Consider the following 115343-nt stretch of genomic DNA (forward strand, 5'->3'; position numbering starts at 1 on the left):
TATTTTATGCTATCTGAAAAGGCAGCTTATATGAATGGAGAAGTAGTTACCCTTGATGGAGGACAGTGGTTAAATAAATTCCCTTTTTAAAATGAAATGGCCATACAGCAAGCCTGAAAAAAGCATCTGTATGGCTGAACACAGAATTTTGTTCGCCCCTTCCCTTTCAAGATTTGCAGTTATCACACGTATCGTGAATGTCGGTGTCTCTTCCTTCTATCTGTACAGTGCAATGAGATATATGGAAGGTATGAAGTATTTTATCGGTAGCTACTTGTAGAAGTGCATCTCTGTCCACTTCATTTTGAACAACTAAGTGGCAGGTCATTGCCGGAAATTCATTGGTTATTGACCAAACATGCAAATCATGGATACTGTATACACCCTCCAACTCTGCCAGCATTGCTTTCATTTGTTCCATATCTACATGCTCAGGTTTTCCTTCCATCAATACATGAAAGGCATCTTTAGTGACCCTGTACCCTGAGACAAGAATGAGGATGGAGACAATTACACTTGCAATGGGATCCGCTATGTTAAATTGAAAAAAGAATATGAGCAGGCCGGCCAGGATTGCGCCTGCTGAACCAAGCAAATCGCCCATCACATGAACCAGAGCGCTTCGGATATTCAGATTATCCTTGGAGTCTCCTTTGGTCAACATGAGGAATACAATAATATTGACCACCAACCCAACACTGGCAATAATCATCATACTGCTACTGACTTCCGGCGGCTTGACAAATCGATGATATGCCTCATAAAAAATGATCATAGAGATCACAATTAATGTAATGCCATTGATTAGCGCTGCAATTATCTCAAATCGTTTATAGCCAAAGGTTTTCTCCGCATTTGCTTTTTTCTCACCCATTTTGAAAGCCAGCAAGCTTAACCCCAGTGCAGCGGCATCACTTAACATGTGGCCGGCATCTGACAGGAGAGCCAGACTATTTGTCCAATATCCTCCAAGTGCTTCAACAATCATAAAAATGAATATGGTAATAAAGCTCCATAGTAAAACTTTCTTATTTGCGGTATGGTGGTGGTGATGACCGTGATCGTGGTGGTTTCCCATGATCCACCTCCTCTTTCCTGACTGCAACAGTCAAGTTATCTTTGCGCCATAAAATCCAACTTCGATTAGACTTTCCAATGCCTTGAAAATACGGCGGCTGGGGTTTGCGTCATATCTTCAAACCGATATAGCACTCACTGTTTGGTTATTACATGTTGACACCAGCCGGACAGCGCTACATCGTATAATATGAGCATATGCTCACATTATACGATGTGCCAAAAGCCTTTGCAAACGTCTAGTCTAAGCGGGCGGATGGCAACGAGAGGAACAAAGAGTAGCATCCTGTGAATCATTTTCGAATTGATTTCCAAAACGATGGAGTATGTATGCGTAAACATGATAAACTGGTTATGCAGGCGTAAACGAAATTACACGTAGCAGTTTAGCTGGATTGAAATGAACGCAATAGATAAATTAGAAATAATGTGGGGGCGATTACATGAGTTTGACCCAAGATAAACATATAATGGATATTACTGTGGCAGATTTAATGATTTCTTCTGAGAAGGTTGCGCATGTCCAAGTCAACAATCCGTTGGAACACGCATTGCTTGTACTTGTGAAATCGGGCTACTCTGCGGTGCCGGTAGTGGATACAGCATATAAATTGAGAGGAATTATCGGTAAAACAGTCATATTGAACGAAATCCTTGGATTGGAAAGGTTCGAGTTCGAAAAATTGGATAAGACTGTCGTTGAACAAGTGATGCGTACGGAAATTCCAACACTTTCAAAAGAAGATTCATTTATGAATGGTTTAAAAGCTGTTATTGATGCACCTTTTGTCTGTGTGATAGACGAACAACGGCATTTTGACGGGATATTAACAAGAAGAGCGATTCTGAAGCAAATCCGCACTGATTTTTATACTTCAAAGCATTAGGACTAGTGGATATAAATTACGTGAGGGCTGGCGAACATGGAAGAATTGTGTAATGACCAAGACAACTGCAAACAAACCAGGCGTCCTATCGTATTGGCTTCTATTATGCTTAGTATGTTCTTGTCTGCGATTGAAGCAACGATCGTCTCGACTGCAATGCCCGGAATTGTAGCAGATTTGGGAGGATTTTCGCTATATAGCTGGGTTTTTTCCGCATATTTACTGACAAATGCTGCGACAATGCTGATTTTTGGCAAGCTCTCTGACATTTTTGGCAGAAAACCAATTTTTATGATTGGAGTCAGTTTATTCATCGTTGGCTCTGTTCTTTCAGGGGTAAGCTCTTCTATGAAAATGCTTGTTGGAGCACGATTTGTGCAGGGATTTGGTGCAGGAGCACTAATGCCTATCGCCACTACCATGGTGGGGGATATGTATACGAGGGAACAAAGAGCTAAGATCCAAGGGTATCTTTCCAGCGTTTGGGGGATTTCTGCTGTTACTGGTCCTCTTTTGGGTGGTTTCTTCGTAGATAAGCTCAGCTGGCGGTACGTATTTTGGATGAATATTCCTCTGGGATTGTTGGCGATGGTTGGCATCCTATTATTTTTTCATGAAAATCTTAGTAAAGAACAGCGTAAAATCGATTACTTTGGCACCATATGGATTTTTCTTGCTATCAGTACATTGCTTGTCATTCTTGTTGAAATAGACGGGACCAATACATTCACTTCGCCATTATTTTGGGTGATGGGAACATCTTCAGCGGTTTGTTTCATGTTGTTCCTGTTTCAGGAGAGGCGTGCTGCAGTCCCTGCTATGCCATTGGAAATTTGGCGTAACCGCTTGATTGCACTTGCCAACATAGCTTCATTGACCACGGGCATCATTATAATAGCAATTACAAGTTATTTGCCTGCTTTTATACAGGGAGTCATGGGAAAGTCGGCCACCATAGCTGGATTCACTCTGACAACCATGTCCATCGGATGGCCGATTGCATCCACTATTGCAGGTAGATTGTTACTGAAAATAGGCTATCGTAAGACCTCCATACTTGGCAGCTTATTCCTCGTTTCGGGTGGTGTAATGTTTTTATTCTTAACACCTGAAAGAGGGCCAGGATGGGCTGGTGCTGGATCATTTTTAATAGGTGCAGGCATGGGGATGACAAGTACCTCGTTCATCGTAGGTATCCAAAGCAATGTTAATTGGAACATGCGTGGTACGGCCACTGCATCCAATATGTTCATGCGCTCACTTGGAAGTGCACTGGGGGTTGCTTTTTTTGGGGGCATTTTAAACAGCTATGTAAAAGCGGCGATGTTGAAATCTGGCATGGAAGGTGACCTTTCCATTCATTCAGTAAATCAATTGCTTGATCCGAATGAAGTGGGGAAAATGTCCGATACGTTGCAAACAACACTGAAGGAGGCGCTTTCGTCTGGATTACATATGACATTTTCTAGTATGTTAATTCTTGCGCTGGTAAGTGCGGCCTTAATATGGTTTCTGCCATCTAATGAGATAAAACGCCATGAATAACATGGATCTTTTTGGTGATATTAAAAATATATTCATATTGGGAGTGATCAATCATGGCACGTATTGGAGTAGAGCCTGGGCTGAATGACATTAAGGAAGAACTTGCTTCAAAAGGACATGAAATTGTGGAACTAAGATCAGAAGCTGATACGGCTAATTGTGATTGCTGCATCATCTCTGGCATGGACAAAGATTTGATGGGCATCAGTGATGTCGTGATTAATGGTCCGGTAATAAATGCGCAAGGACAGAATGCTGAAGAAGTGGTCAGCATGGTAGATGACAAATTATTTTCGGAGTGAGTGCTTAAACTGATCTGCACCCCCAAATTTTTAGGGAATTTGGAGGTGCTTTTCATTGGGTAAATTTACGAGGAAAGAAAAAAACAGGGCGGTAAAATGAGATGAACATTCTGCGCTATTAAACGCAATCTTAACTAGCCCCCCTCATGAAATATCCGTCTTTAAATTTATGGGGTTTCTTTATGAGAATCCTCTTTTTTTTGGTGGATAGTATTGCAAAGCTGTACACCGTTTGATTTTTTGGTTGATGGTTAATTAACAATAAATGTCACCAATCTATACAAAGGGCAAGATTTGACTTGATTGGTGACATTGGAAAGCACTTTCTAATGGGGGATAAATGAAAATGATCACGTGGTTTTCACCGTGACAGTTTTTTCAACTAAGGCTTTGCTATGCTTCCTTTCTACGCATTTTTGGCTATAAAGCATATATTGGATAAAAACGAATATGTTTTAATTCAAGAAGGAGATGCTATCATGAAATTACGTGATCAAATGCCGGAATTGAACGGAGCGACAAAGTGGCTGAACAGCGCCCCGATAACTAGAGCAGAGTTATTGGATGACAGACCGACATTATTTCATTTTTGGTCTGTAAGCTGCAGCCTTTGCAAAGATGCGATGCCGAATGTAAGTAAATTTCGCGATAAATATAAAGATGAGCTTCACGTTATCGCAGTTCATATGCCCCGTTTGAAGAAAGACCTGGACATTAAACAAATCATGAAAGTGGCCCAGGAACAAGGCATCACACAGCCAATATTCATAGATAACCGGCATAAGCTGACGGACGCTTTTGACAATCGGTACGTACCTGCTTATTATCTATTTGATAAAGATGGAAAGCTGCGACATTTTCAATCAGGCGGTGGAGGTATGAGTATGCTGCGTAAACGTTTAAACCGCGTCTTGGGATTATCGAACAAATAAAATGATAATTAGATGCACTTTCAAAAATAACTAAAAAAGGCTATACAGTACAATTTCACATCTAGTTGACTGAAGCGAAAGGCCGCTGGCTATCAACTGTGGTTGCTAAATAAGTACTAATTGTGCCAATTACAAGTAAAATAAAAGAGTTTGGCAGTTCCATCTCTAGACGGACTTCCAAACTTTTTTACATTTATTACGGTTTTGGCCCACCCCCTTTTGTGAAGTACTTCTAAAATATAAATAATCGTAAAAAGAAGATAGCATTTTATTTCGAAAACCGTTATATTAAATATTGTGGAAATAATAAATTTTTTGTGGAGGGGAAAAGTTGAATATTTTAAAAAAATTAAAAGCATATTATTGGCCGTTCAAAAAGTATTTTGCGCTTTCGCTTTTATGTATGGTGTTTGTGACAGCAATTACAGTCATTTACCCGATTGTTCTTCAGATAACAATCGATGTAGTGGTCATGAAGGAACAATATTATTACATACCTTACATTGCGGCAATCTTTTTCTCGCTTATGATCATCAAGGGCATTGCCACGTTTTTAAATCAATATCTTGGCGACTTGTTTGGCATATCGAGTGTGTATGAAGTGAGAAATGGCCTGTATAAAAAATTGCAGGTATTGTCATTCAAATACTATGACAATGCTAAAACCGGAGATTTGATGTCAAGGTTGACAGCTGATGTAGAAGGATTTCGCTTTTTCCTTTCCTTTGGCTTTTCTGAAATGATACATACCATCCTTTTAGTTACGCTCAGTCTAGGCGTCATGTTTTTTTACTCCGCCCCCCTCGCTTTGGTCACCATGATTTCCATGCCTTTTTTAGCTATTGTCGTCTATCGATTTGACAAACGGGTGCATCCAGCATTTCGGGCAATCAGAAAATCTTTTGGCAAATTGAATACCAGGGTCCAGGAGAATATTAGTGGCATGCATACGGTCAAGTCACTCTCAAGAGAGTCGTTTGAAGTCGGCCGCTTTGAAACGAATAATGGTGATTACCGAGACCGCTATTTGGATACAGCAAGCATCTGGGCGAAATACTTCCCTTTGATGGAGTTTATCGGGAATTTCTGTGCCGTTGCTCTGCTTGCCTATGGTGGGTACCTTGTAACTAGTGGAGGCCTACAACTTGGGGAGCTGGTCGCCTTCTTCAGTTTGGTATGGTATATCATGGGGCCGTTGATGAATTTGGGATTCGTGGTCAACATGTTCTCTCAAGCGAAGGCATCTGCAGAACGATTGAATGAGATCCTTGAGGCAAAGGAGGATATTATTGAAAGAAAAAACGCTTTGGATAAGCCAATCAACGGTCACGTTATTTTTCGCCATGTCAACCTGACGTACACGAAGGATGATGATACTGCTTTAAAAAATATCAATTTTGATGCACCAAAGGGAAAAATCATAGGATTGCTTGGCCCTACAGGCTCAGGAAAAACTAGCATCACACAGCTGCTGACACGTTTTTACGAGCCGGAGAGTGGAGAAGTGCTTATCGATGGTCATCACGTATCAGAATATAAACTGGAAACATTGCGAAAACATATTGGTTTTGTGCTGCAGGAATCGTTTCTCTTCTCAACGACTATCAGAGAAAATATCGCCTATGGAAACCCGGATGTACCTGAATCGCAGATCATCGACGCAGCCAAACGAGCGCAAGCGCATGACTTCATCACGGAAATGCCAAAAGGCTATGACACAATGCTAGGGGAAAGAGGCATGGGGCTGTCAGGGGGACAAAAACAGCGTCTGGCCATAGCCCGTGCCATTTGTATCAACCCAAGCATCTTAGTACTCGATGATGCAACATCGGCTGTCGATATGGAGACCGAATTTAAGATTCAGCAAGCTTTAAAAGAGGTGATGCGGGACAGAACAACGTTTATTATTGCTCATCGTATTTCATCTTTAAAGCATGCGGATGAAATTCTTGTCATGGAAGAAGGAAGTATCGTCCAACGCGGTACGCATGATACGTTACTGAATGAACCAGGTCAATATCAGGAAGTATTCAACATGCAATATCGAGATCGAGAAGCCATTTTGAAGCAATCGACACAGGGGGTGTAATAGATGAAAAAAGATAGAGAAAATCAAACGGAAAACAGATCCAATCGATTTCATTATACGATCGATCGCGCGGCTGAAAAGCCCTTCAATTGGAAACAGCTATGGCGTTTGCTTATTTATCTGAAGCCTTATTCGAAAACGTATTTGCCAGGGGCCATCCTGATGATGATCATTTCAACTTTTGTGAGACTGGCAGTTCCTATTTTAATCGGTAAGGTGGCGATAGACGGAGCGATTGCAAATCATGATATGTCCATGCTCGGATATTTGGTCGGAATCATCGTTGTGCTGTATGGCATTAACTATATCAGTAATATTTTTCGGATCAAGTGGGTCAATTATTTAGGTCAAAATGTCATTTATGATTTGCGTAAACATTTATTTACCCATGTGCAAAGCTTGTCCCATCGATTCTTTGATTCCAGATCAGCAGGTTCGATACTAGTCCGAATCATGAATGATACGAACTCATTACAGGAGCTGTTCACCAACGGGATCATCAATCTATTGATGGATGTCATCACATTGACTGGTATCATCATCATATTGCTGACGCTTAGTCCTAAACTGGCACTTGCAATCATGGTCGTACTTCCACTCATGTTTTTTATTTCAACCAAGCTGCGCCGTAATATCCGCAGGGCTTGGCAGGACACACGGATCCAGCAGTCAAGAATGAATTCCCATTTAAATGAGAGTATCCAAGGAATCCGTATCACCCAGTCTTTTTCACAGGAAAAAGAAAATACTGCCTATTTCTTTGGAGTGAATAAGGATAATTTTTACAGTTGGAAAACAGCTACAAAAAAAAGTGCTATGTTTCGTCCATTAGTAGAACTCTGTAATGCAGCTGGCACAGTGATTTTAGTGGCCTATGGATCCTATTTAATCCTGTTAGGTGCAGGGCATGGCGGTATTGAGCTGGGTACGTTTGTTTCCTTTGCTTTCTTCTTGGGAATGTTCTGGGAGCCCATTTCCCGACTCGGACAAATGTATAATCAATTGCTGATGGCGATGGCTGCTTCAGAGCGTATTTTCGAGTACTTGGATGAACAGCCAAATGTGAAAATTATGGATAAGGCCCATGTCTTTCAGGACATCCAGGGCGAGATAGTGTTTGAAAATGTACAGTTTTCCTATGATAATGATCGTGTTGCCCTGCATGAGATATCTTTGAAAATGCGTGCCGGTGAAACAGTTGCACTCGTTGGCCATACAGGCAGTGGGAAATCGACGATAGCCAATCTAATCAGCAGATTCTATGATCCGTCCAAAGGAAGCGTGAAGATTGACGGTTATGATTTAAAAGAAACTGATTTAAGAAGCTTGCGGTGCCACATCAGTATTGTGCTGCAGGATACCTTTGTTTTCTCGGGTACAATTATGGAAAATATACGTTTTGGACGCCCAGATGCGACTGATGAAGAAGTCATCAAAGCTGCTAAAGTTGTCGGTGCAGATGAATTTATCAATAGAATGGCACAAGGTTACCAGACAGAGGTGGAGGAACGGGGCAATATTTTATCAGCTGGCGAAAGACAGCTATTGTCGTTTGCAAGAGCTTTGTTGGCTGATCCACGCATCCTTATTCTGGATGAAGCCACAGCTAGCATTGATACACAGACTGAAGTGAAGATTCAACAGGCTTTGCAGAAGTTATTGCATGGCAGGACCGCTATCATTATTGCTCACAGGCTTTCCACGATACGAGAGGCAGATGAAATCTTTGTGCTGGCCCAAGGTAAGATACTGGAACATGGGAGCCATTCAGAACTGATGGAACAGCAAGGGGAGTATTTTGAACTGGTCAAATCACAATTTCAAATGCTGGACGCGATTTGATAAAAGCTATCTTGCATGCATGCTTTTTCGGGAAATCCTTGCAAGCTGATTGAAAGAATTAAATATCGCCCACTTTTTTACAGAGGGAGGAATGCTTGAAAAAACGCTTTGGTTTTCGCTATCCCTGTGTTATATTAATCAAAGAAAATGGTACTTGTAGTGGAGGAAAATAATATGAATAGGGAATTCGCAGTTATTGGACTTGGCAGGTTCGGTGGAAGTATTTGCCGTGAATTGAGCAGGGAAGGCATGGATGTCCTGGCGATGGACATCAATGAGGACCGTGTGAATGAATTTAAAAATATCGCTTCCCATGCTGTTATTGCTGATTCTACCGATGAGGCGACACTAAAGGAACTGGGCATAAAAAATATCGAGCATGTTATCGTAGCCATTGGTGATAACATCCAAGCAAGCATATTAACGACTGTCATTCTGACAGATCTTAATATAAAAAAAATCACTGTCAAAGCGAATAATGATTACCACGAAAAAATATTGAATCGAATCGGGGCAAACCATGTAGTGCATCCGGAGCGAGATATGGGAAAACGTATCGCACACAGCATCATTTCAAATAATATATTGGATTATTTGGAGCTCTCCGATGATCATAGTATTGTAGAAGTGAAAGCAGGAAAAAGAATGGAAGGGAAGTCACTGATGGATTTGGATATCCGTGCAAATTACGGTTGTAACGTCGTAGCCATCAAGCAGGGGAGCAGTATCAATGTTTCTCCAAGTGCAGAAGATTTGCTGGATGAGCAGGATATCCTGATCGTAATCGGAGCTGATAAGGACCTCTCCAGGTTTGAGAAACATTTGGTCATAGAGGAAAGTTAATTCGGAACGTCTCTGTTGGTTGAAAAGCTTGGGAAATTTACTTTCTGGGAAACATGTATCCGTGGATACATGTTTTTTGTTATGCTATTTTGGGAATACATCCGTATAGATGTTGAAAGGATGTTGTTAAATGAGCTCGAAACGAACAGGAGAAATACTGACTGATTTATTAATAGATTGGAATGTTAATCATATTTACGGGATGCCTGGCGATTCCATAAATGAATTCGTAGATGATTTGCGAAAAAAAGAAGATGAAATCAAATTTTATCAAATAAGGCATGAAGAATCTGGTGCCTTAGCTGCCAGTGCTTATGCGAAATTGACTGGTAAGATCGGTGTCTGTTTGTCTATTGCAGGCCCTGGAGGAATACATTTGCTCAACGGCCTTTATGATGCGAAAAAGGACGGGGCTCCAGTACTGGCGCTTGTAGGACAGGTTACCAGCGAAAATGTCGGAACAAAATCCTTTCAGGAGATTGATTTACAGAATTTGTTCGCTGATGTTGCTGTGTATTGTGAACAGGCGCAGTCTGCGGAACAATTGCCGGATATGTTGAATATGGCGATCAGGAATGCTTATGTACATCAAGGAGTAGCGGTACTCATTGTCCCGGACGACTTATTTGCTGTGAAACAAAATGGGCGCCAGCCATCGACTGCGCCTTCTTATGTCAGGGCATTGCCTTTTCCGCATGAAGTGTCGCTGATCAATAGCGCCAATATGATAAATGAAGCAAAAAAGCCAGTCATTTTAGCTGGGAAAGGGTGCAGAGGGGCTGATAAGGAACTCTTGCAATTCGCAGAAAAAATTAATGCCCCGATCGTTGTCAGTTTGCTTGGCAAAGGAATCATACCAGATTATCATCCTTTGAACATGGGCCAGCATGGACAAATCGGGACAAAACCGGCTTATGAAGCCATTATGGAGGCAGACTTGCTATTACTGGCTGGAACATCATTCCCTTACCGAAACTTTTTGCCGGATGATACGAAAGCTATTCAGATTGATATCATGGCGGATAGAATCGGCGATATATACCCGATCACAGAAGGATTGTGCGGGGATACCAAGCAAATTTTATGCAAGCTGGACGAGATGGTGGAGAACAGAACGGATAACAGCCGCTTCTTGCAAAAATATCAGGATAAAATGAAAAAATGGCATAAACAAATGGAAAAAGATAAACAGGCTCGCGAAAACCCGCTGATTGCCCCTCAGGTAATGCATGCGCTGGAGAAAGTGGTTGATGAAGACGCAGTGATTTCTTGTGATGTAGGCAATGTTACTGTCTGGGCTGCCAGATACTTTCCGATTTTACACCAGAAGTTTGTCATTTCAGGAAGATTGGCGACCATGGGTTGTGGGCTGCCTGGCGCAATAGCTGGCCAGATTGCCTATCCTGACAAACAAGTCGTGGGTATATGTGGCGATGGCGGGTTCACGATGGTCATGCATGATTTTGTCACGGCAGTTAAATATGGCTTGCCTGTAAAAATGGTTGTGTTGAACAATAGCAAGATCGCTATGATCAAATACGAGCAGGAACTTCTCGGGCATTTGGAATATGAGACCTCCTTGGGGGAAATGGATTTTGCCAGTTTCGCAGAAAGCTGTGGGGGAGCTGGTTATCGTGTGGATAAGGCCGAGGATTTGGACAACGCTATGGAGCAGGCCTTCACGTCCAATAAACCGGCAATCATTGATGTTGCTATCAAAGACATGCCTCCGTTGCCAGGCAAGATTTCCTATGATCAGGCAATCCATTTTGGAGAATTTTTAATCAAGGACTTCTTTACCAATAAAAAAGTAGAAGTACCAGATTTGAAAACTTCTATAGAAAGGCTATTGTAATGAAAGCTTTTTTCACTATATCGGTTGATAAAGATTGATACAATACAACAGACGTCCATAAGCTGACATGGCTTATGGACGTCTGTTGTGTATCCTTGTTTGAGAAAAGAAAAACCTGCAAAGCGTTGTGCTTTGCAGGTTTTAGTTAAACTTTAACTTCAGACTTCCATGATAATCGGAAGGATCATCGGGCGCCTTTTCGTTTTTTCATATAAGAAAGGTGCGATGGTATCAGTAATTTCGTTTTTAATTTCCGACCACTGTGTTGTTTTCTTTTTCATGATTTTATTCAAATGCATTTGCACTTGTTTTTGCGCTTCCTTAATCAAGTCTTCTGATTCACGCATGTAAACGAAGCCGCGTGAAATGATGTCGGGCCCGGAAGCAATCTTGAACTCCTTCATATTGATGCTGACGACAACAATAACAAGCCCTTCCTGCGATAAGATACGTCGATCGCGCAAAACGATATTGCCGATATCGCCGATACCTTTGCCGTCTACGTAAACCGCTCCTGAAGGTATTTTCCCAGAAATAAGTGCTTCGTCTTTTCCCAAAGCCAACACATCGCCATTATCCATGATGAATGTATCTTCAGGGGCAATCCCACAAGCTTCCGCGAGTTTCGTGTGTTCCTTCAGCATCCTGAATTCACCGTGAATTGGCATGAAGAATTTCGGTTTGATCAGTCTGAGCATGAGTTTCTGCTCTTCCTGGCCACCGTGTCCCGAAGTATGGATATCACTTACCTTATGATGAATGACTTCAGCCCCTGCACGGTAAAGGCTATTGATTGTACGATTAACACTGATTGCATTTCCAGGGATTGGAGATGAAGAAAATACAACCGTGTCACCAGGTATGATTTGGATTTGCCTGTGTGTACCATTCGCTATACGTGATAAGGCTGCCATTGGTTCACCTTGTGTTCCAGTACAAAGAATAGTGATTTTGTTTGCAGGCAATCGATTGATTTGGTTTGCTTCAATAAACGTATCCTTCGGCGCCTGGATATAGCCTAACTCTTGACCAAGCGTGATAGCGGATTCCATACTGCGGCCGAAGACAGCCACTTTGCGTCCGTGCTGTACAGCAGCTTCAATCACTTGTTGAACACGGTAAATGTTCGATGCGAATGTAGCAAATATTAATCTGCCTTCAACTCTGCTGAAGATATCATTGATGGTCGCACCGACGACTTTCTCAGACATTGTGAATCCTGGTACTTCACTGTTTGTGCTGTCTGACAAGAGACAAAGCACGCCTTCTTTACCAATTTCAGCCATTTTTGTCAGGTTTGCAGGTTCTCCGACTGGTGTGAAGTCGAATTTGAAATCTCCTGTGTGGACAATATTTCCTGGCGGTGTCTTGACTACTACCCCAAAGGAATCGGGTATGCTGTGTGTAGTCCGGAAAAAGCTGACAGATGTTTTCCGGAATTTGATAATATCGTCTTCTTGTATAGTAATCATTTTTGTAGAGCGTAACAATCCATGTTCTTCCAGCTTATTTTGAATTAGTCCGGTCGCAAGTTTTCCGGCATAAATGGGTACATTGATTTCACGAAGCAAGAAAGGAATGCCCCCAATATGGTCTTCGTGTCCATGTGTGATAAAAAGTCCTTTAATTTTATCTTGATTTTGTACCAAATAAGTGTAATCAGGAATGACATAATCGATGCCAAGCAACTCGTCCTCAGGGAACTTGATGCCTGCATCAATCAGAATGATTTCATCCTGGAATTGAACTGCATACGTATTTTTGCCGATTTCACCCAATCCACCAAGAGCGAAAACGGCAGTTTGATCGTTTTTCACAAACTTCATTTTTTATAGTTCCTCCACTTTAAAATCTTCTGATCGTTTTTCATATGCCAATTGTGCTTCGTCTAGTGGATGGATGTATTCGATATTCAACTTGCGGGCTGCTAATTTTTTGCGGGCATCGCGGTCAGAATCTGCCTCGACATAGAGGCTTTTGGTACGTTCACGTACAGGAACCTCAGTTGGAGATTCCTGGTATAAAACTTTAAATATCATGTTATTATCTCTCCTAAAAAGTTGGTATTCATTCAGGGTGAAATGAAAGGAATCTATATAGCTTTCTTTCATGAACAGTCCTGAGTTTCTTTTCAATTTACAATCCATCAGCAAATGCATCACACCTGTTGCATTTGCTGAGGTTGAAGTTGTCAGCTAAAACCACAGCATCATCGTGATTGGTAGTTTTTGGGTAGTTTTGCCAAAAAGGTCATAACAATTTAAATGCATGGTTTTCAGCAATTTTTTCTGAAAACAGTCATGCACTTGTTAAGAAAAATCATCTTCCTTATAAGTTGTTGGTACACGTCCTTGGCCCAAAATATCTTTCAATCGTTTTTTTAGCTTTTCTTTCAATCGTTTGAGCATGAGAAATACATCTCCTTATCAATAACTTGAAAAGCAAAAAACGTTCTACCGTCCAATCCCTCTTATTTATAGTATAATACGATTTCAACAATAATAAAATAGATATACTTTAATTTATGTGAATTTTATTTTGCTTTCACGTGTAAATTGGCGGTCTGATCTAACGTTTATCCTATTTTTTGCATTCTTATGTTTTCTATGCAGACTGAAAAAGAAGCTGCTCCATTTTACAGGAAACAGCTTCTTTTTTAATGAATTGCTTTGGCGTTGTCGGGGATGGCATATGGGTTATCGTTGTTGATATGATCATAAAACATGATGCCGTTGAGATGGTCGATTTCGTGCTGAAAAACAATTGCCGCATAATCGCGCAGCCGCAGTTTGACTGGGTTTCCGTCCAAGTCCACAGCTCTTACTGTTATCCTTGCTGATCGTGGGACAAAACCTTCCACAGGCCGGTCGACGCTCAAACACCCTTCTCCTTCTCGCAAATATGCTCTTTCAACTGAATGGCTGATAATTTTTGGGTTGAAAAGACCATAGCTGTATAATTTGCCATGGTCATCTTCAAAATGAACGGCGAGCATTCTTTTTTCCAGTCCAAGCTGAGGAGCCGCCAGACCGACACCTGGGCGCAGAGCATATTTCGCGCAAGTTTTTTCATCCTGGCTGTTTTGCAGAAACGCAAGCATTTCTTGCAGTTTCTGTTTATTTTCTTCAGACGCAGGCAGTTCGACTTCAGTTGCGACTTCTCTTAGTGCAGGATGGCCTTCACGTACTATATCTTTCATTGTAAGCATGTCATTGTTCACACTCCATATCGTATTAATTCACAACTAACTATTGTATTCTCATCAAAATAATATTTTAACATAATTTGTGGTAAAAAAGCATATAAAGCAGTATAGGAAGGGGTCATTCGTTTTTGTCATTTATTCCCTGCGATTTATGATATACTGTTCCACATATATAAGGTATAAAAATAATAGATATCAAAGAGGGGAGAAATATGCGAATAAAAAAATATGTGATGGTAATTGTATTTGGAATATTTGCTGTATTGGCCGGATGCGGCCAGTCTGCAGAGGAAAAAATCTATAATCACTTGGAAGAAACAGTGAGTTTGGAGGCGGATTTTGCCAAGACTCAAAATGAAATGACAGATTTGGAAAGCCAGGAAAATAAAATTTATGATGAAATCATGGAGCTGGGAATGGATGAGTTCAAACAAATTCAGAAGCTTTCGGCTGATGCAGAAAAAAATATCGATAAAAGAACCGAAAAACTTGGGATAGAGCAGGAAAGTGTAGAGAATGCAAAAGAGGAATTCAAAAAAACGCAAGCCCTGATCAATGATCTGAAAGAAAAAGCAGCAAAAACCAAAGCTGAAAAAATGTATGATGTTATGATAAAACGATATAAGACCTATGACCAGCTTCATAAAGCGTACAAGCAATCCCTGGCTCAGGAAAAAAAATTATATAATGTGCTGCAGGAAAAAGAATCGAGCCAAGACGAACTAACAAAACAAATCAATGCGCTCAATAAGACTTATGAAAAAGTTATCGCAGCTAACAAGGATTTTAACAAGTATACTAATAACTATAATCAAGCTAAAAAAGCCTTTTACAAGCATACGGATTTAAAAGTATCCTACGAAGCCAAAAATGAATAAACATCTTCTCCAAACAGAACCCGTCAAACGGGTTCTGTTTTTTATAGGGTATAAGACATAAAAAACATTCACTTTGCTGTGAAACATCTATACTGATACAGTTTAAATGGACACTATAACAGAATGAGACAGTTCGTACTTTGTGCAGCCTAAAATAGCTGTAACCGTTTACTGTATCGGTTTTAATAATGAATCAAAGCACTTGACCGTCGCTTGCCGAATGGAGTAAACTAAAAGGGAATTAAATTGTATTACTTTTTTCGGATGTTTTTATGTAACAGATTCCGTGCATATGATTTGCCTTCCGGGAAAATGGGAACATAAAAATTAGGGAAAAAGATACAGGTTTTCTCCCATGATGGGTGGGAAATATATAATAGATCACATAATGGACAAGAAAGGAAGAGGTGAACGATTTTGAAACATGTACTTGAAAATATCGAGAGTCAGTTCGAAATGTTCCAGGTTCTTAATGAAAAAGGTGAAATTGTTAACAAGGATGCAATGCCAGACTTGTCAGATGAACAATTGAAGGAACTAATGACGCGGATGGTGTATACGCGTGTGCTGGATCAGCGTTCTATTGCACTGAATCGCCAGGGTCGCCTAGGGTTCTATGCTCCGACCGCAGGACAGGAAGCTTCACAGTTGGGAAGTCATTTCGCGCTTGAAAAAGAGGATTACATTCTTCCTGGTTACCGCGATGTACCACAGTTGATTTGGCATGGACTGCCACTATATCAAGCATTTTTGTTTTCAAGAGGGCACTTCCATGGCAACCAAATGCCTGAAGGTGTACATGCCTTAAGTCCGCAAATTATCATCGGTGCACAGTTCGTTCAGACTGCTGGTGTAGCACTGGGAATGAAAAAGCGTGGCAAAAAAGCTGTTGCGGTCACATATACAGGTGATGGCGGTACATCTCAAGGTGATTTCTACGAAGGAATAAACTTCGCAGGCGCATATAAAGCGAACGCTATTTTCATTGTCCAAAATAACGGATTCGCAATTTCTGTTCCAAGGGAAAAACAAACTGCTGCTAAGACATTGGCTCAAAAAGCTGTAGCTGCAGGTATTGAAGGCATTCAAGTTGACGGAATGGACGTGTTGGCTGTATATGCTGCGACAAAACATGCTCGGGAGCGCGCAATCAACGGGGAAGGCCCGACATTGATTGAGACGCTGACATACCGTTATGGTCCGCATACAATGGCCGGGGATGATCCGACCCGTTACCGTACCGAAGATTTGGATTCCGAATGGGAGAAAAAGGACCCGCTTGTCCGTTTTCGTTCATATCTGGAAAGCAAAGATCTTTGGAGCGAAGAAGAAGAAAATAAAGTAATTGAAAAAGCTAAAGCTGAAATCAAGGATGCTATCAAGAAAGCTGATAAATATCCTAAACAACAGGTAACTGACCTGATTTCCAATATGTTCGAAACACTTCCGTCTAATTTAGAGGAGCAAATGGAAGAATATAAAGAGAAGGAGTCGAAGTAAATCATGGCACAAAAAACAATGATTCAAGCAATTACCGATGCGATGCGTGTTGAGTTGAAAAATGACGAAAACGTATTGGTTTTCGGGGAAGATGTCGGTAAAAACGGTGGTGTGTTCCGTGCTACAGAAGGACTGCAAGATGAATTCGGTGAAGACCGTGTATTTGATACGCCACTTGCTGAATCCGGAATCGGCGGACTTTCTATCGGTTTGGCTTTGGAAGGATTTCGTCCAGTGCCAGAAATTCAATTCTTCGGCTTTGTATATGAAGTCATGGATTCTATCAATGGTCAAATGGCAAGAATGCGTTATCGTTCCGGTAATACAAAGACAGCACCAATCACGATTCGCTCCCCATTTGGAGGCGGAGTGCACACACCGGAGCTCCACGCTGATTCTCTTGAAGGGCTGATCGCGCAGCAGCCTGGTGTGAAAGTGGTCATTCCTTCCACGCCATATGATGCGAAAGGTTTGCTGATTGCTTCCATTCGTGACAATGATCCAGTCGTATTTTTAGAACATATGAAATTATACCGTTCTTTCCGCGGAGAAGTGCCTGATGAAGAATACACTGTCGAGCTTGGCAAAGCAGATATCAAACGTGAAGGCAAGGACGTTACAATTATTTCATACGGCGCAATGGTGCACGCTGCATTGAAAGCTGCAGATGAATTGGCAAAAGACAACATCGAAGCAGAAGTCATTGACCTGATGACTGTCTCTCCAATCGATTACGAAACAATTATTAAATCAGTAGAAAAAACCAATCGTGTGGTTGTAGTACAGGAAGCACAGCGTCAGGCAGGTATTGCTGCGAATGTTGCAGCTGAAATACAGGAGAGAGCGATTTTACATCTGGAAGCTCCGGTATTGAGGGTGACAGCACCTGATACTGTATATCCATTTTCCGAGGCGGAAGAAGTATGGCTGCCAGATCATAAGGATATTATCAAAAAAGTTAACAATGTAATGAATTTCTAAAAATGTAATAAGACAGGAGGTTGGTTTCATGTCATATCAATTCAAATTGCCTGATATTGGCGAAGGAATCCATGAAGGTGAAATTGTGAAATGGTTCGTCAAGGAAGGCGACGAAGTAAAAGAAGACGATGTGCTCTGTGAAGTGCAAAATGATAAAGCAGTAGTTGAAATTCCATCCCCAGTAGATGGAAAGGTTGAAAAGATACATGTGGAGGAAGGAACAACAGCAACAGTAGGCGATACGATTGTCACTTTTGATGCAGAAGGCCATGAAGAGGAAGAGGAACCAAGTTCATCAGAAGCGCAAAAAGATGAGCAGCAAGCATCAAAATCAAGTGGCTCCTACCAATTCAAACTGCCTGATATCGGTGAAGGAATCCACGAAGGCGAAATCGTCAAATGGTTTATCAAAGAAGGCGACGAGGTAAAAGAAGACGATGTGCTCTGCGAAGTACAAAATGATAAAGCGGTGGTTGAAATTCCGTCCCCAGTAGATGGTACGGTGAAAAAAGTTCATGTTTCAGAGGGAACGACTGCAACGGTAGGCGATACGATCATCACTTTCGATGCAGAAGGCTATGATGATGGCAATACAGCCGAAGAAAGCAATGAAGGAAAAACTGAAACAAAAGAAGCAGCGAAGCCTGCTGCGAAAAAATCTGCTAAAAACGACGATGAGCGTGTCATAGCAATGCCTTCTGTCCGTAAATATGCCCGTGAGCATGAAGTGGATATACATGACGTTACTGGCTCGGGCAAAAACGGACGCATTCTTGTTGAAGATATCGACCAATACTTGAATGGTGATCAACCGGCTGCAGAAACCAGTGAGAAGGAAACAAGCAAAAAAGCTGAGAAACAAGAAAGCAAGAAAGCCGCTGCTAAACCAGCTGCTGCAAGCGAACAGCTTGAAACCCGTGAAAAAATGTCTGGAATCCGCAAAGCGATTGCTAGGCAAATGGTTCAATCGAAATCAAAAGCCCCTCATGTTACATTGATGGATGATGTGGATGTTTCCGAATTGGTAGCACATCGCAAAAAATTCAAGGCGGTCGCAGCTGATCAAAATATTAAGCTGACTTACTTGCCTTATGTTGTGAAAGCACTCGTTTCCGCATTGAGGAAATATCCTATTTTGAATGCGAACGTTGATGATGAAGCAGAAGAAATTGTTTATAAACATTATTACAATGTTGGTATCGCGGCAGACACCGATAAAGGTTTACTTGTACCAGTAGTCAAAGATGCCGATCGTAAATCAATTTTTGCTATTTCACAGGAAATAAATGAATTGGCAGATAAAGCGCGAAATGGTAAACTTACATCGGAGGAAATGAAAGGCGCTTCGAGTACTATCACAAATATCGGTTCTGCTGGCGGTCAGTGGTTCACCCCGGTGCTGAATTATCCGGAGGCTTCAATCTTGGGAATCGGCCGTATTCAGGAAAAACCGGTCGTGCGTGATGGAGAGATCGTTATTGCTCCAGTACTTGCACTCTCATTAAGCTTTGACCACCGCATTGTTGATGGTGCAACTGCACAAATGGCAATGAACCAGGTCAAGCGTTTGTTGAACGATCCACAATTAATCATGATGGAGGCGTAATAATTATGGTAGTCGGAGATTTTCCAATTGATGTTGATACCCTTGTAATCGGTGCGGGTCCTGGCGGCTATGTAGCTGCCATCCGTGCTGCGCAACTGGGTCAGAAAGTGACGATTGTAGAGAAAGATAATTTGGGCGGGGTCTGCTTGAATGTAGGTTGTATCCCATCAAAGGCTATGATCCAGGCGGGCCATCTGACTGAACAAGCTCACGGCAATGAGGAACTGGGAATCAAAACAGAGAATGTTTCTGTTGATTTCTCTAAAGTCCAGGAATGGAAAGGAAAAGTTGTCAAGAAACTAACTTCCGGTGTTGAAGGCTTGCTAAAAGGCAATAAAGTAGAGATTGTCAAAGGAGAAGTATACTTCGTCAATGATCATTCCGTGAAAGTAATGGATGAAAAACAGTCTCAAACTTATCATTTTAACAACTGCATCATTGCTACCGGTTCAAGACCTATTGAAATTCCGGGATTCAAATTCTCCGAACGTGTGCTCGATTCGACGGGTGCATTGAATTTAAAAGAAATTCCTAAGAAATTGGTCGTAATCGGCGGCGGATATATCGGTACTGAGCTTGGAAGCGCGTATGCCAATTTCGGTACTGAAGTGACTATTCTTGAAGGCGCCAAAGATATTCTTGGCACTTTTGAAAAACAAATGACACAGCTTGTTAAAAAGCGTTTGAAAAAGAATAACGCCACAATTGTCACTGAAGCAATGGCTAAAGGCGCCGAGGAAACAAAAAATGGCGTTAAAGTAACATATGAAGCCAAAGGAAACACGGAAACAATTGAAGCCGACTATGTCCTTGTAACCGTTGGCCGTCGACCAAACACTGACGAAATCGGTCTGGAGCAAGCAGGCGTTGAAGTTGGTGAAAGAGGCCTGATTAACGTTGATAAGCAATCTCGCACAAATGTTAAAAACATTTATGCAATTGGCGACATCGTGCCTGGTTTACCGCTTGCCCATAAAGCATCGTATGAAGGTAAAATAGCTGCAGAAGCGATTAGCGGAGAAAAATCTGAAATTGATTATCTTGGCATGCCTGCGGTTGTATTCTCGGATCCGGAGCTTGCTTCGGTTGGATATACGGAGAAGGAAGCGAAGGATGCTGGATACGATGTGAAAGCTTCTAAATTCCCATTCGGCGCAAATGGTCGTGCATTATCTTTGAACAATGCTGATGGATTCATGAAGTTGATCACACGCAAAGAAGATGGGCTTGTTATCGGTGCTCAAATTGCAGGGCCGAATGCAAGTGACATGATTGCTGAACTAGGATTGGCAATTGAATCAGGAATGACTGCAGAAGATATTGCTTTGACAATCCATGCGCATCCTTCCTTGGGAGAAATAACCATGGAAGCCGCAGAAGTAGCGCTTGGAACACCAATCCATATGCTATAAAAATGATTTCGTACACCTTGAAGAGTGTATCTGTTGCCAGCAGGTACGCTCTTCATTTATTTGCCGTTAGCAGGCTTAGATGATGGATAGAAGCATGGTTTTCAGCTAACCCCTTTATGGCAAAAAAAACCGTCCATTTGGCTTGCAGCAGCCAAATGGACGGTTTTTTTGTATCACTAAGGATCTAAATATAGAAGCTTTTTTAATGAACTTCAGCTCTCCTTATTTCTTTTGCATTTCAATTCGTCGTGCCTCTTCTTTCAGCGATTTGATCGTCGATATCATAACAAGGATCATGATGATAGCAAAAGGGAATGCTGCAATGATGGAGGCTGTCTGCAATGCTGTCAATCCGCCTTGCCATAACAGAACTGCAGCAGCGCCAGATTGAATCATCCCCCAAATGAATTTTACTTTATTAGAAGGATCCAAACTGCCTCCAGTCGTCTGCATACCCAGTACAAAAGTCGCTGAGTCAGCTGAGGTGATGAAGAAGGTGCTAATCAGCAAAATGGAAAGGACAGACATGAATGTTGCCCATGGGAAATGCTGGAGTACTTCAAACAGCGCTGTTTCTTCGCCCATGTCATTAATAGATTGAATAACATTAGCATGCTGGAAAAATTCCAAATCAATGGCAGAGCCGCCAAATACAGCAAACCAAAGCGCTCCGAAAATGGTAGGGACAAGCAATACCCCAAGTACAAATTCCCTGATAGTCCTCCCGCGGGAGACCCTTGCAATAAAAGTACCAACGAATGGAGCCCATGCGATCCACCATGCCCAGTAAAATATTGTCCAATCTTTTATCCACCCTGCGTTTTCCCCATCAAATGGTGCCATACGCAAACTCATTTTTGGGAAATTCGAAACATAGTCGCCTAATGAATTCGTAAACATTTCCAAAATGAATCTGGTCGGACCGAGAATTAACAGAAAGACCATTAAGGCGAATGCCAGCAGGATATTAAGATTACTTAAGTATTTAATCCCTTTATTGAGCCCGGTCATTGCAGATGTCATGAACAAAACAGTCACAATGAGTATGATAATAAGCTCCGTCAAGAAGGTTTGTGAGATTCCGAATACATAAGACAAACCTCCGCTAATTTGTATGGCTCCGAAGCCCAGTGACGTTGCAACACCAAACACGGTAGCGAAAACGACGATAAAGTCAACAAGGGTACCAAGCGGCCCTTTGACATAATTACCGAACAATGGCTCTAATATCGCGCTTACGAGCCCGCTTGATTGCTTTCGGAATTTAAAAAATGCTAAGGCGAGTGCCAGAGTTGCATATGTCGCCCAAGGATGCAGTCCCCAATGGAAGAAACTATATGTCAGCGCATTTTTTGCAGCTTCTTTTGTTTCCGCATCACCATAGGGCGGAGAGTGAAAGTGGGAAATAGGTTCCGCGGCTCCCCAGAATACAAGTCCGATTCCCATGCCTGCACTGAAAAGCATGGCAAACCATGTGATATAGGAATACTCTGGTTTATCTCCAGGCTTTCCAAGCTTAATTCGTCCATATTTGGAGAATATCAGGTACAATGCAAAAACGACAAATCCGGTTACACTGAGCAAATAAAACCAGCCAAATTTATCGACCAGGAACGCTTGAATCACGTTTGTCACATCGTCCAAATTTGCGTGCGGTAAAACAGTTTTCGGTATTATACCCCAAATGATGAATAGGGCTGTTACAATGACAGATATATAAAATACCGGTGTGATTTTCTTCATCCTTCCAATCCTTTCTTTTAAAATAATGGACATAGAAAAAAACTGGAACATATCTTTACTATTTCCAGATGGTTTAATATGATGCGAACGTCCATAACCAGTATATGCCCCGATGGGACAAATTTCAAACGTTAAAAGGCTTTAAAACCATATGTTTCTTAGATATAATATGCATGGATTTAACAAATTTTGGGAATATACAGGTGAAAATGAAAGGAGTGTATCCATTGAAAAAAGTATCTTGGATATTAATTGCTGTATTTTTTGTATTTCTTGCCGCTTGCCAGAGCCAGCAAAGTGTGTCAGGAACAGCTGATAAGAGCGAGAATAATGATAAACAGGAAGATACAACTGACCATAAGGACAAAGATCAACCATCTGAGAAAACAAGTGGGCTACCCAAGCAAGATAAAAAAGAGAAGGAGGAAGCAAAAAAAGCCAAACCTTCATATGAAATGAAGGACAATTGGTATTTGAAGCCAATTAATGGAGAAAAAAATAAAAAGGTCATATTGCTGACCATCGATGATGCACCGGACAAGCATGCGCTCGAGATGGCCAAAACATTAAAAAAACTTAATGCAAAGGCAATTTTTTTTGTAAATGGACATTTTCTAGGAAGTGATGATAAAAAAGCTGAACTGAAAAAAATCCATGATATGGGCTTCACCATTGGTAACCACACATATTCTCATGCATATTTACCTGATTTATCCCCAGCGGAACAAAAAAAGGAAATACTACAAGTGAATGATATGGTTGAAAAGATAACTGGAGAGCGTCCCCAGTTTTTCCGTGCCCCGAATGGAGCCAACACAGAAGTATCTAAAAGGCTTGCCAAAAAAGAGCATATGACTTTGATGAACTGGTCTTATGGTTATGACTTTATGCCGGAATATGAGGATAGGACAAAACTGACTAACATCATGCTGAAAACGAATTTGCTCGGCAATGGAGCTAACTTGCTCATGCATGATCGTGATTGGACGAATGCGGCTTTGAAAGATATTGTAACCGGGTTAAAGGAAAAAGGGTACGCGATGTTAGAGCCCGATAAGATAAAAAGAATTAATGAATAAAAAGTATCTTCTTGGCAGGTTTCGTATAGGTAAAGGAATGACTGTCCCCCCGAATATAGTTGAATAACATGTTTGTTTAATGTGACATACTTTTTAGGGTTGTAAGCGTTTGTATGTTATACTATAATATAAATTAATCAACACATTCAACTTCAAAGGAGATGACCTGAATGGGGACGATTATTTGTCAGGATTGTCAACAAGTAATTGAACATTACGAAGATGAGAAAGTGACAATTCTTTATGGTACGTGTTCAGAATGCAGTCATTCCTAATTTGAGAATAAAAATAGTACACCGGGACCAAAAAAACGCCCGGTGTACTATTTTTTTGAAGCCACAAGCTTTCCTTTTTGTCTAGGATGTAAGAAAATCTTCATGTTAGTATATGATTATCCTTAGCTATATCTTGATTGCATGGCAAGCTGGTAGAAAGGCAACAAAGAATGTATAACCTTTTTGGCTTCCTTGATAAACTGATCACCATCCAGCAGAATTGCATTTTCCTTTGCAATGTTTTTACCCAGAAGGAATTCACATTTTTTTACATCTCTAAACCGCTCTAGATTTTTTTCGGTTATATCAGGAAGATCAATTACTGGTTTTGTCATATGATCGAGCGAAAAGACATAATCACTCGGAAGTGTCTTAAGCTCTGAAAAATGCTTTAAATATGAACTGGCGATTCTTTGTTTACCATCCAATTCATAAATCAATGCAAGCCATATGAAAACACGATCATCCCATAGTCCGATTTGAAAATGCGGGTGTTTTTTGTACCCTCTTTTACTATCTGCGATGGCCAGCCATGTATTATCGGGTGGATTGACGGTTCTTCTGGCATGCTTGGCAATATGCAAAAACATTTCATTTCCAAGTTTGGCCGATAAATCTGCAGCAAGTTCCTCACCTAATTCCGCAAATTTTGGCTGCAGGCGCTCCTGCAGTGCTTTCATTCTATGATCCAGACCCTCAATTGAAAATATGGCGAAGTCTTCATTGTCAAACCCACTAAAAGACATGTTTGCAACAACCTTTCTTTTTAAACGTATTAACACGCTAAGCAACACGCTTAATTCTTATAGATTATAATAATTATTATTAAAGATAATTCACAGTTAGTCAAGCTATATGAATATGCGGTAACGTTTAAAAAAAAGATTCGTGGGTAGTTTACTATTAAGCATCACATAAGCAATGTGCCAGAACGAAAGAGATCAGTATGACATAAAATGAACTAATGATAATGTATGTTTCGCAGATGATAATCACTTGCATTTGCATGAAGAAAAACGAAAAGGATGTGAAAAAATGAAATATGTGATGGAGACAATCAGAAGGAAAGAGCAGCAGGAAAAACTGCCCGTTATTCGAATGGAGATTGATTATGAACTCATGTGTTTGTATGATGCAATGCAAGAGAAAGATAAAGTGAAAATCATCAAAGCGAAAGAAAAATTGAAACATTTATCCAAACAACTGTATCAAATTGAAGAAATGAAGGAATAAACCATGCCACTGGTTGCAGAAAACGTAGCCTCCGCCCAGCATATTATTGCGCCTATTCACAAAGAAAGGAATTGAATTTTATACTTTCCTTATTGCCAAAAAAATGACGATGGTTCTTGCATTTGTTAAAATGTAGATGGAAGATTCTTAGTATGGAGGATATATAATGGATTCAGATTATCGCAATCAATTGTTTGAACAAGCAAAGGAATGGATTTTTAGCGCTGGAAAAAGAATCAGGGAATCTATGCAAGAACCACTTCAGATTGAAACCAAGTCTGACGAGAATGATTTAGTGACTATTGTGGATAAACAAACGGAAAATTTTTTCGCTTCTGCTATCAGGAGCCAGTATCCAGATCATGGATTATTAGGTGAAGAAGGCTATGGGGATGCATTAGACAATCTGGACGGTACTGTGTGGATTATTGACCCGATTGACGGTACAATGAATTTTGTGCATCAAAAAAGGAATTTTAGTATTTCTGTTGGTATCTATCACGATGGTGTTGGGGAAATAGGTTTCATTTATGACGTCATGGAAGAAGTCTTGTACAGTGCGAAGAGGGGAGAAGGAGCATATAAAAATGGAGAACGTCTCCCGAAACTGCAGGAAGAAGTGCCCTTGAAGCGGGCAATTTTGGGAATGAACCATTATTGGCTTTGCAAAAATCGCGTTAGAAATGAACATGTCATGCAGGATTTAGCGAAAACTGTGCGGGGTTTGCGTACCTATGGTTCTGCTGCACTCGAATTTGCATATGTCGCTGAGGGGCTTCTGGATGGGTACATGGCAATGAGTCTTGCACCGTGGGATATTGCTGCTGGAATTATAATTGTTCATGAAACCGGCGGTAAAACCACGGATATTAATGGCAGAAAGTTGGATTTACTGCAAAAATCGCCGATTTTAACTTGCAATCCAAGTTTGCAAAAAAATTTATTGTCATGGCTGGACAAAGGAAGAGAATGAAATAAACCTCATTCTCTCCTTTGTCTTTTTTTCTTAATGGATAGGCCTACTCCCATCAGTGCAAAGCCCAGTATTAAGAACAACATGGTCAGTGATAAACTTCTCAATGCCATTCCGAGCCCCACGCCAATGAACATCAAAATTACCAATGTGGCCAATAGAAATAAAGGCAGGTCGAATTTTTCCATCTATAACACCTCTGCTGCATGAGAATTGAAACGAATAAAGCCACTTGCAAGTATATACCATCCCTAGCGATCTTTCAAAAATTCGTTCGTCATAAGTTTTGCTGGCAACATGAAACAAATTTTAGTATGATAAATGAAGAGGTTAGTATCGATGGGGGATTGTCATGTACATTTACAGTGCGATTTATGACTTGTTTTTAAATCATTTTGGTGATTTTGGTGAAAAACACATGTTTTGGTTATTATATATCGCAAACTTTATTTTTGGTGCAATAGCCTATAAACTTGGCTTTGCAAGAAAATTGCCTTTATTAAAGAACATCGTTGTCTATATATTGCTGGCAGTCGGTATGTTCATCATTACCATTTTCAGTATTATGCGTCTGCCGATGACAGAAAGTCTGATCATCATATCAGCAGTTCTTGCCATTTACCGTTACAGGCTGCATAACCAACGGAAAAGCAAACAATATGGACAGTAAAAAACACACGTGAATCGTGTGTTTTTCTGTGTAATCAGATAGAGGCTTACGCTTTCGTGACCACCTCCATCATCGTTTCGTGCCTATAGCAATTCGTTTTTTCTTTTTCGCTTTCTATACAAACGGAAATCGCCGGAATCCAAATGTTTTTGTGTGTTTTTTTCAATGCGATCATAGCAAGTCTGGCATAGATACATTTTAATTCGCCGGTTTTTTAGCCGCTTGGCTTGTAAAGAGTCATCATCAATCGTTTCTATTATATCGCAAATAACGCATTTGACATCCATATTTTCACCTCTTGTAAAGGGTAGCAAATATACTATAACATATAAATTTTGTTTGTTAAAACGAGAGAAAGATGTGTTTGATTTATAATTAGCAGGGTATAATACAAACAAAGCTGATTTGCGAAAGGAAGTTTCGAATGAAAAAAAGATACTTAGCAGCTATAGGTGCATTAGGTGTCGGTGCCGCAACAAGCTATTTTGCCAAAAGACGAAACAAAGATGACGCGATGAGCGATCCGGTAACGAACGCCGGTGTACCAGATCAAGTAGACCAAAAGGATATCGCCCAGCTGGAAAATGCCAAGATGGTTTCTGAAGGATCGCAATTCGGAGTACAGTACTATAATGAGTTGAAAACAGATGAAGAGGATCACTAAATAAAAAAACAGATCAGGCAAACTGATCTGTTTTTTTATTTATGATGGTTGGATTGCTCATCTTGGATATCGTCCAAATTTTTCTGTTCATCCTTAGGGATCGTTTTTTTGTTTTGATCTGTTTCTTGTGGACGGTTGTGCGGAACAGGAGTTTCTGGCATATATCTGCCGACAATTGCTGCTAATTCGTCGACGACTCCCTGGATAGGATAACCCTGTGAGATTTTATCGGACATGTTACGCAATCGTTGTGTTACATCGCCATCAGCTACAATAACGGCTGTTTTCCCGTATGGGTCATGCTGCATCGCTTCGGCCACGGAATATTTAATTGTTCCAACGCGAGAGCGGTCTAAATCCTTATTCACATCAATGCCGACGACCGCATAGGGACCAGCTACCACTGCAGCGGCGTTGTCGACATCGGGTATATTGGAAGCGACGCCAGACAAGTGATCGGCAATTTGCCTATTTGAAAGTTTTTCCTGTTTATATTGACTGGAATTCTTGACATGTTCGACTTTTTGATCCGTCACACGATCAGGCAAAGCACTTTGGTTGTTTTTTTGGCAGCCGGTGAATATCAGGCAGACAACTGAAAACAACAGCAATATTCTATACATGAGATGCTTCCTCCTTGATATAGGGATTTGTTATATCTCTATTTTTAGTTGGAAGCTTTAATTTATGCAAAAGAGATTGTTGAAATCAGACTATCTCGATTTTCTTGACATACTTGATAGGGTTCCCCTGATTACTGCCATCTTTAAAAAGAACATGTACAGGTCCATCAACAGTCAGGGGTTTGCCATCCAAAGCGAAAAGGAAGTAACTGTTGCGCAGTTCGTCCAAACTCAAAGTTGTTATATCCGCTCCGGTTCCCAGATGTGCTCCTGTCGCGTCATTAGCAATGCCGGCATTTTTTAAAAAAGCATCCACCGGCATAACATAAGAGTTATTTAATACATCCTTTCCCCGCACTTTCGCAACATGGTCCGGAAAAAAATTAGGCTCTTCTAGTTGTGCGAATTCTCTATTGAAGCGTTGTGCCGCTTTTTGTGAATAATCATCGGCTTCCTTTTCCACTGGCAAGGACTGTGTAAATGCTTCTTCAAGTTTGATTTTACGATTATCAAATATCCATACTGTCGGGTCTAGCGTTATTTGGTAAGCAACTTTTCCAGTTATTGGTATAATCATCGTGATCCGCCCTTCTTTCAATCTTTATTCCATTAGAATAGCAGAACGCGACATAAATTTCATCTCCCAGAATTTTTGTGCTTCATGTCGAAATGATCTGGTGCAAAACAAATCCTTTGTTAAGCAGGAGTTAAAGCAATTTACAACAAAAAGATTTTGTTTGCATTTTCCTACTGCAAACGATAATATAATATAGAAGATGACTCGTTTGTCTGTTACATCACTTGGAATAAAATCCACGTTGATAAGTTCGGGGCGATGCGCATATATTAACAGGCAGATAATAGAAATGATGACATAATAATCATATGAAACATCATATTGGATATACGCGTATGAATTCAATTGGAGGGGATAATGTTGATGCCTGAGATAACTGTTGATCATCGCGAAAAAGCCTATGCCCTTCTTAAGGCTGATGCGGATAAGATATTAAGGCTTATTGAAGTACAAATCGAAAATCTTACAATGCCACAATGCCCTTTATATGAGGAAGTTCTGGATACGCAAATGTACGGACTTTCCAGAGAGATAGATTTCGCCATCCGCTTGAATCTTGTAGGAGAGCTAGAAGGGAAAGCCTTGCTGGAAAACCTGGAAAGGCAGCTGAATGTATTGCATGAGGCTGCTCAGAACTGATAAGACCCAATTGCTGCAGCAAAAGAGGGCAAGCTTTTAAACGCAAAACTTTGTCATCATTTATATTGGGACAAAGTTTTTTTTATTAAAAAATCCACTTGAACAATTAAAGACAAATATGACACACTAATTTTAAAATGTGTTATACTAATAATGATCTTTTTTGTATGCATCTGCTGTGGATTGGAATTTTGGGGAGATTGCTGATGATAAAAAAGATTAAGAAATACGATTTCACGCTTATCATAACGCCAATACTTCTGGCGGCATTTGGCGCAGTCATGATATACAGTGCCAGCATGGTGACAGCTGTCATGGAAAATCATCGTGCCACGTTCTACTTTTTCAAGCAGTTGCAGTGGTTTGCGATTAGCTTGATTGGATTTATCGTTTGTAGTATGATTCCATACAAGTATTATCAAAAACTGATGAAAGTGATTATTTTGATTATTGTCATCCTGCTGGTGGCTGTTTTGTTCTTTGGAACGATAAGAGGCGGGGCCAGATCATGGTTCATAATTGGACCGATAAGCATTCAACCTGCTGAATTTGCAAAACTGGGTCTGATCATGTATCTGGCATCCATCTATTCCAAAAAGCAATCCTATATCAACCATTTCAGTTCTGCTGTTTTGCCGCCACTTGTCATGACGGCTTTTATCCTTGGACTTATAGCACTTGAGCCTGACATCGGGACTTCTGCAATCATATTTTTGATTGCCTGCAGTGTCATTTTCAGTTCGGGGATCCGATTTAAGCATCTTGTGTTCCTTATGTTAATCGGACTTGTAGTGTTGGCAATCGCGATACCTAATATGGTGACGGATGTAAGAATTTCTCGTTTCGTCGGCGCTTACCAGCCATTCCAAGTCCCTGATAAAGATGGCTACCATTTGATACAATCCTATCTGGCAATCAGCGGCGGTGGTCTTACTGGTGAAGGACTTGGTGGCAGTATCCAGAAGCTCGGATATCTGTTCGCGGCTCATACTGATTTCATCATGGCTATTGTAGCTGAAGAACTTGGCTTTTTTGGGGTGCTAATCGTCATAGGAATGCTTGCACTCATTGTGTTGAGAGGTATCTATATTGCGAGAAAGTGCCGCGACGGTTTTGGCGCCTTGTTGGCAATCGGTATTTCATCTATGGTTGGCATTCAGGCGTTCATCAATCTTGGTTCAATCAGTGGTATATTGCCGATAACTGGTGTGACATTGCCGTTCGTTAGCTATGGTGGTTCATCCTTGCTTATTCTTATGATTTCTATGGGGGTATTAAACAATATCGCGATGACTGTTAAACAAAATGACGAGCACCCTGTAAAAGAAAAGCATCCACAGCAGGAAAAGCAATTTTATCAGGTTAGAGGGGGAAGGAAATGGAGCAGTTAAATCACATCAAAAAAGTGCTTGTAGCAAACCGTGGGGAAATTGCGATTCGTATATTCCGAGCTTGTACCGAGCTCGGATTACGAACGGTAGCAATCTATTCACAAGAAGATTCAGGATCCTATCACCGATATAAAGCTGATGAGTCTTATTTGGTCGGATCGGGGAAAAAGCCGATAGATGCGTATCTTGATATTGAGGGAATTATAAAAATCGCTAAACAAGTCGGTGTAGATGCTATACACCCGGGTTACGGTTTTTTATCAGAAAATATCCACTTTGCAAAAAGATGTGAAGAAGAAAACATCATATTCATCGGCCCCTCCAGCGAGCATTTACATATGTTCGGAGATAAGGTGAAAGCGAGAGAACAAGCTCAAAAAGCTGATCTGCCTGTCATCCCGGGAAGTGACGGTCCTGTGCGTTCAATGGAAGAAGTAGAAGCGTTTGGCGAAAAGCACGGCTACCCAATCATCATTAAGGCATCGCTTGGAGGCGGCGGCAGGGGTATGCGTATTGTTCGAAGCGCTACTAATCTTTCTGAAGCTTATGATCGTGCAAAGTCGGAGGCCAAAGCTGCTTTTGGCAATGATGAAATTTATGTTGAAAAATTGATTGAGCATCCAAAACATATTGAAGTGCAGATCATCGGCGACAAGCACGGAGAGTTAGTCCATTTGTATGAGCGGGACTGTTCTGTACAGCGCCGGCATCAAAAATTGGTTGAAATCGCTCCGAGCGTCTCCCTGTCAAAAACAATGCGTCAGAGTATTTGTGAAGCTGCTGTCCGTCTTATGAAAAATGTAGATTATACCAATGCCGGTACAGTAGAGTTTTTAGTGACCGGTGAGGCATTTTATTTCATTGAGGTAAATCCTCGTGTTCAAGTAGAACATACAATCACTGAAATGATTACCGGGATTGATATTGTTCAAACGCAAATCAAAATAGCGGATGGACAGCGTTTATCAGACCCAGACCTTGCAATCGAACAAGATAAAATACAATGCAATGGCTATGCTATTCAATCACGTGTGACGACTGAAGATCCGCTGAATAACTTCATGCCTGATACTGGGAAGATCAATGTTTACCGTAGTGGTGGGGGATTTGGTGTAAGGCTCGATGCAGGAAATGGTTTTCAGGGAGCTGAAATCCTTCCATTTTACGATTCATTGCTTGTGAAAGTATCGACGTGGGCGCTGACTTTTGAGCAATCTGCACAGAAAATGGTCAGAAATCTCAAGGAATTCAGGATTCGAGGTATTAAAACAAATATTCCTTTCCTCGAAAATGTCATGGTTCATCCAAAATTTATGAATGGCCAGTATGACACAACTTTTGTCGATGAAACACCAGAACTATTTGTTTTTCCAAAAAGGAAAGACCGCGGGACAAAAATGTTGACTTTCATTGCGGATACGACCGTTAACGGCTTTGAGGGGATGACACCGCAAAAAAAACCAGATTTTGAAACACCTAAAATACCAAAAATCGATTATTTACAGCCTGTGCCGGATGGAACAAAACGAATACTGGAAGAACAGGGTCCTGAAGGCGTCGTCGACTGGCTGAAAGAACGAAAAGAAGTGCTTTTGACCGACACGACTTTCCGTGATGCACATCAATCTTTGTTAGCGACAAGGGTACGGACGAAGGATATTGTGAAAATTTCTGAATCCACCGCAAGACTGTTGCCTGAACTCTTTTCCGTAGAAATGTGGGGCGGGGCGACTTTTGATGTGTCCTACCGTTTCTTGAAAGAAGATCCATGGGACAGATTGCTCAAACTGCGCAAACTGATGCCTAATGTATTATTTCAAATGCTGCTAAGAGCGAGTAATGCTGTCGGATATAAAAATTATCCCGATAATGTCATTAAACAATTTGTAGAAAAAAGTGCCTCAGCGGGCATCGATGTATTCCGTATATTTGACAGCCTGAACTGGTTGGATGGCATGAAGCCTGCGATACAAGCAGTCCGTGAAAACAATAAAATCGCGGAGGTGGCAATTTGTTATACAGGCGATATCTTAGACGCAAGCCGCACGAAATATAATTTACAGTACTACAAACAACTGGCTAAGGACCTTGAAGAGTCAGGGGCTCATATTCTAGCTATCAAAGACATGGCTGGTTTATTGAAGCCGGAAGCAGCGTATCAGCTTGTCTCAGAATTGAAGGAAACTGTTGGTTTGCCGTTGCATTTGCATACGCATGATACTAGCGGGAACGGAATTTACACCCTTGCCCGTGCAATCGATGCGGGAGTAGATATCGTTGATGTTGCCTGTTCTTCAATGGCTGGGTTAACATCACAGCCAGGTGCGCAGTCCCTATACCATGCTTTGGAGGGAAAAGACCGGCAGCCGAAAGTAAATGTGGAGGCCTTTGAAAAACTTTCCAGCTATTGGGAAGACGTGCGTTCTTATTATAAAGAATTTGAAAGCGGCATGAAATCTCCGCATACAGAAATATATTTCCACGAAATGCCTGGCGGCCAATACAGCAACCTGCAACAACAAGCTAAAGCAGTTGGGCTTGGAGAACGTTGGAATGAAGTGAAGGCAATGTTTCGCAAGGTGAATGATATGTTCGGCGACATTGTGAAGGTGACGCCTTCATCTAAAATAGTCGGAGACTTGGCTCTATTCATGGTGCAAAATAACTTGACAGAAGATGATATATACGAAAAAGGGGAAGCGATCGATTTTCCGGATTCTGTGATTGAATTCGCACAAGGTTACATTGGCCAGCCTTACCAAGGATTCCCACAGGAATTACAGCGAATTATTTTGAAGGGTAAAAAGCCAATCTCAGAGAGACCGGGTGCATTGTTGGAACCAGTGGATTTTAAAGAACTAAATCAAAAGTTATTCAAGCAGCTTGACAGGCAGGTGACAAGCTTTGATATGATTGCCTATGCCCTGTATCCGAAGGTATTCATGGATTATCACCGTTTCACAGCAAAATATGGCGATGTATCCGTGCTGGATACCCCAACGTTTTTTTATGGCATGCGTTTAGGTGAAGAAATTGAAGTAGAGATAGAAAAAGGGAAGACATTGTTTGTCAAACTGGTTTCGATTTCCGAACCTCGCTCCGATGGTACGAGAGTTGTCTATTTTGAGCTGAATGGCCAAAGAAGGGAAGTAGTTGTGCGCGACCATAATATCAGTTCAGATGTACTGGCACGACCTAAAAAAGATCCGGATAACGATAAGCATATCGGGGCGACAATGCCAGGCACAGTGGTCAAGGTGTTATGCCAAAAAGGTGAGAAAGTACAAAAAGGTGATTATTTAGTGATCACCGAAGCTATGAAAATGGAAACGACAATTCAGGCGCCTTCTGCTGGTGTAATCAAAGATATACACGTTCAAAATGGAGAAGCGATCACTGTAAATGATCTTTTACTGGAACTTGAGTAAAAAGAAACCTGTGTCACAGATTTGTGATGCAGGTTTCTTTTTTGGCTATTTTGTTGTTTGCTATGATAGAGAGGCGTACAGAACTTTAGCTTCTTTACTGCGTGTTCACGACTGCGTGTTCACGATTGCTTCGGTTGTTTCTTTCATCTTCCAGAGAAAAAACAATGTCGAAGATTTGATTCAAGGTCTTAAGAAGTGAACTTTATGCTCATGATTTTGCATAATGTTCCAGGTCAGTTGTGTTCCGCTTTGTTTTCACCGTGGAATTGGATGCACACCGTCCAGACAACAACACATAGTAGCACAAGAGACTGAAGAAACAAGAGATTACTAACGCATGCATTAGAGCTATCCCGAGATTCAATGTGGTAAAGATAACCATCGCACCGAAGAACACCTGGAAGAAAATCAGTATAATGAGTGTCATACTTCCCCAAAACATAACTTTATTGCCTTTATAATAGCGTAATGTCCTGAGAAATAAACTCAATGTCCATATAAAAAGAACAGCTGCAGCAAGTCTATGTCCCATCTGAATCCATTGATCAAGCCGGAAGTCTGCAAATGCAAATGGCGCGTTATTTGTACAAAATGGCCAGTCTTTGCAAACCAGGCTGGCGTGGGCGTGACGAACGAGGGCCCCGGTATACACGACAAACAGCGTATAGCATGTCAGTAAGTATATTTCAATACGATGTTTTTTCTGGATGAACAACCGGCTGGTATCCATTTTTTTATCCACTTCAAAAATGAGCAGCATTAATAAAAACACCGCTGCAAAAGAGATAAGTGAAATACCGAAGTGTAATGCCATAACAAAATCGGATTGTCCCCATTTAACAGCCGCAGCACCAATCAATGCTTGCAGCACGAGGAAAAAAATCGACATGAAGGATAAAAATTTGACTTCCCGTATATGTCCAAGTCTCTTCCACGCTAAGAAAGACAGAACAGCCACGATCATAGCTCCTATTCCAGAAACGAGACGATGACTCAGTTCAATGATAAGTTCCGGAGTGATATCGCTGGGAAGTAATTTCCCTTCACAAAGAGGCCAACTTTTCCCGCATCCGGCACCAGAACCGGTTTTAGTAACAAGGGCCCCGCCAATCAATACGAAAATCATGCAAATGGTAGAAACGACTGCTAGCCATTTTAGTGTTTTAGTCATATAATTCCCCACTTCAACATTTCAATAGGTAAATGCACATATCGATTATTATAACCGCAATAAGCGACATTTACCAAAACAACCACTTCTTAATAAGGATAATATCATTCCGTCATGAAAGGCAATATGTTTATGAGTAAAATTTCTATATGTCACAAATTTGTCTAATATGATGAGGTAAACACTTTTTTCATGATGGAAATAGTAAATATCGCTTGCAAATTCGCCTTTATTTTGCTAGAAATATTGTAGGACCTATTTGCCATGCCTTGTTGAATGCATGCTTTTTTTGAAGGAGCCACGATATAATTGAAATAAAACTTTTAGTATTTATATCGGCTTATCACCTGCAGATGGCAATTGATTCGCCTATGATTTTTCAGTGTTACAAAAGCGCTGTCATGAAGGATCTCTCGAAAAATTCAAACAAAATGGCAAGTGGCCGAATGGCTGCGTGTAATGAGGGGAAATCAGTTTTGCGCTGAAAAAAGCCGCAAAAGCTGTCTTTTCCTATGTTTAAAATTGTTAGGGATTCGACAGACTATGGCATCCATTGCTTGCTGTGGACAGGGTGGCCGGTTATGTTTCGGCGTTTCAAGTACATTCAACAATTTCTATGCTGGCAGCAAAGTCCTCGTAATAAAGTTTGGAGAAATGATGCGATGATGTGAATTAGATTGCGAACCTTTTCCATGGTACAATGTATAGGGACAGGAATGTACAAACGAAATCAGGGCATGTTAAGAATTACATCATTACGTCCAAAACGTGTACAGTAAAGGAGGGGATAAATCATAATGAACAAAGTTGAATCATCGTCTGCTCCATTAGTTTCAGAGACGACTGTTGTCCCGCCTGAAAAAACAAACACTTCCTTCATATCGGATATGAAGTCCTTGCTGAAAGTTGGAATCATTAATTCAAATTTGATCACTGCATTTGTCGGATTTTGGCTGGCATTGCATTTTTCACAGGAAACTTTCCGAGACCATTGGGGGACATTTTTGCTAGTGATGCTCGGCAGCGGACTGGTGATTGCCGGAGGATGTATCCTGAACAACTGGTACGATGCAGATATCGACCCAGTTATGAAGCGAACGAAAGGCCGTCCCACTGTTACAGGGACAATATCTATGAGAACAGTATTCTTCATGGGTCTGACGGCTACGCTTTTGGGTCACGTCTTACTGTTATTTACGACAATTCAGGCTACACTATGGGCATTTTTTGGGTGGTTTACTTACGTCGTGCTTTATACGATGTGGTCCAAGAGAAGGTACACACTCAACACGATCATCGGCAGTTTTTCTGGTGCCGTGCCTCCACTCATCGGCTGGATGGCAATCAAGCCCGAACTTGATGTGATACCAGTCATTTTGTTTTTAACAATGTTCATTTGGCAAACGCCACATTTTTTGGCACTTGCCATGAAAAAATGCGAAGAGTATCGCGCTGCAGGCGTACCGATGCTTCCCGTTGTGTATGGTTTTGAATTTACAAAGCGGCAGATTATCGTGTACATTGCATGCTTGCTGCCATTGCCGTTTCTAATGTCATCGCTGGGAAACGTCTTTGTAATCGCAGCAACGGCATTGAATCTGGGGTGGCTCGTTCTGGGCATTACAGGGCTTTTTAAAAAAGACGATTTGAAATGGGCCAACAAGATTTTCATTTACTCGTTAAATTATCTTATGATCTTGTTTTTGCTGATGGTAGTCGTCACCGTTGATTTTTCGTTTTAAGAAGCTTTAAAAATTCTGGCTAATGAAGAGAAAGAGAGGTAAGAATTCATGAAAGGTTGGATGGGAAAACTTAAAGTTTTTTCTCTGTTGGGCTTTCTGACGTTTGCCTTGGCGGGCTGCGGAAAAGAAAACTTGTCTGCATTGATGCCGAAGGGATACAGTGCCCATACTTCTATGAAGCTAATCATTCTGACAGCCGTTATCATGACTTTTGTATTTCTGGTGGTAATGGTTGTGTATGTAATTGTCCTGCTTCGTTTTCGAAAAAAGAAAGGTCAAGAAGATTACATACCTAAACAAGTGGAAGGACATGTTGGACTGGAAACAGTCTGGACAATCATTCCGATCATTTTGCTTTTGGTGATCGCTATCCCGACGACTATCGCGACTTTTGATCTCGCCGACGATGCTGATGCCAGCAAGCAAATTAATGTCGATGTCACAGGGAACCAATTCTGGTGGCATTTCAATTATACGGGGGATAAGGTGCAAACGAGTCAGGACTTGTATATCCCTACTGGTAAAACCGTATATTTGCATTTGAAATCTTCTGATGTCATCCATTCATTCTGGGTGCCAGCGCTTGCGGGTAAAATAGACGCTAACACGGAAAACACGAATACAATGAAATTACAAGCGGATGAAGAAGGCGTTTATTGGGGCAAATGCGCAGAGTTTTGTGGAGATAGTCACTCCTTGATGGATTTCAAGGTTATTGCTGTAAGTCCTGATAAATATGACAAATGGATAAAAGATATGAAAAACTTTAAACCTGATCAAAAGCCGGAAACTGCTGCTGCTCAGGAAGGTAAGGATCTTTTCAAAGACAAGAACTGCATGGGCTGTCATGCGATAGGTTCATCACCGATTCAAACAGCTCCGAACTTGACGGATTTCGGTAACCGTACAAAACTTGCGGGTGTAAAAGAACCGACAAAAGAAAACATCATGAAATGGATTCAAGATCCTGAATCCATGAAGCCGGGGAATAAAATGACTGGAAAATATCCGTCGGTTTCAAAAGACGAAGCTGAAAAACTTGCTGAATATCTGATGCAGCTTAAACCATCTGATGTTACACCGAAAAGCGTCAGTAAGTAAGTTGTTTGAATGAATGGGATGAAAGAAATAAAAGGGAGGTTAAACCTGTGAGTGAAGCAGCTATGCAAAAAAAGGGTGTTGGATCGGTTATCTGGGAATATCTGACTACCATCGACCACAAGAAAATTGCTCATCTGTACCTGTTGGGTGGCGGTTTGTTTTTCATTCTTGGCGGTCTTGAAGCAATGGTTATCCGTATCCAGCTGATGAAACCCGAAAATGATTTTGTTAGTGCAGGTTTATATAATGAAGTAATTACCATGCATGGTACTACCATGATATTTTTAGCAGCAATGCCGTTGCTGTTGGGTTTGATGAATGCCGCGATGCCATTGCAAATCGGAGCCCGCGATGTCGCGTTCCCATTCTTGAACTCGCTCGGTTTTTGGCTGTTCATGTTTGGCGGAATTCTACTTAACTGTAGTTGGTTCATGGGTGGTGCGCCAGATGCAGGATGGACTGCATATGCACCACTGTCCACAACTTCGCCGGGACATGGCGTCGACTTTTATATCGCCGGTTTACAGATTGCAGGGGCAGGGACTTTAATCGGCGGTATCAACTTTTTGGTGACAATCATCAATATGCGTGCACCAGGTATGACATACATGCGGATGCCTTTGTTCACATGGACAACGTTCATCACAAGCATCTTAATCTTGTTTGCTTTCCCAGCATTGACTGTCGGCTTATTTCTGCTGATGTTTGAACGCATGTTTGGGGCAGCATTCTTTGATGTTTCTCTAGGTGGTAATGCGATTATTTGGCAACACCTTTTCTGGATATTCGGGCACCCAGAAGTTTATATCCTGATTTTACCTTGTTTTGGTATCTTCAGTGATGTATTCTCTACATTTTCGAAAAAACGCCTGTTTGGATATACTGCCATGGTTTTTGCAACCATTGTCATTGCTTTTCTTGGTTTCATGGTTTGGGCTCACCATATGTTCACAGTTGGGCTGGGTCCTGTTGCAAACACCATCTTCTCTATTGCAACAATGGCGATTGCAGTGCCTACAGGTATTAAAATATTCAACTGGCTTGCAACATTATGGGGCGGAACGATCACAATCAATTCCGCAATGCTTTGGAGTCTCGCGTTCATTCCATCATTTACAATCGGTGGGATGACAGGTGTCATGGTTGCGACAGTCGCTGCCGACTACCAGTATCATGACACATATTTCGTTATCGCTCACTTCCACTATGTTATTGTAGGTGGTACTGTGTTCGGTATATTTGCGGGTCTGCACTACTGGTGGCCGAAAATGTTTGGCCGGATATTAAACGAGGCGCTAGGTAAATGGGCGTTCTGGTTATTCTTTATCGGATTCCACCTGACATTCTTTATCCAGCATTTCCTTGGATTGATGGGTATGCCACGTCGTTACTGGGTATTCTTGAAAGACCAAGGACTTGATACAGGGAATCTGATAAGCTCTGTAGGTGCATTTTTCATGGCTGCTGGTGTGATCATCTTCTTTATCAATATCATTTACACAGCGGCGAAAGGCGAAAAGACACCTGGAGATCCGTACGACGGAAGAACATTGGAATGGTCTATTCCATCACCGCCGGCACATTACAACTTTAAACAGTTGCCTTTAGTTCGGGGACTTGATCCTTTGTGGATTGAGAAAATGGAAGGTAATGGCAAGATGACTCCGGCGGAACCACTTGGTGATATCCATATGCCGAATAATTCTTTCATTCCATTTGTAATGTCATTAGGATTCTTCATTGCTGGTTTCGGTTTTATCTACCACAATGATACTGTTCTGGGAACGATTGCTATGTTCGGTGGTATGGCTATCGGTTTGCTGGCGATGCTGACAAGATCTCTGAAGGATGACCTTGGGCATCACATCAAAAAAGAAGAACTGGAAAAGGAGGCTGAATAATATGAGTCACGATGAAGTATTACATCCCGAAACTTTTCCGGAATCACCTGAAAAAGCCACCATGGAAGGAAAAAATAAATTTCTTGGTTTCTGGTTCTTTCTAGGCGGTGAGACAGTCCTTTTTGCCAGTTTGTTTGGAACATACCTCTCTTTGCGACATTCAACGGCAGACGGTCCTTCCGCTCATGAAATGTTTGGGCTGGATCTGGTTTTCATAATGACAGTACTGCTGTTGACGAGTTCTTTGACAAGTGTTTATGCCATGTATCATATGAGAAATAATGAATTCAAGAAAATGATGCTTTGGCTTGGTATTACAGGGTTACTTGGACTGGGTTTCCTCTCTTTGGAAATTTATGAGTTTACGCATTACATTACGGAATATGGTTTCACTTTCCGTTCATCAGCTTTTGGATCTGCATTTTATACATTGGTTGGTTTTCACGGCGGGCACGTGACATTCGGAATCCTTTGGCTTGCTGCTCTAATGGTACGCAATGCTAAAAGAGGACTGAACTTATATAATGCACCGAAATTCAATACATTCAGCTTGTATTGGCATTTCATTGATGTCGTTTGGGTATTTGTATTTACCGTTGTTTATCTCATGGGAAAGGTGGGTTAATCAATGACTGATAACACTAATACCAACAAAGTCTCAGAGTACCAGAAGCTTAAGAACAAAGAAGAAATGAAAAGACATTTGATTTCATTTGCAATGATGATTGCTGCGACGCTTATCGCTTTTGCAATCGTCGCAACGGACATCATGAGCAAAATGTATGCTGTGCCAGTTCTGATTTTGCTTGCGGTCATTCAAGTCGGTTTTCAATTCTATTACTTCATGCATCTGAAAGAAAAAGGGCATGATATGCCATCCCTTATGATATATGGTGGTATTTGGGTAGCATTTATGACTGTTTTGACTTTAGGCGCTATCACTTGGTGGTAAGCAGGCAATTGCATAATTCACACAGAGCATATCAATTTGCTTTTCGTTATTGCAAAATTGTCAAGACCGGGGAGAATTCCCCGGTCTTTTCTATATTTTGTCACATCCACAGGATGTGTGAGTGATTTAAATGTTGTATAATAAAGGCAGTGTGAAGATTTTTTTAATATGGAGATGAACAAAATGTCTAATATGTGGCTGGAACTGCAAATTTTCGGTTTTCGCGCTTTATGGAGTCCATACTTCTTCGTATATATCATTGCTTTAGCAGCAGTGTACTATATCGTGACCGGTCCGCTGCGCAGTAAATTTGGAAAAGAAAATGAAGCCCCTTCAGGTAAACAGCAGGCCGCTTTCTATACGGGTATGTTCTTGCTGTATATGGTTAAAGGATCTCCGGTGGATCTTCTCTCGCATATCATGCTGACTTTCCACATGATACAGATGGCCATTTTCTATTTGGTATTTCCAATCTTGATGATTTATGGGCTTCCGGTCTGGTTATGGAAGAAAATAATTTACAGACCTTTTATTTACCCTTTTGTCAAATTCATGACTAAACCGCTGATTTCGTTACTGGTGTTTAATACATTATTTTCTCTGTATCACCTGCCAGCTGTCTTCGATTTCAGCAAGACCTCCCAAGCAGCTCATACTAGCATCGGGCTGATTCTGCTTGTCGCGGCCTTTATTATGTGGTTCCCGGTTACTACTCCTATTAAGGAATTCAACCGGTTGAGTCCATTGCTGAAAATATTCTATATTTTTGCTAATGGTGTTTTGATCACACCTGCTTGTGTATTAATCATTTTTGCGTCCAACCCTTTGTTTGATGCGTACAGTGCTTCCGGTGCATGGCTGCAATCGATGAGTCTTTGCGTCCCTGGCAATGTACTAGATGGAATTTCAATGCAAATCTCAGGTCCTGAAATGTTTTCTCCAATGGGAGTAATGGAGGATCAGCAGCTAGGTGGCATCATTATGAAAATAATGCAGGAGGGGACATATCTTGTAATTCTGGCTAAGGTTTTCTTCCAATGGTTCAACAGAGAAAGCTTGAAAGTGGATCCCCTACCCGAGAACCAGCAGGTTACTACGACACATTGAGCGATATTTGCTCAGTTTCTCGAATGAAAGAAATGCCAGATATATCTAATAGTATAGAGAGAGGTTGAATGGAGTTATGCCTATTTTGCCGACGATAAGCACATTTTTCATCATTTTAAGCGCTGTTTTGATGGCGATTGGCTGGTATTTAATCGTGCATGATAAAAGAAAAGCGCACAAAAGAGTGATGATTTCGGCAGCGGTGAGTGCATTATTGTTTTTCATCATTTACATGTCCAGAACCATTTTTATTGGGAATACGAGTTTTGGAGGACCTGATGAATTAAAAATCTATTACACCGTATTCTTGATTTTTCATATCTTTTTAGCAACAATGGGTGCGATTTTTGGCGTGGTGACATTGACGCTTGCATTTAAACGGAAAATTGCCATTCATCGAAAAATCGGTCCGGTTACAAGTATTGTATGGTTTTTTACTGCTATCACAGGGGTGATGGTTTATCTGCTGTTGTATGTGTTTTACAGAGGCGGCGATACCACGAGCATGATCAAAGCGATACTGGGAACGTGATGTGGTTGTAAAAAATGGGCTGACTGAAAGTGACTTTCGGACAGCCTGTTTTTTTATTTTATAATTTATTAGATAATGTTCCAGCTTCTTGGCTGAGATGCCAATAAGGAGTGGCAGTCCAGTATGTAACCGAAAACCATGGCTAAAGTCACGTCATTTTCGGCGGGTTCTTTAGATTGCTACTAAGCAGCACAGGCATTATAACCAGCAGGTTTTCCATCATCTGATTCCTGACAAAAACTGAATTATGATATGGTCTGAGGATAATAATGAAGTGGAAAAGCGGCAGCAAGTCGGTGATGCAAAATTCCATAAAAAAAGACTGGCCCTTCAGCATTGCCCTTGTGAACGAAAATGTCCGAAATGGGGCCGCCTTTTTTGAGACAGTCTTTATAATATTGATTTTATTTGTTCTTGAATTGCATTAAATCCTCATGCACTTTTGCAACCAGGTTTTTTGCACGTTCGACAAGGTTTTCTGGGAAATTTTCATCTTCACCGTATTCGACTCCGTGTGGATAATAATGTTTTCCCAACAGGGGTGGCATCAATTTGATAACAGCAGTTTTACGGTCCACATCGCCTTCTACTGCACGGCCTTGAATACGAACATAATATGTAATGTTTTTCTCTTGAGAACCAATTTTGTAGTCATAAGTAACTCGTTCATAATCCCATTGACCTGCACGGATGAATGCATGTTGTCCCATGATGTGGTCCAATGGTTTGATATCCATGACAATTTCTTCCATATTGATGTTTTCCAATTTCATTATATACACCTCACATATTTTTCCTCGCTAGCACTATCATAGTACGAATTACAGCAAGTTGCAATCATTTATCCCTACGTGACATCGTCTATTGCAGTGTTTTGATATAATAAATAGGGTAATGAAATATAAACCAGTTGAAAACTATTTCATTGAATAGATTTGATTGGAAGGACATATATTGAATTAGTAATACAATATAGAGGTGATATAGTATGCGATGGATAAAGTCTATATTGGTAGTGCTTTTGCTGGCATTTGCTATCTTCTATTTTCTTGGAAAACACGAGATGAGCCCAAAGGAAGCTGTGGAAAACATCAGCCATCTATTTGTCGAAAAGAAAACTGAAATCAAACAAAAGCAGCTGCCTGAAAAAAAACTGCTGAACAGCAGGTATACTGGTGATTTGTACCATTGGATTGGAAAGAAACCGAAAGAATTGCAGAAAAAGTTCGGAGCTCCCGCCCGCAAAGATGTAAGTGCGTACGGTTATACATGGTGGGTGTATACTGATCGGAAACAGCAATATATCCAGTTTGGAGTGGAGGATGACAAAATCACATCGGCTTTTGCGCTTGGCAAAGGGATTTCAGCCGAACCGGTTGAAATAGGAGAATCATATAAAAAAGCGAAGGATTCTTTGTCTTTTACCAACGAAGTGACATATGAAAAGGGCATTTCTTCGTATCAATTCTTGTTAAGCAAAGAAGATATGAAGGCTCGCCCGCTCGTCAAATTGTCCGATAATATTTATATGCAATGTTATTTTGATACATTTACTGATAAGCTATCCGCTGTCAGAGTGATTGATGGGGATACTTTGCTCAAGCAACGCCCGTATGAGTTGAAATACAGAGGCAGGTTGCCAAAGTCCGAAGAACTGACTGATCAAGAATGGAAAAACGTTGAAAAAGGTATGGAAAAACAAATTTTTGACATGTCCAATGTCCTTCGGGCATATTATGGGAAACCATCCTTGAAATGGGATGAAAAAGTGCATGATGTCGCATTTTTGCATAGTAAGGATATGGCGGAAAATCATTATTTTTCTCACTATGGACAGGACGGGACAGGACTAAAAGAAAGATTGGCCGCAAAAAAAGTATACTATTTTGCGGCAGGGGAAAATATTGCAGCACAGTATCCTGATGCGCCTGCAGCCATGCAAGGTTGGCTAAACAGCAAGGGGCACAGAGAGGCGTTGCTTAATAAAGATTATACGAATCTTGGCGTTGGTGTGTACAAGTTTTACTATACTCAGAACTTTTTAGCAAAACCGATGTAAAAAGGGTAACACTTCCCCCGGGGCATTTGACACTGTTTTTTGGTTTTCTGCATAATATGTAGTGAAAATAAGCAATAGAGCGGAAAGCGCTTTGTCAATTGGGGTGAGAAGTTTGAATGAGGAGAAACTGCATCCAACTATTCGTGAGTTCAAGCAATTTGTCAATCAACATCCGAAACTGCTGAGAGAGATACGGAAAAATGGCCGCTCTTGGCAGGAGTATTATGAAAAATGGGTGCTGCTTGGAGAGGAAGATCCCTTTTGGACATCGTTCCAAGGAGATGCAGATCCGAAAAAAGACAATACAGGCGGAAAACACAATGATAAGGATAAAAAGACGGAAATTTTTTCGAAGATGTGGGAAATGACCGAGAATCTGGATATGGATAAAGTGCAAAAACAAGTACATCAGCTTAACGGTGCCATTTCATCCTTGCAGGATTTGCTTGGTCAATTCCAAACCAAAGGAAATAAGCCTTCTTCTGGTCAACAATTTGGTACGTTTAAGGATTGATGAAAATGGATCAACAGTTATTTACTTCGATAAAAAGCCAGCCTGAATACAGACAGTTTTTGCGCATGAATCCAGTATGGTACCGATACTTGTCTAGGGACCCTGCCAGTTTCAGCACCTTTAAAAAAGAATCGGCATTGTTTCACGGCAAAACAGTAGGGCAGCGGATTGAACGGCTGCAGGATACTGTGAATCTTGCGAATATGTTGTTACAGTTCACCCGGGAAATGCAGGATTAGTTTCATAATGCAACCGGGTGATTTTTTTGTCGCCAGTGAAAACGAAGATTGAAATTGATAGTTCCCGTGAAAATGTTTCATTGCCATGCATTGTATACAGTATGTCGTATTATTCCGCTTTCAATTTATTTTGCAGCAGGATGACTTGGAAGATTGTTTAGCTTTTTTTATTTCCACTCGCGTGTAAACATGATAGTATGGAGATGGAGGTGAATGGAGATGTTTGCTACGCTGGAATTTGTAGATTTGCTTGATCATGCAGAACAATTCGGGGCAATGATTCAGGAGTCTGATGTGATGGCCGCATACAAAAAAGCAAAGCATGAACTGGATAATGATCAACAAGCACAATCGCTTATAAAAGCATTTAATCATATAAAAGAAGAATACGAAGAAGTACAACGATTTGGCCGTTATCATCCTGATTATAACGAAATCATGAAAGCAGTCCGAACCAATAAGAGAGAAATGGATATGAATGATAAGGTTGCCGCATACAAGGTAGCGGAAAGGAATGTGCAAAATTTGCTTGATGAAGTAAGCGAGTACATCGCTTTGAGCATCAGCGACCAAATCAAAGTGCCGAAAGATGGAGCAGCGCTGACCGACGGCTGTGGCGGTGGTGGGAGTTGCGGATGTAAGGCATCCTGATAGGACAGACGTTGGGTCGCCATAATTCATATAAGTGAGGAATATCATGAGAAAAGATCGTCTGGGAATGATTGTTTGGTTTCATCATATGAAAAATTTGAAACAGCTTAAAAAATACGGGAACCTGATCTACGCTTCCAAACGTATGAAGTATGCAGTCATCTATGTCGACCGGGAAGATAAAGCTGAAATCGAGAATAAAGTGCTCCGCTATTCATTTGTTTCTAATGTGGAGTGGTCTCATAAGCCGTTTGTCAACACAACATATGAAAATGCGAAGCCTGATAAAGCGAAACAATATGACTATAAGATGGGTATATAGTTCATTCCAAGTAAGGTTTCACAATACTTAAAATGCGAATCCACGTTGTCTATGTTCCCGTTAAAGACCGGGAGTCCAACAACAGATTGACAATGTTTATACGTATAGACATGAAAAAAACCTGCAGAAATGATTCTGCAGGTCTCTTTGTTTTCGAGAAAACAAAGAGGCAAAGGGAGAGGAGAAACCGGAGGAGAACTTATGGGGAAGTGTAAGTCTTCTCCGTGTTTAACAACAGCCGATAACAGCTGCCTCACTAACATATTATGTACACCGCCCACCTAATTTATACACGGCAGAAAAATTTTTATCTATAAGCGTTGCTGCTTTTTTTTGCAATGAACTAATTTTTTTAATTCCTGCTGAACATTGAATTGTAAGGCTTGCAGATTGAATCGCCTTCTTTTTGTGGTGTAAAAACACAGATTATGATAGGATAAATGTCGAATAAACTCAATTTGGAGTGATCGCATGCGGATAATTGCAGGAACGCATAAAGGAAGAGCATTGAAAGCTGTTCCTGGAAAGGACACGAGGCCGACTACTGATAAGGTGAAAGAAGCGGTATTCCAAATGATGGGGCCATTTTTCGATGGCGGAAGCTGTCTGGACTTATTCGCGGGGAGTGGAAGCCTGGGCATTGAAGCGCTTAGTAGGGGAATGGACCGCGCTGTATTTGTGGATCGGCAGAACAAAGCTATACATACGATTCAGGAGAACTTAGAGATGCTGAAAATCTCCAATCTGTCAGAAGTCTATCGGACGGATGCAAATCGCGCCATACAGATATTGTCAAAGAAAAATATGACTTTCACGCTGATATTACTAGACCCGCCATATAAAAAGGCTGACTATGAAAAATTGATAAGGTCGATTATTAAATCTTCATTGCTCAAGGATGGCGGTATGCTATATTGTGAGCATGATGCCGCTGATCAAATGCCCTTATTGAATAAGGAATTGCAAATCATCAAACAAGCAAATTATGGAACGATCGGCATCACGATGTACCGGAAGGGAGAAAATGAACATGACAAGATTGGCAGTCTGCCCCGGAAGCTTTGATCCGATTACAAATGGGCACTTGGACATCATCGAGCGAGGAGCAAAAATTTTTGATAGAGTGACTGTTGCGGTATTCAATAATCAGTCAAAATCCCCTCTTTTTACGGTCGAGGAAAGGTTGGCACTTATTGAAGCGTCCACACGGCATTTGCCCAATGTTTCTGTAGATGCCAGTAATGGCCTTTTGATCGATTATGCTAAAAAGAAAAATGCGCAAGTTGTGCTGCGAGGTTTGCGGGCAGTCAGTGATTTTGAATATGAGATGCAGATTACATCAGCTAACCGGAAACTTGACCCGGATGTCGAGACGTTATTCATGATGACAAATAACCAATATTCCTTCTTGAGTTCAAGTATCATCAAAGAAATAGCAAAATACGGATCTAATGTATCCGATCTTGTCCCGGAACCAGTAGTTACGGCATTACAGAATAAGTATATCCACCAATAACGGTCGAATGACCATGCGAAAGCGCTATAAAAAACTTGAAAAAGATGACATTTTTCGTGCCAGGGAAAGGATGCAAGATAGATGCTTGCATCCTGCAAGTATACAGTTCTAAAAAGCTGTTTTCTTCAGTCGATGAAACAAAATGATAGTCGATAAAAATATGAAAACGAGAGAAATGATCGGCCCGATATCTTGCACATACCCCAGCGCAGATGACCAGGTATTTTCTGCCGCAGGGGCTCCTACTGCAAGATCGTTGCCATCAAAAGCCTGTCTGTCAAGATAAAGAGGCCGGTATAACAGGACGGTCAGTATGCTGGCGATGAATGCGTGCAATATTCTTCCGATAAAATATGGAAAATACCGGATATCGGTTTCGGAAATAATGCTTGCTACTTGTGCGTGAATGGACAAACCGTTGAAACCAAGAATGAAACTGATCACCACAATGACCGCAAATAAAGGATCAATGGATTCTTTAGAAATCATGCTGGCGCCGACCGTGATTTCCAATACGCCTGAGATGAATGGCAATGCTAACTCAACCGGCAGCTGCAGCATTTGGAAAATGAAATGAAGCCCTGCAGCGAGAACCGGAGTAAACTGCACAAGAAATAATAATTTGCTGAGTACGGAAAATAATATAATAAAACCACCAACCATAAGTAATGTCTGTACGGAATTCAGCACCGCATCCCCAAGTATCTCACCGAAAGCCCTTTTATCTTTAATTCTTGTGCGGTGCATCTCTTTTAAGGCATGCAAAACTAACCCATTCTGTTGTTTCAGTTTCATTTTTGCTTGCTTTTCTTCTTGCCGAACACCGTAAAAGCGCATGATGATGCCGACGAACACATTCCCGGTATAATGACAGACAGCAATTAATAATCCCAGACGGGCATCTCCAAGAAATCCGACGGATAGTGCAGCAACGATGAATAAAGGACTGGATGCATTTGTAAAAGAGGTCAGCCGCTCGGCTTCTATTCTTGTCAATTGTTTTTCCTGCCGCAACCTAGCGGTAATTTTAGCTCCTGTCGGATATCCGCTGACCATGCCTAAAATCCAAGCGAAGCTGCCGGCACCGGGTACTCTAAAAATCGGTCGCATGATCGGCTCGAACAGAACCCCCAGTAACCGCACCACGCCAAAGCTTAAGAGGAGCTCTGCTGTGATGAAGAACGGCAGGAGTGACGGGAACACAATCTCCCACCACATATCCAGTCCCCGAATACTTGCTTCGTACGCGTCTTTGGGGAATTTTATCATGACTAACGCTAAGGCGATGACTGCAATCGCGAGTACGATTGTTTTCAGTTTAGACTTCAAGCTTTTTCCTCCTAATCCGCAGGACATCATATACCTCATTCAGCCAGCTGATTTCAGCATCTGGGCTGCAATGTTTTCGGCTGGCATTGAGCTGCTTGCGATTTTTAAATTTCGTAGTAAAATGGAAACTAGTTTATTGACCATGATTTGAAAGTTTGCTTGCTGTATATTCTGTGCAGGCTAATCCCGGTTGAATGGATTTCACTATCATTGGCAGTGCAGTCAAGGAAAATAGGAACCTCCCTTTCCTTCTGCATAAATGCAGATTTTCTAAACAAGTCTTCATTTTCCACGATTTTGCCATAGCTCGTACTTTCAATATACGCACATGGATTGGACAAATATGCCATACACTTTTATGGAGAACGAAGATTGGAAGGGGCCCGCATGATGAGATTTAAAATGAAACACATTATTACTTTTTTGATTGTGATTGTCATTGCTGTATTTATTGCAACATACCGGTTGCCATACTACATTTATAAGCCTGGGAGCGCGGATGCGCTGGACCCCATCATATCTGTAGATGATGGTTATAAAAGTAAAGGGGATATGCATTTGGTCACTGTCAGAGGTGGACAGGCAACACCGATCGAATATGTGATGGCAAAGGTACTTTCTCATGAGGAGATCATCCCGATTGATGAAGTTATGCCAAAAGGCATTTCACAGGATGAGTATTTTCATGCACAGCTGCAAATGATGGAAAGCTCACAAGAAGCTGCAACAGTAGTCGCTTATAAGGCCGCCAAAAAACATATCGATATCAATTATGACGGTGTTTATGTCGTTTCGGTTGTCAAAGATATGCCGGCAGATGGGAAGCTGAAGGCAGGGGACCGGATTATTGGTGTGGAAAATCATCAAATCCAAGAAGCCAATGATTTGATTGACTATGTGCAAACAAAACAGGCCGGGCAGACTTTGAAATTTGATATCAAGCGAGATGGAAAGAACCTGACCAAAAAAATAAAATTAGAAAAGTTCAAAGATGAGAAAGAAAAAATAGGAATAGGCATACAATTGGTCACTGATCGCAGTGTCAGTGTGAAACCAAAGGTGCATTTCAAGAGTGGGGATATCGGCGGACCAAGTGCAGGTTTGATGTTTTCGTTGAAAATTTATGATGAATTGACAAAAGAAGATTTGACAAACGGCCTTCAAATAGCAGGCACAGGTGAAATTGATTATGATGGAAATGTGATGCGCATCGGCGGTATTGATAAAAAAGTGATTGCAGCTGACAAAGAAGGATGCGATGTTTTCTTCGCACCAAATGAAAATGGCGCTAAAAATTCCAATTACCATATTGCCAAAAAAACAGCTGAGGAAATTGGTACTGATATGAAAGTTGTTCCGGTGGATACATTTCAAGATGCATTGGATTATTTAGAGAAGATGGATGCTGACAAATAAAACCTGACACGTGTTGAATTTGTATAGGAAACGATATTATCCATATACTAACAAAAAGCGATTGGGAATGCTTTCCAATCGCTTTTTGTTACCATGATATCATTCGGAAAAAAATACTGTGCTATAGGGATCTTTCTGGCTGGATTTGTAAAGGACCTTGCAATTCCTGGCGGGTAAGCTTTTTTCGTGCTGCGGGAGCAATAATACTGTAATAGGCATTTGCGGCCCGTTCTTCCATGTGCAGCATCTGGTCCATATTTCTGCTGAGACTTGTGATAAGAGGTATACCAAGGTTTTTCTTAAACTGATTCAAATAAGCTTGTCCCTGTCTGCTAAAACCGAGCAAGCGGATATACGGCACGTTTTCTGAAGCGGTCGCCAATTCCAGTTCTTTTTTTGTTGTATTGGTTAAAATATGTGTAAACATTCTTTGTAATCTTGTCCATGTGTATCGTTTGCTTTTAACGGCCTGCACCCACTCATGAAAAGAAGAGACCGTTGAGGCGGTTTCCTTGATCCTGAATTCAAGGCCTTCATCAACACCAGCGATCAGGGCCAGTTCCTCGTGGCTCATAGTTTGTACCCGGTAGTTGAGAAGGAGGAAGTATTGCTCCCAGTCATGCCATAATCCAGTTCTCCTCCTATATTCGACCAGCTGTTCCATCGTCCCATCAGGGATGGTGTCGCGGATCTTTGTTTTATTTATATTATGAAGCAGTTCTTTTCGTATAGAAGTGGCACTCGCAATATTTCCCGTAATTTTCATATCATGATGTTGGCTTTTTATCCTCGGGATGGTCATTGGTTTGATAGGAAGGTTTCGACCCAAAACTTCATTGACGTAGCTCATACCCAAAACGTTATTTGGCTGCGTTAAGTCAAAATTGTTGTTGGCAAGACCGATTTTATCATAAGCGATTTTACTTGCAGCAGGATAGGAAACGCCTTGCTTTAAAGACGATTTCAGGGTGGAAGTATAGGTTTCCTCGTTTTCTTTCAGAAAGTAGTATCCTTGAAGAAAATCGTCTATTTTTCCTGATTCGCTGCCAAAGCAGATGCTTTCCACTCCGAGTTCATAAAGGGACAAGACGGAGCCTTTTGCAAAAAGACGACTACTTTGGACTGCGTAAGCATAAGGGAGTTCCAATATGATGTCAATGCCACCAGCAAGTGCCGCTTTTGCACGGTGGAATTTATCGATAATCGCCGGTTCTCCACGCTGTAAAAAGGAACCACTCATCACTGCAGCAACGACATCTGCATTTGCCGTTTCTTTCGCTTGGTTCAAATGATGCAGATGGCCATTATGAAAAGGGTTATATTCGACTATCAGTCCGACAGCATTCATCCAAACAACTCCAATCGTTGAAAATACCATTATTTTAACAGAATTGACAGCAATATGCATCTGTGGACGAAATCACTAGCTGATTATACTTAACGCTTCGTCGAACTGCATGACCGTTTAAAAGAAGTGATAACCATAAAAAAATCTGTTAAACTGTAAAGGAAAGATATTGACAAAAGACGTTTTTCCCTATAAAATAACTCTTGTTGCCTTGAGGTGAAGACAATGAAGTTTACATTGACACAAATCAAGAAAAATACAAATGACCATCCTTTTACCTTTGATGGAAAAGTGGATGTTTCCGAACTGGAAAACATGAATAATGACATCCGTCGGATTGAACCGGTCCAGGTACAGGGGCAATGTGATATGAGAGGGAATGAACTCATTTTCTCCTTTTCTATTGAGGGAGAAATGACTCTGCCTTGCGCACGCACATTGGTTGATGTGCCATACCCTTTTAATATTCAAGCAACAGAAATTTTTTCTACTTCTGAAATGTATAAGGAAGATGATGAAATTCATCCTGTACATGGCGAAGTGCTTGACTTGGCGCCATATATCAAGGAAAATATTTTACTGGAAGTTCCTTTCAGAATATTTTCCGACGACCCTGAAGCGGCTGAAAAGGGCGTCCCCTCTTCCGGTAAAGACTGGGAAGTTATCACACAGGAAAAGCAGGAAGAAAAACCGATTGATCCACGTTTGCAAAAACTGTCATCTTTATTAAAAGATGACAGCGAGAAAAGCGAATAAACATGTTGAACTTTGAAGGAGGTGTAAGTCATGGCAGTACCTAAGAGAAGAACATCCAAAAAAGTAAAAAACCAACGCCGTACACACAAGAAACTGTTAGTACCTGGCTTGGTTGAATGCCCTAATTGTGGTGAACTTACAAAATCGCACCGTGTATGCCCATCTTGCGGCCATTATGACGGTAAAGAAGTCATTGCGAAATAATATCGTCTCTAAATCAGCGGATAGATCCTTTCAGTGGAAGGGTCTATTTTTTTGTATTTAGCAGTGTAAGAACCAAGCATTTATCTCGTGTTAAAGGAAATTGCGTTTTCCTATAGCCTGGCAAATCGTAAAGTATTAGTCTATCACAACTATTTTTTGCATACATTATAGCAAATGAGTAAGGAGTGATGTCATGAACACGACGCGCCAGGATGCCTGGTCAAAGGAAGAGGATGCTGTACTTACCAATACCGTATTGGAATACATTCGCATTGGAAACACACAACTTGAAGCGTTTAAAAAAGTAGCCAGCGAATTATCACGTACACCGGCTGCATGTGGTTTCAGGTGGAACGCTACCCTTAGAAAAGAATGCGCAGAGGCGATTCAAGATGCAAAAGAAGACAGAAAAAAAGGCAACAAGCCACGGGAGCCATTGAGTGGCTTACCGGAAAAAGTTGCCAGTGACCAGATAGAATCGACTATTTCATTTCTGGAGAAAATGAAAACAGGATTTTTACTCTCTTCCGGGGAAGAACAAAGAAAACAGCAAATGCAGATTGAAACATTGCGAAAAGAAAACGAAAATCTCAAAGAAAAGCTGAAAGGTTACGAAAGCACTTGGCAGGAGATAGGGAATCTATGGAGCTGGGCAACAAGTAAATATCAGGATTAGACGAAAAAAGGGAAGTTCACAAGGTAACTTCCCAATTTTGTTTTTTATCGTTTTAGTGTGAAAGCTCTTTTTCCTGCACGCCTTTCGGTAGCCAGATAAGTGGATTTTCCCCTAGATCCCTTTCCATCTCGTAATGAGCTTTCTGGAATCCCATTTTTTCCCAAAAACGATCCGACTTGACTCTTGGATTTGTTTTGATAGGCAAATCAAACCCCTTTGCGAACTCTACTAAAGCTTTTCCATAGCCTCTTTTCTGATAATCAGGCAAAACTTCCAGCTTCCAAAGTTCCAGATAATTTTGCGGAGGTTCGAAATAGGAATCGTATTTCGCATCAACTTTATACAAACTCATCCTCGCTATGAGACGGTCCCCGTAAAAAGCGCCGTAAAATGGTGATTCACTATTATTTTCCACAATATTGGATTCAAGATCTTCCAGCATGGAAAGTTCCTGATGACCGTATTCTTTGAATTGCTTGAAAGCCTCTAGTGTTTTGTAATTAATGAATAGCCTTTCGACCTTTATGTCATTCATCTTCGGTCTCCCCCTTCATTTTGCTGTATTTTTGCACTATATTCTTCTATTATAGTATAAATGATCAGATAATGAAATCGTACCGTGCAGCGTGACTTGGTAGCCTTTAGAATTTTGCTTTCGTCTGACACATAGTAGATATCATAGCAGTACTATATATGCAGTAAGGCGTTCGAAAGCTTATTTCTCTTCTAAGGGTTATGTTAAAAAAGCGTCAGCGCATATGGAGATTTTGACAGTGTGCATTTTTGGAACATTTTTTGGGGGGATGGATATGAAAATAGGAATTATTGGAGCCGGCTCAATTGGAATGCTTTTCGGTAGCCGGTTAAGTTTTGCTGGTGAAGTTACTTTTTTTGTTAGAAGATCGGAACAGGCTGAAGCGATTCAAAAGTATGGCATTGTAAGAAAAAATGACGGTCGCCAGATAGCTGCAGGTGCAGCCCTTTTTTCGGAAATGGACAAGCAGGATTGCTTATTTGTTTGTGTCAAACAACATCAGTTGGAAGATGTTTTACCTTGGATTCAAAGAAAAAATGCACAGACCCCGTTATTTTTTATCCAGAACGGGATGGGGCATCTGGAAATAATAAAAAAAATGCAGCAGCCGGCATTCGCCGGGGTTGTAGAGCATGGTTCTATCGTCGTGAATGATTATACATATAGGCATACTGGATGTGGGGCAATAAGTTTTGCGAGCGAACATGTTCATAAACAGCTGCTGGAAAAAATCGTTTCCAAGCTTAGCAGTCAGGACTTTCAATTTCAAATAAGATCCGACATGTTGTTTATGCTTTCTGAAAAGCTGGCCGTCAATGCTGTCATCAATCCGCTCACTGCTATCTTCGACGTAGATAATGGTCAAATTCTTCACAATACGCATTTGAACTGCTTGGCGGAACAATTATGCGAGGAGGCTTGCAATGTACTTGGTTTGGAGATAAGAGTAATGTGGGATCGTGTGATGGAAGTCGCTGAGAAAACCTCCGCTAATATATCCTCGATGCGAAAGGACTTACATGAAAACCGGAAAACCGAAAACGATGCCATTTCGGGGTATATTCTGAAGCGTGCTAAAAAAAATGCACCTTATACCGCGTTCGTTTGGCGTGCTGTCAAAGCCATGGAACAGAAAGGGGGAGTGTCATGTGATTGATTTACTCGTCCATCTTTTTGCTTTTCTTGTCACGATTCCACTATTGGCTACGCTGCTCGTGTTTGTTGTTTTGAAATGGAAATATACCAGTTCAGGTACAGCCTTTCGCAAATCCGCACAGTGGACTGCCATATTTTATGTCATTGCTGTTGATTTAATCTTGTCGGACTTATTTCAGTTTCATGTGCTGTTTTTCATTATACTGTTTTTTATCCTCATTGCTGGACTGATTTTGGTTGGGCAATATAAGGTAAAAGGTCGCCTCTTATATGGCCGTGCCGTTGATATAGCTTGGCGGATGTTTTTTTTGATTTTCTTTGTGCTCTATGTCGTCCTGGCTGCTCTGATGATGATTCATAACACAGTGACCGCACTATTCTGAGCTCAAAACAGATTAAATGAAAAATATCTGTGTTTATCGTAAAATTATCAAGGAAGATTACATACGTTTAAAGGAGTTATGAAATCAGATGCAGATCGATCCTATATATTCGGGCAAAGCAAACAAATTGGTTTCAGATTACAGAAATGATAAACAGTCCATCATGCAATTCTTTCATTATCATCTTACAGAAGCAGATTTCACCAATAGGGTTTCAGATATAAAAAAACGCAGATTCCAGCGTGAAGCAATTGCGGAAGTATTGGAGAAGATGAATAGGGATTGGGGAGCACCTGAATCTGCTATTGCTAATATCAAGCGGTTAAAAAGAACGGATAGCGTGATTGTGGTTGGCGGCCAGCAGGCTGGTGTGCTCACAGGGCCGATGTATTCCATTCATAAGGTGATCTCCATTTTGCAGCTTGCCAGGCAACAAGAAAAGAAATTGAATATACCTGTCATCCCGGTTTTTTGGATTGCTGGTGAAGATCATGATTTTGAAGAAATCAACCATGTTTACATGCCTTCAGGCCAAAAGCTGACAAAACATAAAATGCCGCAGCGCGTGATAGAAAAAAAGTCTGTTTCTGATATTGAAATCAATCAGGCCGACGCCGAAAGATGGTTGCAGGATGTGTTTGCAGAACTGGATGAAACGGTTCATACCAAGCCAATATATACCATCGTTTGTGATTGTTTAAAGCAATCAAAAACGTATGTTGATTTTTTTGCAAGATTCATTTTCACGATGATGGAAAATGAAGGGCTTGTTCTGCTTGATTCCAATCATCCTGAAATCCGCCAGTTGGAGTCAGGTTACTTCAAGCAATTAATCACGCAGCAGCCAAGTATCGCTTCAGGTGTTTTCGAACAAATGCAGTGCTTGAAAAATGAAGGATATCAGGTGGCTCTGGATGTAGGGCCGGAAGATGGACACCTATTCTTCCATGAAGACAAAGAACGTATATTGCTTAAACGGGACGAGAGTGGAAATTGGATTGGAAAACAGAATCAGCTGGTGTTAAGTGAAAAGGAATTGCTCGGTATTGCGGAAAATACGCCGGAAAATTTAAGCAACAATGTCGTCACCAGACCTGTCATGCAAGAGTTGCTGCTGCCAACCCTCGCATTCGTTGCCGGGCCTGGGGAAATCGGTTATTGGTCAGCATTGAAACCAGCTTTCGAAACACTGGACATTAAAATGCCGCCAGTTGTCCAAAGACTTTCTTTCACTTTTCTGGACAATAATACTGAAAAATTGCTGAAACGCTACGGTATACCCTTGAAAGAAGCTGTCGAAGAAGGGGTGGATCATTTGAAATTGCGCTGGCTACAGGCGAAAACGGCGGTGCCAGTAAAAGAGATGGCGGAAGAGATAAAGAAGGGAATCGCTAAAATCCATCAACCACTTCAGGAGATTGCAAAAGACTTACGTGCAGATCTTGGGGCGGTAGCTGATAAAAATTTATTTTATATAGAGCGGAATATTGATTTTGTGGAACATAAAATTCAACAGGCAGTTGAAGAAATGAATAGCAGCCAAGTCGCTGACTTCGATCGTCTGGACCAGGTTCTCCATCCCCTTTCAGGTTTGCAGGAACGCACATGGAATCCGCTGCCGTTGTTGAATATTTATGGAACAACGCTGTTTGCTGAGTTATCCCGCTATGATTGCTCATTTGAGAACAGCCATTATGCAGTCCGTATTTAAATGTTCACCACTTTCCCCCACCGTTTTATGTGTTGACGTAAAACATGTGTAAAATATTGATAAATAAAGGCTTAGCCTGAAAGAAAACAAAATCCTTGTTTTCTTTCAGGCTATTTTTATGTTCAACAAAAATGAAGTGTCAATACTGCTTTGCAAGGGCTTATTAGTTACTGTTTTATAATTGAAATATTTAATTTGAGAATCAGGGTGGTGATTTGTGGGGAGTTGTGGTAATATGGTTACAAGAAAGTGGGGCAGAGTCTATGTTCATGGGTGAGTTTCAGCACAACATCGACCAAAAAGGCCGTATTATCATGCCTTCCAAATTCCGAGAAGATTTGGGAGACAGTTTTGTTGTGACCCGAGGACTGGATAAATGTCTGTTTGCTTACCCATTATCAGAATGGAAGGCTTTGGAAGAAAAGTTGAAAAAACTTCCACTTACAAAAAAAGACGCTAGGGCTTTCACAAGATTCTTCTTCTCGGGCGCGGTAGAATGTGAAATTGATAAACAGGGAAGAATAAACATTCCGCAGCCTTTGAGGAAGTACGCCAACCTGGAAAAGGAATGTGTAGTCATAGGCGTGTCTGAGCGGATTGAGCTGTGGGCGAAGGACGAATGGGAGGACTACTTCGAGGACTCAGAAGAATCGTTCGCCGAGATTTCAGAGAATCTGCTTGATTTTGATATTTAAAAAGTGGGTGTTTTGTATTGTTTGAACATGAGACAGTTTTGAAAAGTGAAGCAGTCGAAGGCTTGAAAATCAAACCAGATGGTACATATGTCGATTGTACAGTAGGCGGTGGGGGACATACAGCGAATATTGCCTCCAAACTGAATGAATCAGGCAGATTAGTCGGATTTGATCAAGATGAAAATGCCTTGCGTGCAGCAAAAGAAAAACTGAAAAACTTTGGTGACAGGATTCTGTTCATCCATAGTAACTTCCGCAACTTGGAAACCCAATTATTGGCACATGATATCGAACAGGCAGATGGTTTTTTGTTCGATTTGGGCGTTTCCTCGCCACAGTTAGATCAAGCAGAAAGAGGATTCAGCTACCAGCATGATGCCGCCCTGGACATGCGTATGGATCAGAGCCAGGATTTGGATGCAATGGATATTGTCAACACCTGGTCTTTTCAGGAACTGGCGAGCATCTTTTTCAAATACGGTGAAGAAAGATTTTCTAAGCAGATTGCAAGAAAAATTGAAGAGAAAAGAAAATTTGAAGAAATCACAACCACACATCAACTTGTGGACATTATTAAGGATGCTATACCTGCTCCGGCAAGAAGAAAAGGTGGACATCCGGCGAAGCGGGTTTTTCAGGCATTGCGCATTGCAGTAAATGATGAACTCGGAGCCATGGATGATGCACTGAGACAGGCCGCCAGAATGACAGCAGTGGGAGGCAGGGTGGCGGTGATCACATTTCATTCGCTTGAAGATCGGCTTTGCAAGCAAGCATTCAAAAAATGGAGTACCGCAAAAGAAACACCTCGCCATTTGCCGATCATACCCGAGTCGCATGAGGCGCCTTTCGAATTGATCACCAGAAAGCCAATATTACCGAGTGAAGCAGAATTAAGCATAAATAGAAGAGCCAGATCAGCAAAGCTCCGAATTGCTGAAAAAATAAAAAAGTGGGATGACAATTTCAGCCATTAAGAAGGGGGAAGAAATGATGGCCGCAGAAAAAGTGAGAAGCTGGCAGCAGCATTATACTGCCCAAGCAGCGGAGCCTGTAAAAAAACAAGTGGTTGTAAGAAAAAGTAGTTGGATTACGCAAGGAGAAAAGGTATTATATTCTATAGCAGGAATCTGTTTAATCCTTGCTTCCATTTTGGTGGTGACTTTTTCTTCGCAAACCGATACGCTGAACAGGAATCTTCAAAGCGTGGAGCAAAAAGTGCAAAAGCAGGAATTAAAAAATGCCGGATTGGCTGATGAAATCAAGGAATTAAGCAGACCTGAGAGAATTATCAAAAAAGCCAAAGAAAACGGGTTGAAGATACAAGATGCAAAAGTGAAACAAGCGCGTGGTCTTGGCAATTAGTCAGGTGAATGAATGATGAAAAAGAATAAAATGACCAACATAATGGCCGGAGTCTTGATTATTATTTTTACAGTCATGTTCGTGGGTGTAACCGGACGCTTTTTATACATACAGGCTTCGGGAAATGTCGATGGGGTATCTCTGAAAAAATGGGCAGATAAGCAGAGAACAGCCTCATACTCCATTCCGGCTGAACGTGGTAAAATATTTGATAGTAACGGAATGACGCTCGCGTATGATAAGCCAACGTTCCGAATTTTTGCCATTGTGGATGGGAAGTACTCTACAAATTCAAAGGAGCCAATGCATGTCACAGATCCGGAAAAAACGGCTGAACAGCTGGCTCCTTTACTGCGTACTGATAAAAATAAATTGGCAGATATCATGCAAAAAGGGATAGATGACGGGAGAAGCCAGGTTGAATTCGGCAAATTGGGGAAAGGTATCAGCCAAAAAACAAAAGAAAAGATCAGTAAGATGAATCTGCCAGGTATAGATTTTGTCAAGGAATCTACAAGGTACTACCCGAATGGCATGTTCGCTTCGCAGATTATAGGATTCGCTAAAACAGAAGAGAAACAAACAAAAGATGGTTTTTATGTGAGGAACATCCATGGTATCACGGGTATGGAAAAGCAGATGGACAAGCTTCTTCATGGAAAAAAAGGTCATATATCCTATGAAAGGGATAATTATAACAGCAAGCTGTTAAACCCGAAAGAAGTCATTACCAAACCAGAAGACGGCGATAATGTTTATCTGACGATTGATCAAAAAATCCAAACACTTCTGGAGGATGTATTGACTCAAGTCGAGCAAAAGTACGAACCTTCGCGTATGACTGCGATTGTCATGAATCCGAAAACCGGGGAAATACTGGCGATGAGCAATCGGCCAAGCTATGACCCGAATAACCCCGTGAATGTAAAAAACTGGTACAACGATGCGATATCAACACCATTTGAACCAGGATCCACTATGAAAATATTCACTTGGGCAGCAGCTATCAATGAAGGTGTATATAAAGGGTCTGATGCCTATAAATCCGGAAAATACCGAATCAATGAACGGATTCAGCCGATCGTCGACCATAATGGCGGAGAAGGGTGGGGGACGATATCTTATGATGAGGGCTTCCAGCGTTCTTCCAATGTTGCAGCTGCGAAGCTTGCTTGGGAAAAACTCGGACCTGAAAAATATTTAGATTATCTCAAAGCATTTGATTTTGATAAAAAAACGGGAATAGATTTGCCTGGAGAAGCTCAAGGTAAAATATTGTATAACTGGCCCCTGGAGAAAGCAACTACCTCATTTGGACAGGGGAGTACCTTGACGCCAATCCAGCAGATGAAAGCTGCTACAGCTATAGCCAATGATGGAAAGATGCTGCAGCCATATATCATCAAAAAAATCATTGATCCTTCAAACAAAAAGATAATAAAAGAAAAAAAACCTAATGTAGTTGGCAATCCTATTTCTGCGGAAACATCAAAACATATGCGGGATTTAATGGAGACAGTTGTTTCCGGAAAACACGGAACAGGGCAAGGTTTTAGTTTGAAAGACTATTCTGTTGCCGGCAAAACCGGAACAGCGCAGATACCGAACGCAGATGGCGGCGGCTACCTGACAGGATACGATAACTATATTTTCTCTTTTCTCGGTATGGCGCCTAAAGATGACCCCCAGTTGATGATGTATGTTTCTGTGAAGCAGCCGAAATTAGAGAAAGATGACGGTTCATATGAATTGGGTTCAGCGCCTGTTTCGTTCATCTTCAATAATGTGATGGAGAATGGCTTGCATTATTTGGATATTGAGCCAGATGAAAAGAAAGAAAAAAGCAATTCCAAAATTGCAATGCCGGATGTGACCGGAGAGAGTACTGTTGAAGCAGAGAAGATTTTAAAGGACAAAGGGCTGAAACCGGTCGTTCTCGGTGAAACCGGAACAATAACCAAAACCAGTATACCTGCAGGAACAAAATTATTACAAAATGAAAAAGTGCTACTGCTGACAGATAAGCCGCTAATGCCGGATGTAACTGGATGGTCATTACGTGAAGTAATGCAGTTATCCAATCTGCTGGAACTAAATTTGACCACAAGTGGAAACGGCTACGTGACTTCACAGAGCATCAAACCTGGGCAATCAGTAAAAAAACATGTTAAGTGGAATGTGAAGCTGCAAAGTCCAGACAGTTGATAAAAAAGAAAAACAGTGTTCTATTCGTTTATTTGATTCATATAGTTGATACAAGCCTATCTATGAAGAGGGGATGAAATGTGAAGCGTGTATCAACTGTAACAGTCAGAAAACGTTTGATCGCTGTTTTTCTTATTGGTGTGATCGTGTTCGGTGTCATTGATATCCGTCTAGGTTATGTTCAGTTTATTTTAGGGGATAAGCTGATGGCGCTTGCCGATAATTCATGGAGCAGGGATATCGTGTTTGAGCCGGAAAGAGGGCTTATTCTGGATGCGAATGATGTCGTTCTGGCTGAAAATGTAACTGCTCCATCAGTAGTAGTGGTGCCTAGACAAATCAAAAATCCCAAAGAAACAGCGGAGCACCTTTCAAAAATATTAGGAATGTCTTTTGATAAGGCATATGAGTATGTTACAAGGTCTGCCATGTCTGTAAGTCTTCATCCGGAAGGACGGAAAATAAATGCCCAGCAGGAAAAGGCACTGCGTACCTTGAATATGGCTGGGGTTTATCTGTCCAAGGATTCCAAGCGCCATTATCCGTTTGGTGATGATCTGGCTCACGTACTTGGTTTTACAGGAATTGATAATCAAGGTTTGATGGGACTTGAGCTTAATCATGACGACAAACTCAAAGGCAAAAAAGGTAGTCTTTCGTATTATTCTGATGCAAAAGGCAAAAAAATGGAAAAATTAGCTGACGTCTACAAGTCGCCCGAAGATGGATTGGATTTAAAAACAACGATTGATTCAAAAGTACAAACAATTATGGAGAGAGAACTGGATTTAGCCGTGGCAAAATACAATCCGGATGGTGCGCTGGCTTTGGCTGTCAATCCTAAAAACGGAGCGGTGCTTGGCATGGCGAGCAGACCAACTTTCAGCCCGGAGGATTATCAAAAGGCTGATGCGGATGTTTATAACCGGAATTTGCCGATTTGGATGACTTTCGAGCCTGGATCCACATTTAAAATCATCACACTAGCTGCCGCATTGGAAGAAAAGAAAGTTGATCTTGAAAAAGATCATTTTAACGATACGGGATCCATCGAAGTTGGAGGAGCGAATATTAGATGTTGGAAAAGCGGGGGGCACGGTGATCAAACGTTTTTAGAAGTGGTGGAAAATTCCTGTAACCCTGGTTTTGTCAACCTCGGTCAGCGTCTTGGAAAAGAGAAATTGTTCAGCTATATCCAGAATTTTGGTTTTGGAGAGAAAACCGATATCGATCTGGCTGGAGAAGCAAAAGGCATTTTGTTCAAACCGGAAAATGTTGGACCAGTTGAGCTGGCTACCACTTCTTTCGGACAAGGTGTATCCGTTACGCCGATTCAGCAGGTGATGGCAGTTTCGGCCGCTGTGAATGGAGGTAATTTGTATGAACCTTTTATCTCCCAGGAATGGCTTGATCCCAAAACAAAAAGAGTGTTGGAAAAACATGAACCGAAATTGAAAAAGCATGTAATTTCTTCTGAAACATCAAAAACGGTAAGAGGAGCATTGGAAAGTGTAGTCGCCAATGGGTCAGGAAAAGGGGCATACGTAGATGGTTATCGTGTGGGAGGCAAAACCGGTACTGCCCAAAAAGTTGGCGAGGGCGGCAAATACCTTGCTAACAACCACATAGTGTCATTCATCGGGTTCGCCCCGGCAGATGATCCGCAAATTGTGGTATATGTCGCTGTCGATAACCCAAAGGACACTGTTCAATTCGGCGGAGTGGTCGCTGCCCCGATTGTTGGAACTATTATTGGAGACAGCCTGCGCGCGCTTGGAGTCAAGCAGCGAAAGGGTGGTCTGAAAAAAGAAGTACAGTGGCCTGAGCAGCCTAAAGTAGAAGTTCCAGATTTGATTGGCGTGAATAAGGATGAGCTCTTGGAGTACCTGGTCGATTTGAACATAGAGACTAGTGGGAAAGGCGAATATATTCTGGATCAGGAGCCTAAACCAGGAACTGAGCTTGAAGCCGGATCAACCATTCGTCTCTATCTGTCTGACAGTAAGCGATAGGCATTCAAATTGAATTGTCGATTACTCACAAGGTGGGCTGCAGCATCAATTTTATTTTAAAACGAGAAAACCGTCGAGATTGACATGAAAATTTGGTATAATAATTTGGATGTGAATTACTTCATCCGGGAATTACGGTCGGAAAATAACTTTTTTACCGAATGCTATAATGGCTGTACTTGTAGTTCCCGGATAATTCTATTTATACCAAAGAGGATGTTTCATTTATGAAATTAGCTGAAATACTTTCCAGTATCGATTTTTATGAAACTGCTGGACACATGGACGAAAATTTGGAAATAAGCACAATAGAAATGGATTCAAGAAAAGTTACGGAAAACAGTTTGTTCGTTTGTATAAAAGGGCAGACGGTAGATGGACATGATTTTGCTGGGCAGGCTGCCGACAAAGGTGCAAGTGTGATACTTGCCGAGAGAAAAATAGAGACAAAGCTCCCTCTCATTATTGTAAAAGATACATCAAGAGTACTAGCGATCATCAGTACACGTTTTTATAACAATCCAACGGGAAAGCTCCCTTTGATTGGGATAACCGGGACAAATGGGAAGACAACTGTCAGTTATCTGCTTGAGTCTATATTCAATAATCAAAAAAAGAAAACAGGCGTGATTGGTACCATACAAATGAAAATTGGAGACAATGCTTATCCTGTTCAAAATACGACGCCCCATGCATTGTTTCTACAAAAAACCTTCCACGATATGCTAGACCAAGGCGTAGAACAAGCGATTATGGAAGTGTCGTCGCATGCCCTGGACCAAGGCAGGGTCTATGGGTGTGATTACGACATTGCTGTTTTTACTAACCTGTCACAAGATCATTTAGATTATCATAAAGATATGGATGATTATTTGCGGGCAAAGTCTTTGCTGTTCGCTCAACTCGGCAACAGTTATGACCATAAGAAAAAATATGCTGTTATCAATGCGGATGATGATTCTTGCGAACTTTTAATGAGGAGCACCGCACAGCAAGTATTGACATATGCCTGTGAAAAAGACGCAGACATCATTGCGGAAAATATATCATTGCATGCGGGTGGTACAGCTTTCAAATTGTCCACGCCAGTTGGTGAAACAACCATCAACAGCCGGCTTATCGGTTTATTTAATGTGTACAACATGCTGGCGGCCTGTGGTGCGGCAATCGCTGCGCAAGTCCCGCTTGAAAATATCAAATCGGCTTTTGAGGAAATTACGGGAGTAAACGGAAGATTTGAACCTGTTGACTGCGGGCAGGATTTTGCTGTGATTGTGGACTACGCCCATACACCGGATTCTTTGGAAAACGTATTGTTGACAGTGAAGGAATTTGCAAAACGTGATGTTTATGTCGTAGTGGGCTGCGGCGGTGACCGCGACCGGGGCAAACGGCCCTTGATGGCACAAATAGCTGTCAAATATGGCGATCATGTGCTATTTACCTCTGATAATCCCCGAACGGAAGATCCGGAAGGGATTCTAGCAGATATGACCGCTGGTGTAAAAGACAGTGAGGCAGTATATGAAGTGATTGTCAGCCGGGAGCAAGCCATTTCGGAGGCGGTTAAACGGGCGGGTAAAGATGATGTGATCCTGATAGCAGGCAAAGGCCATGAGACATATCAGCAAATCGGCTTGGAGAAACATCATTTTGATGATCGCGAAATAGCGGCTGCAGCGATAAAAAATAAGGAGCGTTAATCATGTTGTTTAATACAGATTGGCTTATGCGCCTGTTTGAAGACTTTACCGGAATGCCAGAAAATGATGTTTCTGTGCATTCTGTGGAAACAGACAGCAGGAAAGCGGCGGAAAAATCCCTGTTCGTTCCACTCGTAGGTGAGAAATTCGACGGCCATGATTATATCAAACAAGCTTTTGATAATGGCGCGATTGCCACGTTTTGGAAGAAAGGCAAACCACTGCCGAATTTTTTGCCCGCAGATTTCCCTGTGTTTTTTGTTGAGGACACTTTGCTCGCAATGCAACAGCTAGCCAAGGCATATCGGGATAAAGTTGATCCTGTCGTGATTGGCATTACTGGTTCAAATGGAAAAACAACAACAAAAGATCTTGTTTCGGCAGTTGTTTGGCAAAAATACAATACTCACTTTACGAATGGGAACTTTAATAACCATATTGGGCTTCCACTGACAATCTTATCTATGGATCCGAAAACGGAAGTCCTGGTTCTTGAAATGGGTATGAATCATTCGGGCGAAATTGCAACATTGACAAAAATTGCCGAACCGGATTACGGCATCATTACGAACATCGGGGAAGCACATATTGAGTACCTTGGTTCAAGAGAAGGGATAGCCAGGGCAAAGCTTGAAATTCTTCAAGGACTTAAACACGATGGTATCTTCATTTTTAATGGAGATGAACCGCTCTTGCAAATGCAGACATACGCGCAGGAGACAATCACATGCGGTTTTCATGAGGATAATGACATTGTCATTCATGATGTGTCCGTGGAAGCCCAGCAAACAGTTTTTCGGTTAGGTGCAGATGAAACGTATCGGATTCCACTGCTTGGCGAACACCACTGTCAGAATGCAGCTTACGCCATAACTGTCGGAAAAAAACTTGGTTTGCAGCATCATGAAATCCAACGGGCTTTTGATGAAATGAAACTGACCGGGATGCGTTTTGAAATGCTGAAAGGGAAAAATGGTTCTATCATCATTAACGATGCTTACAATGCATCTCCAAGTTCGATGCGGGCATCGATCGAAGTGGTGAAACAGTTAAAACCATACGCAGTCAAAGTACTTGTCCTTGGGGACATGTTTGAACTGGGAAGCGATGCTGAGCAATGGCATCGTCAAATGGCGGATTCCATTACTGAACCTATCAGCGCAGTGCTTACATATGGCCATGATGCGCAATATATCGCTTCTGCAATGAACAGCGGACAGACAGGGATCACTTGCGAACATTTTGCATCTAAGGAAGAACTGCTGAAAAATTTGCAGACTTACTTGAGGCCAGAAGCTCTGATTCTATTCAAAGCATCAAGGGGAATGAATTTTGAAACAATGGTTAACGAAGTACTTGAAGTAACCAATCTGACAGAATAATTCTGTTAACAGATTGAAACAAATTTATTTATAGCGATGGACGGTATGATGTACGAGGAGGAGAACAAGTGAATGTAACCATTTTAATCATAACCATTTTAATAGCAGCTCTGGTTACCGTCCTTTTGTCACCGATAGTTATTCCTTTTTTAAGACGATTGAAATTTGGACAAAGCATTCGGGAGGAAGGACCAAAATCGCATCAAAAGAAAAGCGGCACACCTACAATGGGCGGTCTGATGATTATTTTCAGTGTGGTTGCCACATCAATTATCATGGCTGTAAAGGTTCATGCTGGCGGTACGATCAGCTATCAGCTTTGGCTGCTGATATTCGTGCTTGTGGGATATGGTCTGCTCGGATTTTTAGATGATTATATTAAAGTAGTCATGAAAAGGAACCTTGGATTGACTTCGAAACAAAAGCTTGCCGGCCAGCTTGTAATCGCCCTTGTTTTTTATTTTATACTGCGGGCCCAGGATTTCCCTACAAGCATTCAAATACCCGGAACAGATATTTATTGGGAGCTTGGATGGGGCTATGCCATACTGATTATCTTCATGCTGGTAGGGTCTTCCAATGCTGTCAATCTGACAGATGGCCTCGACGGCCTGCTGGCTGGTACAGCAGCGATAGCTTTTGGGGCGTTCGCTGTACTGGCTTGGTACGATATACCCCAGGAAGATGTATTTATATTTTCCCTGGCAGTTGTAGGTGCCTTGCTCGGATTTTTGGTGTTTAATGCCCATCCGGCAAAAGTATTCATGGGGGACACGGGATCCCTCGCCTTAGGCGGTTCGATAGCGGCTATCGCCATATTGACGAAGCTTGAAGTGCTGCTTGTCATCATCGGCGGTGTATTTGTCGTGGAGACTTTATCCGTTATCATTCAAGTCATCTCGTTCAAGACGACTGGTAAAAGGGTATTTAAGATGAGTCCTTTACATCACCATTATGAATTGCTAGGCTGGTCAGAATGGCGGGTAGTGACAACCTTCTGGTTGATCGGACTGTTGTTCGCTGTTCTTGGGGTATATATTGAGGTGTGGGTAGGATGATGAATAAATTTAGTGATTTTCCATATACGAATGTACTTGTTCTGGGTTTGGCTAAAAGCGGCACAGCAGCGGCAAATTTGTTGGCTGCCAATGGTACCCGTGTTATTGTCAACGACGGCAATGCCAACGCGGAAGACGAAAACATCAAGGAACTGGCAAGACGTGGCGTTAAAACGGTGGTAGGTTCTCATCCGCTCTCCGTACTCGAGGGTGTAGAGCTGGTGGTGAAAAACCCCGGTATAAAATATGATAACCCCGTTTTGGTGCATGCACTTGAAAAAAGTATACCTATTGTGACAGAAGTTGAACTTGTCAACTATTTGACAGAAGCGAATATCATCGGCATCACTGGTTCAAATGGAAAAACGACAACAACGACCATGGTTACCGAAATGCTTAGAAACAGTTCTCTCCCAGTTAAAGTAGCTGGAAACATTGGAATTGTCGCTTCAGAAACGGCTGCGACAATGCTGAAAGGCGAAAATCTTGTTTTGGAACTATCATCGTTTCAATTGCAGGGGACGAAACATTTTCGGCCCCATATTGCTGTCTTGCTCAATATTTTTTCTGCGCATTTGGATTATCACCACACATTGGAAAACTATATTGCGGCAAAATCACGCATTTTTGCCAGACAAACACCTGATGATTTCGCCGTATATAATGCGGATGATGCGGTAGTTTGCGAGGCGGTCCGGCAATCAAAAGCCGAAAAGATCCCCTTCTCAGTGAAGCGAAGGTTGGAAAATGGGGTATGGGCAGATAGGGATGCAATCTATTTCTATGATGAGAAGGTTGTTGACCGTGCTGAGATAGTGCTTGTTGGCGAGCATAACCTTGAAAATATTCTTGCGGCTGTTGCAGCAGCTAAACTATCAGGAGCTTCTAATCAAGGAATCAGGAAAGTTTTAGGTTCATTCAATGGCGTAAAACACCGTCTGCAATATGTAACGACAGTTCAAGGACGCAGGTTTTATAATGATTCCAAGGCTACCAATATTTTAGCGACTTCAAAAGCGTTAACCGCATTTGATACACCGACCATATTATTAGCAGGGGGGCTTGACCGGGGCAATGGTTTTGAAGAAATGCTTCCTTTTCTGAAACATGTCAAAGCAATGGTTTTATTTGGAGAAACAGCACATAAAATTCATGATACGGCAGTTAAAGCAGGCATTGAAGATATCGTTTTTGCTGACGATATAACGGATGCGGTTCCCAAGGCGTATGCTTTATCAGTGCCAAAGGATATCATACTATTATCCCCAGCATGCGCCAGCTGGGATCAATATAAAACTTTTGAGCAAAGAGGAGACATGTTTATACAAGCCGTGCATACATTAGAGTAGGGGCTTGTCTAACTTAACAAATATAAGCACATTATATCGTGATGTAATGCAACGCCCCTGGCACTAGAAGTGAAGGGGTGTTGTTTTTTGCAGAAAAAATCGGATCTGAAGGAAAAGCCAGACTATATATTGCTTTGGACGATTATAGCTTTGCTTGTAATCGGCGTTATAATGGTATTCAGCTCATCTTATGTGTGGGCAGGCTACAAATACGGCGACGCGTATTATTACTTGAAGCGGCAGCTGCTGTTTGCCGGTGCCGGTATAGCGGCTATGTATGTTACCATGATGATCCCTTATGGAACATGGAGAAAATACGCAAAGATCATATTGATCATCTGTTTTTTGCTCTTGCTGATGGTGTTAGTTCCTGGAATCGGCATGAAGCGGGGAGGAGCCCAAAGTTGGATTGGAGTTGGTGCATTCAGCATCCAGCCCTCCGAGTTTATGAAATTGGGACTGATTATCTTTTTGTCTGCCACACTGGCGGTGAAACAGAAATATATCACTTCATTTACAAAAGGCTTTTTGCCATTACTATTACTTATATTTACAGCGTTTGGCATTATCATGCTGCAGCCCGATTTAGGTACGGGAATGGTTTTAGTGCTCACGTGTATGGCTATGCTATTTACGGCGGGAGCCAGGATCTGGCATTTTGCATGGTTGGGAATAATTGGAGTTGCAGGCTTTGTATTGCTCATTGCTTCAGCCCCCTATCGCATAAGCAGAATAACAGCATATTTGAATCCATGGGAGGATCCGTTGGGTGATGGTTTTCAGATTATCCAGTCACTTTATGCAATCGGACCTGGACATTTACTTGGGATGGGGCTTGGAAATAGCTTGCAAAAATATTTTTATTTGCCGGAGCCGCAAACTGATTTTATTTTCTCTATCTTAGGCGAGGAATTGGGTTTCATTGGCGGTACGGTTGTCATATTGTTATTCGCGCTGCTGTTTTGGCGGGGAATCAAAGTTGCACTTGAGGCAGCGGATGAATTCGGGAGGTTTCTAGGCCTTGGGATCGTATCGATGCTTTGTATACAAGCGATGATCAACATTAGTGTAGTGATTGGTCTGATTCCTGTAACTGGTATCACGCTACCGTTTTTGAGCTATGGCGGGTCTTCACTAACACTTACTTTGTGTTCAGCCGGAATATTGTTGAATATCAGCCGGACGACGAAGTTATGATTTGTTTTAAAAGGATCTTGCCTCACTGACAGGCAAGATCCTTTTTCTGTATTGCGAACAAAGGCCGGTGACCCATTTACAAGCGACAGTTCCGGCCTGCTACTCCTTGTCAACTGGAGATATATTCATGAAAACCGGAATGCTATATTTTTTTCGCAAACTGATAATGTCACTGTATGTTTACACCTTCAGTATGTTATAATGCTAGATAAATAGATATTTTTTGCCTCTATCTGAGTATCTTTTAGCATACTTTAAAAAGCAGGCAGCCTGCCGGGGTGTTATGTAACAGGTGGTAAAACTGTAAGACACAGCCAAATTGATTACAATGGATAAAGGAAGACATGTGGATGGACAATAATACAGACAGTAAAAACATTGTTTCGATTGAGGATCGTATCCCTAAATTGAAGCATGCAAGAAAAAAGAAAGCCAACAGACGAATGATAAGTTATATTTGTATTTTTTTCTGTTTGATATCTATCATCGTTTATCTCCAATCCCCTTTAAGCAAAATCAAAAAGTTGGCAGTCACCGGCAATTCATATTTGACGGATCAAGAGATTATTCAGCAGAGTAAGTTGACAAAGAATACAAACATTTGGTCAGTCAACAAAAAGGAAACAGCCCAAAAATTAGAAAAAAATCCAATCATCGAAAGCGTAGAAGTCCAGCGTAAGTTACCCTGGACTGTTCAGGTGAAAGTGAAAGAGCAGCCTATGGTCGGATATATCGAAAAGGAAGGACGCTATATTCCGGTGCTGGAAAACGGCGCTGTTCTGAAAGATCGTGCCAAAAATACCAGTGATGGCAATGCGCCTGTATTAAGTGGATTTTCCGACACTGCTTTTTTAAAGCAGATGACTTTACAGCTGCAAAAATTGCCTGATAGAATTTTCGGGATGATTTCAGAAATACACTGGGTGCCGACAAAAAAAGACCAAAGCAGGATACTGCTTTATATGAATGACGGGAACCTCGTCTCAGGAAGAATCAATCATTTCTCTGATGACATACGAATTTACCCGTCAATCACAGCCCAGCTGGATCCAGCGAAAAAAGGGATTGTACATATTGGGGTCGGCGCCTATTTTGAAGCCTTCAAGAAAAAGAAAGAATAGGCCGACATCATGTAGAATCACAACTTATGGCTGTAAAACAGTCGGACCAGACAATGTCGTCTCGTACAAATATAAGGAGTTTTAGCATAAAGTTGGCATAAGCCAAATAAAGGTAATTTTACTTATTTATGGAATTACCTTATATAAGTTTCTTTTTTAAGCCAATTCCTATAAAATGATAGATTATATATGAATTGTATGTTTTTTTGCACTTGCATGAGAGATGAAGAAAACAAGATGCTTGAGAATCGGAGGTGCCTCTCTTTGAACAACAGTGAAGTGCTAGTTAGTCTTGATATAGGAACATCAAAAACGAAAGTGATCATCGGCGAAGTAATGAACGATTCACTTAATATTATCGGCGTTGGAATTGCCGAATCTAACGGAATAAAAAAAGGGGCAATTGTTGATATTGACCAGACTGTTTATTCCATTAAAAGCGCGGTGGAGCAAGCTGAGAGAATGGTAGGCATGCATATTGACAGTGTAGTGGTCGGTATTAGCGGAAATCACGTCCAATTGCAGCCTTGTCACGGAGTCGTAGCGGTACAGAGCGAAGACAGGGAAATCGGTGACGAAGATGTCGCAAGGGTGATTGACGGCGCACAAGTTGTTTCCGTACCTCCTGAAAGAGAAATCATCGACGTGATCCCGAAACAGTTTATCGTGGATGGATTGGATGAAATAACTGATCCCCGTGGTATGATCGGCGTACGTTTAGAAATGGAAGGGACAATCATCACTTGTTCCAGAACACTTTTGCATAATATATTAAAATGTGTGGAAAGAGCCGGACTGCAAATCGGAGATATATGTCTTCAGCCATTGGCGGCGGGTTCTGTGGCACTTTCCGATGATGAAAAAAATCTAGGTGTCGCCTTGATTGATATTGGCGGCGGCTGTACGACAGTTTCTGTTTTCGAGGATGGTCACCTTGCAGGAACCAGTATGCTGACACTTGGTGGCGATAATATCACGAAAGATCTATCAATCGGACTTCGCACATCAACAGTCGAAGCCGATGGCATTAAAATAGATCATGGTCATGCATTGTACAGCGACGCACATGAGGACGAGGTTTTTCAGGCAACCATTATTGGAAGCAATAACAAAGAAACTTTCAATCAATTGCAGGTAGCTGATATAATTGAAGCAAGACTTGAGGAAATATATGCTTATGTAGAAAGGGAAATCAGGAAGATGGGTTATCATGAGCTTCCTGGAGGATATGTGCTCACAGGGGGAACCATGAAAATGCCCGGAGTGTTGGAACTAGCGCAGGAATTATTTCAAGCCAATGTGCGCATAGCCATTCCGGATTACATAGGTGTGAGAGAACCACAGTTTACTGCTGGGGTAGGCATTTTACAATTTGCATACCGGAATGCGAAAATACAAGGGAAAGATATATTCCCTGCGATTGCTGGAGAGATTCCGGAAACAAAGACAAAGAAAGTTAAAAAACAGAGCAACAAGCAGGAAAAAAATGAGCCTAAGAAAAAAGAATCAGGCATTGCTAATCTTTTTAAATACTTCTTTGATTGATAGGATATTAGTATGGAAACAGAAAAAGTATGATTTGAATTGGCAACTTAAACACGGAAGACATTTTTAATTATTGGAAAATCGGCTGATTTTGCATATTAGGAGGAAACAGTATGTTGGAATTTGATATGAATATGGATCAACTGGCGACTATAAAAGTAATTGGGGTCGGCGGCGGCGGTAATAATGCTGTTAATCGTATGATTGAGCACGGTGTAGAAGGCGTGGAATTCATTGCTGTCAACACAGATTCCCAGGCATTGAATCTATCTAAAGCCGAAGTCAAATTGCAAATCGGCGGGAAACTTACTAGAGGACTTGGTGCCGGTGCAAACCCTGAAGTTGGTAAAAAAGCGGCAGAAGAGAGTAAAGAACAGCTTGAAGAAGTGCTTCAAGGTGCAGATATGATTTTTGTCACTGCTGGTATGGGCGGCGGCACTGGAACTGGTGCTGCACCGATCATTGCCCAAATTTCAAAAGATCTTGGTGCATTGACGGTTGGGGTAGTTACCAGGCCATTTTCATTTGAAGGAAGAAGACGTTCGACACAAGCAATTGGCGGTATAGAATCCCTGAAGAGTGCTGTAGATACATTGATTGTCATTCCTAATGACCGCCTGCTGGAAATCGTGGATAAAAACACACCGATGCTCGAGGCTTTCAGGGAAGCCGATAATGTTCTGCGTCAAGGTGTACAAGGGATTTCCGATTTGATTGCGAAACCGGGATTGATTAATGTCGACTTTGCTGATGTGAAGACCATCATGATTGATAAAGGGTCTGCATTAATGGGGATCGGAGTTGCGACAGGCGAAAGCAGAGCTACGGAGGCTGCCAAAAAAGCCATTTCGTCACCATTGCTGGAAACATCTATTGATGGGGCACATGGTATTTTAATGAATATTACAGGAGGCAACAATCTGAGCCTGTATGAGGTGCAGGAAGCTGCTGACCTTGTTACCACTGCTGCGGATGATGAAGTGAATGTTATCTTCGGATCAGTCATCAATGAAAACTTGAAAGATGAAATTGTTGTCACTGTAATTGCCACTGGCTTTGATGAGAATAAGAATATTCAACAGCAGCCAAAGCAGAGACCGTCGTTTAACCACCATCAGCATGCAGCAACCAAAATGCAGGAGGATATACCTCGGGAACCAAAACAGCCAGCTCAGCCTAAGCAGGATGAAGAAGCTCTTGATATTCCGGCGTTTCTGCGCAACAGAAATCGCAATCGCAACAGATAATGTTTTGCCAAAAGGGATGTTATTAAAGTCTCTGTGAAAATTTCATAGCCTATAAATGTAAAATCCACGAAGCATGTACAACACTTGCTTTGTGGATTTTTTATTGGATATAAGATTGCTTAAAACCGAAGATTTTTTCTGCCTGTTTGAAATATTTACAGACTAGAGCTCTAAAACTTTTATGTTCTAATTCCCGACAAACTCCCTGATAACTAGTTGAAATTAGTACCTGTATGGCTACAAGATATGACAGACTTTGCGATAGTGGCGGGTTATACTCTGAGTATACGAAAATGACATTATTTCATGTAAATAGCAACATGGACGTCGTATGCATAAGAAAGGGAGTGTGGGGTGGCGGTTTATTTAGATGTTGTCTGGGCATTGAATCTATTATTGGACTGGATGTTGATTTTGCTGACACAGGCACTGACTAGGGAAAAAACCAAGCAGTTCAGAATCTTCACTGGTGCGCTTTTTGCTTCGTCTATCGTCCCTGTCACTATTTATTTTCCCGATTCATTTTTAAATACCATTATCGGTAAATTACTATTTTCCATAGCTATTATTCTAATCTCATTTCGTTTTAACACGGTCAATCGCACCTTGAGGGTGTTAGCGATGTTTTACTTTGTGACCTTTTCAATTGGCGGAGGGATGATCGCTGTCCATTTTATAGCCCAACGGCCTGCTGTCATCAATCCAGACGGAATGTTGACCATGAATCAAGGTTTTGGAGACCCGGTCAGCTGGCTGCTAGTGTTGATAGGTTTTCCGCTTGTATGGTATTTTACCAAGCGTCGTATGGATAAACACGCTGCAGCAAAAATCAAATATGATCAATTATACCCTGTCAGTATCACGATAAGAGATGAGACATACTTGACTGACGGTTATATCGACAGCGGCAACCAATTAACTGATCCGCTCACAAAGAGGTGTGTCGTTATTTGTGATGAGATTTTCCTAAAGAATTGGTTCAGAGAAAATGAATGGGCTATGTTGAAAAAAGCACATGAACATCTTGAACTGGAAGCTATTCCAGAACGGTGGCAAGGATACATTCAACTTGTGCCGTTTCACGGGGTGGAAGGGAAGAATGGATTTTTGTTCGCTATTCGGCCCGACAAGCTTATGATTCAATATGGGAAACAGGAAGTCGCTGCAACCAAAGTGCTTATTGGCATCCAGTTTGGCAGACTTGCCAAAGATCAAACCTATCATTGTTTACTGCACCCGCAAATATTGAAGCTATATGCAGCGGATACAGCTTGATGAACAGAAGGGAGATAAAAACATGAAGATTTGGAAATTGCGATTGCAATTGTGGTGGTACAAGCTTCTGATCAAAGTTGGTTTGAAATCAGAGGAAATCTATTATATTGGCGGCAGTGAGGCCTTGCCGCCGCCGTTATCGAAGGAAGAAGAAAAAGAGCTCCTTATTCGTTTGCCAAAGGGTGATAAATCAGCAAGAGCAATGTTAATTGAAAGGAATTTGCGTCTTGTTGTGTATATCGCACGCAAATTTGAAAACACAAAAATAAATATTGAAGATTTGATCAGCATCGGAACAATCGGGCTGATTAAAGCAGTGAATACTTTCAATCCAGAAAAGAAAATCAAACTGGCTACATACGCATCCAGATGCATTGAAAATGAGATACTGATGTATTTGCGCCGAAATAACAAGGTGAAATCGGAGATATCATTCGATGAGCCTTTGAACATCGATTGGGATGGCAATGAATTGCTGCTGTCAGATGTACTTGGAACGGATGAGGATATCATCACCAGGGATCTGGAATCAAAGGTGGATAAGTCATTGTTAAAAAATGCATTGGAGCAGCTTAACGCTAGGGAAAAGCAAATAATGGAACTGCGCTTTGGTCTAGTGGGGCAAGAAGAGAAGACACAGAAGGATGTTGCGGATATGCTAGGTATTTCGCAGTCATATATATCCCGGCTGGAAAAGAAAATTATCAGGAGACTTCAAAAAGAATTTAATAAAATGGTCTAACCTTTATCCAATATGCCATGCCGCACTTTTTTTCGAAAGTGCGGCATTTCTATCTGCATAAAAAAACTCCTTGGCGGAGATACTGTCCATGAACAGCATCTCCATCCGGGAGGGTAAGAAATGACCAGACATAAAGTAGTAATTTGCGGAGTGGACACATCAAAACTCCCAGTACTTAAGAATGAAGAGATGAAAAAGCTATTTAAAAATATGCAGGCTGGGGATCTTTCAGCAAGAGAGGAGCTCGTTAATGGGAATTTGCGTTTGGTGTTAAGTGTGATTCAGCGTTTCAACAACCGCGGGGAATACGTCGATGACCTTTTCCAAGTGGGATGTATCGGACTGATGAAATCTATTGATAACTTTGATTTAAGCCATAATGTCCGTTTTTCAACGTACGCTGTACCGATGATCATTGGAGAAATCCGGCGATATTTGCGGGACAACAATCCAATTAGGGTGTCACGTTCATTAAGGGATACTGCATATAAAGCCCTTCAGGTTCGCGAAAAACTGATCAACAAAACATCGAAAGAACCAACTGCTATGGAAATAGCCGAAGAAATGGGTATACCGCATTCTGAAATTGTCTTTGCCATGGATGCGATCCAGGATCCGGTTTCATTATTCGAACCAATTTATAATGATGGCGGTGATCCAATTTTTGTAATGGATCAGATTAGTGACGATAAAGATAAGGATTCCACCTGGGTGGACAAACTTTCATTGAAAGAAGGCATGCACCGTTTGAATGACCGTGAAAAAATGATCCTGAATAAGCGTTTTTTTCAAGGAAAAACCCAGATGGAGGTAGCCGAAGAGATCGGGATTTCCCAAGCGCAAGTCTCCAGATTGGAAAAAGCTGCTATCAGTCATATGAATAAAGAAATGTTTGAATGAGACCGAAAAAAATAACTATTTTTCAAAACTTGAAGAAGAATCCACGAGGCATATTAAAATGCCTTTGTGGATTTTTCTTCAGTCAAAGCAATGGATGCTGCGGACGATACTGTATTTGTTTCTGCATCGGATGAATCAGTCAATCATAAGTTCAAATTACCGACTTACTATTTATGTCCTTCATTCAAAATAGATGTATAAACATTGCTTTTCTGCAAATATAAAATCCATTTGCTTCATGTAGCATGTTTCTAATGTTGAATAGCCAGTTGTCCTGAAATAAGTTAAGAAAGAAGAAAGAATAGCTTGCTGTCTGCATATAGATAAGCAAGGGAGTGAGTCATAATGCTAAAATTATCTGATCTGCAAGTGAAAGAAGTAATAGCTGTCGCAGATGGAAGAAAGCTTGGTAACATAGCTGATCTGGAAATAGACCCTGATAAAGGAAAAATTATCGCATTGATTGTCTATGATCGGGGAAAAAAGGGAGGAATGTTCGCAAAGGCGGAAGAGATGGTCATTTATTGGGAGCAAATCGTCACCATTGGAACAGACGTCATTTTAATCGCTGATCAGCATCAGTCAAAGCTTTTTATTTCAAATAATTAATAGCATTGATAGCATTTATTCGACAAGAATTTTCCAGATTGTTCATAGATATGATAAAATGATAGAAGGAAATGTTTGCTCAGGAGGAATGAATATTGTCAGAACCGTTGCAGCTTAATGGCAATACTTTACATATTGAAAAATGGGAAAAAAAACTTCCTGGCCTTACAGCTGGTTTTACCAGCCGTTGCCAAGGTGTCAGCAGTCTTCCCTTTGATTCATGGAATATGGGCTTGCATGTCGGTGATAAAACAGCCGATGTATTAGAGAACAGACAAAGACTCGCTGATAAAGTAAGAATGCCTTTGGAAAGTTTTGTGGCTGGTGAACAAGTTCACGGCACAGAAATCAAAAAAATCGGACAAGATGAAAAAGGATGCGGCGCAAAGCGGCTGGATACATCGCTGAAAAGCATTGATGGCGTATATACCAAGGAAAAAGGTGTTTTGTGCACAGCGTTTTTTGCCGACTGTGTCCCATTATTTTTTCTTGATCCTGTTTCAGGATTGATAGGCATCGCTCATGCCGGCTGGAGAGGCACGGTTGGGAGAATTGCTGAGAAGATGGTATGGAAGCTGACCGAATATGGAGCGACTAAATCTAGTCTTTTAGCAGTTATTGGGCCATGTATTTCAAAAGCGAATTACGAAGTGGATCATCAAGTAATCAGCAATATATCCGATAAAGATCAAGCAATCGCGGCAACTCCCCTTGCAAATGGAAGATTTTTGCTGGATTTAAAGAAACTTAACGCAAAAATTTTACATGATGCAGGTTTGCCTGAAAAAAACATAGCGGTGACAAATTATTGTACCTTCGATGATGAGACTTTATTTTTTTCCCACCGGCGAGATCAAGGCAAGACAGGCAGAATGCTCGCTTTTATCGGGTATCGTGATTATATTTGAGGGGAGAAAGGAAAGAATGGAAGTAGCAACGAACTTAGCAAATATTCGCAGCAGAATCGAAGCAGCTTGTGACAGAAGCAATCGAAACAAAGAAGATATTGTCATCATCGGTGTGACAAAATATGTTACAATAGAACGAACAGAGGAAACGATTAATGCAGGCATCAAAAATCTGGGTGAGAATCGTCTGGAAGGTTTTTTGGATAAATACCAGCATTTTCAGGATGAAGATGTGTGCTGGCACTTCATTGGAAGTCTGCAAACAAGGAAGGTAAAAGACGTTATTGACAAAGTGGATATGGTTCATTCTTTGGACAGAATGTCTCTTGCAAAGGAAATCAATAAGCGGATTGACCGTCCAGTTGACTGTTTTATCCAAGTCAATGTAAGTGGCGAAGAAAGCAAGCACGGTTTAATGAAAGAGGAACTGATGCAATTCATCGCAGACATTCGTCAGTATGAACATGTGCGAATCGCCGGGTTGATGACCATGGCTCCTTTGACAGAAAATGAACAGGTTATTCGCAATGTGTTCCGCGAATTGCGGGAACTGAGGGATGCAGTAAAAGAACAGGGGCATAGTCACGCCCCATGCAGATTTTTATCTATGGGAATGAGCAATGATTATGAAATAGCAATTGAAGAAGGAGCGACACATATACGCATTGGTACGGATTTAGTGGGCTAGTGTCATCTGGAAAACCAATTAGCGAGGTGAAATCGAATGAGCATTAAGAACAAGCTGAAATCATATTTCACAATGGATGATGAATACGAGTACATTGAGGAAAATGATGATCAGAAAGAAGAGGATTATGCACCAGTCGCTGCAAAACAGAAAAGAAATGTAGTCAATCTTGCCAGTGTACAGCAGCAAAATGTAAAGATCGTGTTATGTGAACCCAGAACATATGGTGAGGCTCAGGAAATAGCCGACAATATCGTTAATAGGCGAGCTGTAGTCGTGAATTTGAAACGGCTGGACAATATAGAAGCCAAAAGGGTGTTAGATTTTTTAAGCGGGACGATTTATGCTGTCGACGGCATGATGCAAAAACTGAGCAGCGAAACTTTTCTATGTGCCCCCGATAACCTGGAAATTTCCGGTACAATCACAGAATCCATTGAAGACCATGTAGATTACAATAAAGGATGGTAATAAAGCATGTACGAGTTATTCAGAATCCTGGAAACTGCCTTGAATGTTTACAGTTTCGTTTTGATCATATACATTCTCATGTCCTGGTTTCCTGGCGCAAGAGAATCCGCTTTTGGCGGAATATTCGCCAAGTTGAGCGAGCCATACTTGGAACCGTTTCGCAGAATCATTCCGCCAATCGGTATGCTGGATATATCACCGCTCGTCGCTATCATTGTGCTGCAATTGGCACAGAGCGGATTACGGACATTGGGTTATATGTTTTAAGGGAGCAACAAAAATAAATGGATATATATCAGCACTTTCGTAAAGAAGAACATGCTTTCATTGATCAGGTGCTTTCATGGAAAGATGATGTGAACCGGTCCTACAGAAATAAATTGACGGATTTTCTTGACCCTCGGCAGCAATTTATCGTTGACAGCCTTACAGGCAAGAATGATGATGTAAAGGTATGGCAATTCGGTGGCGGCCGTCATAGCGAAAGGCAGCGAGCGCTCATCACCCCGTTTTATGAACAGGTGCAGCAGGAAGACTTCGGTCTTTGTTTGCTTCAAGCTTCTTATCAGGAAAAATTCTCTACATTGACACATCGCGATGTATTAGGTACATTTATTTCATTAGGACTTAAACGTGACAAGCTCGGAGATATACAAGTGTCTAATGGGCTGATTCAAATGATTGTCGCTGATGAAATTGCAAAATTTGTCGTACTTCAGATGACAACAGTGAAGCGCATGAAGATCAGCATGGAGGAAAAGCCATTGTCGGCATATCGTGAACAGCCTTCTGTCTGGAACGAAATGGGCAGGACTGTTTCTTCCTTGCGCCTTGACACGGTGCTGAAGGAAATCTATCATGTGTCGCGCAAAGAAGCTTCAGATTATATTAAAAAACAAGCAGTGAAAGTTAATTTCAAGCTTGTAGAAGATGTGAAATTTCAGGTGTGCGAACAGGATATCATCTCTGTCCGTTCAAAAGGCAGAAGCAAATTAGTGAAAATTGAAGGTAAAACAAAAAAAGATAAATTCAAAGTGGTTGTAGCCACCTTGAAATAGTTGGTACATACTGTAAGAAGTTGTAAAAGAATGTTTGTAATATGGTAAAATGTAAAAAAATGTCAGGAGGTGGCGAGATGCCATTATCACCATTAGAAATTCACAATAAAGAATTTAACAGAGGTTTCAGAGGTTATGACGAAGATGAAGTAAACGGGTTTCTTGATCAGGTAATTAAAGACTATGAAACTGTTATTCGTGAAAATAAAGAACTGGATGCCAAGGTTGCGCAATTGACCGAAAGACTCGGGCATTTTACGAATATTGAAGAGACGTTGAATAAATCAATCCTGGTTGCACAGGAAACAGCTGAAGAAGTCAAGGGAAACGCCGCAAAGGAATCGAAGCTTATTATTAAAGAAGCGGAAAAAAATGCTGATCGCATTATCAATGAGGCGCTAAGTAAATCACGCCGAATCAGTATGGAAGTTGAAGAGCTGAAGAAACAAGCCAAGGTGTTCAGAACCAGATTGAAAATGCTTGTAGAGGCTCAGCTTGATCTGATTGACAATGATGATTGGGAAAAAGTACTTGATACAGATTTTGATGAAGAAGTTGAAATGGTCGAAACCAAGGCATAGACTTGACTTGATATATTTTTTTGCATATAATCTTAACACATAGATACAACAATAGCCGGCTAAATATGATAAATATGAAGACGGAGACGTTTGAAGACAAATCTGAACAGCGAGTTGGGGATGGTGTGAGCCCGATACAGAAATGCTTTTGAAACCATCACTCCCGAATTTCCCCGTGAACAGTTTTTGACAAAGTAGACTAAGTAATGGAGGACGTTTCATTCGCGTTAAGAATATTTGAGTGAATTCGATCGGATGATTCGAATTTATAAGGGTGGTACCGCGAGTCTTCTCGTCCCTTACCAGGGATGGAAGGCTTTTTTTGATAGGCAAATTTCATGTGCTCTGCTGCCCTATCATGATACAGGTCGAGATTTTCTAATCATATATCGGTTAAATACCGACCAAGGAGGAAGAATAGTGGATTACAAAGAGACATTATTGATGCCAAAAACGGCATTTCCAATGCGTGGCAACCTGCCAAACAAGGAACCGAAACGTAGAGAACATTGGACAGAAAATAACGTGTATGAAAAAGATTTGGAACGGACAAAGGGCAGACCAACCTTTATTTTGCATGACGGGCCACCGTATGCAAATGGTGATCTCCATATTGGTCATGCCTTGAATAAGATTTTGAAGGACTTCATTACACGCTATAAATCCATGTCAGGGTATTATGCACCCTATGTGCCGGGGTGGGATACGCACGGTCTGCCGATTGAAACGGCTTTGACCAAGAATAAAAAAGTGGATCGCAAAAAAATGAGCATAGCGGAGTTTAGACAGAAATGTGCTGAATATGCCATGAAACAAGTGGAAACCCAGCGTGAACAATTCAAAGAACTCGGTGTCAGAGCAGATTGGGAAAATCCTTATATCACGTTGAAGAAGGATTATGAAGCGGCCCAAATAAGAGTATTTGGTTCCATGGCGGAGAAAGGATACATTTATAAAGGTCTAAAGCCGGTATACTGGTCGCCGTCTTCAGAGTCTGCATTGGCTGAAGCAGAAATCGAGTATCAAGATAAACGGTCACCTTCCATTTATGTAGCGTTTGCGGTTAATGATGGCAAAGGTCTGCTGCAAGAAGGTGATAAATTCATCATTTGGACGACAACCCCTTGGACGATCCCTGCCAATTTAGGAATCAGCCTCCATCCCGACTTGGAATATGTGGTTGTCCAAGTAAATGGAAATCGATTTGTGGTCGCACAGGCACTTTTAGAGAATGTTGTTCAGGAGCTTGAATGGGAAAATTATGAAGTTGTTCAAACCTTTAAAGGCGCCGAAGCAGACAGAATCACTGCAAAGCATCCGTTTTATGATCGTGATTCCTTGGTAATGATGGGTGAACATGTTACGACTGAAGCAGGTACCGGCTGTGTCCATACAGCGCCCGGACACGGGGAAGACGATTTTTATGTTTGCAAAAGTTATGGTATCAATGCATTTTGTCCAGTAGACGAAAAAGGTGTCATGACGGAGGAAGCGCCAGGATTCACCGGTCTCTTTTATGATAAAGCCAATAAACCTATTACAGAAAAATTAGAAGAAACGGGTGCTTTGCTGAAGCTAAAATTCATCACGCACTCCTATCCTCATGATTGGCGTACAAAAAAACCGACTATTTTCCGGGCGACCTCACAGTGGTTTGCATCCATTAAAGATTTTCGACAAGAAATTCTGGATGAGATCAAACAGGTGAATTGGTATCCGAAGTGGGGAGAAACAAGATTGTATAATATGGTGCGCGACCGTGAAGACTGGTGTATCTCCAGACAGCGTGCATGGGGTGTGCCAATTCCGGTATTTTATGGTGAAGATGGTACGCCGATTATCACAGATGAGACGATTGAACATGTTTCAGGTCTGTTTGCGGAATTTGGTTCCAATGTTTGGTTCGAACGTGAAGCAAAAGACTTGTTGCCAGAAGGATTTACATCAAAACATAGCCCGAACGGCCATTTCACGAAAGAACAAGATATCATGGACGTTTGGTTTGATTCCGGTTCCTCACATGAAGCTGTGCTGCAAGGCAGGGAAGAATTGCGCCGACCTGCAGATGTATATTTGGAAGGAAGCGACCAATATCGCGGTTGGTTTAACTCTTCGTTGTCCACTGCTGTCGCAGTTACTGGAAAAGCGCCGTACAAAACGGTCATCAGCCATGGATTCACTATGGATGGCCAGGGCAGAAAAATGAGTAAATCTCTTGGTAATGTCATCGTTCCTTCAAAAGTGCTCAAGCAACTTGGGGCGGATATCCTGCGTTTATGGGTGGCTTCTGTCGATTACCAGGCTGATATGCGTATCTCTGATGATATTTTAAAACAGACATCTGAAGCGTACCGGAAAATCCGTAATACATTTAGATTTATGCTTGGCAACTTGGATGATTTCAATTCGAAGAAAGACGCACTTGCAGCTAAGGATATGGAAGAAATTGACTTGTTTATGTTGCATCGATTGCAGCAGCTCGTTAGAGATGTGCATGAAAGTTATGACCGGTATGAATTCTCACCAATTTTTCACCGTATTCATAATTTCTGTACGGAAGACCTGAGCTCTTTCTACCTTGATTTTGCCAAGGATGTGTTGTACATTGAAGCACCTGATAACAAACGACGCCGAAGCATCCAGACTGCTTACTATGAAATTTTGGTCACATTGGTGAAATTGTTGACACCTATCATTCCGCATACTACGGATGAAGTTTGGGAATATATCCCAGGTGTTGAAGAAGAAAGCGTCCAGCTGACAGATATGCCTAAGGCTCGGGAAGTAGAGGGCTTCACGCAACAGATGCAAGAAAAATGGCGCCATTTCATGGAAGTCCGTGACGATGTTTTGAAAGCTTTGGAAGAAGCCAGAGTGGAGAAGATCATCGGGAAATCGCTTGAGGCAAAAATTACCATAGTTCCCGAGGATGAGGAAACAAAAAGTGTATTAACACAAATGGATCACTTTCATCAGCTGTTAATCGTTTCAGAAGCTGCCATTGCTGATAAAGACGAAAAAGCCGAAAAGTACCGGCACACTGCAGTGAAAGTTGAAAAACATCCAGGAGAAAAATGTGAACGTTGTTGGGTGTCATCTGATAGTGTAGGAACAGATCATAACCATCCAACGCTTTGTGAACGCTGTGCAGAAGTTGTCAGCGAACATTATGATAAATAACAAGTCATGTATAACCCGCCGGAAGGTTCCGGCGGGTTCATTATTGGCCGGAAAAGTGTAAAAAACATCTTTTCGAAGGATATGGTTCCTGGTTTGTGTGGGATGGACAAATATATCCCGTGTTTTCGGCAACAAGCGTTTAAAATATGATAAAATAAACCCAAGTGATTAGAATTTACATATCGGAGGAAAACGAATGTTTCTGTATTATTTGATTGCTATCATCGTTATCGCACTGGATCAGTTAACAAAATGGGTCATTGTCAAAACAATGGATTTGTACGAGAGTATCCCGGTCATTGAAAATTTTTTCTTTATCACATCATCTCGCAACAAAGGTGCAGCGTGGGGAATTCTGCAAGAGCAAATGATTTTTTTCTATTTCGTGACGCTGATTGTCATTATCGGGGTTGTATATTTCATACAGAAATATGCTAAAGAAAGTATATGGCTTGGAATCGGGCTAAGTCTTATTCTGGGAGGAGCGATTGGAAACTTCATTGACCGGATTTTTCGCAATGAGGTGGTGGATTTTCTCCATTTTTATATTTTTAACTATGATTTCCCGATATTCAATGTTGCCGATTCATCTCTTTGCATTGGCGTCGGTTTCATTATTATAGCTACAATTATTGATGAATGGAAAGGGAAAAAGAAAGGATTGGCTTAAATGGTTGAGACGGCTGTATATGAAGTAGCTGAAGAAAACGCAAAAAAGCGGATTGACAAGCTGTTAGCAGAAATTCTTCCTGATGTCTCCAGGTCCCAAGTACAGACCTGGATCGACAAGGAAATGGTGACTGTAAACGGTAAACAGGTGAAGGCGAACTATAAATGCGTTCCAGGGGACCGAATCACCTGGACAATTCCGGAAACAGAAGAACCGGAAATCGAACCGGAAGACATACCTTTGGATATCGTTTACGAGGATAGTGATTTGATAGTTATCAATAAACCAAAGGGAATGGTTGTTCATCCTGCAGCTGGGCATTATGGACATACACTGGTGAATGCATTGCTTTTTCATTGTAATGACTTATCAGGTATTAACGGTGTGTCGCGTCCAGGTATTGTTCATCGTATCGATAAAGATACAAGCGGCTTACTGGTTGCTGCAAAAAATGATGGCGCCCACACGAGTCTTAGTGAACAGCTAGCAAATAAAGATGTCGAAAGAAAGTATGAAGCAATAATTCATGGGGAGCTAGCGCATGATACGGGACTAATTGATGCACCAATTGGAAGAGACCCAAACAACCGGCAAAGAATGGCGGTAATCGAAAACGGCAAGGAGGCGCAGACACATTTCAAAGTATTGGAACGCTTTCGAAACTACAGCCATATTGAATGCCGTTTGGAAACTGGCCGTACGCATCAGATAAGGGTACACATGAATTATATTGGCCATCCGTTAGTAGGAGATCCTAAATATGGCCCACGTAAAACCTTGGATGTGGCTGGACAGGCATTGCATGCAAAGGTTTTAGGCTTCAGACATCCAGCGACAGGTGAATTTCTGCATTTCGAAGCGGAGGCTCCCGAAATATTTCGGGATACATTGACAATTATAAAGAAGATGTCTTGACACTAAGGAATATCTTTGACATAATGAAAAAAATGAATTAGGATCCTTTAAGATAGTCCTGAGAGACTAAAAAGGAGGCGGAATCTATGTTTATGTAGCAGGCTCCTTATCTCTCTTACGGGAAAAGGAGTCTTTCATTTTGCAGAGGAATGCTTTCTTGCAAAATGGAATAACTGGGAATTGAGGAGATAATATTGAAGAAAAAGACCAACTTACTTGACCAGGCCGCGATCAATCGCGCATTAACGAGAATCGCTCATGAGATTTTGGAAAAAAACAAGGGTGGGGACGATATTGTCCTGGTCGGTATTAAAACAAGAGGCATCCCGCTTGCCCAGCGGCTCCAGGAGAAAATAAAAAGGATTGAAAACATGACGGTTCCTATTGGAGAATTGGACATTACGCTCTACCGTGATGATCTTGAAAAGGCAGTTGCGCAGGATGAGCCGGAAATCAAGGATAAAAATATCCCCGTAGATATCGGCCAAAAGAAAGTCGTTCTTGTAGATGATGTATTGTTCACTGGCAGGACGGTGCGGGCTGCGATGGATGCGGTGATGGATATTGGCCGGCCCTCTGCTATACAATTAGCTGTTCTTATCGATAGAGGACACCGGGAACTACCGATACGTGCTGATTTCGTTGGCAAGAATATCCCGACATCTGATAAAGAGATTGTTATGGTTCAGTTGGATGAGACCGATCAGGCGGAACAGGTCGACTTATTTGAAAGAACATAAAAGGATGCGTTTCCAAACACCTGCAGATTTACAGGTATGTATATGGATGTACTAACTTATGCAGATAGGAAGCGAGGCAGTACGAAAAAAAAGCAGTTAAAAAATGAAAATAGCTTGACCTTTAAATGAATCCAGAGAGGTTCACAAGGTCGCTCAGTTTTGATGCGCGTGTTTTGGCGTTCAAACCTCTTTGCGGCCGATGCAAAGAGGTTTTTTTATTCAAAGATAGCGGCCTTTACAAAAATGGAGGGATAAAATGATGAGACATTTTGAATCGCTTCACCAATTTTCAGTAAAGGAAATCATGGAGATGCTGGACTTAGCCAATCATTTTAAACGAGGGGGTGCACCTTCTTTCAAAGATAGCTATGCTGCAAATTTATTTTACGAACCAAGCACTAGAACAAAGAATAGCTTTATGATGGCCCAACATAAGCTTGGTATGAATGTATTGGAATTTGATGTGGATACTTCCAGTGTCAAGAAGGGAGAAACGCTATACGATACGGCAAAAACAATGGAGGCAATCGGAGCAGATTTACTTATTATCAGACATCCGGATGATCATTGGGCAGACGGGCTTCGTAATGGTATAGGCATACCTCTGATAAACGGTGGAGCAGGGAAGGTGGAGCATCCGACACAGGGATTACTGGATTTGCTTACAATCTATCAAGAATTTGGCCATTTTCAAGATTTAAAGATTGCTATATGCGGAGATATTGCCCATAGCCGTGTAGCACATTCCAATGCGGAGGTGCTGCAGCGAATGGGCGCTGAAGTCTACATGTGCGCGGCACCGGGGTTCGAGGATTTATCCTTGCCAATACCTTACATTACGATAGATGAAGCTGTAAATGATTGTGATGTAGTGATGTTGCTGCGTATCCAGCACGAGCGGCATGAAAGTCATTGGCAAACATCTTCTTATCTAGAAGATTATGGTTTAACTAAAGCCAGAGAAAAACAGATGAAAAAGCAAGCGATCATTATGCACCCGGCACCAATCAACCGGGATGTGGAGATTGATACAGAACTGGTGGAATGTCAGCGTTCCCGCATATTTAAGCAAATGGAGAACGGTGTATATACGAGGATGGCCATTATCACAAAAATGATGGAAGAATGGAGGATTAGCCATGCGACTGCTTTTGAAGAACACGAGGCAAATAGCGCCCACAGGGCAATTGCAAGCCTATGATGTACTGATCGAGGAAGGATTGATCAAAGAAATAGAAGCAGAGCTGAGTGAAAAGGCTGCTGATCATGTTGTCGATTGTAAGAAGAATTTGCTTGTTCCCGGTTTTATTGATGTTCACGTTCATCTACGTGAACCGGGCGGGGAGCATAAGGAAACAATTGCATCAGGCACGAAAGCCGCGGCTCGTGGGGGCTTTACCACAATTTGCGCTATGCCGAATACGGCACCAGTCCCTGATAGCGTAGTCAGCATGGAAGAGTTGCTTGGCAGGATAGCAGAACATGCGAAGGTTCGTGTATTGCCCTATGCCTCTATTACAAAAGATCTGCAAGGAAGGGAGCTTTCTCCCATCCGGGAACTTTCTAAACTCGATACATTTGCTTTTACAGATGACGGTGTCGGAATTCAGTCAGCTGACCAAATGCTGCTTGCAATGCAGGAGGCGGCCAGGGCGAAAAAGGCCGTTGTTGCCCATTGTGAGGATAACAGTCTATTGCATGGTGGTGTCATCCATCAAGGCAGGGCCAGCGAAAAATTCAACTTGCCTGGTATCACATCTGTTACAGAATCGGTTCAAATAGCCAGGGACGTTCTATTAGCGGAGGAGTCGGGTTGCCATTACCACGTCTGCCACGTAAGTACAAAGGAGTCTGTACGTGTGATCCGGGACGCAAAGCGTGCTGGAATCAAGGTAAGTGCTGAAGTGACGCCCCATCATCTATTGCTGAATGAGGAAGATATTTTAGAGGGAGATGCTAATTTCAAGATGAATCCGCCACTGAGGAGCATAGCTGACAGTCAGGCACTGCTGGATGGTCTGTTGGATGGCACAATCGATTTTATCGCCACAGATCATGCTCCACATGCAGAAGAAGAAAAAGCAAAAGGTTTTTTGGAGGCACCTTTCGGTATTGTAGGGCTGGAAACAGCTTTTCCATTGCTTTATACATACCTTGTCAGAACAAATAAGGCATCATTATCTCAGTTGATAGATTGGCTGACCATAAAACCTGCGACGGTTTTCGGTCTTTCTTATGGAAAGCTTGAAACCGCGAATATTGCGGATTTGACACTAATAGACCTGGATCACTCCAGTACGATTAATAAAGATACTTTTTTTTCTAAAGGCAAAAACACCCCATTTGAAGGCTGGAAGATATACGGGATACCAAAATTGACTGTTTTTGGCGGCGAAATAGTATATAAAAATCTCTAAAATCACATATTGCATAATTATTCCATTATATTTATAATTATACAATATAATCATACCTAAAGGGGTGGAGATAACATGCATGCAGAAAAAAAATCCATTAGAAAAGTTTTTGTGATTGGTTCTGGTCCTATCGTTATCGGTCAGGCAGCAGAATTTGATTATTCAGGCACGCAGGCGTGCCAGTCACTGAAGGAGGAAGGCTATCAGGTTATTCTGGCTAACTCCAATCCAGCAACGATTATGACGGATGATACGATTGCGGATGTAGTCTACATGGAGCCTCTGACAGTTCCATTTCTGGAAAAAATCATTGAAAGAGAGCAGCCAGATGCTATTTTGGCTTCATTTGGAGGTCAAACAGCACTTAATTTGGCAATGGAACTTCACAAGGCAGGAGTATTGGAAAAAAATCAGGTGAAACTTTTAGGGACTTCTTTGACAGCAATCCAAAACGCAGAAGACAGGGAAAAATTTAGAACATTGATGTACCGTCTGGGGGAACCTGTACCTGAAAGCAGTATTGTCACATCAGTTGATCAGGCTTTGATCTTTGCAGAAGAAAACGGTTATCCAGTCATGGTACGGCCCGCATATACTTTAGGTGGGACAGGGGGCGGAATCTGTGCAGATGAGAAAGAGCTGGTTCGTACTGTCAAGGCGGGTATATCACTATCCGCAGTCGGTCAGTGTCTGTTGGAAAAAAGCATCGCTGGTTATAAAGAAATTGAATTCGAAGTTGTACGAGATCAAAAAAATCAATCAGTGATTGTGTGCGGCATGGAAAATGTGGATCCAGTGGGTATTCATACTGGTGATTCAATTGTTGTAGCTCCTATCCAGACACTGGACAAAGAAGAACTGGAAATGCTCCGGTCAGCAGCATTGCGGATTGTGAGCGCGCTGGAAATCGAGGGTGCTTGCAATGTCCAATTGGCTTTACATCCATATAACCGTCAGTACTATGTGATTGAAGTTAATCCACGTGTCTCCAGGTCCTCAGCGTTGGCTTCCAAAGCTACCGGGTATCCAATAGCGAAAATATCAGCAAAGATTGCGATGGGTCTTTCTCTTGATAAGATTGTGGATCGGAAAACGAAAATCGCGTACGCATATGCAGAACCGGAATTGGATTACATCGTTACCAAACTGCCAAGATTCGCTTATGATAAATTCACTGAAGCGGATCGTACATTGCAGACACAAATGAAAGCAACCGGAGAAATCATGGCGATTGGAAAAAGTTTTTCAGAATCATTGCTGAAAGGACTGCGTTCTCTGGAGTACACCGCGCACGATTTAACCCTTGACAGTTTAAGGGAAACAGGAATAGAGGTACTCAAGGACAGATTGCAAAAGGCCGACGATGAAAGAATATATGTAATCGCGCAAGCATTTCGAAAGGGTGTGGACGTTGGGGAGGTGCATGACCTCACGCAGATAGACCACTACTTCCTGGAATGTATTCAAAACCTGGTTCATCTGGAGAAAGTATTAGCTAATAATCCATTATCGATCGACTATTTGCAACAAGCCAAAAGAATGGGAATTTCAGACGAAACAGTTTCCAGATGTTGGGGTGAAACGGAGGAAAAAATATATCAGCTGCGCAAAAATAACCACATGCTTCCTATGTTTGATCTTGTACATACATTCGAAGCAAGCGATGCCTTAAAGACACCATATTTTTATAGTACTTTCCTGCATGCCGAAAAGAAAAAGCCTGGACTGGAAAAAAAGAAAATTATCGTGATTGGGTCCGGTCCGATCAGGATTGGGCAAGGAGTAGAATTTGATTATGCGACGGTTCACTCGATCAATGCTATACAGGACATGGGCTACGAAGCAATCATCATTAATAATAATCCGGAAACAGTTTCCACTGACTTCAGTATATCTGATAAATTGTATTTTGAGCCGCTGACACTGGAGGATGTGATGCATGTCATTGATAAAGAAAGACCGCTGGGGGTTGTCGTACAATTTGGAGGCCAAACAGCTATCAATCTTGCCGCCGGTCTTGAAGCAAGAGGCGTAAATATTTTGGGAACAGATTTGCAAGCGATTGATCGAGCAGAAAATCGCCAGCAATTTGAACAGCTGCTGGATGATTTGGATCTGCAACATCCTTCGGGTGTAAGTGTCACCAATCAGTCAGATGTCTTCAAAGCTGCAGATCAGCTGGGTTATCCAATATTGGTTCGTCCTTCCTATGTAATCGGTGGAAGCAGGATGGCTTTGATCCACAATCAAAAACAGCTGGAAGCATATTTGCATAAAAATAGTTCCGTACAAGACTGCCACCCTGTTTTGATAGACAAATACATTACTGGAATCGAAGTGGAGATAGATGCTGTCAGTGACGGAAAGACGACTGTCATACCAGGCATCATGGAACATCTAGAAAGGCCGGGAATCCACTCGGGAGATTCCATTGCTGTTTTCCCTCCACAAAGAATCAGCAAAGCAAGCAAACAAAAAATTGTAGATGCGACTATCAAAATCGCTTCAGCACTGCCGATAATCGGATTGATAAATATACAATTCATCGTAAAAAATAATGAAGTGTTTGTACTGGAAGTGAACCCGAGATCGAGCAGAACAATACCTTTTTTAAGCAAACTGACTGGGGTGAATATGGCAAAGCTTGCCACAAATTGCCTGGCAGGGCAGTTGCTTGACGAAAAAGGCTATTCGTCAGGATTGTTGCCTGAAATAAAGTCTGTTGCAGTAAAGGTTCCAGTGTTTTCATTCACGAAACTGAAAAACGTCCATGTAACGCTTGGACCGGAAATGAAATCGACGGGTGAAGTGATTGGAATGGCAAATGATGCGGAAGATGCTTTAAGCAAAGGTCTATTAGCAGCTGGCCTGCCGGAAATGAAAGGGGAAAAGGTGCTGCTAGCTGTTACGGAAAACGACGAACCGCAAATCGTCAGTATTGCAGAAAATTTGATAGCACATGGAAAGCAAATTTTGGCTGCTGAAGGAACTGCTGTTTGCCTGAAAAATAAAGGTATCCAGGCAGACACTGTGAGAACGGAACATATCATTCATCTGCTTGAAAAAGATGAAATCGGTTTGATAGTTTTTGATGACGAACATGCAAACCAGGCGGAAAACACCTTTTTTGAAATTGGCAGAAAGGCTGTGGAACTAGGTGTTCTATGTATGACTTCTGTAGATACAGCACTAGCATATAGTAAACTGCTTGGCCGAGAAGTCTTGCAGATACAGGATAGGGAAGTGGTACATCTGTGAAAAAAATACAAAGAGTGGTTATTGAAGAGAAAAGGTGGATTGCCAAGGATACCATCGAGATGGTGCTCTTGAATCAATTTATTGCCAGGAACGCCATACCAGGACAATTTCTGCACATAGCCATCCCTGGAAATACCTTGCGCAGACCAATTTCGATAGCTGATACAAATGGCAGCCAGGGCACAGTGACGATTCTATTTAAAGTAATCGGGAAGGGCACAAGCCGGCTGTCGGAATTCACCGTCGGCACATACCTCGATGTCATTGGTCCACAAGGCAATGGTTTTGATTTGCAAGTGGGAGAAAATAGCACCATCCTTTTGGCTGGCGGGGGGATAGGTGTCCCCCCGATTCATTTTCTTGCTAAAAATCTGGCTGATAAAAACTGTCGTATGGTTGCGGTTTTGGGATTCCAGTCAAGGGACTATGTTTTTTATGAGGAGAAGTTCCAAAGCATATGCCAAACACAAATTGTCACCAATGATGGCTCGCAAGGGGTAGGCGGCTATATAACGGACCATTTGCCGCCAAAACAAAAAATAAATACATTTTACGGGTGTGGCCCGGTCCAGATGCTCAAAGTGCTTACTGTACGATTGGATGGCATAAAAGGCTACCTATCTGTAGAGGAACGGATGGGGTGCGGTGTAGGGGCTTGTCTTGCTTGTATGATTCCCGCGAATAACGGGAAAGGCTATAAAAAAATTTGCCGGGATGGTCCGGTCTTTTCAACGGGAGAGGTGAGCCTGTGATGAATTTGGAAATTGAATTGCCCGGACTGAAATTAAAAAATCCAGTCATGCCTGCTTCAGGCTGTTTTGGATTCGGCAGGGAATACAGTGAATTTTTTGATCTTGGCGAGCTTGGGGCAGTCATTATGAAAGCAGCGACTGCTAAGCCTAGATTGGGGAATCAAACACCAAGAGTTGCAGAAACGCCATGTGGAATGCTTAACGCAATCGGTCTGCAAAACCCTGGAGTTGAGCGGATCATCGATGAAGAAGTTCCTTTTCTGGCTGGGTTCGATACCTGTATCCTCGCTAACATTGCCGGCAGCACGCATGAAGAATATGAAGCAGTTGCAGAAGCGTTCAACCGGTCGGCTGAAGTGGATGCACTTGAGCTGAATATTTCTTGTCCAAATGTGAAAGAAGGAGGAATGCAATTTGGCAATAATCCAGCTATGGCGGCAGAGGTAACAAGAGCGGTCAAACATATCAGTGATAAACCGGTGTATGTAAAACTATCACCGAATGTCACTGACATCAGCAAAATGGCGCTTGCTGTGGCAGAGGCCGGCGCCGACGGCTTATCACTCATCAATACTTTTACAGGGATGCAATTTGATCTTGTGAAACGAAAACCGTTGCTTGCCAATGTCACTGGCGGTCTATCAGGGGCCGCCATCAAACCGCTCGCGGTAAGGATGGTTTATGATGTGAAAAAAGTCGTCGATATTCCGATTATTGGGGTTGGAGGTATTACAAGTGCAGAAGATGTGCTGGAATTTTTGCTTGCCGGTGCGAGTGCAGTGGCAATAGGTACCGCAAATTTTCAGAACCCGTTTATATGCCGGCAAATCATTAAGGCATTACCTGCCGTATTAAAGACATATGGATTCACTTCCGTAACCGAAGCGATTGGAAAGGGGAATATACAATGAAACGATCCGTATACTTGGCTCTGGATTTTCCGGATTGGACAGAAACAGATAGCTTTTTACATAGAAATGATTTGAGAGGCGTACCTGTTAAAGTAGGCATGGAACTTTTTTATAAGGAAGGAGTTCATGTCATCCAACGGCTGAAGGAGGACGGGCACCCGGTATTTTTGGATTTAAAGCTGCATGATATTCCGACAACAGTGGCCAATGCCATGCACAATCTGGCCAACCTGGGTGTCAATATGGTTACTGTTCATACACTCGGAGGAAGTGAAATGATCAGAAATGCAAAAGCAGCATTCAATCAAGGCGCTCAGCCAGGGGCAAAATTGATTGCGGTCACTATTCTTACTTCGATGGATAATCAGATGTTGCATTTGGAACTTCATATGGCTGGCAATGTGAAAGAGGAGGCTGTCCATCTTGCACAAGTAGCGAAAAACAGCGGAGCAGATGGAGTTGTCTGTGCAGTCAATGAAGCGGCAGCCATCAAACAAGCATGCTCCAATGACTTTCTGACAGTGACACCAGGGATTCGCCTCGACCGTTTACATAATAATGATCAAAAACGTGTGGCAACTCCGAGTGAAGCGATACGTAACGGAGCGGACATTTTGGTAATTGGAAGAAGTGTTACCAAGGCATCAGACCCGAAAAAAGCATATGAAAACGTGTTGGAGGAAATGGCTAATGCATGATAATCAAGCAATCGAAAAAGGCTTACTGGAAATTAAGGCAGTACAAATCAATCCATCAGACTGGTTCACATGGACTTCAGGTATAAAGGCCCCGATATATTGTGATAATAGATTAACGATGGGATACCCGCGACTACGCAGGAAAATCACCGAAAGTTTTGTGCGGATGCTAAAGGATGCTGAATGGGAACCAGATATCATCGCTGGATGTGCGACTGCCGGCGTCCCTCACGCTGCCTGGCTTGCGGATGTATTGGAATTGCCTTTGGTTTATGTCAGGTCTGAAGCAAAAAAGCACGGTAAAGGAAAGCAAATCGAAGGTATTGTCAAGCCTGGTCAAAAGGTGCTTGCTGTTGAAGATTTAATATCAACTGGTACTTCCTCCATCAAGGTTTCAGAGGCATTGAGAGAAGCCGGTGCGGAGGTTCTTGGTGTGTTTGCAATTTTTACATATGGCTTGGAAAAAGCAACGGCAAATTTTGCAAGGGCAAGCCTTCCATGGTATACTATTGCGAAATTTGATCAGCTGCTGGCGTATATGCTTGCAGATAAGCAATTAACCGTAGAAGAACACCAACAATTACTCGCATGGAGAAACAGTCAGGTTTAACAAAGCTCAAACCAGATGGCATGCAGCGCGTATGCCATCTGGTTTGGCCTTCAACGAAAAGCTTTGGCTATCAACATGGATGGGCATGCCTGCGCTTATGTTTTTTTACAAACAGCAACCCATTCGTCCAGACTGAATGATACGATATCTCCAGATGTATCATATACAATCTGGTAATAATTTTGTATTTCTTGGGGAGATTGCAAAATAAAATTGGTTACGTTTTGGATGTCTTCCTGTGAGCTCATCATACGCGATACCCATTCTTGATAAGGCAGGTTTTTTTTCCTCTTCTGTTCATATAACAATTGAAGTCCGTTATTTTCAAACAACGCTTCCCACTCGGAAATGTTTAATGACCTTACATGGCTGGGATCCCGCATTTTTTCCATTTTGTTGATGAAAAAATCGAAAGTGGCATATTCACTAGCAACATTATCCACCAATAGAAATTTCCCATTTTTTTTCAGTACACGCCGCGCTTCTGCCACGAATTTTTGCGGGGATGGAAAATGATGCGCGGCAATCCGGCAGGTGACAATATCAACATGATTATCCGGGTACGGTAGCTGTTCTGCATCGGCTTCGGCAAACACGATGTTATCGATATGTTTCAGATGGTCTTTAGCAGCAGCGAGCATCTCTTTTGTTAAATCTGTTGCAATTATACGTTTCACCTTAGCCGCAAGGTATTTTGCGGTATGTCCACCTCCGGTCGCTATATCCAATGCAACCATATCTTTTTGTGGTTTTAACAATGCAACAAGCGCGTTCAAATCCTCTTTTTTGGAGTGAGTGCTGCTAGTGACATAGCTTTGCGCGTTTTCTCCGAACTGTTTCTTTGTCAAATCTTTTTCATGCAACCTGATCATCCCTTCCTTAAATCTTTCCTTTAGATTAACTGGTAATATGCAATAAGTAAAATACTGTTATATAATTATATTAGATAAACAAAAATTATCAGATGGAGATGAGTATATGCGTATTGACGACTACGCATTATTATTAAAACTGCAGGAGGTAGGAACAATCAGAGGCACAGCAAAATCAGTCCTGATTTCCCAGCCGGCGGTTACACAGCGATTAAAGTATATTGAAGATTATTTTGGTATGCCAATCTTTATCAGGACGCCTAAGCGTCTTGTTTTAACTCCCGGCGGGGAGATCATTTTAAACCATGCGAGTGAAGTGGTGGCAAGAGAAGCAGCAGTTAAAAATACGCTTGCTCAAACGAGTGATGAGATAAAAGGAACGCTGTCGATCGCTTGTTCATCCTTGATCAGCCAGCGTTTTCTTCCTGCGATTCTTGGAGATTACACGGCTAAATATCCTGGAGTGACTATTGATCTGGTCACTGGTATTAGTGAAGATATTAAACAGCATCATAAAGATTACCATGTTTGTATTATCAGAGGGCAAAAACTGAAAGAGAGTACTTGTATCAGTTTATTCGAGGATCCCCTGTATATTTTTGATACGGAGGATTTCCCCGCGGGAAAACTAAAAGAACGCCCGCTAATATCTTTTAAAAGTGATGACAGCATGCATGAGCTGGTAGATAACTGGCTATATCACCATAATGATAGAATCAAGCCATTAAAGGCGATCACTGTTGATCAGATCGAGACATGCAAACAATTTATGAAACAAGGAATAGGGATGGCAGTGCTGCCGGAGAGTGTATCGGAATCAATGAAAAAAGATTATCCGCACATCGCATTGGAACTTGAGGGTGAGCCGGTGACAAGACATACTTGGCTTTGTTTCCAGGAAGGTATCCGCAAGCTTCCACAAGTTGATATTTTTATTCGGGAACTGACAAAACAGACATTTTTAGACGAGAGAAAAGTGTAATCATTACCCGTTAGTACATTTTATATGGTTATAATCCCAACTCATTGCTTGGGAAAAGCCACAATGATTTAAATGCCTTCTTTAAAAACGTTTTCATGATTTCAAAGACGGGAAGAAGTCTAGTGAAGTTAGTCACCAATATTCTTTTTTCCCTGCCCGGTCGAGTTAAATCTAGCAAACTATCAAGGAGGTTATGTTGTTGGCTGATAATCGCGGAGTGGTATATAAAGGCAATGGTAAAGTGGAAGTGGAAAACATTCCTTATCCAGATTTGGTTTTGCACGAGGGACCTGGCGTTCCAAAATCGAATGAAGGCAGGAAATGTGAGCATGGTGTCATCATCAAAAATATAGCGACGAATATTTGCGGCAGTGACCAGCACATGGTACGCGGCCGTACAACTGCGCCGTCGGGGATGGTTCTTGGTCATGAAATTACCGGTGAGGTCATCGAGGTTGGACGAGATGTGGAATTCATCAAGAAAGGTGATATTGTATCGGTACCCTTTAACGTAGCTTGCGGACGCTGTAAGATGTGCCGCCGCCAGGATACTCATATTTGTTTGCACGTCAATCCGGAACGCCCAGGCGGTGCTTATGGATATGTAGATATGGGCGGATGGGTTGGAGGCCAGTCCGAATATGTGATGGTACCTTACGCAGACTTTCAATTATTGAAGTTTCCTGATAAAGATCTGGCAATGGATAAGATGTTGGATTTAGCCATGCTTACTGATATCTTTCCAACGGGCTACCATGGGGCTGTGAGCGCCGGGGTGACCACAGGTTCTACGGTTTATGTAGCGGGGGCAGGGCCAGTGGGTTTGGCTGCGGCCCATTCTGCACAATTACTCGGTGCGGCGGTTGTGATTGTTGGTGATCTGAATGCTGCGCGGCTGGAACAGGCTCGAAGTTTTGGATGCGAAACAATCAATTTACAGGAACATGACGATGTCGGTGAACAGATTGAACAAATACTGGGCATCCCTGAAGTTGACTGTGCAGTCGATGCAGTTGGTTTTGAAGCATATGGACACGGAACGGACTATGAAGGTTCCCCTGCCACAGTACTTAATACCATGATGGATGTAGTCGAGGCAGGTGGCAAATTTGGCATACCTGGCCTTTATGTCACTGAAGATCCTGGAGCCAAGGATGAAAACGCAAAGCAGGGCTCACTGCAGGTTCGCTTTGGACTAGGCTGGTCAAAAGCACATGCTTTTGTAACCGGTCAAACCCCTGCTATGAAATACCAACGCCAGCTGATGATGGCGGTATTGAATGGCAGAGCGAATATCGCGAAAGCAGTGAACGCGACGGTTGTCTCCCTGGATGAGGCACCACAGGGATATGCGGATTTTGATAGTGGGGTGGCTAAAAAATTCATCATCGATCCGCATGGAATGTTGAGATAGGTACACCACAAATAGCAGTGAAGCTTATAAGTATATAAAAGGAGGAGGATATTTTGTCACAAATGTATTTGGAAAAAGCAAAGCAATTAATTGAAAGTGCTGAAAAAGAAGCGAGTGAAATAGGTGTACAGATGGTCATATCGGTCGTAGATGATGGTGGAAACCTTATCGCTGTCCACCGTATGGACGATGCATGGCTGGCAAGTGTAGACATCGCATTTCATAAAGCTTGGACAGCAGTTGCTTTGAAAACGCCAACCTCGGAACTTGAAAAGGCGACTTTGCCGAACGCCGAATTATGGGGCTTACAATCGACCAATCAAGGTAAAATAGTCGTTTTTGGCGGAGGGTTCCCACTGGAACAGGATGGAAAAATTGTTGGTGGTATAGGAGTAAGTGGTGGGGCTGTCCCTCAAGATGTCCAAGTGGCCCAAGCTGCAGTGAATACATTCCAAGCTGGGAAGTGAAAGTCCAGGCACCGATTTTATAATATCGGTGCCTGGCTTACTCATTGATCCATCATACGTTCTGCTTTTTCTTTTGAGGGTGTGACATAAACTGTTTTTTGGTCAGTGTATGTGACAAAGCCCGGCTTCGCTCCATTCGGTTTCTTTACGTGCCGAACCCTTGTATAGTCCACGGGGACGGAGGCAGAGTTTTTTGATTTACTGAAATAGGCTGCAATGTTGGCTGCTTCCAAAATGGTTTCTTCGGATGGTTCCTTGTTTCGGATAACGACATGGGATCCTGGTATGTCTTTCGTGTGCAGCCATATTTCATCACGGTGAGCAACTTTCATTGTTAAATATTCGTTCTGTTTATTATTTTTTCCAACTAAGATGATCGTTCCATCTGTCGCTTGAAAACTATCCAAAACTGGCTTGGATGGTTTATTTTTTCTTTTTCGATGGGATTGTTTTTTCAAAAAACCCTCTTCGCGCAATTCTTCTCTTATTTCTTCGACATCGTCATCTCCTGCTGCCTCAATCTGCTGCAGCAATTGATCGAAATAGGCAATATCCGTTTTTGTTTTTTCTATTTCTTTCTCAATCGCTATCTTGGAATTTTTGCGTTTTTGATATCTTTTAAAGTAATTCTGCGCATTTTCACTCGGTGTTTTATACGGATCGAGTGGAATGATCATCTCGGTCTGTTCAGGGTCATAGTAATTGACGACAGAGACTGATTTATCTCCTTTTTTCACCATATGCATATTAGCAGTCAGCAACTCACCGAGCTTCTGGTATTTGGCAGCGTCCTGCGCGTTATCGATTGTCTGGTAATGCTTTTTTAATTTTCTTTCGTTTTTGTTCAGTTCATTATGGATCAGACGATAAAGGTCTTTTGCTTGTTGCTTCACTCTGTCCCTTTGTGCTTTACCAGAGTAGAATGCATCGAGCATAGTACTTGGACTACTGTATATTTGTGCCTCTTCAATGGCGGAAATGATTTCTATAACATGGAATTCTTCTCTTTTTTGAAGATAAATAGCCGGCTTATAATCCCGTATTTTCATTTTTTCTTGCAATTCTTCAAATGCTTTCTTGTAAGCATTCTGGGAACCGAGACCTGCCCTTTGGACAAGTTCTCTGGCAATGAAAGGAGAAATGCCTGTGAAGTTACGCACAATTTGCTGATCCAGTTTACCTGCATTGAAATCCAGTCTTTGGATGAAGGTATCTCCATTAATTTCCAACGGGTTCAACTTATCCTGCATAGGGGGTAATTTGTATTCAGCTCCCGGTAAAATAGTGCGATAACGGTTTTTCATCATACCGATGTGTTTCATACTATCAAGAATATGCCCTTTATCCTTATCTATTAGCATGAGATTACTGTGCTTGCCCATAAGCTCAACGATTAACCTCTGGCGGGTCACATCTCCGATCTCGTTTTTTGCTTCCATGTCAAAAAACACGATTCGTTCCATCCCATATTGTGCAATCGACTCGATAATGGCTCCCGATAAATATTTGCGCAAAAGCATGCAAAACATGGGAGGCTCCTGCGGATTATGGAATCGGTCCTCTGTCAAGTGAAAGCGCGCATAAGTAGGGTGTATGGATAAGAGCAATGTGTGATTTTTTCCCTTGCTTCGTACTGTGAAAACCAATTCTGTATCAGTAGGCTGGTATATTCTTGTTACTTTTCCTGGCAATATAGTGTCTTCAAGTTCCTCTGTCACTGCTTTGGCGACAATTCCGTCAAATGGCATTTTGCTTCACCTCTTTAGCAATTATAGCATTTTTAAGGGCATGTCTGCATAGATATCCATTAGAGCGCGTCTTAAAAAGGAAGGGAAAAGAAACTTGCTCGGCTAAGGTTGTGATGACCTGCGTTCGAATAATTGCCTCCCCTCAAATAATGGCTTTATACAATTTGGACAGGATTTGCTAGCTTCTGTAGTTTCCAGTAAGACGCGACAAAAGATAGTCCAAGCAATAAATGGTGGAGTGTGATGTTTACCTGACCTTTTGAACAACCTCTTTGATTGTTTTGTTATACGGTTTCATAAAGTATGAACAACGGTATCTTAGCATGGAGGAATGCAATGTGGAAAAATGGTATCAATTAGATACAGCACAAACAGAAAAAAAACTGCATGTAAATATCCAAAACGGTCTTACAAATCAGCAGGCAGAGCAGCGGCAAAAAAAAATTGGCAGCAATGAATTAAAATCTAATGATAAACAGTCCCGCTGGCTGATTTTTTTGAAACAGTTCCAGGATTTCATGGTGCTCGTGCTGCTTGGGGCAACTTTGATTGCCGGGATGCTGGGAGAATTCGTGGATGCCATTGCTATCATGTTCATCGTTTTCGTGAATGGTTTTATCGGATACTTTCAAGAACAGAAGGCCGAAAAGTCACTGGAAAAACTGAAGGAACTGGCTGCTCCGACAGCAACCGTTTTACGTGAGGGATCATGGGTGAAATTGCCATCCAAAGATTTAGTGCCTGGGGACATCGTCAAAGTAAAAAGCGGTGACAGAATACCTGCAGATTTGCGTGTCAGCACATCTAAAGCAATGGAGACGGAAGAATCCGCGCTCACAGGCGAATCACTCCCGGTCGTCAAACATGCGTCCGCCATAAAAAAAGTTAATTTGGAAGCGCAGGACCAAACCAATATGGCATTTAAGGGAACCTTGGTCACACGCGGTTCGGGTACAGGTATCGTAGTTGCGACAGGAATGCATACAGTAATGGGGCAAATTGCTTCCTTAATGAGTACCACAAAGAAAATGCCTACTCCGCTGGAAAGGAAGCTGGCAGAGCTTGGCAAAATTCTAATTGTCATTGCACTGATGCTCACAGCACTTGTCATTGGGATCGGTGTTTATCATGGACACCCGCTTTACGAAATGTTTCTGGCTGGCGTATCATTAGCCGTTGCAGCTATCCCTGAGGGGCTGCCGGCAATCGTGACAGTTGCTTTATCGCTTGGTGTTCAGCGAATGATTCGTAAAAAAGCAGTCGTCAGAAAACTATCTGCTGTCGAGACTTTAGGCTGTGCCTCAGTTATTTGTTCTGATAAAACTGGAACCATGACACAAAATCAAATGACAGTTAAAGAAATATACCACCAGGGGCATCATTTACAAGTTTCAGGAGAGGGTTACCAGACGGAAGGTGGATTTTATTTAGACGGGCGCAAGGTAGATAGTGCCTTTGCGAATTTGAAGGATATGCTCTTGTTCGGTTCCCTGTGCAATAATGCTTTACTTAAAATACAAAAAGGGAAATATGTGGTGGATGGCGACCCGACGGACGGTGCATTGATTGTTGCTGCGAGAAAGTACGGGCTCCCTCTGGAAGCTCAGCAGGATTTCCGTGTAATAAAAGAAATTCCATTTGATTCAGATCGAAAGCGAATGAGTGTCATTGTGGAAGATGAAAACGAGCAGCGATTCGCGATCACAAAAGGTGCGCCGGACATATTACTGCCCCGCCTTACTTATATTGACCATGGCAATGGCAGAACCGTGTTGAAAGACAAAGACAAAACAGCGATTGAGACTGCAGTTGGGCAAATGGCGGAAAGAGCACTGCGCACTATTGCAATAGCTGTCAAACCTCTAAAGGCTACGGACAGCCTGGAAGCTCATACAGTGGAAAAAAACCTTCATTTCGTCGGCATATATGGGATGATTGACCCACCAAGAAAAGAAGTGAAAGAAGCAGTTAAGGAGTGCAGGGAAGCCGGAATTAAAACCGTTATGATTACCGGAGATCATTTGAAAACTGCCAAGGCTATTGCCGAGAAGCTTGATATGTTGCCTGAAAACGGTCTTGTGATGGGAGGCCACCAAATTTCCTCAGCCTCAGTAGATGAGTTGGCTGAAATCATTGATGACGTATATGTTTTTGCCAGAGTCACACCGCAGCACAAGCTGAAAATCGTCCAGGCATTCCAAAAAAAGGGACATGTAGTGGCAATGACCGGCGATGGTATCAACGATGCACCCGCCATCAAGGCCAGTGATATTGGCATAAGTATGGGCATAACCGGAACGGATGTTACAAAAGAGGCCTCGTCGCTGATACTAATGGATGATAATTTCGCCACTATTAAAGAAGCGATTCGGGAAGGCAGGAATATCTATGAAAATATACGCAAGTTTATCAGGTATTTACTTTCATCCAATGTAGGAGAAATACTCGTCATGCTTTTTGCCATGCTGCTGTCGTTACCATTGCCGCTCGTGCCAGTGCAGATTCTCTGGGTCAACCTCGTAACAGATGGACTGCCGGCAATGGCACTTGGATTGGACAAACCCGAAGATGACGTGATGCGAAACAAGCCACGCCAACTGAAAGAAGGTGTGTTCTCAAGAGGTCTTGGATTTAAAATCGTAAGCAGAGGGCTGCTGATCGGTGTCGTCACGTTGATTGCTTTTATGATCACTTACCAAAACAACCCGGAAAACCTCACTTTTGCTCGGACAGTGGCCTTTTCAACACTGGTTATGGCTCAGCTGATACATGTATTTGACTGCCGCAGTGAAGTGTCAGTCTTCCATCGCAATCCTTTCGAAAATATTTATTTGCTGCTGGCAGTGTTGTCTTCCGCCTTGATGTTGCTGGTCGTTATATATTGGCCGCCGCTGCAGCCGATTTTCCATACCACATCCATTGATGTGAAAGATTGGATGTTGATTTTGGCACTTAGCGCGCTGCCGACAGTACTGTTCGGTTATACAAAAAAATGAAATTTACGTGGACTGTCGGTTAACGGCAGTCCTGTTTTTGGTAACGGAAGGTATATCAGCATCTTCAAATATTCAATTGGCAGACTGCGCGCACTATTAAGCGAAATATAAAACAGTTGTATTTTATGTCCTTGTTTCTTTATAATAGTATGTATGACTAGAAAAACTAGAGACGTGCTTAGCTTAAGGGGGAAGACGGATTGGGATTGCAATTAATCAATATTGGTTTTGGCAATGTAGTTTCGGCCAATCGGATCATTTCGATTGTATCTCCGGAGTCTGCACCGGTGAAGCGAATCATCACAGTAGCCAGAGAAAATAATAAATTGGTAGATGCAACGTATGGCAGAAGAACACGTGCGGTAATTATAACGGACAGTGACCATGTGGTATTATCAGCAGTTCAGCCTGAAACTGTCGGCCAGCGGCTAGTAAGCCATGATGAATTAGCTGATATGTAAACTGCATGCAGCTGTGGAATTGGAGGATATGACTGTTGATTGAGAATAAAGGTATATTATTTGTTTTGTCTGGGCCTTCCGGTGTCGGCAAAGGTACAGTGAGGAAAGAGATTTTTAACCGGAAAAATGACTTGAAATATTCCATCTCAGCCACGACCAGAGGAATGCGCCAAGGGGAAAAGAACGGTATCGACTATTTCTTTAAATCAAAAGATGAATTTCAAACGCTCATTGAGGAAAATAAACTGTTGGAATACGCTAAATATGTCGATAATTATTATGGAACCCCTCGTGATTATGTGGAGGAGATGCTTGCAAAGGGCCATGATGTCTTTCTGGAAATTGAAGTGCAGGGTGCCCTCCAAGTGAAAAAGAATTTTCCTGACGGCGTTTTTATTTTCCTGCTGCCGCCAAGCCTCGAAGAATTGAAAAATCGTATAGTCAGCAGAGGGACAGAAACAAATGAACTCGTGCGAAATCGTTTGTCAGAGGCCAAAAAAGAAATTAGAATGATGGATAATTATGATTATGCGGTGTTGAATGATGATGTTAATCGTGCGGTCGAAAATGTTCAGTCCATCATTGCAAGCGAACATCTGAAAAGAGAACGCGTCGAAAAAGAGTACAGAAAAATATTGGAGGTCGAATTACCATGATGTTGGAGCCATCTATTGATGCATTGCAAACGAAAGTTAAATCCAAATATACCCTTGTTATCCTTTCAGCGAAAAGAGCGAGACAAATAAAAGAGCTGAACAATCTGATGATTGATCATCCAAAATCTCAAAAGAATGTCGGCAGGGCGCTCGAAGAAATCAATGCTGGCAAAATTGTTCTGGAAAATAACGAAACCCTCGCAAAATAATTCTGGCGAGGGCTTTTTTCTATTAAGAAAACGACATGAGGACACCATTCACCATCATGCATGGTGATGTCAGCAGCGATCGACATGATAGAACTGGCTATGTTGGTTTCCTCGTGGAAAAAGTAATCAGCGGAGAATAGAATCATAGTAATGAGGGGTGTTTCAACATGCTGCAACATAAAAATATAGTGTTAGGCGTTTCGGGTGGAATAGCAGCCTATAAAGCATGTGCGTTGACAAGCAAATTGACACAAGCTGGAGCGAATGTACAAGTGATTATGACAAAAAATGCAACTGAATTTGTTTCCCCCTTGACATTCCAGGCATTATCAAGAAATCCCGTCTACACAGATACATTTGATGAAAAAGATTTCAAAAAAATAGCCCATATCGATGTTGCTGACTGGGCGGATATATTCGTGATCGCACCTGCAACAGCTAATATACTGGCGAAAATGGCAAATGGGATTGCCGATGATATGCTGACGACGGCCTTGCTGGCGACATTAGCAGATATTTATATTGCCCCAGCGATGAATGTTAACATGTACAGCCATCCTGCAGTTAAACATAATATGCAACTATTAGCTGATCGCGGCTGCCATTTTATCGAGCCTGGTGCAGGGTATTTGGCTTGTGGCTGGATCGGAAAAGGAAGATTAGAAGAGCCGGAAAGTATTGTAGACGCCATAAGCCGGCATCAACAAAAGAAACAAATTTGGAGTGGGAAGAAAGTGCTGATTTCTGCAGGACCTACGAGGGAGAAAATAGATCCAGTACGTTTTTTTACAAATCGTTCCTCAGGTAAAATGGGCTTTAGCCTGGCAAAAGAAGCGGCACAAATGGGCGCTGAAGTAACTTTGGTTGCGGGCCCCGTCTCCCAGGAAACAAAGGATAAAAAAATAAGGCGCATCGATGTAGAGACTGCTGAAGAGATGAATCAAGCGATGCAACGAGAGTTTCCCATCCAGGATATTGTTATCAAAGCAGCCGCGGTTGCAGATTATCGTCCTAAAATTGTTTACAATCAAAAGATGAAAAAAAAACCAGGCGAGTTGCGGATTGAGATGGAGAGAACGACAGATATTCTGCAGCAGCTTGGGGAAAAGAAAGAAAATCAATTCCTGGTAGGGTTTGCAGCAGAAACTGCTGATCCGCTTGCATATGGCAAAGAAAAATTGAAAAAAAAGCATTTGGATGCCATTGTAGTCAATAATATTGCAGTGGACGGAGCAGGCTTTGAAAAAGACACGAACATCGTGACTTACATCAATAAAAATATGGAAGAAACAGAAATTCCATTAGCAACAAAAGCGGAAGTGGCCAACCAAATCCTGTCTCTGATCGATCGTGACATGAAGGATGAATTAAATTGACAATCGCCAAAGTAATCATCGATATACCGACAAGGCAAATCAATAAAACATTTGATTATCTGGTTCCGGACAAATTTGCGCACATTCTCGAGTCTGGTATGCGCGTGATCGTACCGTTTGGCCCCAGAAAAATCATGGGCTTCGTTGTTGGCCAGTCTGAGCACACGCAATACGACATCAGGAAGATGAAAGAGATTTTAGAGGTATTGGATTTTGTACCGGTTTTGACGAAAGAATTGCTGGAATTGGGGAAATGGCTTGCAGCTGATACATTGAGCTTTTATATCACAGCATATCAAGCCATGCTTCCACAAGTGTTGAAAGCCCAGTACAAGAAGGAACTGTCCCGGCAGACAGATGATTCTCTCGGGAAAGAATTGGATACCCTTTTTGCAGGCAGGGAAGTGATCGCATTTGAGGCATTCGAACATTCGAATATTCCCTACACTGTCCTGCAGAAAGCGATAAAAAACGACGCTATCCAAGTGCATTATCTTGTAAAATCCAGGGTGACGAAGAAAAAGGTGACTATGGTTGAACCAGGTATAGAAAGCCATCGGCTGGAAGAAGTGCTTTTAGACATCCCTCACAATGCCAAAAAGCAAAAACAGGTGCTGGCTTTTTTTGCAGAGAACGATGAACCAATCGAACGCTCCGAATTGCTGAAACTTACGCAAACGACTAATCAGACAGTGCAAACTTTAGTAAAAAAATCGATTTTACGGCAATATCAAAAGGAAATATATCGGAACCCGTATGATGATAAGACATTCCAACGGACTTTTCCGCTTGAGCTCACAGCGCAGCAGCGAGCAGCTATCGATCCAATCAACAGATGCATTTCCGCAGACGAGCACGATATATTCCTGCTGCATGGTATAACAGGAAGCGGCAAAACGGAAATTTATCTGCAGGCAATTCAAAAAGTGATTGATAAAGGGATGGAAGCGATTGTGCTGGTGCCAGAAATATCACTCACTCCGCAGATGGTAGACAGGTTCAAAGGGAGATTCGGCTCGGATGTAGCTGTAATGCATAGCGCATTATCCAGCGGGGAGAAATATGATGAGTGGAGAAAAATTCATCAAAAAGAAGTGAAAGTCGTGGTGGGAGCCAGATCAGCTGTATTTGCCCCATTTGAAAATATTGGCATCATCATCATAGATGAAGAGCATGAAACCTCATACAAGCAAGAAGACCAGCCCCGATATCATGCCAGAGACGTAGCAATCAAACGAGGGGTGTTTCACAATTGCCCGGTGATTCTGGGGAGTGCAACGCCCACATTGGAAACCTTCGCCCGGGCAAAAAAGGGCGTATACAAACTGGCTTCCCTTGATGAGCGTACAAATAAGAAACCACTGCCCCAAGTGGAAATAGTGGACATGCGCGAAGAACTTCATGAGGGTAACAGGACGATGTTCTCCCGTGTGCTGATGGAAAAAATGAAAGAGACGATTTACCGGAATGAGCAGATAGTTTTGCTTTTAAATCGGAGAGGATACTCCACGTTTGTCATGTGCCGCGACTGCGGACATGTTATCGAGTGCCCGCATTGTGATATCGCACTTACTTATCACAGAAATGCCAACAAGTTAAAATGTCACTATTGTGCTTATGAAGTACCCATGCCCAACGACTGTCCTGCATGCGGCAGTGAATCGATTCGTTATTTCGGAACCGGTACCCAAAGAGTAGAGGAAGCATTAACGAGATTGCTTCCTGAAGCATCGGTCATTCGTATGGATGTCGATACGACCAGAAAAAAAGGCGCTCATGAGCGGTTGCTCAAGAAATTCGCGAATAAGGAGGGTGACATTTTACTGGGGACGCAGATGATTGCCAAAGGCTTAGACTTTGCCAATGTCACACTTGTAGGAGTTCTGACTGCGGATTCCATGTTGCATCTGCCCGATTTTCGTTCAGCGGAAAAAACATTTCAATTGTTGACGCAAGTAAGCGGAAGGGCCGGCAGACATGAATTGCCAGGAGAAGTCATCGTGCAAACTTATACACCAGATAATTATAGTATTCAGCTTGCTGCTAATTATGATTACCAGCAATTTTTCCTGCAGGAGATGCGTACAAGAAAAGTTTTTCAATATCCCCCATATGTATTTTTGACGCTGATTACTATTTCGGATGTGAATCATGCGAAAGTGATACAGACTGCACAGCAAATGGTGCAGATGCTTCTTGGTAAAGTACGTCCGGATACCATTGTACTGGGACCGACTCCATCGCCAGTGTTGCGGGTCAAAGATAGATATCGTTATCAATGCATGATAAAATACAAAAACGAACCACAAATCAGAGAATTTATAGAGGAAATACGAACCCATTTTAAAGATGAATTAAAAAAGGATGGTTTGCAGATTTTTGTAGATATGCAGCCATACCAGTTAATGTAGAAAGAAGGTATTCATGTGAAAAGAATCGTTTTCATGGGCACGCCTGAATTTTCAGTCGGCATACTGAAAAAATTGCTCGCATCAGATAATAAGGTGGTACAGGTTGTGACCCAGCCTGACCGTCCTAAGGGACGCAAGAAAATATTGACGCCTTCTCCGGTTAAAGAAGAAGCGCTGAAACATGATTTGCCAGTTTTTCAGCCGGAGAAACTCAGATTGGATTTCCAGCCTATATTGGACTGCAAGCCTGATTTGATTGTGACGGCAGCATACGGGCAGATTCTCCCAAAGGAACTTTTGGAAGCCCCTGTCTACGGCTGTGTGAATGTCCACGCTTCTTTGCTGCCAAAACTTCGTGGTGGTGCACCGATCCATTATGCCATTATGCAAGGCGAGAAGGAAACGGGCGTGACGATCATGTATATGGCCGAAAAATTGGACGCCGGGGATATGCTGAAGCAAAGAAGCATTCCGATAGGGAAGGAAGATGATGTCCAGTCCATGCATGATAAGTTGTCAGTGCTGGGAGCTGAGCTTCTGCTGGAGACACTGCCGGAAATATTTGCCGGCACCGTTAATGCTGACAAACAAGACGAAACGAAAGCGACATTTGCTCCTAATATTAAACGGGAGCTGGAAAAGATAGACTGGGAGAAATCAGATCAAGAAATCTATAACCATATTCGTGGTTTGCACCCATGGCCTGTTGCCTATACTTTATATGAAGGAGAGCGAATGAAAATATGGTGGGCAAAGCCGAATGGCCAAATGTATGATGGAGAGCCGGGGGAAATCATGGAAGTAAAAGAAAACTGTTTTATAGTCGCTTGCGGAAATAAGCTAGGGCTTGAGGTCGTGGATATGCAGCCGGCAGGAAAAAAACGGATGACTGTAAAGGACTATTTGCACGGTGCGACAGGCAGGATTAAGCCAGGAACAAGATTGGGTGAATAAGTTTGGAAAAATTAAGTTTGCGCAAATCGATGCTTTCAACACTAGAAAGGATCGAAAATGGCGGCTATAGCCATCTATTAATCGATCACGAAATAAAAACAAATCAATTTAGCACAAAGGATGCCGCATTGCTGACGGAGGTCGTTTATGGAACAATGCAGCGAAAACTGACGCTGGATTTCTATCTGAACCAATTCCTTACAAACGGTGCAAAAATCAAAGATTGGGTCAGAATACTTTTAAAAATGTCCGTGTACCAAATGGTTTACCTAAAAAGAGTTCCGGATCATGCCATTATTCACGAGGCTGTAGAAATAGCTAAACAAAGAGGACATAAAGGTATCGGAGCGCTTGTAAATGGGGTACTGCGAAATATACAGCGAAAAGGAATCCCTGATACAGCAGACATAAAAAATGACATAGAAAGACTGAGTATACAAACAAGCTACCCGTCGTGGCTAGTTAAAAATTGGATAGACAGTTATGGTTTTGCAACCGCCAGCGCAATATGTGAAGCGACATTACAGCCTAAACAGACAGCGGTAAGAATACAACCGCTCAGAATGACGAGGGAGGAAGCGCTTGAGAAGCTTGATGATGAGGGAATCGTGGCCAGACGCTCGGAAATATCCAGTCAAGGCATCATCGTGGAACAAGGCAATGTGTTGCATTCGCGTTTATTTAAGGAAGGATATTTGACTATACAAGATCCAAGTTCCATGTTGGCAGGGGAAATGCTTGCGGTGAAGCCTGGCATGACAGTGCTTGATACATGCAGTGCTCCAGGAGGGAAAGTGACTCACATTGCTGAACTAATGCGGGACACTGGTCACATTTACGCCCATGATTTACATGAAAATAAAATACGGGCGATAAATAGGAAAGCAGAGCAGCTGCATTTGACAATTATTGACGCAAAACAAGCAGATGCCAGAAAAATTGGGGAGTATTACCCGAGAGCTTTTTTTGACAGAATATTGATCGATGCACCCTGCTCAGGATTAGGAGTCATTCGTTCCAAGCCAGATATCAAATATAGAAAGAAAGAAACAGATATTCTTGCATTGGCTCAGATTCAAAAAGAAATCATCAGCCAGGCTGGTCTGCTGCTGAAAATTGGTGGAATGATGGTGTACAGCACATGCACTATTGACAAGCGGGAAAACGAGCACATAGTAGAAAATTTTTTAGCCCGGAATAAACACTTTCAAGTAGATACAGCATTTTTTGAAGAGCTCCCTCCATCACTGCAGCATGCAAAGGGGCTGACTCGATTCGGACTCCAGTTGTTTCCCAATGAGGGTGAAACAGAAGGTTTTTTCCTTACGAGACTAATCAAAACGGCAGAAGGATAAATACGAAGCTTTTTTTTCTTGTGGCTGTTCCCCAAATGATTGTTGGTTTTATCCAAAATAAGAAACATGCACCAAAACAATAGTTGATAAATGTTTTAGTTAACTATATATTTTAGTTAGGAAAAGTAACTGGCAAGTAGTGTCTGTCGGACTAGCTGCATAAAGAGGTGATAACATGGAAGGACGTTTTATGACTGATACAGGAAAAGTCAGACACCATAACGAAGATGCAGGCGGTGTTTTTCGAAATGACTCCAGTCAGGTGCTGGTGCTTATAGCCGATGGTATGGGCGGCCATCAGGCAGGAGATGTGGCAAGCCAAATGACTGCCGATAGCATGCAAGAAAAGTGGCGGCATGTGTGCGTTAACTCTCCGGCCGAATCCGAAAAATGGCTCGGCTCCGTATTGAAAGAAATCAATCAGGATGTATTTGCATATTCTCTGGAGAATGAAGAATGCAGGGGTATGGGTACAACGATTGTTACAGCAGTCTGTTCAGAAGAATTTATCACGATTGGCCATGTCGGTGATAGCAGATGTTACTTATATGCTGACGGGAAATTGAACCAAATCACAGAAGATCATTCACTTGTCAATGAACTGGTCCGTTCTGGGGAAATCTCGAAGGAAGACGCCAAATACCATCCACGGAAAAATGTCGTGCTGAAGGCACTCGGGACTGAAAAGCTTGTTAAGCCTGATATCCAATCCATATATTGGAAAAAAGGCGATAAGCTCCTGCTCTGTTCTGATGGGCTGACAGATAAGATTGACGACGATGAAATGGAAACGTATTTCATGGAATTCGAATCGATAGACGCATTAGGGAAAAAATTGATTGATACGGCAAATGATCGAGGTGGAGAGGATAATATTTCGCTGGTCATCATGCATCATCAACAGGTGGAGGCGGGTGACAGTACATGCTGAATGGACGTATGCTCAATGAACGCTATCTGATCAAGGCAATGATTGGCGGAGGCGGGATGGCAGATGTGTATTTGGCTCGTGACACCATACTAGACAGAGATGTGGCAATCAAGGTGCTGCGAATGGAATTTGCTAATGACCAGGAATTCATTACAAGATTCGATCGGGAAGCACAAGCTGCAACAAGCTTATCACATCCCAATATTGTCAGTATTTATGATGTCGGAGAAGACGATGAAATGCCTTATATGGTGATGGAATATGTCGATGGCATGACCTTGAAGGAATACATACAACGTTTTGGCCCATTAGAGGTGTCTGAAGCAATCGATATTATGAAACAAATCACTGCAGCCATTACACAGGCGCATGAAAATGCAATTGTGCATCGTGATATCAAGCCGCAAAATATCATGATCAATAGTTATGGACAGATCAAGGTAACTGACTTCGGTATTGCAATCGCCCTCAGTGCAACGTCCTTGACCCAAACAAATTCCATACTTGGCTCCGTGCATTATCTTTCTCCAGAGCAAGCCAGAGGGGGCACTGCAACAAAAAAATCTGATATTTATTCACTCGGCATTGTTTTTTATGAATTGTTGACTGGAAAATTGCCTTTCTCCGGTCAATCGCCAATTGCAATCGCTTTGAAGCATTTGCAATCCGATACACCGTATGTCAGGAATTTCAATCCGAATATTCCCCAGAGTGTGGAAAATATCGTTTTAAAGGCGATGGCTAAAGACCCATTTCAGCGATTTCAGACGGTTTATGAAATGCAGGAGAGCCTCGAAACAGCGCTAAGCCCTGAAAGGGTCAACGAACCGAGATTCACTCCTCAGGAAGAAGCTGGTGAGGAGACAAAAGCAATACCGATCATTACGGATACGCATCCAGTAGATGAACATGATGATACCATCATTCATACACCTGATGAAGATACAAAACAGGCAAAAGGAAAAAAACAAGCTTCCAAACCGGAAAAAAAAGGTAAAAATAAAAAAAGCAACAGTAAACAAAAGAAGAAAAAGCGGAAGAAATGGCCGCTCATTTTGATTATTTTAATCGTATTGCTTGGTGCTGCTACAGCAGCAGCGTTTTTCGTCCCCGGGTTCATCAAGCCAAAAGATGTGATTATCCCTGATCTGTCTGGTCAAGAGTATGAAGATGCGGTAGATCATCTGAAAGAACTGAATTTATATGCGCAAAAAGAAAAAGTGTTTTCCGATGCAGTCGAGGAAGGACTTGTTGTGAAGTCCGACCCCCATCAGGGAAAAACGGTTAAAGAGAATGCCACTGTCACTGTTTTTGTCAGCCAAGGCAAGGAAAAAGAGGAAATGCCTGACTATGTCGGCAGGGATTATGATCAAGTGAAGGCGATTTTGGAAGATCATGAGTATGACGATGTGATAGCATATGAAAAGCATTCCGACCGTCCAAAAGGGGAAATCATCAGTCAGATACAACCCTCCGCCGGCTCTGAGGTCATACCAAGTGAGACAAAAGTGATTTTTGAAATCAGTATCGGCCCTGAATTGATCAGTTTGAACAATTTAAAAGGAATGACAGAGGATGAAGCGAAGAAATACTTGGATGATAATGATCTGAAAATGAATAAGATCGAGGAGCACTCAGAGAGTGTCGAGAAAGGTCAAGTAATCAAACAAAGTCCGGATAGTAATACAAATCTTGAAAAGGGTGAGACGGTGGACGTGTATATTTCCACTGGACCGGAGGAAAAACCACCCGCTTCTCATACCATTACATTTACTGTTCCCTATGATCCTGCTGATGAAGGAAATAAGGATGAACAGCAAGATGACGAGGAAGAAAAGGAAAAAACGAAACCACAAACCGTTAAAATATACGTTAAAGATGTGGACCATGATATTTCGGAAGTGTTTAAGGAAGATTCCATCACGAAAGATAAAGAATATACAATCACGCTGACGATCGCGCCTGATTCCGAAGGTGAGTATAAAGTGATGCGTGACGATGAGCTGATTATTGATAAAACAGTAGACTATAAAGAAGGTGAGTGAATGAAGGAAGGTCGAATCATCAAAGCGTTAAGCGGGTTCTACTATGTGAAAGCAGACGATGTCGTGTATCCTTGTAAAGGGAGAGGGTTATTTCGCAAGCAAAAAATCACCCCGCTCGTTGGAGATTTCGTCACATTTGATGAGCATGAGGCGTATATCACGGATATTGCCAAGCGTACCAATGAACTCGTCAGACCTCCAATTTCCAACATCACACAGGCAATCTTGGTAAGCTCGGCAACAATGCCTGATTTCAGCAGCCTGCTATTGGATCGCTTTCTTGTGTTGATTGAAGCGAAACAGATCAAACCGATCATTGTGATTACAAAAGTTGACCGAACCACAGAAGCTGAGCTGGCTCATTTAGGAGATATACAACAGCAGTATAGGAATATAGGCTATCAAGTCATCTTGTTTTCTGCGAAGGGTGAAAGAGACCCTGAAGCATTGAAGCCATATTTCAAAGATCAAGTCACTGTGATCGCTGGCCAGTCGGGGGTTGGCAAAACCTCTTTGCTTAACGCCCTGGAGCCTTCGTTGTTGTTGAAAACAGCGGATATATCCAAAAGTCTTGGCAGGGGAAAGCATACGACCAGACATGTAGAACTGCTTGAAATTGCAAACGGTTTGATAGC

Annotated in this window: 109 protein-coding genes and 1 other annotated feature (2 of these 110 only partly in view); of the genes, 92 read left to right on the forward strand and 17 right to left on the reverse strand. The window is 41.8% G+C overall.

Annotated features, from left to right (window positions below):
- Positions 1-90: the 3' portion of a 2,4-dienoyl-CoA reductase gene (fadH, locus tag ACFSMW_RS02995; RefSeq protein ID WP_390352890.1), read on the forward strand. 678 nt of this gene lie to the left of the window's left edge; only the last 90 of its 768 coding nucleotides appear in the window; the start codon falls outside the window, past its left edge; it ends in the stop codon at positions 88-90.
- A 76-nt stretch (positions 91-166) separates the two neighbouring features.
- Here fadH and ACFSMW_RS03000 read toward each other — a convergent pair whose 3' ends face one another.
- Positions 167-1078, reverse strand: a complete 912-nt coding sequence (locus tag ACFSMW_RS03000) for a cation diffusion facilitator family transporter (RefSeq protein WP_390352891.1) — start codon at positions 1076-1078, stop codon at positions 167-169.
- Positions 1079-1520: 442 nt separating this feature from the next.
- On the opposite strand from ACFSMW_RS03000, the gene cbpB reads away from it, so the two are divergent.
- The 8 genes from cbpB (at position 1521) to ACFSMW_RS03040 (ending at position 11372) form a co-directional block, all read left to right on the forward strand.
- Positions 1521-1964 (forward strand): cyclic-di-AMP-binding protein CbpB, encoded by a 444-nt coding sequence (cbpB, locus tag ACFSMW_RS03005; protein WP_390352892.1) that lies wholly within the window; start codon positions 1521-1523, stop codon positions 1962-1964.
- Between the two features lie 36 nt (positions 1965-2000).
- The gene (locus ACFSMW_RS03010) at positions 2001-3509 is read left to right on the forward strand and encodes an MDR family MFS transporter (protein WP_390352894.1); all 1509 of its coding nucleotides are present in this window, start codon (positions 2001-2003) and stop codon (positions 3507-3509) included.
- 53 nt (positions 3510-3562) lie between these two features.
- Positions 3563-3811 carry a YkuS family protein gene (locus ACFSMW_RS03015; protein WP_390352896.1) on the forward strand — a complete coding sequence of 83 codons (249 nt, stop codon included), beginning with the start codon at positions 3563-3565 and terminating at the stop codon, positions 3809-3811.
- Between the two features lie 479 nt (positions 3812-4290).
- Positions 4291-4743, forward strand: a complete 453-nt coding sequence (locus ACFSMW_RS03020; RefSeq protein ID WP_390352897.1) for a TlpA family protein disulfide reductase — start codon at positions 4291-4293, stop codon at positions 4741-4743.
- Between the two features lie 331 nt (positions 4744-5074).
- Positions 5075-6832, forward strand: coding sequence for an ABC transporter ATP-binding protein (locus ACFSMW_RS03025; RefSeq protein ID WP_390352899.1), 1758 nt, complete (start codon positions 5075-5077; stop codon positions 6830-6832).
- A gap of 3 nt (positions 6833-6835) precedes the next feature.
- On the forward strand, positions 6836-8674 hold the full coding sequence (locus ACFSMW_RS03030; protein ID WP_390352901.1) for an ABC transporter ATP-binding protein: 1839 nt from the start codon (positions 6836-6838) through the stop codon (positions 8672-8674).
- A 174-nt stretch (positions 8675-8848) separates the two neighbouring features.
- Complete coding sequence (locus ACFSMW_RS03035; protein ID WP_390352902.1) at positions 8849-9517, forward strand: potassium channel family protein; 669 nt, start codon at positions 8849-8851, stop codon at positions 9515-9517.
- A 130-nt stretch (positions 9518-9647) separates the two neighbouring features.
- Entirely contained in the window at positions 9648-11372 is a 1725-nt protein-coding gene (locus ACFSMW_RS03040; protein WP_390352904.1) for a pyruvate oxidase, read from the forward strand.
- A gap of 158 nt (positions 11373-11530) precedes the next feature.
- Here the strand turns inward: ACFSMW_RS03040 and rnjA are convergent, their stop codons facing one another.
- The 3 genes from rnjA to def all read right to left on the reverse strand — a co-directional run bounded on the left by rnjA (position 11531) and on the right by def (position 14580).
- The gene (gene rnjA / locus ACFSMW_RS03045) at positions 11531-13198 is read right to left on the reverse strand and encodes a ribonuclease J1 (protein ID WP_390352905.1); all 1668 of its coding nucleotides are present in this window, start codon (positions 13196-13198) and stop codon (positions 11531-11533) included.
- A 3-nt stretch (positions 13199-13201) separates the two neighbouring features.
- The gene (locus ACFSMW_RS03050; protein ID WP_390352906.1) at positions 13202-13411 is read right to left on the reverse strand and encodes a DNA-dependent RNA polymerase subunit epsilon; all 210 of its coding nucleotides are present in this window, start codon (positions 13409-13411) and stop codon (positions 13202-13204) included.
- Between the two features lie 617 nt (positions 13412-14028).
- Positions 14029-14580 carry a peptide deformylase gene (gene def / locus ACFSMW_RS03055; protein WP_390352907.1) on the reverse strand — a complete coding sequence of 184 codons (552 nt, stop codon included), beginning with the start codon at positions 14578-14580 and terminating at the stop codon, positions 14029-14031.
- Between the two features lie 209 nt (positions 14581-14789).
- Between def and ACFSMW_RS03060 the strand changes: the two genes are divergently transcribed.
- The 5 genes from ACFSMW_RS03060 to lpdA all read left to right on the forward strand — a co-directional run bounded on the left by ACFSMW_RS03060 (position 14790) and on the right by lpdA (position 20954).
- Positions 14790-15455, forward strand: coding sequence for a YkyA family protein (locus ACFSMW_RS03060; RefSeq protein WP_390352909.1), 666 nt, complete (start codon positions 14790-14792; stop codon positions 15453-15455).
- A 456-nt stretch (positions 15456-15911) separates the two neighbouring features.
- Positions 15912-16955 carry a pyruvate dehydrogenase (acetyl-transferring) E1 component subunit alpha gene (pdhA, locus tag ACFSMW_RS03065; protein WP_390353898.1) on the forward strand — a complete coding sequence of 348 codons (1044 nt, stop codon included), beginning with the start codon at positions 15912-15914 and terminating at the stop codon, positions 16953-16955.
- A gap of 3 nt (positions 16956-16958) precedes the next feature.
- A complete protein-coding gene (locus ACFSMW_RS03070; RefSeq protein ID WP_390352910.1) occupies positions 16959-17936 on the forward strand; it encodes an alpha-ketoacid dehydrogenase subunit beta in 978 nt (325 codons plus the stop codon).
- Between the two features lie 28 nt (positions 17937-17964).
- The gene (locus ACFSMW_RS03075) at positions 17965-19542 is read left to right on the forward strand and encodes a dihydrolipoyllysine-residue acetyltransferase (protein WP_390352912.1); all 1578 of its coding nucleotides are present in this window, start codon (positions 17965-17967) and stop codon (positions 19540-19542) included.
- Between the two features lie 5 nt (positions 19543-19547).
- Complete coding sequence (gene lpdA / locus ACFSMW_RS03080) at positions 19548-20954, forward strand: dihydrolipoyl dehydrogenase (protein ID WP_390352913.1); 1407 nt, start codon at positions 19548-19550, stop codon at positions 20952-20954.
- Between the two features lie 222 nt (positions 20955-21176).
- Here lpdA and ACFSMW_RS03085 read toward each other — a convergent pair whose 3' ends face one another.
- The gene (locus ACFSMW_RS03085; protein WP_390352915.1) at positions 21177-22697 is read right to left on the reverse strand and encodes a glycine betaine uptake BCCT transporter; all 1521 of its coding nucleotides are present in this window, start codon (positions 22695-22697) and stop codon (positions 21177-21179) included.
- Positions 22698-22924: 227 nt separating this feature from the next.
- Between ACFSMW_RS03085 and ACFSMW_RS03090 the strand changes: the two genes are divergently transcribed.
- Together ACFSMW_RS03090 and ACFSMW_RS03095 are read left to right on the forward strand one after the other, a co-directional pair.
- Positions 22925-23776 carry a polysaccharide deacetylase family protein gene (locus ACFSMW_RS03090; protein ID WP_390352916.1) on the forward strand — a complete coding sequence of 284 codons (852 nt, stop codon included), beginning with the start codon at positions 22925-22927 and terminating at the stop codon, positions 23774-23776.
- A 170-nt stretch (positions 23777-23946) separates the two neighbouring features.
- On the forward strand, positions 23947-24051 hold the full coding sequence (locus tag ACFSMW_RS03095; protein WP_390352918.1) for a GapA-binding peptide SR1P: 105 nt from the start codon (positions 23947-23949) through the stop codon (positions 24049-24051).
- A 122-nt stretch (positions 24052-24173) separates the two neighbouring features.
- On the opposite strand, the gene ACFSMW_RS03100 is transcribed toward ACFSMW_RS03095, so the two are convergent.
- Entirely contained in the window at positions 24174-24797 is a 624-nt protein-coding gene (locus tag ACFSMW_RS03100; RefSeq protein WP_390352920.1) for a YktB family protein, read from the reverse strand.
- A gap of 289 nt (positions 24798-25086) precedes the next feature.
- Between ACFSMW_RS03100 and ACFSMW_RS03105 the strand changes: the two genes are divergently transcribed.
- Together ACFSMW_RS03105 and ACFSMW_RS03110 are read left to right on the forward strand one after the other, a co-directional pair.
- Positions 25087-25284, forward strand: coding sequence for a hypothetical protein (locus ACFSMW_RS03105; protein ID WP_390352922.1), 198 nt, complete (start codon positions 25087-25089; stop codon positions 25282-25284).
- 166 nt (positions 25285-25450) lie between these two features.
- A complete protein-coding gene (locus ACFSMW_RS03110; RefSeq protein ID WP_390352924.1) occupies positions 25451-26257 on the forward strand; it encodes an inositol monophosphatase family protein in 807 nt (268 codons plus the stop codon).
- Positions 26258-26265: 8 nt separating this feature from the next.
- On the opposite strand, the gene ACFSMW_RS03115 is transcribed toward ACFSMW_RS03110, so the two are convergent.
- Positions 26266-26445: a DUF5325 family protein gene (locus tag ACFSMW_RS03115; protein WP_390352926.1), complete on the reverse strand. Its 180-nt coding sequence runs from the start codon at positions 26443-26445 to the stop codon at positions 26266-26268.
- Positions 26446-26609: 164 nt separating this feature from the next.
- On the opposite strand from ACFSMW_RS03115, the gene ACFSMW_RS03120 reads away from it, so the two are divergent.
- Positions 26610-26927 carry a YlaH-like family protein gene (locus ACFSMW_RS03120; RefSeq protein ID WP_390352928.1) on the forward strand — a complete coding sequence of 106 codons (318 nt, stop codon included), beginning with the start codon at positions 26610-26612 and terminating at the stop codon, positions 26925-26927.
- 83 nt (positions 26928-27010) lie between these two features.
- On the opposite strand, the gene ACFSMW_RS03125 is transcribed toward ACFSMW_RS03120, so the two are convergent.
- The gene (locus ACFSMW_RS03125) at positions 27011-27214 is read right to left on the reverse strand and encodes a YlaI family protein (RefSeq protein ID WP_390352929.1); all 204 of its coding nucleotides are present in this window, start codon (positions 27212-27214) and stop codon (positions 27011-27013) included.
- Positions 27215-27351: 137 nt separating this feature from the next.
- Here ACFSMW_RS03125 and ACFSMW_RS03130 point away from each other — a divergent pair, with 137 nt between their 5' ends.
- Complete coding sequence (locus tag ACFSMW_RS03130; protein WP_390352931.1) at positions 27352-27591, forward strand: hypothetical protein; 240 nt, start codon at positions 27352-27354, stop codon at positions 27589-27591.
- Positions 27592-27626: 35 nt separating this feature from the next.
- Here ACFSMW_RS03130 and ACFSMW_RS03135 read toward each other — a convergent pair whose 3' ends face one another.
- Both ACFSMW_RS03135 and ACFSMW_RS03140 read right to left on the reverse strand, forming a co-directional pair.
- The gene (locus tag ACFSMW_RS03135) at positions 27627-28214 is read right to left on the reverse strand and encodes a YhcN/YlaJ family sporulation lipoprotein (protein ID WP_390352933.1); all 588 of its coding nucleotides are present in this window, start codon (positions 28212-28214) and stop codon (positions 27627-27629) included.
- Between the two features lie 85 nt (positions 28215-28299).
- A complete protein-coding gene (locus ACFSMW_RS03140) occupies positions 28300-28791 on the reverse strand; it encodes a hypothetical protein (RefSeq protein ID WP_390352934.1) in 492 nt (163 codons plus the stop codon).
- Between the two features lie 363 nt (positions 28792-29154).
- Between ACFSMW_RS03140 and ACFSMW_RS03145 the strand changes: the two genes are divergently transcribed.
- The 3 genes from ACFSMW_RS03145 to pyc all read left to right on the forward strand — a co-directional run bounded on the left by ACFSMW_RS03145 (position 29155) and on the right by pyc (position 34249).
- Positions 29155-29430 (forward strand): Fpa/YlaN family protein, encoded by a 276-nt coding sequence (locus ACFSMW_RS03145; RefSeq protein ID WP_390352935.1) that lies wholly within the window; start codon positions 29155-29157, stop codon positions 29428-29430.
- A gap of 206 nt (positions 29431-29636) precedes the next feature.
- Positions 29637-30821, forward strand: coding sequence for an FtsW/RodA/SpoVE family cell cycle protein (locus tag ACFSMW_RS03150; protein WP_390352937.1), 1185 nt, complete (start codon positions 29637-29639; stop codon positions 30819-30821).
- Positions 30809-34249, forward strand: coding sequence for a pyruvate carboxylase (pyc, locus tag ACFSMW_RS03155; protein WP_390352938.1), 3441 nt, complete (start codon positions 30809-30811; stop codon positions 34247-34249). The genes ACFSMW_RS03150 and pyc overlap by 13 nt, the downstream gene beginning before the upstream one ends.
- Positions 34250-34457: 208 nt before the next feature.
- Here the strand turns inward: pyc and ACFSMW_RS03160 are convergent, their stop codons facing one another.
- Complete coding sequence (locus tag ACFSMW_RS03160; RefSeq protein WP_390352940.1) at positions 34458-35420, reverse strand: COX15/CtaA family protein; 963 nt, start codon at positions 35418-35420, stop codon at positions 34458-34460.
- Between the two features lie 797 nt (positions 35421-36217).
- On the opposite strand from ACFSMW_RS03160, the gene cyoE reads away from it, so the two are divergent.
- The 7 genes from cyoE to ACFSMW_RS03195 all read left to right on the forward strand — a co-directional run bounded on the left by cyoE (position 36218) and on the right by ACFSMW_RS03195 (position 42755).
- A complete protein-coding gene (gene cyoE / locus ACFSMW_RS03165) occupies positions 36218-37162 on the forward strand; it encodes a heme o synthase (protein WP_390352942.1) in 945 nt (314 codons plus the stop codon).
- 48 nt (positions 37163-37210) lie between these two features.
- Complete coding sequence (coxB, locus tag ACFSMW_RS03170; protein ID WP_390352943.1) at positions 37211-38263, forward strand: cytochrome c oxidase subunit II; 1053 nt, start codon at positions 37211-37213, stop codon at positions 38261-38263.
- A 47-nt stretch (positions 38264-38310) separates the two neighbouring features.
- Positions 38311-40164 carry a cytochrome c oxidase subunit I gene (ctaD, locus tag ACFSMW_RS03175; protein ID WP_390352945.1) on the forward strand — a complete coding sequence of 618 codons (1854 nt, stop codon included), beginning with the start codon at positions 38311-38313 and terminating at the stop codon, positions 40162-40164.
- Position 40165: 1 nt separating this feature from the next.
- Positions 40166-40789, forward strand: coding sequence for a cytochrome c oxidase subunit 3 (locus ACFSMW_RS03180; protein ID WP_390352947.1), 624 nt, complete (start codon positions 40166-40168; stop codon positions 40787-40789).
- 3 nt (positions 40790-40792) lie between these two features.
- Complete coding sequence (gene ctaF, locus ACFSMW_RS03185; RefSeq protein ID WP_390352949.1) at positions 40793-41116, forward strand: cytochrome c oxidase subunit IVB; 324 nt, start codon at positions 40793-40795, stop codon at positions 41114-41116.
- 192 nt (positions 41117-41308) lie between these two features.
- Complete coding sequence (gene ctaG, locus ACFSMW_RS03190; RefSeq protein ID WP_390353900.1) at positions 41309-42223, forward strand: cytochrome c oxidase assembly factor CtaG; 915 nt, start codon at positions 41309-41311, stop codon at positions 42221-42223.
- Between the two features lie 76 nt (positions 42224-42299).
- Positions 42300-42755, forward strand: coding sequence for a DUF420 domain-containing protein (locus ACFSMW_RS03195; protein WP_390352951.1), 456 nt, complete (start codon positions 42300-42302; stop codon positions 42753-42755).
- Positions 42756-43159: 404 nt separating this feature from the next.
- On the opposite strand, the gene ACFSMW_RS03200 is transcribed toward ACFSMW_RS03195, so the two are convergent.
- Positions 43160-43528 carry a YugN family protein gene (locus ACFSMW_RS03200; protein ID WP_390352953.1) on the reverse strand — a complete coding sequence of 123 codons (369 nt, stop codon included), beginning with the start codon at positions 43526-43528 and terminating at the stop codon, positions 43160-43162.
- 215 nt (positions 43529-43743) lie between these two features.
- Here ACFSMW_RS03200 and ACFSMW_RS03205 point away from each other — a divergent pair, with 215 nt between their 5' ends.
- The 7 genes from ACFSMW_RS03205 (at position 43744) to coaD (ending at position 48056) form a co-directional block, all read left to right on the forward strand.
- A complete protein-coding gene (locus tag ACFSMW_RS03205) occupies positions 43744-44814 on the forward strand; it encodes a CAP domain-containing protein (RefSeq protein WP_390352955.1) in 1071 nt (356 codons plus the stop codon).
- 112 nt (positions 44815-44926) lie between these two features.
- Positions 44927-45328, forward strand: coding sequence for a spore coat protein YlbD (gene ylbD, locus ACFSMW_RS03210; protein WP_390352957.1), 402 nt, complete (start codon positions 44927-44929; stop codon positions 45326-45328).
- Between the two features lie 5 nt (positions 45329-45333).
- On the forward strand, positions 45334-45567 hold the full coding sequence (locus ACFSMW_RS03215; RefSeq protein ID WP_390352958.1) for a YlbE-like family protein: 234 nt from the start codon (positions 45334-45336) through the stop codon (positions 45565-45567).
- Positions 45568-45786: 219 nt separating this feature from the next.
- Positions 45787-46218 (forward strand): YlbF/YmcA family competence regulator, encoded by a 432-nt coding sequence (locus tag ACFSMW_RS03220; RefSeq protein ID WP_390352960.1) that lies wholly within the window; start codon positions 45787-45789, stop codon positions 46216-46218.
- A gap of 46 nt (positions 46219-46264) precedes the next feature.
- On the forward strand, positions 46265-46540 hold the full coding sequence (locus ACFSMW_RS03225; protein ID WP_390352962.1) for a YlbG family protein: 276 nt from the start codon (positions 46265-46267) through the stop codon (positions 46538-46540).
- A gap of 471 nt (positions 46541-47011) precedes the next feature.
- Positions 47012-47605, forward strand: coding sequence for a 16S rRNA (guanine(966)-N(2))-methyltransferase RsmD (gene rsmD / locus ACFSMW_RS03230; protein ID WP_390352964.1), 594 nt, complete (start codon positions 47012-47014; stop codon positions 47603-47605).
- Positions 47571-48056 carry a pantetheine-phosphate adenylyltransferase gene (gene coaD, locus ACFSMW_RS03235; protein ID WP_390352966.1) on the forward strand — a complete coding sequence of 162 codons (486 nt, stop codon included), beginning with the start codon at positions 47571-47573 and terminating at the stop codon, positions 48054-48056. The genes rsmD and coaD overlap by 35 nt, the downstream gene beginning before the upstream one ends.
- A gap of 108 nt (positions 48057-48164) precedes the next feature.
- Here coaD and ylbJ read toward each other — a convergent pair whose 3' ends face one another.
- A complete protein-coding gene (ylbJ, locus tag ACFSMW_RS03240; RefSeq protein ID WP_390352967.1) occupies positions 48165-49385 on the reverse strand; it encodes a sporulation integral membrane protein YlbJ in 1221 nt (406 codons plus the stop codon).
- 390 nt (positions 49386-49775) lie between these two features.
- Here ylbJ and ACFSMW_RS03245 point away from each other — a divergent pair, with 390 nt between their 5' ends.
- Positions 49776-50801: a SepM family pheromone-processing serine protease gene (locus ACFSMW_RS03245; RefSeq protein ID WP_390353902.1), complete on the forward strand. Its 1026-nt coding sequence runs from the start codon at positions 49776-49778 to the stop codon at positions 50799-50801.
- A 121-nt stretch (positions 50802-50922) separates the two neighbouring features.
- On the opposite strand, the gene ACFSMW_RS03250 is transcribed toward ACFSMW_RS03245, so the two are convergent.
- A complete protein-coding gene (locus ACFSMW_RS03250; protein WP_390352969.1) occupies positions 50923-52149 on the reverse strand; it encodes a nucleotidyltransferase in 1227 nt (408 codons plus the stop codon).
- Positions 52150-52374: 225 nt separating this feature from the next.
- Between ACFSMW_RS03250 and ACFSMW_RS03255 the strand changes: the two genes are divergently transcribed.
- From ACFSMW_RS03255 to ACFSMW_RS03265, 3 genes are all read left to right on the forward strand, one after another.
- Positions 52375-52905 carry a YceD family protein gene (locus ACFSMW_RS03255; protein ID WP_390352970.1) on the forward strand — a complete coding sequence of 177 codons (531 nt, stop codon included), beginning with the start codon at positions 52375-52377 and terminating at the stop codon, positions 52903-52905.
- Positions 52906-52935: 30 nt separating this feature from the next.
- Entirely contained in the window at positions 52936-53109 is a 174-nt protein-coding gene (rpmF, locus tag ACFSMW_RS03260) for a 50S ribosomal protein L32 (protein ID WP_390352972.1), read from the forward strand.
- A 193-nt stretch (positions 53110-53302) separates the two neighbouring features.
- Positions 53303-53785 (forward strand): RsfA family transcriptional regulator, encoded by a 483-nt coding sequence (locus tag ACFSMW_RS03265; RefSeq protein ID WP_390352973.1) that lies wholly within the window; start codon positions 53303-53305, stop codon positions 53783-53785.
- A gap of 52 nt (positions 53786-53837) precedes the next feature.
- Here ACFSMW_RS03265 and ACFSMW_RS03270 read toward each other — a convergent pair whose 3' ends face one another.
- The gene (locus ACFSMW_RS03270) at positions 53838-54320 is read right to left on the reverse strand and encodes an N-acetyltransferase (RefSeq protein ID WP_390352975.1); all 483 of its coding nucleotides are present in this window, start codon (positions 54318-54320) and stop codon (positions 53838-53840) included.
- A 274-nt stretch (positions 54321-54594) separates the two neighbouring features.
- Between ACFSMW_RS03270 and ACFSMW_RS03275 the strand changes: the two genes are divergently transcribed.
- From ACFSMW_RS03275 to pyrE, 37 genes are all read left to right on the forward strand, one after another.
- Entirely contained in the window at positions 54595-55476 is an 882-nt protein-coding gene (locus ACFSMW_RS03275) for a 2-dehydropantoate 2-reductase (RefSeq protein ID WP_390352976.1), read from the forward strand.
- Complete coding sequence (locus tag ACFSMW_RS03280; RefSeq protein ID WP_390352978.1) at positions 55469-55858, forward strand: DUF3397 family protein; 390 nt, start codon at positions 55469-55471, stop codon at positions 55856-55858. Before ACFSMW_RS03275 ends, ACFSMW_RS03280 begins: the two co-directional genes overlap by 8 nt.
- An 88-nt stretch (positions 55859-55946) precedes the next feature.
- Positions 55947-57569: a bacillithiol biosynthesis cysteine-adding enzyme BshC gene (bshC, locus tag ACFSMW_RS03285; RefSeq protein ID WP_390352980.1), complete on the forward strand. Its 1623-nt coding sequence runs from the start codon at positions 55947-55949 to the stop codon at positions 57567-57569.
- A 263-nt stretch (positions 57570-57832) separates the two neighbouring features.
- The gene (mraZ, locus tag ACFSMW_RS03290) at positions 57833-58264 is read left to right on the forward strand and encodes a division/cell wall cluster transcriptional repressor MraZ (RefSeq protein ID WP_390352982.1); all 432 of its coding nucleotides are present in this window, start codon (positions 57833-57835) and stop codon (positions 58262-58264) included.
- 17 nt (positions 58265-58281) lie between these two features.
- Positions 58282-59241 carry a 16S rRNA (cytosine(1402)-N(4))-methyltransferase RsmH gene (gene rsmH / locus ACFSMW_RS03295; RefSeq protein WP_390352983.1) on the forward strand — a complete coding sequence of 320 codons (960 nt, stop codon included), beginning with the start codon at positions 58282-58284 and terminating at the stop codon, positions 59239-59241.
- Positions 59242-59254: 13 nt separating this feature from the next.
- The gene (gene ftsL, locus ACFSMW_RS03300) at positions 59255-59629 is read left to right on the forward strand and encodes a cell division protein FtsL (protein ID WP_390352985.1); all 375 of its coding nucleotides are present in this window, start codon (positions 59255-59257) and stop codon (positions 59627-59629) included.
- Positions 59630-59644: 15 nt separating this feature from the next.
- Positions 59645-61834, forward strand: coding sequence for a penicillin-binding protein (locus ACFSMW_RS03305; protein WP_390352987.1), 2190 nt, complete (start codon positions 59645-59647; stop codon positions 61832-61834).
- Between the two features lie 80 nt (positions 61835-61914).
- Positions 61915-63846 (forward strand): stage V sporulation protein D, encoded by a 1932-nt coding sequence (locus ACFSMW_RS03310; protein ID WP_390352989.1) that lies wholly within the window; start codon positions 61915-61917, stop codon positions 63844-63846.
- 227 nt (positions 63847-64073) lie between these two features.
- Positions 64074-65549 carry a UDP-N-acetylmuramoyl-L-alanyl-D-glutamate--2,6-diaminopimelate ligase gene (locus tag ACFSMW_RS03315; protein WP_390352991.1) on the forward strand — a complete coding sequence of 492 codons (1476 nt, stop codon included), beginning with the start codon at positions 64074-64076 and terminating at the stop codon, positions 65547-65549.
- 2 nt (positions 65550-65551) lie between these two features.
- The gene (locus ACFSMW_RS03320) at positions 65552-66931 is read left to right on the forward strand and encodes a UDP-N-acetylmuramoyl-tripeptide--D-alanyl-D-alanine ligase (protein ID WP_390352993.1); all 1380 of its coding nucleotides are present in this window, start codon (positions 65552-65554) and stop codon (positions 66929-66931) included.
- 68 nt (positions 66932-66999) lie between these two features.
- Positions 67000-67989: a phospho-N-acetylmuramoyl-pentapeptide-transferase gene (gene mraY, locus ACFSMW_RS03325; RefSeq protein WP_390352994.1), complete on the forward strand. Its 990-nt coding sequence runs from the start codon at positions 67000-67002 to the stop codon at positions 67987-67989.
- Positions 67989-69338, forward strand: coding sequence for a UDP-N-acetylmuramoyl-L-alanine--D-glutamate ligase (gene murD / locus ACFSMW_RS03330; protein ID WP_390353904.1), 1350 nt, complete (start codon positions 67989-67991; stop codon positions 69336-69338). The genes mraY and murD overlap by 1 nt, the downstream gene beginning before the upstream one ends.
- Before the next feature lie 87 nt (positions 69339-69425).
- Positions 69426-70535, forward strand: a complete 1110-nt coding sequence (gene spoVE, locus ACFSMW_RS03335) for a stage V sporulation protein E (protein ID WP_390352996.1) — start codon at positions 69426-69428, stop codon at positions 70533-70535.
- Positions 70536-70885: 350 nt separating this feature from the next.
- Complete coding sequence (locus ACFSMW_RS03340) at positions 70886-71656, forward strand: cell division protein FtsQ/DivIB (RefSeq protein WP_390352997.1); 771 nt, start codon at positions 70886-70888, stop codon at positions 71654-71656.
- A gap of 264 nt (positions 71657-71920) precedes the next feature.
- Positions 71921-73201 carry a cell division protein FtsA gene (ftsA, locus tag ACFSMW_RS03345; RefSeq protein ID WP_390352999.1) on the forward strand — a complete coding sequence of 427 codons (1281 nt, stop codon included), beginning with the start codon at positions 71921-71923 and terminating at the stop codon, positions 73199-73201.
- Positions 73202-73314: 113 nt separating this feature from the next.
- Entirely contained in the window at positions 73315-74448 is a 1134-nt protein-coding gene (gene ftsZ / locus ACFSMW_RS03350) for a cell division protein FtsZ (RefSeq protein ID WP_390353001.1), read from the forward strand.
- 354 nt (positions 74449-74802) lie between these two features.
- A complete protein-coding gene (gene spoIIGA / locus ACFSMW_RS03355) occupies positions 74803-75723 on the forward strand; it encodes a sigma-E processing peptidase SpoIIGA (RefSeq protein ID WP_390353003.1) in 921 nt (306 codons plus the stop codon).
- Positions 75724-75745: 22 nt separating this feature from the next.
- Positions 75746-76465 (forward strand): RNA polymerase sporulation sigma factor SigE, encoded by a 720-nt coding sequence (gene sigE / locus ACFSMW_RS03360; protein ID WP_390353004.1) that lies wholly within the window; start codon positions 75746-75748, stop codon positions 76463-76465.
- Between the two features lie 120 nt (positions 76466-76585).
- A complete protein-coding gene (sigG, locus tag ACFSMW_RS03365; RefSeq protein WP_390353005.1) occupies positions 76586-77365 on the forward strand; it encodes an RNA polymerase sporulation sigma factor SigG in 780 nt (259 codons plus the stop codon).
- A gap of 345 nt (positions 77366-77710) precedes the next feature.
- Positions 77711-77974, forward strand: a complete 264-nt coding sequence (locus tag ACFSMW_RS03370; RefSeq protein WP_390353007.1) for a YlmC/YmxH family sporulation protein — start codon at positions 77711-77713, stop codon at positions 77972-77974.
- 95 nt (positions 77975-78069) lie between these two features.
- Positions 78070-78882 (forward strand): peptidoglycan editing factor PgeF, encoded by an 813-nt coding sequence (pgeF, locus tag ACFSMW_RS03375; protein ID WP_390353008.1) that lies wholly within the window; start codon positions 78070-78072, stop codon positions 78880-78882.
- A gap of 16 nt (positions 78883-78898) precedes the next feature.
- The gene (locus tag ACFSMW_RS03380) at positions 78899-79570 is read left to right on the forward strand and encodes a YggS family pyridoxal phosphate-dependent enzyme (protein ID WP_390353010.1); all 672 of its coding nucleotides are present in this window, start codon (positions 78899-78901) and stop codon (positions 79568-79570) included.
- A 36-nt stretch (positions 79571-79606) separates the two neighbouring features.
- Complete coding sequence (locus tag ACFSMW_RS03385; RefSeq protein ID WP_390353012.1) at positions 79607-80041, forward strand: cell division protein SepF; 435 nt, start codon at positions 79607-79609, stop codon at positions 80039-80041.
- Between the two features lie 6 nt (positions 80042-80047).
- Positions 80048-80308 carry a YggT family protein gene (locus ACFSMW_RS03390; RefSeq protein ID WP_390353014.1) on the forward strand — a complete coding sequence of 87 codons (261 nt, stop codon included), beginning with the start codon at positions 80048-80050 and terminating at the stop codon, positions 80306-80308.
- 17 nt (positions 80309-80325) lie between these two features.
- The gene (locus ACFSMW_RS03395; RefSeq protein WP_390353015.1) at positions 80326-81099 is read left to right on the forward strand and encodes a YlmH family RNA-binding protein; all 774 of its coding nucleotides are present in this window, start codon (positions 80326-80328) and stop codon (positions 81097-81099) included.
- Between the two features lie 77 nt (positions 81100-81176).
- On the forward strand, positions 81177-81680 hold the full coding sequence (locus ACFSMW_RS03400; protein ID WP_390353017.1) for a DivIVA domain-containing protein: 504 nt from the start codon (positions 81177-81179) through the stop codon (positions 81678-81680).
- Positions 81681-81748: 68 nt separating this feature from the next.
- Positions 81749-81983, forward strand: a binding site (T-box leader).
- A 117-nt stretch (positions 81984-82100) separates the two neighbouring features.
- Positions 82101-84860 carry an isoleucine--tRNA ligase gene (gene ileS / locus ACFSMW_RS03405; protein WP_390353019.1) on the forward strand — a complete coding sequence of 920 codons (2760 nt, stop codon included), beginning with the start codon at positions 82101-82103 and terminating at the stop codon, positions 84858-84860.
- A gap of 196 nt (positions 84861-85056) precedes the next feature.
- Positions 85057-85530, forward strand: coding sequence for a signal peptidase II (lspA, locus tag ACFSMW_RS03410; RefSeq protein WP_390353021.1), 474 nt, complete (start codon positions 85057-85059; stop codon positions 85528-85530).
- On the forward strand, positions 85531-86445 hold the full coding sequence (locus ACFSMW_RS03415) for an RluA family pseudouridine synthase (protein WP_390353023.1): 915 nt from the start codon (positions 85531-85533) through the stop codon (positions 86443-86445).
- Between the two features lie 194 nt (positions 86446-86639).
- On the forward strand, positions 86640-87185 hold the full coding sequence (pyrR, locus tag ACFSMW_RS03420) for a bifunctional pyr operon transcriptional regulator/uracil phosphoribosyltransferase PyrR (RefSeq protein ID WP_390353025.1): 546 nt from the start codon (positions 86640-86642) through the stop codon (positions 87183-87185).
- A gap of 259 nt (positions 87186-87444) precedes the next feature.
- Complete coding sequence (locus tag ACFSMW_RS03425; protein ID WP_390353906.1) at positions 87445-88386, forward strand: aspartate carbamoyltransferase catalytic subunit; 942 nt, start codon at positions 87445-87447, stop codon at positions 88384-88386.
- Complete coding sequence (locus ACFSMW_RS03430) at positions 88325-89602, forward strand: dihydroorotase (RefSeq protein ID WP_390353027.1); 1278 nt, start codon at positions 88325-88327, stop codon at positions 89600-89602. The genes ACFSMW_RS03425 and ACFSMW_RS03430 overlap by 62 nt, the downstream gene beginning before the upstream one ends.
- A 75-nt stretch (positions 89603-89677) precedes the next feature.
- Positions 89678-92860: a carbamoyl-phosphate synthase large subunit gene (carB, locus tag ACFSMW_RS03435; RefSeq protein ID WP_390353029.1), complete on the forward strand. Its 3183-nt coding sequence runs from the start codon at positions 89678-89680 to the stop codon at positions 92858-92860.
- Positions 92857-93612, forward strand: a complete 756-nt coding sequence (locus tag ACFSMW_RS03440) for a dihydroorotate dehydrogenase electron transfer subunit (protein WP_390353031.1) — start codon at positions 92857-92859, stop codon at positions 93610-93612. Before carB ends, ACFSMW_RS03440 begins: the two co-directional genes overlap by 4 nt.
- Positions 93612-94523 carry a dihydroorotate dehydrogenase gene (locus ACFSMW_RS03445; RefSeq protein ID WP_390353033.1) on the forward strand — a complete coding sequence of 304 codons (912 nt, stop codon included), beginning with the start codon at positions 93612-93614 and terminating at the stop codon, positions 94521-94523. Before ACFSMW_RS03440 ends, ACFSMW_RS03445 begins: the two co-directional genes overlap by 1 nt.
- A complete protein-coding gene (pyrF, locus tag ACFSMW_RS03450; protein ID WP_390353035.1) occupies positions 94520-95221 on the forward strand; it encodes an orotidine-5'-phosphate decarboxylase in 702 nt (233 codons plus the stop codon). The genes ACFSMW_RS03445 and pyrF overlap by 4 nt, the downstream gene beginning before the upstream one ends.
- Positions 95214-95831 (forward strand): orotate phosphoribosyltransferase, encoded by a 618-nt coding sequence (gene pyrE, locus ACFSMW_RS03455; RefSeq protein ID WP_390353037.1) that lies wholly within the window; start codon positions 95214-95216, stop codon positions 95829-95831. The genes pyrF and pyrE overlap by 8 nt, the downstream gene beginning before the upstream one ends.
- Before the next feature lie 95 nt (positions 95832-95926).
- Here pyrE and ACFSMW_RS03460 read toward each other — a convergent pair whose 3' ends face one another.
- Positions 95927-96694: a class I SAM-dependent methyltransferase gene (locus ACFSMW_RS03460; RefSeq protein WP_390353038.1), complete on the reverse strand. Its 768-nt coding sequence runs from the start codon at positions 96692-96694 to the stop codon at positions 95927-95929.
- Positions 96695-96809: 115 nt separating this feature from the next.
- Here ACFSMW_RS03460 and ACFSMW_RS03465 point away from each other — a divergent pair, with 115 nt between their 5' ends.
- From ACFSMW_RS03465 to ACFSMW_RS03475, 3 genes are all read left to right on the forward strand, one after another.
- The gene (locus tag ACFSMW_RS03465; RefSeq protein ID WP_390353040.1) at positions 96810-97685 is read left to right on the forward strand and encodes a LysR family transcriptional regulator; all 876 of its coding nucleotides are present in this window, start codon (positions 96810-96812) and stop codon (positions 97683-97685) included.
- Between the two features lie 193 nt (positions 97686-97878).
- Positions 97879-99099 carry a formaldehyde dehydrogenase, glutathione-independent gene (gene fdhA, locus ACFSMW_RS03470; protein ID WP_390353042.1) on the forward strand — a complete coding sequence of 407 codons (1221 nt, stop codon included), beginning with the start codon at positions 97879-97881 and terminating at the stop codon, positions 99097-99099.
- Between the two features lie 62 nt (positions 99100-99161).
- On the forward strand, positions 99162-99566 hold the full coding sequence (locus tag ACFSMW_RS03475; protein ID WP_390353908.1) for a GlcG/HbpS family heme-binding protein: 405 nt from the start codon (positions 99162-99164) through the stop codon (positions 99564-99566).
- Positions 99567-99607: 41 nt separating this feature from the next.
- Here ACFSMW_RS03475 and ACFSMW_RS03480 read toward each other — a convergent pair whose 3' ends face one another.
- On the reverse strand, positions 99608-101314 hold the full coding sequence (locus ACFSMW_RS03480; RefSeq protein WP_390353044.1) for an Rqc2 family fibronectin-binding protein: 1707 nt from the start codon (positions 101312-101314) through the stop codon (positions 99608-99610).
- Positions 101315-101637: 323 nt separating this feature from the next.
- On the opposite strand from ACFSMW_RS03480, the gene ACFSMW_RS03485 reads away from it, so the two are divergent.
- The 11 genes from ACFSMW_RS03485 to rsgA all read left to right on the forward strand — a co-directional run.
- Complete coding sequence (locus ACFSMW_RS03485) at positions 101638-104310, forward strand: calcium-translocating P-type ATPase, SERCA-type (protein ID WP_390353045.1); 2673 nt, start codon at positions 101638-101640, stop codon at positions 104308-104310.
- A gap of 200 nt (positions 104311-104510) precedes the next feature.
- Positions 104511-104771, forward strand: a complete 261-nt coding sequence (remA, locus tag ACFSMW_RS03490; RefSeq protein WP_390353047.1) for an extracellular matrix/biofilm regulator RemA — start codon at positions 104511-104513, stop codon at positions 104769-104771.
- Positions 104772-104806: 35 nt separating this feature from the next.
- Positions 104807-105427, forward strand: coding sequence for a guanylate kinase (gene gmk / locus ACFSMW_RS03495; protein WP_390353048.1), 621 nt, complete (start codon positions 104807-104809; stop codon positions 105425-105427).
- A complete protein-coding gene (rpoZ, locus tag ACFSMW_RS03500) occupies positions 105424-105636 on the forward strand; it encodes a DNA-directed RNA polymerase subunit omega (RefSeq protein WP_390353050.1) in 213 nt (70 codons plus the stop codon). The genes gmk and rpoZ overlap by 4 nt, the downstream gene beginning before the upstream one ends.
- A gap of 167 nt (positions 105637-105803) precedes the next feature.
- On the forward strand, positions 105804-107012 hold the full coding sequence (gene coaBC / locus ACFSMW_RS03505; RefSeq protein ID WP_390353051.1) for a bifunctional phosphopantothenoylcysteine decarboxylase/phosphopantothenate--cysteine ligase CoaBC: 1209 nt from the start codon (positions 105804-105806) through the stop codon (positions 107010-107012).
- On the forward strand, positions 107009-109423 hold the full coding sequence (gene priA / locus ACFSMW_RS03510; protein ID WP_390353053.1) for a primosomal protein N': 2415 nt from the start codon (positions 107009-107011) through the stop codon (positions 109421-109423). Before coaBC ends, priA begins: the two co-directional genes overlap by 4 nt.
- Positions 109424-109438: 15 nt before the next feature.
- Complete coding sequence (gene fmt, locus ACFSMW_RS03515) at positions 109439-110377, forward strand: methionyl-tRNA formyltransferase (RefSeq protein WP_390353055.1); 939 nt, start codon at positions 109439-109441, stop codon at positions 110375-110377.
- 2 nt (positions 110378-110379) lie between these two features.
- On the forward strand, positions 110380-111732 hold the full coding sequence (gene rsmB / locus ACFSMW_RS03520) for a 16S rRNA (cytosine(967)-C(5))-methyltransferase RsmB (protein WP_390353057.1): 1353 nt from the start codon (positions 110380-110382) through the stop codon (positions 111730-111732).
- 175 nt (positions 111733-111907) lie between these two features.
- Positions 111908-112663 (forward strand): Stp1/IreP family PP2C-type Ser/Thr phosphatase, encoded by a 756-nt coding sequence (locus ACFSMW_RS03525; protein WP_390353059.1) that lies wholly within the window; start codon positions 111908-111910, stop codon positions 112661-112663.
- Complete coding sequence (gene pknB, locus ACFSMW_RS03530) at positions 112657-114708, forward strand: Stk1 family PASTA domain-containing Ser/Thr kinase (protein ID WP_390353061.1); 2052 nt, start codon at positions 112657-112659, stop codon at positions 114706-114708. The genes ACFSMW_RS03525 and pknB overlap by 7 nt, the downstream gene beginning before the upstream one ends.
- Positions 114709-115343, forward strand: partial view of a ribosome small subunit-dependent GTPase A gene (rsgA, locus tag ACFSMW_RS03535; protein ID WP_390353063.1) — the 5' portion only. Its footprint extends 238 nt past the window's final position; 635 of the gene's 873 nt are visible here — the first part of the coding sequence; the start codon lies at positions 114709-114711; its stop codon lies off the right edge, out of view. It begins immediately after the preceding gene.

Source organism: Tigheibacillus halophilus (assembly GCF_042683165.1).
GTDB lineage: Bacteria > Bacillota > Bacilli > Bacillales > Amphibacillaceae > Tigheibacillus > Tigheibacillus halophilus.

Coding starts and splice junctions, on each gene's coding strand:
- ACFSMW_RS03430 (WP_390353027.1), top strand. CDS start 88,325: ATGCGACTGCTTTTGAAGAACACGAGGCAAATAGCGCCCACAGGGCAA.
- ACFSMW_RS03095 (WP_390352918.1), top strand. CDS start 23,947: ATGGGGACGATTATTTGTCAGGATTGTCAACAAGTAATTGAACATTAC.
- sigE (WP_390353004.1), top strand. CDS start 75,746: ATGAAGATTTGGAAATTGCGATTGCAATTGTGGTGGTACAAGCTTCTG.
- ACFSMW_RS03050 (WP_390352906.1), bottom strand. CDS start 13,411: ATGATATTTAAAGTTTTATACCAGGAATCTCCAACTGAGGTTCCTGTA.
- ACFSMW_RS03145 (WP_390352935.1), top strand. CDS start 29,155: ATGCCTGAGATAACTGTTGATCATCGCGAAAAAGCCTATGCCCTTCTT.
- coxB (WP_390352943.1), top strand. CDS start 37,211: ATGAAAGGTTGGATGGGAAAACTTAAAGTTTTTTCTCTGTTGGGCTTT.
- ACFSMW_RS03150 (WP_390352937.1), top strand. CDS start 29,637: ATGATAAAAAAGATTAAGAAATACGATTTCACGCTTATCATAACGCCA.
- bshC (WP_390352980.1), top strand. CDS start 55,947: ATGCAGATCGATCCTATATATTCGGGCAAAGCAAACAAATTGGTTTCA.
- rsmD (WP_390352964.1), top strand. CDS start 47,012: ATGCGGATAATTGCAGGAACGCATAAAGGAAGAGCATTGAAAGCTGTT.
- ACFSMW_RS03305 (WP_390352987.1), top strand. CDS start 59,645: ATGAAAAAGAATAAAATGACCAACATAATGGCCGGAGTCTTGATTATT.
- lpdA (WP_390352913.1), top strand. CDS start 19,548: ATGGTAGTCGGAGATTTTCCAATTGATGTTGATACCCTTGTAATCGGT.
- ACFSMW_RS03100 (WP_390352920.1), bottom strand. CDS start 24,797: ATGTCTTTTAGTGGGTTTGACAATGAAGACTTCGCCATATTTTCAATT.
- rpoZ (WP_390353050.1), top strand. CDS start 105,424: ATGATGTTGGAGCCATCTATTGATGCATTGCAAACGAAAGTTAAATCC.
- ACFSMW_RS03340 (WP_390352997.1), top strand. CDS start 70,886: ATGGACAATAATACAGACAGTAAAAACATTGTTTCGATTGAGGATCGT.
- ACFSMW_RS03395 (WP_390353015.1), top strand. CDS start 80,326: ATGGATATATATCAGCACTTTCGTAAAGAAGAACATGCTTTCATTGAT.
- ACFSMW_RS03020 (WP_390352897.1), top strand. CDS start 4,291: ATGAAATTACGTGATCAAATGCCGGAATTGAACGGAGCGACAAAGTGG.
- ACFSMW_RS03270 (WP_390352975.1), bottom strand. CDS start 54,320: ATGAATGACATAAAGGTCGAAAGGCTATTCATTAATTACAAAACACTA.
- pyrE (WP_390353037.1), top strand. CDS start 95,214: ATGCATGATAATCAAGCAATCGAAAAAGGCTTACTGGAAATTAAGGCA.
- ACFSMW_RS03445 (WP_390353033.1), top strand. CDS start 93,612: ATGAATTTGGAAATTGAATTGCCCGGACTGAAATTAAAAAATCCAGTC.
- ACFSMW_RS03275 (WP_390352976.1), top strand. CDS start 54,595: ATGAAAATAGGAATTATTGGAGCCGGCTCAATTGGAATGCTTTTCGGT.
- ACFSMW_RS03245 (WP_390353902.1), top strand. CDS start 49,776: ATGAGATTTAAAATGAAACACATTATTACTTTTTTGATTGTGATTGTC.
- ACFSMW_RS03130 (WP_390352931.1), top strand. CDS start 27,352: ATGAAAAAAAGATACTTAGCAGCTATAGGTGCATTAGGTGTCGGTGCC.
- sigG (WP_390353005.1), top strand. CDS start 76,586: ATGACCAGACATAAAGTAGTAATTTGCGGAGTGGACACATCAAAACTC.
- ACFSMW_RS03125 (WP_390352929.1), bottom strand. CDS start 27,214: ATGGATGTCAAATGCGTTATTTGCGATATAATAGAAACGATTGATGAT.
- ACFSMW_RS03220 (WP_390352960.1), top strand. CDS start 45,787: ATGTTTGCTACGCTGGAATTTGTAGATTTGCTTGATCATGCAGAACAA.
- ACFSMW_RS03215 (WP_390352958.1), top strand. CDS start 45,334: ATGGATCAACAGTTATTTACTTCGATAAAAAGCCAGCCTGAATACAGA.
- ACFSMW_RS03075 (WP_390352912.1), top strand. CDS start 17,965: ATGTCATATCAATTCAAATTGCCTGATATTGGCGAAGGAATCCATGAA.
- carB (WP_390353029.1), top strand. CDS start 89,678: ATGCATGCAGAAAAAAAATCCATTAGAAAAGTTTTTGTGATTGGTTCT.
- ftsZ (WP_390353001.1), top strand. CDS start 73,315: ATGTTGGAATTTGATATGAATATGGATCAACTGGCGACTATAAAAGTA.
- cyoE (WP_390352942.1), top strand. CDS start 36,218: ATGAACAAAGTTGAATCATCGTCTGCTCCATTAGTTTCAGAGACGACT.
- ACFSMW_RS03010 (WP_390352894.1), top strand. CDS start 2,001: ATGGAAGAATTGTGTAATGACCAAGACAACTGCAAACAAACCAGGCGT.
- coaBC (WP_390353051.1), top strand. CDS start 105,804: ATGCTGCAACATAAAAATATAGTGTTAGGCGTTTCGGGTGGAATAGCA.
- ACFSMW_RS03400 (WP_390353017.1), top strand. CDS start 81,177: ATGCCATTATCACCATTAGAAATTCACAATAAAGAATTTAACAGAGGT.
- ctaF (WP_390352949.1), top strand. CDS start 40,793: ATGACTGATAACACTAATACCAACAAAGTCTCAGAGTACCAGAAGCTT.
- ACFSMW_RS03425 (WP_390353906.1), top strand. CDS start 87,445: ATGAGACATTTTGAATCGCTTCACCAATTTTCAGTAAAGGAAATCATG.
- ACFSMW_RS03255 (WP_390352970.1), top strand. CDS start 52,375: ATGAAGTTTACATTGACACAAATCAAGAAAAATACAAATGACCATCCT.
- ACFSMW_RS03465 (WP_390353040.1), top strand. CDS start 96,810: ATGCGTATTGACGACTACGCATTATTATTAAAACTGCAGGAGGTAGGA.
- ACFSMW_RS03415 (WP_390353023.1), top strand. CDS start 85,531: ATGGTTGAGACGGCTGTATATGAAGTAGCTGAAGAAAACGCAAAAAAG.
- ACFSMW_RS03390 (WP_390353014.1), top strand. CDS start 80,048: ATGTACGAGTTATTCAGAATCCTGGAAACTGCCTTGAATGTTTACAGT.
- ACFSMW_RS03085 (WP_390352915.1), bottom strand. CDS start 22,697: ATGAAGAAAATCACACCGGTATTTTATATATCTGTCATTGTAACAGCC.
- ACFSMW_RS03115 (WP_390352926.1), bottom strand. CDS start 26,445: ATGGAAAAATTCGACCTGCCTTTATTTCTATTGGCCACATTGGTAATT.
- cbpB (WP_390352892.1), top strand. CDS start 1,521: ATGAGTTTGACCCAAGATAAACATATAATGGATATTACTGTGGCAGAT.
- ACFSMW_RS03120 (WP_390352928.1), top strand. CDS start 26,610: ATGTACATTTACAGTGCGATTTATGACTTGTTTTTAAATCATTTTGGT.
- ACFSMW_RS03525 (WP_390353059.1), top strand. CDS start 111,908: ATGGAAGGACGTTTTATGACTGATACAGGAAAAGTCAGACACCATAAC.
- ACFSMW_RS03315 (WP_390352991.1), top strand. CDS start 64,074: ATGAAATTAGCTGAAATACTTTCCAGTATCGATTTTTATGAAACTGCT.
- ACFSMW_RS03195 (WP_390352951.1), top strand. CDS start 42,300: ATGCCTATTTTGCCGACGATAAGCACATTTTTCATCATTTTAAGCGCT.
- ACFSMW_RS03060 (WP_390352909.1), top strand. CDS start 14,790: ATGCGAATAAAAAAATATGTGATGGTAATTGTATTTGGAATATTTGCT.
- ACFSMW_RS03160 (WP_390352940.1), bottom strand. CDS start 35,420: ATGACTAAAACACTAAAATGGCTAGCAGTCGTTTCTACCATTTGCATG.
- ACFSMW_RS03385 (WP_390353012.1), top strand. CDS start 79,607: ATGAGCATTAAGAACAAGCTGAAATCATATTTCACAATGGATGATGAA.
- ACFSMW_RS03070 (WP_390352910.1), top strand. CDS start 16,959: ATGGCACAAAAAACAATGATTCAAGCAATTACCGATGCGATGCGTGTT.
- pdhA (WP_390353898.1), top strand. CDS start 15,912: ATGTTCCAGGTTCTTAATGAAAAAGGTGAAATTGTTAACAAGGATGCA.
- ACFSMW_RS03105 (WP_390352922.1), top strand. CDS start 25,087: ATGAAATATGTGATGGAGACAATCAGAAGGAAAGAGCAGCAGGAAAAA.
- coaD (WP_390352966.1), top strand. CDS start 47,571: ATGACAAGATTGGCAGTCTGCCCCGGAAGCTTTGATCCGATTACAAAT.
- ACFSMW_RS03000 (WP_390352891.1), bottom strand. CDS start 1,078: ATGGGAAACCACCACGATCACGGTCATCACCACCACCATACCGCAAAT.
- rpmF (WP_390352972.1), top strand. CDS start 52,936: ATGGCAGTACCTAAGAGAAGAACATCCAAAAAAGTAAAAAACCAACGC.
- ACFSMW_RS03380 (WP_390353010.1), top strand. CDS start 78,899: ATGGAAGTAGCAACGAACTTAGCAAATATTCGCAGCAGAATCGAAGCA.
- ACFSMW_RS03035 (WP_390352902.1), top strand. CDS start 8,849: ATGAATAGGGAATTCGCAGTTATTGGACTTGGCAGGTTCGGTGGAAGT.
- rnjA (WP_390352905.1), bottom strand. CDS start 13,198: ATGAAGTTTGTGAAAAACGATCAAACTGCCGTTTTCGCTCTTGGTGGA.
- ACFSMW_RS03205 (WP_390352955.1), top strand. CDS start 43,744: ATGCGATGGATAAAGTCTATATTGGTAGTGCTTTTGCTGGCATTTGCT.
- ACFSMW_RS03225 (WP_390352962.1), top strand. CDS start 46,265: ATGAGAAAAGATCGTCTGGGAATGATTGTTTGGTTTCATCATATGAAA.
- def (WP_390352907.1), bottom strand. CDS start 14,580: ATGCTTACAATGAAAGATATAGTACGTGAAGGCCATCCTGCACTAAGA.
- pknB (WP_390353061.1), top strand. CDS start 112,657: ATGCTGAATGGACGTATGCTCAATGAACGCTATCTGATCAAGGCAATG.
- ACFSMW_RS03015 (WP_390352896.1), top strand. CDS start 3,563: ATGGCACGTATTGGAGTAGAGCCTGGGCTGAATGACATTAAGGAAGAA.
- ACFSMW_RS03250 (WP_390352969.1), bottom strand. CDS start 52,149: ATGAATGCTGTCGGACTGATAGTCGAATATAACCCTTTTCATAATGGC.
- ACFSMW_RS03140 (WP_390352934.1), bottom strand. CDS start 28,791: ATGATTATACCAATAACTGGAAAAGTTGCTTACCAAATAACGCTAGAC.
- ACFSMW_RS03200 (WP_390352953.1), bottom strand. CDS start 43,528: ATGAAATTGGAAAACATCAATATGGAAGAAATTGTCATGGATATCAAA.
- ACFSMW_RS03265 (WP_390352973.1), top strand. CDS start 53,303: ATGAACACGACGCGCCAGGATGCCTGGTCAAAGGAAGAGGATGCTGTA.
- ACFSMW_RS03040 (WP_390352904.1), top strand. CDS start 9,648: ATGAGCTCGAAACGAACAGGAGAAATACTGACTGATTTATTAATAGAT.
- ACFSMW_RS03370 (WP_390353007.1), top strand. CDS start 77,711: ATGCTAAAATTATCTGATCTGCAAGTGAAAGAAGTAATAGCTGTCGCA.
- ACFSMW_RS03135 (WP_390352933.1), bottom strand. CDS start 28,214: ATGTATAGAATATTGCTGTTGTTTTCAGTTGTCTGCCTGATATTCACC.
- ACFSMW_RS03320 (WP_390352993.1), top strand. CDS start 65,552: ATGTTGTTTAATACAGATTGGCTTATGCGCCTGTTTGAAGACTTTACC.
- ftsL (WP_390352985.1), top strand. CDS start 59,255: ATGATGGCCGCAGAAAAAGTGAGAAGCTGGCAGCAGCATTATACTGCC.
- ACFSMW_RS03475 (WP_390353908.1), top strand. CDS start 99,162: ATGTATTTGGAAAAAGCAAAGCAATTAATTGAAAGTGCTGAAAAAGAA.
- lspA (WP_390353021.1), top strand. CDS start 85,057: ATGTTTCTGTATTATTTGATTGCTATCATCGTTATCGCACTGGATCAG.
- ctaG (WP_390353900.1), top strand. CDS start 41,309: ATGTGGCTGGAACTGCAAATTTTCGGTTTTCGCGCTTTATGGAGTCCA.
- mraZ (WP_390352982.1), top strand. CDS start 57,833: ATGTTCATGGGTGAGTTTCAGCACAACATCGACCAAAAAGGCCGTATT.
- pyrF (WP_390353035.1), top strand. CDS start 94,520: ATGAAACGATCCGTATACTTGGCTCTGGATTTTCCGGATTGGACAGAA.
- murD (WP_390353904.1), top strand. CDS start 67,989: ATGAATAAATTTAGTGATTTTCCATATACGAATGTACTTGTTCTGGGT.
- ACFSMW_RS03030 (WP_390352901.1), top strand. CDS start 6,836: ATGAAAAAAGATAGAGAAAATCAAACGGAAAACAGATCCAATCGATTT.
- pyc (WP_390352938.1), top strand. CDS start 30,809: ATGGAGCAGTTAAATCACATCAAAAAAGTGCTTGTAGCAAACCGTGGG.
- ACFSMW_RS03480 (WP_390353044.1), bottom strand. CDS start 101,314: ATGCCATTTGACGGAATTGTCGCCAAAGCAGTGACAGAGGAACTTGAA.
- ACFSMW_RS03180 (WP_390352947.1), top strand. CDS start 40,166: ATGAGTCACGATGAAGTATTACATCCCGAAACTTTTCCGGAATCACCT.
- ACFSMW_RS03485 (WP_390353045.1), top strand. CDS start 101,638: ATGGAGGAATGCAATGTGGAAAAATGGTATCAATTAGATACAGCACAA.
- ACFSMW_RS03110 (WP_390352924.1), top strand. CDS start 25,451: ATGGATTCAGATTATCGCAATCAATTGTTTGAACAAGCAAAGGAATGG.
- fdhA (WP_390353042.1), top strand. CDS start 97,879: ATGTTGTTGGCTGATAATCGCGGAGTGGTATATAAAGGCAATGGTAAA.